Annotated in this window: 96 protein-coding genes; 29 read left to right on the top strand and 67 right to left on the bottom strand. The window is 62.0% G+C overall.

The window, feature by feature from the left end:
• Window positions 1-740 precede the first annotated feature (740 nt).
• The 16 genes from A477_RS0106880 to dacB all read right to left on the bottom strand — a co-directional run bounded on the left by A477_RS0106880 (window position 741) and on the right by dacB (window position 16,980).
• Window positions 741-2,258 carry a DHA2 family efflux MFS transporter permease subunit gene (locus tag A477_RS0106880; protein WP_017198283.1) on the bottom strand — a complete coding sequence of 506 codons (1,518 nt, stop codon included), beginning with the start codon at window positions 2,256-2,258 and terminating at the stop codon, window positions 741-743.
• 105 nt (window positions 2,259-2,363) lie between these two features.
• Window positions 2,364-3,266 (bottom strand): pantoate--beta-alanine ligase, encoded by a 903-nt coding sequence (gene panC, locus A477_RS0106875; protein ID WP_017198282.1) that lies wholly within the window; start codon window positions 3,264-3,266, stop codon window positions 2,364-2,366.
• A 5-nt stretch (window positions 3,267-3,271) separates the two neighbouring features.
• Complete coding sequence (locus A477_RS0106870) at window positions 3,272-4,180, bottom strand: Rossmann-like and DUF2520 domain-containing protein (protein ID WP_017198281.1); 909 nt, start codon at window positions 4,178-4,180, stop codon at window positions 3,272-3,274.
• The gene (locus tag A477_RS0106865; protein WP_017198280.1) at window positions 4,173-5,759 is read right to left on the bottom strand and encodes a PH domain-containing protein; all 1,587 of its coding nucleotides are present in this window, start codon (window positions 5,757-5,759) and stop codon (window positions 4,173-4,175) included. Before A477_RS0106865 ends, A477_RS0106870 begins: the two co-directional genes overlap by 8 nt.
• On the bottom strand, window positions 5,756-6,268 hold the full coding sequence (locus tag A477_RS0106860; protein ID WP_017198279.1) for a PH domain-containing protein: 513 nt from the start codon (window positions 6,266-6,268) through the stop codon (window positions 5,756-5,758). The genes A477_RS0106865 and A477_RS0106860 overlap by 4 nt, the downstream gene beginning before the upstream one ends.
• A complete protein-coding gene (locus tag A477_RS0106855; RefSeq protein ID WP_017198278.1) occupies window positions 6,249-6,770 on the bottom strand; it encodes a DUF3180 domain-containing protein in 522 nt (173 codons plus the stop codon). Before A477_RS0106855 ends, A477_RS0106860 begins: the two co-directional genes overlap by 20 nt.
• The gene (folK, locus tag A477_RS0106850) at window positions 6,767-7,312 is read right to left on the bottom strand and encodes a 2-amino-4-hydroxy-6-hydroxymethyldihydropteridine diphosphokinase (RefSeq protein WP_017198277.1); all 546 of its coding nucleotides are present in this window, start codon (window positions 7,310-7,312) and stop codon (window positions 6,767-6,769) included. Before folK ends, A477_RS0106855 begins: the two co-directional genes overlap by 4 nt.
• Window positions 7,309-7,668 carry a dihydroneopterin aldolase gene (gene folB, locus A477_RS0106845; protein ID WP_026005413.1) on the bottom strand — a complete coding sequence of 120 codons (360 nt, stop codon included), beginning with the start codon at window positions 7,666-7,668 and terminating at the stop codon, window positions 7,309-7,311. The genes folK and folB overlap by 4 nt, the downstream gene beginning before the upstream one ends.
• Window positions 7,669-7,680: 12 nt before the next feature.
• Window positions 7,681-8,586, bottom strand: coding sequence for a dihydropteroate synthase (folP, locus tag A477_RS0106840; protein ID WP_017198275.1), 906 nt, complete (start codon window positions 8,584-8,586; stop codon window positions 7,681-7,683).
• A 5-nt stretch (window positions 8,587-8,591) separates the two neighbouring features.
• On the bottom strand, window positions 8,592-9,227 hold the full coding sequence (gene folE, locus A477_RS0106835; protein WP_026005412.1) for a GTP cyclohydrolase I FolE: 636 nt from the start codon (window positions 9,225-9,227) through the stop codon (window positions 8,592-8,594).
• Between the two features lie 10 nt (window positions 9,228-9,237).
• On the bottom strand, window positions 9,238-11,307 hold the full coding sequence (gene ftsH, locus A477_RS0106830; protein WP_017198273.1) for an ATP-dependent zinc metalloprotease FtsH: 2,070 nt from the start codon (window positions 11,305-11,307) through the stop codon (window positions 9,238-9,240).
• 270 nt (window positions 11,308-11,577) lie between these two features.
• Complete coding sequence (locus tag A477_RS0106825) at window positions 11,578-12,423, bottom strand: hypothetical protein (RefSeq protein WP_026005411.1); 846 nt, start codon at window positions 12,421-12,423, stop codon at window positions 11,578-11,580.
• Between the two features lie 183 nt (window positions 12,424-12,606).
• Window positions 12,607-13,158: a hypoxanthine phosphoribosyltransferase gene (gene hpt, locus A477_RS0106820; protein ID WP_011772910.1), complete on the bottom strand. Its 552-nt coding sequence runs from the start codon at window positions 13,156-13,158 to the stop codon at window positions 12,607-12,609.
• A 31-nt stretch (window positions 13,159-13,189) separates the two neighbouring features.
• The gene (tilS, locus tag A477_RS0106815; RefSeq protein WP_017198271.1) at window positions 13,190-14,260 is read right to left on the bottom strand and encodes a tRNA lysidine(34) synthetase TilS; all 1,071 of its coding nucleotides are present in this window, start codon (window positions 14,258-14,260) and stop codon (window positions 13,190-13,192) included.
• Between the two features lie 92 nt (window positions 14,261-14,352).
• A complete protein-coding gene (locus A477_RS0106810) occupies window positions 14,353-15,474 on the bottom strand; it encodes an Rv3626c family coenzyme F420 biosynthesis-associated protein (protein WP_026005410.1) in 1,122 nt (373 codons plus the stop codon).
• Between the two features lie 60 nt (window positions 15,475-15,534).
• A complete protein-coding gene (gene dacB, locus A477_RS0106805) occupies window positions 15,535-16,980 on the bottom strand; it encodes a D-alanyl-D-alanine carboxypeptidase/D-alanyl-D-alanine endopeptidase (protein WP_026005409.1) in 1,446 nt (481 codons plus the stop codon).
• A gap of 147 nt (window positions 16,981-17,127) precedes the next feature.
• Between dacB and A477_RS0106800 the strand changes: the two genes are divergently transcribed.
• The 6 genes from A477_RS0106800 to A477_RS0106775 all read left to right on the top strand — a co-directional run bounded on the left by A477_RS0106800 (window position 17,128) and on the right by A477_RS0106775 (window position 21,559).
• Window positions 17,128-17,616 carry an inorganic diphosphatase gene (locus A477_RS0106800; RefSeq protein ID WP_014920365.1) on the top strand — a complete coding sequence of 163 codons (489 nt, stop codon included), beginning with the start codon at window positions 17,128-17,130 and terminating at the stop codon, window positions 17,614-17,616.
• Between the two features lie 197 nt (window positions 17,617-17,813).
• Entirely contained in the window at window positions 17,814-18,794 is a 981-nt protein-coding gene (locus A477_RS0106795) for a hypothetical protein (RefSeq protein WP_017198268.1), read from the top strand.
• Window positions 18,791-19,597, top strand: a complete 807-nt coding sequence (locus tag A477_RS0106790; RefSeq protein WP_017198267.1) for a hypothetical protein — start codon at window positions 18,791-18,793, stop codon at window positions 19,595-19,597. Before A477_RS0106795 ends, A477_RS0106790 begins: the two co-directional genes overlap by 4 nt.
• Before the next feature lie 46 nt (window positions 19,598-19,643).
• The gene (locus A477_RS0106785) at window positions 19,644-20,279 is read left to right on the top strand and encodes an RDD family protein (RefSeq protein WP_017198266.1); all 636 of its coding nucleotides are present in this window, start codon (window positions 19,644-19,646) and stop codon (window positions 20,277-20,279) included.
• Window positions 20,266-20,901, top strand: coding sequence for a hypothetical protein (locus A477_RS0106780; RefSeq protein WP_017198265.1), 636 nt, complete (start codon window positions 20,266-20,268; stop codon window positions 20,899-20,901). Before A477_RS0106785 ends, A477_RS0106780 begins: the two co-directional genes overlap by 14 nt.
• Window positions 20,902-20,959: 58 nt before the next feature.
• A complete protein-coding gene (locus A477_RS0106775; protein ID WP_017198264.1) occupies window positions 20,960-21,559 on the top strand; it encodes a hypothetical protein in 600 nt (199 codons plus the stop codon).
• Window positions 21,560-21,680: 121 nt separating this feature from the next.
• On the opposite strand, the gene A477_RS0106770 is transcribed toward A477_RS0106775, so the two are convergent.
• From A477_RS0106770 to A477_RS0106760, 3 genes are read right to left on the bottom strand one after another with little or no spacing between them, the layout of a single operon-like run.
• Window positions 21,681-22,277, bottom strand: coding sequence for a DUF3618 domain-containing protein (locus A477_RS0106770; RefSeq protein WP_017198263.1), 597 nt, complete (start codon window positions 22,275-22,277; stop codon window positions 21,681-21,683).
• Window positions 22,274-22,705, bottom strand: a complete 432-nt coding sequence (locus A477_RS0106765) for a phage holin family protein (protein ID WP_017198262.1) — start codon at window positions 22,703-22,705, stop codon at window positions 22,274-22,276. Before A477_RS0106765 ends, A477_RS0106770 begins: the two co-directional genes overlap by 4 nt.
• A complete protein-coding gene (locus A477_RS0106760) occupies window positions 22,702-23,649 on the bottom strand; it encodes a hypothetical protein (RefSeq protein WP_017198261.1) in 948 nt (315 codons plus the stop codon). The genes A477_RS0106765 and A477_RS0106760 overlap by 4 nt, the downstream gene beginning before the upstream one ends.
• 183 nt (window positions 23,650-23,832) lie before the next feature.
• On the opposite strand from A477_RS0106760, the gene A477_RS0106755 reads away from it, so the two are divergent.
• Complete coding sequence (locus A477_RS0106755; RefSeq protein WP_237715742.1) at window positions 23,833-24,915, top strand: FUSC family protein; 1,083 nt, start codon at window positions 23,833-23,835, stop codon at window positions 24,913-24,915.
• Between the two features lie 3 nt (window positions 24,916-24,918).
• Here A477_RS0106755 and A477_RS0106750 read toward each other — a convergent pair whose 3' ends face one another.
• Window positions 24,919-25,953 carry an NAD-dependent epimerase/dehydratase family protein gene (locus A477_RS0106750; protein ID WP_017198259.1) on the bottom strand — a complete coding sequence of 345 codons (1,035 nt, stop codon included), beginning with the start codon at window positions 25,951-25,953 and terminating at the stop codon, window positions 24,919-24,921.
• Between the two features lie 10 nt (window positions 25,954-25,963).
• Complete coding sequence (rfaE2, locus tag A477_RS0106745; RefSeq protein WP_017198258.1) at window positions 25,964-27,514, bottom strand: D-glycero-beta-D-manno-heptose 1-phosphate adenylyltransferase; 1,551 nt, start codon at window positions 27,512-27,514, stop codon at window positions 25,964-25,966.
• Window positions 27,515-27,649: 135 nt separating this feature from the next.
• Between rfaE2 and A477_RS0106740 the strand changes: the two genes are divergently transcribed.
• Window positions 27,650-28,825, top strand: a complete 1,176-nt coding sequence (locus A477_RS0106740; protein WP_026005407.1) for a glycosyltransferase family 9 protein — start codon at window positions 27,650-27,652, stop codon at window positions 28,823-28,825.
• Here the strand turns inward: A477_RS0106740 and A477_RS0106735 are convergent.
• From A477_RS0106735 to A477_RS0106705, 7 genes are read right to left on the bottom strand one after another with little or no spacing between them, the layout of a single operon-like run.
• Entirely contained in the window at window positions 28,791-29,486 is a 696-nt protein-coding gene (locus A477_RS0106735; protein ID WP_017198257.1) for an SDR family oxidoreductase, read from the bottom strand. The genes A477_RS0106740 and A477_RS0106735 overlap by 35 nt on opposite strands.
• Before the next feature lie 30 nt (window positions 29,487-29,516).
• The gene (locus A477_RS0106730; protein ID WP_017198256.1) at window positions 29,517-30,926 is read right to left on the bottom strand and encodes a PfkB family carbohydrate kinase; all 1,410 of its coding nucleotides are present in this window, start codon (window positions 30,924-30,926) and stop codon (window positions 29,517-29,519) included.
• Window positions 30,923-31,603, bottom strand: coding sequence for an SIS domain-containing protein (locus tag A477_RS0106725; protein ID WP_017198255.1), 681 nt, complete (start codon window positions 31,601-31,603; stop codon window positions 30,923-30,925). The genes A477_RS0106730 and A477_RS0106725 overlap by 4 nt, the downstream gene beginning before the upstream one ends.
• Entirely contained in the window at window positions 31,600-32,865 is a 1,266-nt protein-coding gene (locus A477_RS0106720) for a glycosyltransferase (RefSeq protein ID WP_017198254.1), read from the bottom strand. Before A477_RS0106720 ends, A477_RS0106725 begins: the two co-directional genes overlap by 4 nt.
• Window positions 32,862-33,929 carry a glycosyltransferase gene (locus tag A477_RS0106715; protein ID WP_017198253.1) on the bottom strand — a complete coding sequence of 356 codons (1,068 nt, stop codon included), beginning with the start codon at window positions 33,927-33,929 and terminating at the stop codon, window positions 32,862-32,864. The genes A477_RS0106720 and A477_RS0106715 overlap by 4 nt, the downstream gene beginning before the upstream one ends.
• Entirely contained in the window at window positions 33,926-35,014 is a 1,089-nt protein-coding gene (locus tag A477_RS0106710; protein ID WP_017198252.1) for a glycosyltransferase family 9 protein, read from the bottom strand. The genes A477_RS0106715 and A477_RS0106710 overlap by 4 nt, the downstream gene beginning before the upstream one ends.
• Entirely contained in the window at window positions 35,011-35,565 is a 555-nt protein-coding gene (locus tag A477_RS0106705) for a D-glycero-alpha-D-manno-heptose-1,7-bisphosphate 7-phosphatase (RefSeq protein WP_017198251.1), read from the bottom strand. Before A477_RS0106705 ends, A477_RS0106710 begins: the two co-directional genes overlap by 4 nt.
• 86 nt (window positions 35,566-35,651) lie before the next feature.
• Between A477_RS0106705 and A477_RS0106700 the strand changes: the two genes are divergently transcribed.
• Window positions 35,652-36,614 carry a glycosyltransferase family 9 protein gene (locus tag A477_RS0106700; RefSeq protein WP_017198250.1) on the top strand — a complete coding sequence of 321 codons (963 nt, stop codon included), beginning with the start codon at window positions 35,652-35,654 and terminating at the stop codon, window positions 36,612-36,614.
• Between the two features lie 7 nt (window positions 36,615-36,621).
• Here the strand turns inward: A477_RS0106700 and A477_RS0106695 are convergent, their stop codons facing one another.
• A complete protein-coding gene (locus tag A477_RS0106695; protein WP_017198249.1) occupies window positions 36,622-37,398 on the bottom strand; it encodes a sigma-70 family RNA polymerase sigma factor in 777 nt (258 codons plus the stop codon).
• Window positions 37,399-37,540: 142 nt separating this feature from the next.
• Here A477_RS0106695 and A477_RS0106690 point away from each other — a divergent pair, with 142 nt between their 5' ends.
• On the top strand, window positions 37,541-38,281 hold the full coding sequence (locus A477_RS0106690) for a GAF and ANTAR domain-containing protein (RefSeq protein ID WP_017198248.1): 741 nt from the start codon (window positions 37,541-37,543) through the stop codon (window positions 38,279-38,281).
• A gap of 36 nt (window positions 38,282-38,317) precedes the next feature.
• Here A477_RS0106690 and A477_RS0106685 read toward each other — a convergent pair whose 3' ends face one another.
• The 3 genes from A477_RS0106685 to A477_RS0106675 form a co-directional block, all read right to left on the bottom strand.
• A complete protein-coding gene (locus tag A477_RS0106685; protein ID WP_017198247.1) occupies window positions 38,318-38,713 on the bottom strand; it encodes a DUF1761 domain-containing protein in 396 nt (131 codons plus the stop codon).
• Window positions 38,714-38,793: 80 nt separating this feature from the next.
• The gene (locus A477_RS0106680; protein WP_017198246.1) at window positions 38,794-39,660 is read right to left on the bottom strand and encodes a helix-turn-helix domain-containing protein; all 867 of its coding nucleotides are present in this window, start codon (window positions 39,658-39,660) and stop codon (window positions 38,794-38,796) included.
• Window positions 39,661-39,698: 38 nt separating this feature from the next.
• Window positions 39,699-40,544, bottom strand: coding sequence for an HAD family hydrolase (locus tag A477_RS0106675; protein WP_017198245.1), 846 nt, complete (start codon window positions 40,542-40,544; stop codon window positions 39,699-39,701).
• Window positions 40,545-40,771: 227 nt separating this feature from the next.
• Here A477_RS0106675 and A477_RS0106670 point away from each other — a divergent pair, with 227 nt between their 5' ends.
• Window positions 40,772-41,800, top strand: a complete 1,029-nt coding sequence (locus A477_RS0106670; protein WP_017198244.1) for a hypothetical protein — start codon at window positions 40,772-40,774, stop codon at window positions 41,798-41,800.
• Between the two features lie 29 nt (window positions 41,801-41,829).
• Here the strand turns inward: A477_RS0106670 and serS are convergent, their stop codons facing one another.
• The gene (serS, locus tag A477_RS0106665; protein ID WP_017198243.1) at window positions 41,830-43,110 is read right to left on the bottom strand and encodes a serine--tRNA ligase; all 1,281 of its coding nucleotides are present in this window, start codon (window positions 43,108-43,110) and stop codon (window positions 41,830-41,832) included.
• 112 nt (window positions 43,111-43,222) lie between these two features.
• Here serS and A477_RS0106660 point away from each other — a divergent pair, with 112 nt between their 5' ends.
• Complete coding sequence (locus A477_RS0106660) at window positions 43,223-44,284, top strand: diacylglycerol/lipid kinase family protein (protein WP_017198242.1); 1,062 nt, start codon at window positions 43,223-43,225, stop codon at window positions 44,282-44,284.
• Here A477_RS0106660 and A477_RS0106655 read toward each other — a convergent pair.
• The 3 genes from A477_RS0106655 to A477_RS0106645 form a co-directional block, all read right to left on the bottom strand.
• Window positions 44,281-44,511 carry a hypothetical protein gene (locus A477_RS0106655; protein WP_017198241.1) on the bottom strand — a complete coding sequence of 77 codons (231 nt, stop codon included), beginning with the start codon at window positions 44,509-44,511 and terminating at the stop codon, window positions 44,281-44,283. The two genes, A477_RS0106660 and A477_RS0106655, sit on opposite strands and share 4 nt — an antisense overlap.
• A gap of 106 nt (window positions 44,512-44,617) precedes the next feature.
• Window positions 44,618-45,550, bottom strand: coding sequence for a prephenate dehydratase (pheA, locus tag A477_RS0106650; protein WP_017198240.1), 933 nt, complete (start codon window positions 45,548-45,550; stop codon window positions 44,618-44,620).
• 30 nt (window positions 45,551-45,580) lie between these two features.
• The gene (locus A477_RS0106645; protein ID WP_017198239.1) at window positions 45,581-45,907 is read right to left on the bottom strand and encodes a rhodanese-like domain-containing protein; all 327 of its coding nucleotides are present in this window, start codon (window positions 45,905-45,907) and stop codon (window positions 45,581-45,583) included.
• 155 nt (window positions 45,908-46,062) lie between these two features.
• Here A477_RS0106645 and A477_RS0106640 point away from each other — a divergent pair, with 155 nt between their 5' ends.
• From A477_RS0106640 to A477_RS0106630, 3 genes are all read left to right on the top strand, one after another.
• Complete coding sequence (locus A477_RS0106640) at window positions 46,063-46,806, top strand: Type 1 glutamine amidotransferase-like domain-containing protein (protein WP_017198238.1); 744 nt, start codon at window positions 46,063-46,065, stop codon at window positions 46,804-46,806.
• Between the two features lie 7 nt (window positions 46,807-46,813).
• Window positions 46,814-48,235: an amidase gene (locus tag A477_RS0106635; protein WP_044568436.1), complete on the top strand. Its 1,422-nt coding sequence runs from the start codon at window positions 46,814-46,816 to the stop codon at window positions 48,233-48,235.
• Window positions 48,236-48,323: 88 nt separating this feature from the next.
• On the top strand, window positions 48,324-49,823 hold the full coding sequence (locus A477_RS0106630; protein WP_017198236.1) for a peptide MFS transporter: 1,500 nt from the start codon (window positions 48,324-48,326) through the stop codon (window positions 49,821-49,823).
• 173 nt (window positions 49,824-49,996) lie between these two features.
• Here A477_RS0106630 and A477_RS0106625 read toward each other — a convergent pair whose 3' ends face one another.
• Window positions 49,997-50,689: a DUF4190 domain-containing protein gene (locus A477_RS0106625; RefSeq protein WP_017198235.1), complete on the bottom strand. Its 693-nt coding sequence runs from the start codon at window positions 50,687-50,689 to the stop codon at window positions 49,997-49,999.
• A 221-nt stretch (window positions 50,690-50,910) separates the two neighbouring features.
• On the opposite strand from A477_RS0106625, the gene A477_RS0106620 reads away from it, so the two are divergent.
• Window positions 50,911-51,666 (top strand): SDR family NAD(P)-dependent oxidoreductase, encoded by a 756-nt coding sequence (locus A477_RS0106620; protein ID WP_017198234.1) that lies wholly within the window; start codon window positions 50,911-50,913, stop codon window positions 51,664-51,666.
• 218 nt (window positions 51,667-51,884) lie between these two features.
• Window positions 51,885-53,546: a phosphoglucomutase (alpha-D-glucose-1,6-bisphosphate-dependent) gene (gene pgm / locus A477_RS0106615; RefSeq protein WP_026005406.1), complete on the top strand. Its 1,662-nt coding sequence runs from the start codon at window positions 51,885-51,887 to the stop codon at window positions 53,544-53,546.
• A gap of 94 nt (window positions 53,547-53,640) precedes the next feature.
• On the opposite strand, the gene A477_RS0106610 is transcribed toward pgm, so the two are convergent.
• Window positions 53,641-54,141, bottom strand: a complete 501-nt coding sequence (locus A477_RS0106610) for a 2'-5' RNA ligase family protein (RefSeq protein WP_017198232.1) — start codon at window positions 54,139-54,141, stop codon at window positions 53,641-53,643.
• Between the two features lie 480 nt (window positions 54,142-54,621).
• The gene (locus tag A477_RS0106605) at window positions 54,622-55,227 is read right to left on the bottom strand and encodes a malonic semialdehyde reductase (protein ID WP_017198231.1); all 606 of its coding nucleotides are present in this window, start codon (window positions 55,225-55,227) and stop codon (window positions 54,622-54,624) included.
• Between the two features lie 205 nt (window positions 55,228-55,432).
• Between A477_RS0106605 and opgC the strand changes: the two genes are divergently transcribed.
• On the top strand, window positions 55,433-57,925 hold the full coding sequence (gene opgC / locus A477_RS0106600) for an OpgC domain-containing protein (RefSeq protein WP_017198230.1): 2,493 nt from the start codon (window positions 55,433-55,435) through the stop codon (window positions 57,923-57,925).
• Between the two features lie 74 nt (window positions 57,926-57,999).
• Window positions 58,000-59,355, top strand: a complete 1,356-nt coding sequence (locus A477_RS0106595) for a uracil-xanthine permease family protein (protein WP_017198229.1) — start codon at window positions 58,000-58,002, stop codon at window positions 59,353-59,355.
• A gap of 41 nt (window positions 59,356-59,396) precedes the next feature.
• Here the strand turns inward: A477_RS0106595 and A477_RS0106590 are convergent, their stop codons facing one another.
• From A477_RS0106590 to A477_RS22120, 7 genes are all read right to left on the bottom strand, one after another.
• Window positions 59,397-60,863, bottom strand: a complete 1,467-nt coding sequence (locus A477_RS0106590; protein ID WP_017198228.1) for a GH25 family lysozyme — start codon at window positions 60,861-60,863, stop codon at window positions 59,397-59,399.
• Window positions 60,864-60,933: 70 nt separating this feature from the next.
• Window positions 60,934-61,755 carry an ABC transporter ATP-binding protein gene (locus A477_RS0106585; protein ID WP_026005405.1) on the bottom strand — a complete coding sequence of 274 codons (822 nt, stop codon included), beginning with the start codon at window positions 61,753-61,755 and terminating at the stop codon, window positions 60,934-60,936.
• Entirely contained in the window at window positions 61,752-62,561 is an 810-nt protein-coding gene (locus A477_RS22125) for an ABC transporter ATP-binding protein (protein WP_049941320.1), read from the bottom strand. The genes A477_RS0106585 and A477_RS22125 overlap by 4 nt, the downstream gene beginning before the upstream one ends.
• Window positions 62,562-62,565: 4 nt before the next feature.
• On the bottom strand, window positions 62,566-63,429 hold the full coding sequence (locus A477_RS0106575; protein ID WP_017198227.1) for an ABC transporter permease: 864 nt from the start codon (window positions 63,427-63,429) through the stop codon (window positions 62,566-62,568).
• Window positions 63,426-64,376, bottom strand: a complete 951-nt coding sequence (locus A477_RS0106570; protein WP_017198226.1) for an ABC transporter permease — start codon at window positions 64,374-64,376, stop codon at window positions 63,426-63,428. Before A477_RS0106570 ends, A477_RS0106575 begins: the two co-directional genes overlap by 4 nt.
• A gap of 4 nt (window positions 64,377-64,380) precedes the next feature.
• Window positions 64,381-66,033: an ABC transporter substrate-binding protein gene (locus tag A477_RS0106565; protein WP_017198225.1), complete on the bottom strand. Its 1,653-nt coding sequence runs from the start codon at window positions 66,031-66,033 to the stop codon at window positions 64,381-64,383.
• Complete coding sequence (locus A477_RS22120) at window positions 66,030-67,217, bottom strand: C45 family autoproteolytic acyltransferase/hydrolase (protein WP_017198224.1); 1,188 nt, start codon at window positions 67,215-67,217, stop codon at window positions 66,030-66,032. The genes A477_RS0106565 and A477_RS22120 overlap by 4 nt, the downstream gene beginning before the upstream one ends.
• Window positions 67,218-67,366: 149 nt before the next feature.
• Between A477_RS22120 and A477_RS0106555 the strand changes: the two genes are divergently transcribed.
• Entirely contained in the window at window positions 67,367-68,215 is an 849-nt protein-coding gene (locus tag A477_RS0106555; protein WP_017198223.1) for a MurR/RpiR family transcriptional regulator, read from the top strand.
• Window positions 68,216-68,489: 274 nt separating this feature from the next.
• Here the strand turns inward: A477_RS0106555 and A477_RS23985 are convergent, their stop codons facing one another.
• Entirely contained in the window at window positions 68,490-68,744 is a 255-nt protein-coding gene (locus tag A477_RS23985; protein ID WP_353579765.1) for a nucleotidyltransferase domain-containing protein, read from the bottom strand.
• A gap of 672 nt (window positions 68,745-69,416) precedes the next feature.
• Here A477_RS23985 and A477_RS0106545 point away from each other — a divergent pair.
• The 5 genes from A477_RS0106545 to A477_RS0106525 all read left to right on the top strand — a co-directional run bounded on the left by A477_RS0106545 (window position 69,417) and on the right by A477_RS0106525 (window position 75,321).
• Window positions 69,417-70,733, top strand: coding sequence for an ABC transporter substrate-binding protein (locus A477_RS0106545; protein ID WP_017198221.1), 1,317 nt, complete (start codon window positions 69,417-69,419; stop codon window positions 70,731-70,733).
• Window positions 70,734-70,800: 67 nt separating this feature from the next.
• Complete coding sequence (locus tag A477_RS0106540) at window positions 70,801-71,901, top strand: carbohydrate ABC transporter permease (RefSeq protein ID WP_017198220.1); 1,101 nt, start codon at window positions 70,801-70,803, stop codon at window positions 71,899-71,901.
• A complete protein-coding gene (locus A477_RS0106535) occupies window positions 71,898-72,800 on the top strand; it encodes a carbohydrate ABC transporter permease (protein ID WP_017198219.1) in 903 nt (300 codons plus the stop codon). The genes A477_RS0106540 and A477_RS0106535 overlap by 4 nt, the downstream gene beginning before the upstream one ends.
• The gene (locus A477_RS0106530) at window positions 72,800-74,257 is read left to right on the top strand and encodes a GH1 family beta-glucosidase (protein ID WP_017198218.1); all 1,458 of its coding nucleotides are present in this window, start codon (window positions 72,800-72,802) and stop codon (window positions 74,255-74,257) included. The genes A477_RS0106535 and A477_RS0106530 overlap by 1 nt, the downstream gene beginning before the upstream one ends.
• A gap of 44 nt (window positions 74,258-74,301) precedes the next feature.
• Window positions 74,302-75,321 carry a LacI family DNA-binding transcriptional regulator gene (locus tag A477_RS0106525; protein ID WP_017198217.1) on the top strand — a complete coding sequence of 340 codons (1,020 nt, stop codon included), beginning with the start codon at window positions 74,302-74,304 and terminating at the stop codon, window positions 75,319-75,321.
• 54 nt (window positions 75,322-75,375) lie between these two features.
• On the opposite strand, the gene A477_RS0106520 is transcribed toward A477_RS0106525, so the two are convergent.
• The 14 genes from A477_RS0106520 to A477_RS0106465 all read right to left on the bottom strand — a co-directional run bounded on the left by A477_RS0106520 (window position 75,376) and on the right by A477_RS0106465 (window position 88,927).
• On the bottom strand, window positions 75,376-76,578 hold the full coding sequence (locus A477_RS0106520; protein WP_083848026.1) for an ABC transporter permease: 1,203 nt from the start codon (window positions 76,576-76,578) through the stop codon (window positions 75,376-75,378).
• The gene (locus A477_RS0106515) at window positions 76,575-77,456 is read right to left on the bottom strand and encodes an ABC transporter ATP-binding protein (RefSeq protein ID WP_017198215.1); all 882 of its coding nucleotides are present in this window, start codon (window positions 77,454-77,456) and stop codon (window positions 76,575-76,577) included. Before A477_RS0106515 ends, A477_RS0106520 begins: the two co-directional genes overlap by 4 nt.
• Window positions 77,457-80,042 (bottom strand): M16 family metallopeptidase, encoded by a 2,586-nt coding sequence (locus A477_RS0106510; protein ID WP_017198214.1) that lies wholly within the window; start codon window positions 80,040-80,042, stop codon window positions 77,457-77,459.
• Window positions 80,043-80,960: a phosphotransferase family protein gene (locus tag A477_RS0106505; protein ID WP_017198213.1), complete on the bottom strand. Its 918-nt coding sequence runs from the start codon at window positions 80,958-80,960 to the stop codon at window positions 80,043-80,045. It lies immediately after the preceding gene.
• Window positions 80,954-81,565, bottom strand: a complete 612-nt coding sequence (locus A477_RS22115; RefSeq protein WP_044568429.1) for a flavoprotein — start codon at window positions 81,563-81,565, stop codon at window positions 80,954-80,956. The genes A477_RS0106505 and A477_RS22115 overlap by 7 nt, the downstream gene beginning before the upstream one ends.
• Window positions 81,562-82,521, bottom strand: a complete 960-nt coding sequence (locus tag A477_RS0106495; RefSeq protein WP_017198211.1) for an LLM class flavin-dependent oxidoreductase — start codon at window positions 82,519-82,521, stop codon at window positions 81,562-81,564. The genes A477_RS22115 and A477_RS0106495 overlap by 4 nt, the downstream gene beginning before the upstream one ends.
• Window positions 82,518-84,344, bottom strand: coding sequence for an ABC transporter ATP-binding protein (locus A477_RS22110; protein WP_017198210.1), 1,827 nt, complete (start codon window positions 84,342-84,344; stop codon window positions 82,518-82,520). The genes A477_RS0106495 and A477_RS22110 overlap by 4 nt, the downstream gene beginning before the upstream one ends.
• Complete coding sequence (locus tag A477_RS0106485) at window positions 84,341-85,396, bottom strand: methyltransferase (protein ID WP_157367051.1); 1,056 nt, start codon at window positions 85,394-85,396, stop codon at window positions 84,341-84,343. The genes A477_RS22110 and A477_RS0106485 overlap by 4 nt, the downstream gene beginning before the upstream one ends.
• A 117-nt stretch (window positions 85,397-85,513) precedes the next feature.
• A complete protein-coding gene (locus tag A477_RS0106480; protein ID WP_017198208.1) occupies window positions 85,514-85,729 on the bottom strand; it encodes an LxmA leader domain family RiPP in 216 nt (71 codons plus the stop codon).
• Between the two features lie 64 nt (window positions 85,730-85,793).
• Window positions 85,794-85,949, bottom strand: coding sequence for an LxmA leader domain family RiPP (locus A477_RS23980; RefSeq protein WP_353579764.1), 156 nt, complete (start codon window positions 85,947-85,949; stop codon window positions 85,794-85,796).
• 83 nt (window positions 85,950-86,032) lie between these two features.
• Window positions 86,033-86,182 carry an LxmA leader domain family RiPP gene (locus A477_RS23975; RefSeq protein ID WP_353579763.1) on the bottom strand — a complete coding sequence of 50 codons (150 nt, stop codon included), beginning with the start codon at window positions 86,180-86,182 and terminating at the stop codon, window positions 86,033-86,035.
• 77 nt (window positions 86,183-86,259) lie between these two features.
• Window positions 86,260-87,237 carry a T3SS effector HopA1 family protein gene (locus tag A477_RS22740; RefSeq protein WP_017198207.1) on the bottom strand — a complete coding sequence of 326 codons (978 nt, stop codon included), beginning with the start codon at window positions 87,235-87,237 and terminating at the stop codon, window positions 86,260-86,262.
• Window positions 87,234-88,328, bottom strand: a complete 1,095-nt coding sequence (gene lxmK, locus A477_RS0106470; RefSeq protein WP_017198206.1) for a class V lanthionine synthetase subunit LxmK — start codon at window positions 88,326-88,328, stop codon at window positions 87,234-87,236. Before lxmK ends, A477_RS22740 begins: the two co-directional genes overlap by 4 nt.
• 284 nt (window positions 88,329-88,612) lie before the next feature.
• Window positions 88,613-88,927: a transcriptional regulator gene (locus tag A477_RS0106465; RefSeq protein WP_044568449.1), complete on the bottom strand. Its 315-nt coding sequence runs from the start codon at window positions 88,925-88,927 to the stop codon at window positions 88,613-88,615.
• Window positions 88,928-89,577: 650 nt separating this feature from the next.
• Here A477_RS0106465 and A477_RS0106455 point away from each other — a divergent pair.
• Window positions 89,578-90,582 carry a TIGR03557 family F420-dependent LLM class oxidoreductase gene (locus A477_RS0106455; RefSeq protein ID WP_026005403.1) on the top strand — a complete coding sequence of 335 codons (1,005 nt, stop codon included), beginning with the start codon at window positions 89,578-89,580 and terminating at the stop codon, window positions 90,580-90,582.
• Entirely contained in the window at window positions 90,579-91,406 is an 828-nt protein-coding gene (gene cofE / locus A477_RS0106450) for a coenzyme F420-0:L-glutamate ligase (protein WP_044568427.1), read from the top strand. The genes A477_RS0106455 and cofE overlap by 4 nt, the downstream gene beginning before the upstream one ends.
• Here the strand turns inward: cofE and A477_RS0106445 are convergent.
• The 5 genes from A477_RS0106445 to A477_RS0106415 form a co-directional block, all read right to left on the bottom strand.
• Complete coding sequence (locus tag A477_RS0106445; RefSeq protein WP_017198201.1) at window positions 91,403-92,203, bottom strand: ABC transporter ATP-binding protein; 801 nt, start codon at window positions 92,201-92,203, stop codon at window positions 91,403-91,405. The genes cofE and A477_RS0106445 overlap by 4 nt on opposite strands.
• On the bottom strand, window positions 92,200-93,291 hold the full coding sequence (locus A477_RS0106440) for a putative F420-0 ABC transporter permease subunit (RefSeq protein WP_237715741.1): 1,092 nt from the start codon (window positions 93,289-93,291) through the stop codon (window positions 92,200-92,202). The genes A477_RS0106445 and A477_RS0106440 overlap by 4 nt, the downstream gene beginning before the upstream one ends.
• Entirely contained in the window at window positions 93,288-94,154 is an 867-nt protein-coding gene (locus tag A477_RS0106435; RefSeq protein WP_017198199.1) for a putative F420-0 ABC transporter substrate-binding protein, read from the bottom strand. Before A477_RS0106435 ends, A477_RS0106440 begins: the two co-directional genes overlap by 4 nt.
• 1,015 nt (window positions 94,155-95,169) lie before the next feature.
• A complete protein-coding gene (locus A477_RS0106420) occupies window positions 95,170-95,376 on the bottom strand; it encodes a helix-turn-helix domain-containing protein (protein ID WP_017198196.1) in 207 nt (68 codons plus the stop codon).
• Window positions 95,376-95,867 carry a DUF2975 domain-containing protein gene (locus A477_RS0106415; RefSeq protein WP_017198195.1) on the bottom strand — a complete coding sequence of 164 codons (492 nt, stop codon included), beginning with the start codon at window positions 95,865-95,867 and terminating at the stop codon, window positions 95,376-95,378. The genes A477_RS0106420 and A477_RS0106415 overlap by 1 nt, the downstream gene beginning before the upstream one ends.
• 194 nt (window positions 95,868-96,061) lie before the next feature.
• On the opposite strand from A477_RS0106415, the gene A477_RS0106410 reads away from it, so the two are divergent.
• Entirely contained in the window at window positions 96,062-96,628 is a 567-nt protein-coding gene (locus A477_RS0106410) for a type 1 glutamine amidotransferase domain-containing protein (protein ID WP_017198194.1), read from the top strand.
• A gap of 100 nt (window positions 96,629-96,728) precedes the next feature.
• On the opposite strand, the gene A477_RS0106405 is transcribed toward A477_RS0106410, so the two are convergent.
• Entirely contained in the window at window positions 96,729-97,466 is a 738-nt protein-coding gene (locus A477_RS0106405) for a hypothetical protein (RefSeq protein ID WP_017198193.1), read from the bottom strand.
• Here A477_RS0106405 and A477_RS22100 point away from each other — a divergent pair.
• Window positions 97,453-98,134 (top strand): hypothetical protein (locus tag A477_RS22100; RefSeq protein WP_502685500.1); only part of this gene is annotated, 682 nt, incomplete at its 3' end. The two genes, A477_RS0106405 and A477_RS22100, sit on opposite strands and share 14 nt — an antisense overlap.

The raw sequence follows: 98,134 nt of genomic DNA, 5'->3' as shown, positions 1-98,134 counted from the left end.
TTCTCAAACAACAGACACTACCGGCACCACCAAACCCCACACAAGGGACCAGGATCGCTCCGGAGCAACTTTTCAAACTTACCCGAACCGGCCGCACAAAGCAAACCAAACTTCAGGCCTCCCTCACCAACCAGAAGCACACAAAAGCACTACCGGAACCGGTGAATTGAAAGGGAGTCGGTCGCTATCTTTCCGCATCAGCGGCGGCGACTCGAATAACTTTACACGCGCCCAACCCCCACACCAAATCCACCCCAACACCACCCAAAACCCCCGCAAACACAAGGAAAACAACCCCGCAACACCCCAAAACAGCAACCACAGACTTCAGTGAAGCCCATCACACTACCCAACCCCAACAACACCCGCCCGCAACCCAACACCCAGCCACCGCCGTCGAAACTCAACAAACCCCGGACACACACAACCCATAAACAACGACGCTCCCCCACCAAAAGTGAGAGAGCGACGGGCGCAAACCCGAAGGAAGTGAGAGAGCGACGGGCGCAAACCCGAAGGAAGTGAGAGAGCGACGGGCGCAAACCCGAGGGAAGTGAGAGAGCGTCCGAAGGATACGGCGGTCATCCCGCAGCGCGCGCCCTAGCTGGCCCCACGGCGACAGGGATCCCTGCCCAAGCTCGAGAGGTTAGGGATCCCTGGGGACGAACGACCGAGGCCGAAGAGGATGAGCCCCGCCTCCGGCACCCAACCAGCCCGGCAACCCGCGGGTGGCTGGAGGGTCAGTGACCCCCGTGTCCGCCGGCACCTTCGGTCTTGCGCATCATGGCACCGAGCACCACAGCGGCTACTGCGATAACGGTCGCTGCCAGGAATGCCGTCTGCATGCCGGCTACCTCGCCCGAAGACGCAGAAACCACAGCATAGATGGACACGAGCAACGCCGTTCCTGCTGCACCGGCGACCTGCTGAGCGGTGCTGATGATCGCCGAGCCATGGGAGTAGAGGTGCGGGGGCAGCGGATTGAGGCCGGTGGTGAATGCCGGCGTGAACAGCAGGGCCAATCCAAGGCTCAGGGTGACGTGCAGGGCAATAACCCAACCGAGCGCGCTTCCCTCATCCAGACGCGAGAACTGCCACAGGGTCAGGACCATAAGTATTGAGCCCGTTACCGTCAGCGGCAGGGGACCCACTTTGTCGAAGATCCGCCCAATGACCGGCCCCAGCAAGCCCATGGCCAAACCACCTGGCAGCAGAGCCAGTCCGGTCTCCAAAGGCTGAAGGTGCAGGGTGTTCTGGAGGTACAACGGCAACAGGATCACGCCGCCGAACAGGGCCATCATGGCAACGACCATCAGCAGCGTGGAAACGGTGAACATGCGGAACTTGAAGGCGCGGAGATCCAACAGCGGTGAGTCGGACTTCTGGAGCTTGAGCTGCCGGAAGACAAACAGCGCCAGGCAGAGAACTCCGACCACCAATGCAATGACCGGTACGACGCCGGCGTCGGCGCCACCGATCTGGCTCAGGCCGTAAACCAGGCCACCAAAGGCGGGCACGGTAAGGATCACCGAAGGAACATCCAACGTGGTCTTCTCGCGCTCCCCCACGTTGGTGAGGTACTTGGCGCCGATGGCGAAGGCAGCCAGCGCAACCGGCAGCACGAACACGAACATGAAGCGCCAGGAGAAGTGGTCCAGGATGATACCTGAAACGGTGGGGCCCATGGCCGGTGCAACCGAAATGGCAATGCTGACGTTGCCCATGACGGCACCGCGCTTGGACATCGGCACCAACGTGAGAATGGTGGTCATCAGCAGGGGCAACATGATGGCAGTGCCACCGGCTTGGACGATGCGTGCCACCAGCAGCACCAGGAAACCTGGTGCCAATGCGGCCAGCAACGTTCCGCCACTGAAGAGTCCCATGGCCAGCATGAAGGCCCCGCGCGTGCTCATCCGTTGCAGAATGAAGCCGGTGGTGGGGATGACGACAGCCATGGTCAGCATGAAGCCGGTGGCCAACCACTGTACGGTGGACGCGCTCACCTGCAGGTCCGTCATGAGGCGCTGGAGGGCGACGTTCATGATGGTCTCATTGAGGATGACCACGAAGGTTGCCACCAGCAGCGTGACAATGACGGTCACGGATTCGCGTGACATCTTCCCGGACACCGGGGCCTGCGAGACTGGTGCCTTTGACACCCCAGCCTGCGGGGCTGCGGCCTCTGCAGAGATGACAGTGCCGGAAGTGCCCGATTCAGGCTTGCCGCTGGCGTCGGACGTGACGTCGGTAGACATGAGGATTCCCCAAGGTTTGGATTTGGTGTCCGGCGATCTGTGCCGGTGAAGACTAAAACAGTCTAAGCGCCCATCCAATTCCCGTCAGCAGAAAAATTCCAAACGTTAGGAGAACAACGGAGCGTTGTCGATAAGCCGCACCGGTCCCACCTTGGCGGCAATGATCGCCAAACCCTCACCGCGGAACGGAGTCTCCTTGCAGTTCTCTGCGAGCGGCTCCAGCGTGTCGGGATCGACGACGTCGAAATAGTCCAGTTCCACAAGCGGCTGGGACTCGACAAGCTCGACGGCGGAATCGAGGTGGAGCGGTTCGTGTGCGTTTGCGCGGGACTCTATAAGGCGCAAAGCCCGCGATAACACCAAGGCTGCTTCGCGTTCTTCCCCGGAAAGGAATCGATTGCGACTGGACAACGCCAAGCCGTCCTCACTGCGAACGATGGGCACTGGCACAATCTCCACAGGAAAATTCAAGTCCGAGACCATTCGCTTCACCAACGCCAACTGCTGCGCGTCCTTCTGCCCGAAGTAGGCCCGGTAGGCCGCCGTCGTCCCGTCCGCGGCCGCACCTCCGGGTAGTCCGTAGTGCAGCAGTTTGGCAACGACGGTGAGTGCGCCGTCGAAGTGCCCGGGACGTGAGGCGCCTTCCCACTTTTCGCCGAGCGGGCCGGACGTAACCCGCACCAGCGGCTGGCCGCCGGGGTATACCTCGTCCACGTTCGGCGCGAAAACCAGGTCCACACCCTCAGCGTCAAGCAGGGCCATATCGGCGTCGAGCGTGCGAGGGTAGCGATCAAGGTCCACGGCGTCGCCGAACTGCAGTGGGTTCACGAAAATACTGGCCACCACCACGTCATTCTCCGCCACAGCGGCCCGGGCAAGTGCCGCGTGACCGGAGTGAAGTGCACCCATGGTGGGCACCAACCCCTGCGAACTTCCACCTTTGGCGGCCAGGAGATTGGCGCTCTCCGTCCGCAGTTCCGCCGCGGTGGTCACGAGTTTGATGGCCATGTTGTTCAGTTTCCTTCCGGCGCCTTGGGTTCCGCGCCCAAAGCCTCGTCAATTTCGTTCAGTTGCTCGGGGCGCAGCAGTCCGCGGTTTCCCGCCCTGCGCGCCGTGGCCCGCGCCATGGCCTGGTACGCCGCAAGAACATCGCCGCCTGCACCGCCGTCGTACTCTTTCAGAGCCTGGGCGTGCGCGGAAACGGTGCCCACGTCCCCGCGCGCTACCGGACCGGTCAGCGCAGATTCGCCGGACGCGAGAGCATTCTCCAGCGTCGCGCGCAACAGCGGACCCAGCATGGACTCCGGCGTTTCGACGCCGATCTCCCGCAGCATCTGGGACGCCTGCGCCACCAGCGTGACCATGTGGTTCGAGCTGTGCGCCAGTGATGCGTGATAGAGGGTGCGGTCGGCCTCGGCAATCACCACCGGCTCTGCACCCATCTCCACCACCAGTGCCTGAGCAATTGGCAGCATCGCAGCATCGGCGGTGACCCCGAAAGTGCAGTCCATGAGCCGGGTCAGATCCAGGCTCATGCCCGTGAAGGTCATGGCGGGATGAAGTGCCAGCGGTATCGCGCCCACCGCACGGACCGGGTTGAGGATCCCGACGCCGAACCGGCCTGACGTGTGCGCCACAAGTTGACCAGGCTGCCAGGCTCTCAGCTTGGCCAACCCCGCGACCAACTCGCCGAGGGCGTCGTCAGGGACGGCGAGCAAAACGAGCTCGGAGCGCTCCACGATGTCCTGAATCTCCATGATCGGGACGCCGGGAAGAAGGTTCTCAGCCCGTTCGCGGCTTGCCTCGGACACAGCAGAAACCCCGACGACGGCGTGCTCGGCTGCGCGCAAAGCGGCACCCAACACGGCCCCCACTTTCCCGGCACCAATGATCCCGACGCCGAGTCGTCCTGGCCTAGCCATCGTGGCGGTCCTCCTGTTGTGAAGTCTGGTTTTGCGTGGGCTGAGCCGGTGGTTCCGGCTGGGTTGGTGGTTCCGGCATGGCGGCTGCGACTTCCGGGGCCTGCGGAGCCACCTGCGCGAGCCACTGTTCACTGGTTTGCCTCTTCCGTGCTTCCCGGGCACGGGCGGCCTGCTGATCGAAGAGCTCCACTGCCTGCTCTACTCCGGCTTGGAACACCCGGGGTGAAACAGGACCCGCCGTGGTGTGGAGGACAAGATCGGCCACTCCGAAGCGCCTCGCCCAAGGACCCTGGTGGAGTGCCATGGATTGCGTCCGCTGGTGCGGAACCATGACCAACGTGTGCCACCAGCGGCCGGATCGGATCAGCAGGGCAGTTTCGGTGGCAAAGAATCCATTGCGACGCCAGCCCAACGGGGCCAACAAACGGGCGCGGCGGGGAGTGGTGATAAAGCCGTCCCCATGGGCCGGGTCAGCTCCTACCGGCCCAAGTCCCTCGAGCCCCGCAGTGAATACCCGTTCCGGATCCTCAACTCCAGGATCAGGCAGCACCAACGACATCATGCGCAGGACATCAGACTTCATCCCAACAGGTAGCAACATGGTGCGGGCAGAACCTTCGGTACTGCCCGATACCCCGTAACCCGCGACATTGACGTGCATCCGATACCAGCCGAAGATCCTCCACAGGGGTGGCTGCGTCACCATGAGCGCTTGGATGCGTCCCGGAGGCAAGGTCTGCGCTTGGGTATCCAGGAGGCCGTATCGAAGGCGGATACCGTCCGGCGAGATTGCAGCCGTGAAGTTGTAGCCCTTGTTGAAGGAGTTCCAGTACGCGGCGCCGATTCCCAGGATGCCGGGGATGAGCGCCAGGAATAACGTCTGGTTCTGCGTGAAAACGGAGACAACAACAACCACGGCGGCGCCGGCCAGGATTCCGATGGTCTGCTCGCTCAGCAGCAAGGAACCGATGAGCCGGGACGGCGGCACGGACAACACAACATGCTCGGGAGCTTCCGGAATTTCCTCTGCCGTCTCGGGCCCACTGACCACACCTGCCGCCCGGGCAAGGATGGTGGCACGCAGCTGCTTGGCTTGGTCAAGAGGGAGGTAAGCGAGCCGCACTGCCGACTCACCGGCGTCGGCCACTTCGAACTTGAGCTCAGCGAGCCCGAAAATCCGGGCCAAAAGCGGCTGCACAATGTCGATTGCCTGGACACGATCCAAACGGGCCTGCCGTTGCTGCTTGAACAGGAAGCCGGTGTTGACCCGGACGTACCCCTCGGCCACCTGGTAGCGGGTGAAGTACCAGCTGAGAATAAAACCGCCTACCGTCAACAGCAGCACTACAGCGCCGCCGGCCAGGAGCCACGGCACCCGGCCGCTGAGGTTCGGGTCCAGGACATCCCGGCCCTGCAGCATCCGCTCGAAAGCGTCCCTGCCAAAGAAGAACCCGACGGCGGCCAGCGCCACCCAGCCGCGAACAAAAGGTGACGCGGGGTGGACCCGGTTCCAGCCGCCGTCGACCGATGGTTCCGGCTTGCCGGGGAGGCTCTCGGTTGCGCTATTCTCCAGGCTCACAGCCCGGCCAGCCTGGCTTCTCCGCGAGCCGAAAGCTGCTCGCGCAAGCGTGCCCCCTCTGCTGAGGGAAGGCCAGGCAGCTGCGCATTGGTTCCCGCTGACGCGGTGTGAAGTTTGAGCGTGCACAGTCCCAAGCTGCGTTCAACGGGACCAACAGCAACGTCCACGTATTGCATCCGGCCGTAAGGGACCACCATGGTCCGCTGGAAAAAAATGCCGCGGCGGATGAGGAGGTCGTCGTCGCGCTCGGCGTAGCCGATCGCACGAACCTGGCGTGGAATGAGCACGAGCCGCCACAGCGCCAGTACCAGCATCACCGCGGGAACCGTGATGGCCAGCCACAACGGCGGCCACCGCCACCAGCCGAGCAGCACGAAAATCAGAGGCAAACTGAGGACCGCGAGCATCAAGACGTTGCCGATAGCCCACTCCACCAAGCGAACCGTGACGTACTTCGGGGATACCCTCAGCCACTGGACGCCGGGAGGATCAATCGCCTCGGTATGCATACTCGCCTTCACCCTTTGTTTCGCCTCGACGGGTTTCCGGTCCGGCGGTACCACCTTCCAGATCCTCCGGCGGGATCCGGCAGAACCGCTCCACCACGAGTCCAACCACCACCATCACCACACCGCCTCCGCCCATCAGCAGGGCATTCCACAGAATGCCCTCGCCGCCGCGCAAGCCACCTATACGGAGAAGATCCATCGCGATTCCTGCATGCCAGCCAAGGAGCAAAGTCCCGGCGTAGGCGCAGGCTTGGGCAAGAATCAGCGTCCTTGCCGCGAGGATCGGGTTGAGCAGATTCTTCTTCTTACCGTTGCGCCAACGCAGCACACGGATGCCCATGATGAGCGTGAGGACGGCGATGACAGCCATGGTGATAAGTGCGGAGACCGGCAGTACCGGTGTTTGCATGCTGAAACGGTTGGTAGTGACCGTAGCCAACCATCCGATGACGGCAGCGATGACGGCGATGAGCACCAGAACTACGGGGCGCATTGCTTTCATGGCTGCTCCACTGCTCCCGTCGCCGGCACGCCGGCCACGTCACCGAAGCCGTCGAAGCGCCGGATGTCCGGCATGTCAGCGGCGACGGCGGCCAGTTCAGCCACGCTTTCGCCATTCAGCGTGGCGTGCGGCTCAAGTAAGGACCACGGGTAAAGCACGAAAGCACGCTCAGCTGCCCGCGGATGCGGAATGGTCAGAACGGGATCGTCGCTGAGCACGTCACCGAACACGATGATGTCCACGTCAAGCGTTCTTGGGCCCCAGCGCACCTCGCGGGTGCGGTGATGCTTCTGTTCCACCGCGTGGCAGTGCTTCAGGAGCTCCAAAGGGGTCAACGTGGTCTCCACGGCCATGACCATGTTGAGGAAATCCGGTTGGCCCTCGGGACCGCCCACGGCCTTGGTCTGCACCACCGGCGATACTCCCAGGAGGCGCACTTCCGGCGGGTCCACCAGGTCCGCGACGGCGGTGGAGAGGGTGTCGTTCCGCTCCCCCAGATTGCTGCCAAGAGCCAGAATGGCCTTGGTATAGCCGGACGTCATGATCGCTCCCGGTGGACGCTGACAGTGACGTCGCCAAACGGTACCTCGATGGGTGCCTTGGGCTTGTGGACGGTCACATCGACGGCGGCCACGTTGTAGTTCCCGAGGATGCCCTCGGCAATCCTGACGGCGAGGCCCTCGATGAGGTTCAAGGGCTCGCCTTCGATGTGCTTGGTGATCAGTTCGGCGACTTCACCGTAGTGGGCCGTGTACTGGAGATCGTCCGTCTCAGCCGCTTTGGTGAAGTCTGCGTACAGCACGGCGTCCACAACGAAAGGCTGGCCGTCACGGCGCTCGAAATCGAACACTCCGTGATAGCCGACGGCGGTGACGCCGGTCAGCGTGATCCTGTCCACAGCGGTATCCAATCAGCGGGAAATGCGGGCGGCGACCTTGACGGCGTCAAGGCTGGGGCCGACGTCGTGAACGCGGACAGCCCAAGCGCCCTTAGTGGCGCTCAAGGCGGTGATGGCAGCGGTGGCTGCGTCGCGTTCCAACGGCGCAGCGGACTTACCGGCCACTGTAAGAAGCGAACCGAGGAACCGTTTGCGGGAAGCGGCAACCATCACCTTGTGGCCCAGCGTGAAGAGCTGGTCCAGGTTCTTGAGGATCTCCCAGTTCTGGTCCTCGTTCTTGGAGAAACCGATACCGGGATCGACGATGATCTGCTCCGACGCAACACCAGCAGCGTAGAGCTTGTCGCGGACGCCGCTGAGCTCGGCCACGACGTCCTCCGTGACGTTGTTGTAGTCCGTGAGGCTGTCCATGGTCAGGGCGTCGCCGCGGCGATGGGTCAGGATGTACGGAACCTTGGTCCGGGCAACGAGCTCGGGCATGTCCGGTTCAATCGTCAGGCCGGAGACGTCGTTGATGATGGCCGCACCCGCCTCAATGGCAGCGGCGGCGGTGGACGTGTGCATCGTGTCGATGCTGACCAGCGCGCCGGCTTTCACCAATGCTTGAATCACCGGGATGACGCGGCGTTGTTCTTCTTCGGGGGAAACCGGTTCAGCGCCCGAACGGGTGGATTCACCACCGACGTCGATGATGTCTGCGCCCGCGTAAAACATGCGCAGGCCGAGCGCGATGGCGGTGTCCGGTGTCCGGTGAGCGCCGCCGTCGCTGAAGGAATCCGGGGTGACATTGAGGATTCCCATGACGAGCGTGCGGTCTGTTGGCAGGTCCTCAAACCTGGCAGCGGGTCGCGGTTTGCGGAGAATCGGCAGCGGGCTTGTGGCCGGGCCGGTTCCAGGTGCTGCAGCGAGGGAGTCCATAGTGCTTACCTTCCGAGTATGAGGCTCATGGCCTCGGCGCGGGTGGCCGGGTCATGGAGTTGACCGCGCACCGCACTGGTGACGGTCTTTGCGCCTGGCTTGCGAATGCCGCGCATGGACATGCACATGTGTTCGCATTCGACGACGACAATCGCACCGCGGGGGTTGAGGTGCTTCACAAGTGCCTCGACGATCTGTGTGGTGAGGCGTTCTTGCACCTGCGGCCTACGCGCGTAGATATCGACCAACCGCGCCAACTTGCTCAAGCCGGTCACTTTTCCGTCATGTGACGGAATGTAACCCACATGCGCGACGCCGTGGAACGGCACCAAGTGATGCTCGCATGTCGAGTAGAAGGGGATGTCCTTCACGAGGACAAGCTCTTCATGGTCGAGGTCGAACGTGGTGGAGAGGACATCCGCAGGGTGCTGATGCAGCCCGGCGAAGACCTCGGCGTAAGCCTTGGCCACGCGCTTTGGCGTGTCCAGGAGGCCCCCACGATCAGGGTCTTCACCTATCGCCAGGAGAATCTCACGGACAGCCGCTTCAATGCGCGGACGGTCCACTTTGTGGCCGTGCTTGGAGCCCGCGGCGGAACCGTGGGCGGCGGCGAGGTCGTCGTCGTCGTCGAAATGAGTCACAGCAGAAAGCTTAGCCGTGATGCGGGTGGTCGTTGCCGCCGTCGGGTTGCGGGGCTTGGAATGACTCCTGGCTGCTGACTCCTTGGGCATGGGGCGCCACGACATCCAAAGGCTCGTCAAGACGGGCCTTCTTGGCCTCTTCCTGGGCTTCGCGTTCCGCTTTTTCGGCCCGGGATTCCACGGGCGGGATGGACTGGACCGGACGGGATTCCTTGGACAGCCAGATCTCGCGGAAGTCGCGCTTTCGGATGTCGTGGAAGATCTCTGCGATTTCCGTCTGGTTCAGTGTCTCCCGCTCCAGCAGTTCCAGCGCCAAACGGTCCAGAACGTCCCGGTTTTCCGTGAGAATGGCGTAGGCCTCATCGTGCGCCTGGTCGATCAGACGGCGTACTTCCTCGTCCACAACGTAGGCGATCTGATCGGAGAAGTTACGCTCCTGAGCGGCGTCGCGGCCGAGGAACGGCTCGCCACCGCCCTGGCCCAGCTTCACGGCACCAACACGTTCGCTCATGCCGTATTGGGTGACCATCTTCCGGGCCGTGGACGTGGCCTTTTCGATGTCGTTGGAAGCACCCGTGGAGGGATCGTGGAACACGATTTCCTCAGCAACACGCCCGCCCATGGCGTAGGCCATCTGGTCGAGCAGTTCGTTGCGGGTCACAGAGTACTTGTCGTCTTCCGGGATCACCATGGTGTAGCCGAGCGCACGGCCGCGGGGAAGGATGGTGATCTTGGTGACCGGGGCGGAGTTACGAAGGGCAGCAGCAACCAATGCGTGGCCACCCTCGTGGTAAGCGGTGATCTTGCGCTCGAGTTCCTTCATGACGCGGCTGCGCTTCTGCGGGCCTGCCATGACGCGGTCGATAGCCTCGTCCAATGCGCGGTCATCAATGAGATTGGCATTTGAACGCGCCGTCAGCAGGGCAGCTTCGTTCAGCACGTTGGCCAAGTCCGCACCCGTGTAGCCGGGAGTCTTCTTGGCAACACCCCTGAGATCGATGCCGGGGGCCATCGGCTTACCCTTGGCGTGGACATTAAGGATTTGTTCGCGGCCGATCATGTCCGGGGCTTCCACGGTGATCTGGCGGTCGAAACGGCCCGGGCGCAGCAGCGCGGGGTCCAGGACATCAGGACGGTTGGTGGCCGCGATGAGGATGACGTTGGTCTTGACGTCGAAGCCGTCCATCTCGACGAGGAGCTGGTTCAGGGTCTGCTCGCGCTCGTCGTTACCGCCGCCGATACCGGCGCCGCGGTGACGTCCAACGGCGTCGATTTCGTCAACGAAGATGATGGCCGGGGAGCTTGCTTTTGCCTGTTCGAAAAGGTCGCGAACACGGGAAGCACCAACGCCGACAAACATTTCAACGAAGTCCGAGCCGGAAATGGAGAAGAAGGGGACGCCGGCCTCGCCGGCAACAGCGCGGGCCAGCAGCGTCTTACCGGTGCCTGGAGGGCCGTAGAGCAGCACGCCCTTGGGAATCTTGGCACCAACGGCCTGGAACTTGGCCGGTTCCTGGAGGAACTCCTTGATTTCCTGCAGCTCTTCCACGGCTTCGTCAGCACCGGCGACGTCGGAGAAGGTCACCTGCGGCATGTCCTTGTTGACCAGCTTGGCCTTGGACTTGCCGAACTGCATCACCTTGGAGCCGCCGCCCTGCATTCGGGAAAGCAGGAACCAGAACAGCACACCGAGCAGCAGCACAGGGATGAGCAGGGAGAACAGGCCGGAGAACCAGTTGTTCTCTACGGGCTGGTCCGTGAAGCCCTTGTCCGGGTTGGCGTTGGTGACAGCCTTCACTACATCCGGACCACGATCCGTGACGTAGAAGAACTGGACGTTCTTGCCCTTGTCCTGGCCGTCCAGGTTCAGGTTGTCCTTAAGCACCAGGTCAACACGGTTCTCGGCGTCGAAAATCTTGGCTTGCTCAACCTTCCCGCTTTGGGAAAGGAGTTCGAGGCCGTCCTTGGTGTCAATGCGCGTGGAACCGCCCGGAGCCAGTGTTGCGAATGCCACCAGGAGCAAGCCAACGACGACAACAATCCAGATGCCCGGGCCTTTGAAGAAACTCTTAGCTTTCATCTGATCGGGGTTTTGCCCCGTCCCTCCTGGTAGTGCTGCAAGGCGCAACTTCTGCGCGCGAGTGGTGCTGCTTCAGTTTCAAGCTATACACCGTTCCCAGTAATTCACGCATCGGAAAGTCCAAAAGTTCCCTCTGGGCGTACACAGGATACTCGCGTTATGCGTGCTGGAACAGGGTTTTTGTGCCGCGTTGCAGGCCAAGGTGGGGCGACGCTCTTGAGGTTGACGACTGGAACAAGGACAGGAGGCAGGTTGACTGGATAGGTTGCGTCAGGCTGCGGCGACCGGGAGTACCAACAGGTAGCCGGTGGGCAGGTCCGCGCTCCATCGTCGTGGCTCACGGACCACGAACTGTGTGGCCAGCTGCGCCGGGGTGAGCAGGCTGTTGGGCTCCGGTGACGGGCCCCATTGTCCACTTCCGTGCGGATAGAGAGGATCCAGGACGCGGACTCCCGTTACGTGGAACTCCGGGAACTGTGAGGGGTCGCCCATCGATTCGAATCCGCTCATCACCCATGCGTGACGGCCGCTCCACATGACCAGCCCCACCGGTCGGCCGGTTTCGGCTATGGCACGCGCCGCCGTCTGCAGCGTGTCCTCGTAGTTGGCGATGCTGACTACTGTGTATGGCCCCATTCCCACTTCGGTCAGCACCTGCGCCCAACCTCGCGGGTTGGCTCCGTTGAACGAATTGGATGACCGGGCACGGGCCATCTCCCACAGTTCACTTTGCTGTGCGGATGATGCCCACGAACCGCCCCTGGTGCCATCGACGAGGTTGTGGGCCATCTGGATGCTCGCAGCAACACACCAGTCAAAGGTGTACTGCGGTACGAAGTCCCCCTCTTGGTAGAGGTTGACGGCGAATGCCTGGGGCACCGCAGGCGGCGCGGGTGGCGGTGGCGGCATAGGTGCAGGTGGCGGTGCGGGCGAAGGAGCCTGAGTGGCGCTCGTTGACGGGACCCCGGCGGCGTCACCCGTGGGCGGCACGGCGGACGAGGTCGCGATTGCTTGCCCTGCATCGAGCACAGTGGAATCGACGGCAGGAGTGCAAGCCGTGAGCAGAGTCGCCATGACGGCGAGCCACGCCAGAAGACGGGCAGGGGCACCGGTCATGGTCAAGTCTAGCGCGGAGGGTTGGCGCAACGGCAGGCTCCTCCGGCACCCATCGATTGCCCCTGCAACCGCCCGGCGCATCCCTTAAGCACCAACGCCGCACCCACTCCCGCCAAATGCACCAGAGGTTACGGGTGCAAACGGCGGAAAAGGGCGCGGCGAGGTAAGCCTAAAGAGCGGGGGTTACTCGTAAACGTGCGGGGCCAGTGTGCCCACGAAGTCCAGGTTGCGGTACTTCTCGGCGTAGTCGAGACCGTAACCGACCACGAATTCGTTGGGGATGTCGTAGCCGACGTACTTGACGTCGATTTCCACCTTGGCAGCGGTCGGCTTGCGGAAAGCCGTGCAGATTTCGACGCTGGCCGTGCCGCGGGATTCAAGGTTGGACTTGAGCCAGGACAAGGTGAGGCCGGAGTCGATGATGTCCTCGACGATCAGGACGTCCTTGCCCATGAGGTCGGTATCGAGGTCCTTGAGGATCCGGACAACACCGGAGGACTGGGTGCCCGAGCCGTAGGACGAGACAGCCATCCAGTCCATGCTGACGTGGCTGTGCAGTGCGCGGGCGAGGTCGGCCATGACCATGACCGCGCCCTTGAGGACACCGACGATGAGGATGTCGCGGCCTTCGTAATCCTTGTCGATCTGCGCCGCGAGTTCCGCGATACGCGTTTGGATCTGCTCTTTGGTGTAAAGAACGTGCTTGAGATCTGCCTGGACGTCGTTTGAATCCACCAATGGCTCCTGTTTTGATGCTCGGGTGCGGCTACTGTTGGGACGGTTTCTGATGCCGGAATACTAGCTTCCCACAGCGCGCGGCTTCGCGGGGACCGCCCTTGGCCGGATCACGAGTCGCATCTGCAGTTGAAACAGCTGATGAAACAGACTGTTCCTGCTCCAAATCGCTGAGGGACAAACGGTACACACTCACGTGGCCGGGCAGCTCGACGGGCCCTGCTGAACCTTGCCGGCGAAGCAGCGCTTCCGCAGCTTGGAGGCGCCCGTAGCCGGGTTGTTGACCCCCGACGTCGGCCGCTGCCTTTGCGATGACACGGAACCTGAGCGCTGCGGGCAGTTCACGAACGGCGTCCTCGGGAAGCCAGGCGTCCCCGCCCTCGCGCTGGACGAGTGAGAGATAGGTCTCGTTGGCAAGATCTTCAAGGAAATCGGCATCTTGCTGCAGGATAGCGGCGGTCCGGGCCAGGGACTCTGCCACGCCCGGGCCCAGCTTCTCTTCCAACACGGGCATCACTTCAACACGCGTCCGGGATCTGGCGAACGCAGGATCGGAGTTGCTCGGATCATGCCAGGGAGACAACTCTTCCACCCGGCAGATTTCCAAGGTCTCCTCCCGGCGAAGGCCAAGGAACGGTCGGAGCAGGCGTCCGCGAGCGGGCCTCATGCCAGCGAGGGAGCGCGTTCCGGACCCACGAGCCAAGCCCAGGAGTACTTGTTCGGCTTGGTCGTCCAGGGTGTGGCCGAGCAGGATCGCGTCACAACCCAGGTGGTCGGCGGCAGATTCCAAGGCAGCATGACGGGCATCCCTGGCGGCGGCCTCGGGCCCGAAACCGGTGGCAGCAACTTCTACGGTGCGCACTTCCACCGGTGATAGTCCCAGTTCACGCAACACGGCAGCAGTCCGGGAAGCGACTTCCCCGGAACCAGGCTGCAGTTGATGATCCACCACCACGCCTGCGACAGACACTGCATGTCCGTCCACATGGCCCCGTCTGGCGAAGTAGGCCGCGATGGCTGCCAAAGCCAAGGAATCCGGGCCTCCGCTGCAGGCTACGAGGATGTGTGACGGGTATCCCGCAGAAGCCAGGGCGTTCTGCAACTGCTTCCGGGCCTTGCCGACGACCGGCGCGAGACGCCCGGGCCGACGTCGACCCTTACCCGAAGAACCGACGGCGGAACCGGCAGGTACGCTCAAAGCCCCATCCGCTCAAGCCAAAGCTTGGAGTTGTGAATCTCTTCTTCGGTGGGCAGGTAGTCGGCGGATCCCCACACCCGGTTGAAGCCCTCCATTCCAGCCACGGCAACGACTTCGCGGACGAACTTGGCGCCATCGGTGTACTGGCGCATCTTGGCGTCCAGGCCGAGGAGGTTTCGGATGAACTTCTCCACCACGCCGCGATCCTTGCCGCGCTCGTTGAAGCGCTGGCGAATGGTCTTCACGGAGGGAACAATGCTCGAGTCCACGGCATCCATCACCACGTTGGCGTGCCCCTCAAGGAGGCTCATGACGGCTGTTATGTGGGAAAGGGAAGCCTTTTCCTCCGGATTCTGCAGGAGGTCCAGGATGGCGCCACGGCCGGGCGTTTTCCCGGAGGGGTTACGGTCGCGCAGGGACTTGGCTACAGCGCTGGCGCGTTCAACCAACGTATCCATGTTGCCCAGGAGATTGCCGCTGAGCTTCTCGATTTCATCCAGCATGTGGTGACGGAGCCACGGTGCGGCGGCGAACTGGACCCGGTGGGTTTGTTCGTGCAGGCACACCCAGAGACGGAAGTCGTCCGGGTGAACGTTGAGTTCGCGCTCCACGGAGATGATGTTCGGCGCCACCAGCAGGAGTCGGCCGCCCGGCGGAACGTTGGCGTCAGGTGCCAATGCGGCAAAGGGATCGTACTGGCCCAGGACCTTGCTGGAAAGGAACGCGAGCACGGCACCGAGCTGCGTGCCGGTGATGGCTCCGCTGGCAGCAGCCGCGGCCGGGGTCATGGCCACTCCGCTGCGGCTTTCCAGCATCTTCTGCAAGGCCGGCTGGAGCATCACCGAGAAGCTCTGCGTATTGGCTTTGGACCACGAGGCCCGATCAACCACCAGGACGTGCGAATCGCGCAGGTCCCGTGCGGCATCCAAGCCGGTGATGTCGTGCACGTGCGGGACGGAGATATCCGCGTTGAAGCGCAGATTGTCCACCGCCTTGCCGATCTCCCCGGCGCTAAGCTCCGGACCGGGAGGGGCAAGCCGGGCAGCCGTAGAGGCGGCCAGGTCCCAATTGATCAGGGACGGGGCCCCTGCTGACGAATCTCGGGCAGATGACACCATACGGTCCATCACACCACAGGTGACTGACAGTAGGCCTTAAGTTCGCTCCGCGCGGAGCATTCAGCCCCTGCACCCGCATGTTGCCAAGACAGACGCCGAGCGGTCCATGGCCACCTTGTTACCCGCGGCACCCGGATCCAGGCCGTTGCCGACGAACGAGAAGACCAGCAGACGGCCGTCGGCGTCCACCACGTAACCGCTCAGTGCGATCACTGTATTCAAGGTCCCGGTCTTGGCGCGGACCAGGCCGGCACCCTCGGACGTACCGGCGTCCCCGTACCTGTCATTCAGGGTGCCGGTAAGCCCGGCCACGGGGAAACCGTCGAGCGCGGTCCGCAAGGCAAGCTCCGGCCCACTGGTGATGGCCCGGACAACCTCGGCAAATTGCCGGGCCGTGACCTGGTTCTCCAAGGCAAGGCCCGAGACGTCGGCGAGCTGCATCGAATCCGTGGCGATCCCCAGCTCCCCCAGCCTTTGCCGCACGGCCGCAGTAGCGCCGTCGTACGTCCCCTCGAGACCAGACGCCAAGGCGGTCATCCGGCCCAGCGCTTCCGCGAGGAAGTTGTCCGAGGATTCGAGCATGAGGTCCACTTGCTCGCTCACGGTTGCGGACTCAGCAGCAGCCAACTCTTTAGCGGGGAGACCCTTACCCCGTTCGACGCCGGGGCTCACCGAAACGCCGGCCGCCGCCAATTGCTCGGCGAACGCCTGGGCGGTAGTGAGGGCGGAATCCTGGGGTCGGGCGCCGCTCAGAACGTCCGGGGCGTAGCGGCCGGAGTTCAATGCCAAGGAGAACAACGGCGCGGTTTCCCCGGCGGCGACATCGTCCAAACTCCACGCGGGGTTAAGGGGCGCTCCCTTGAAGAGGGAATCGTCCACCTGCACGGTAATGGGCCCCTTGATCCCCGCCGAAGCCAAGGCCGCGGCGGTGTCCCCGGCCAGGGAAGCCAGCCCCGCCCGCCCAAGAACAGCGGTGGGCTCGGAAACTGAAGCGCCCAGCAGAACGTCCCCTCCCCCGGTCAGCACCACTGTGGAAGGGCTGTCAGATGCGAGCACGCGGGTGGTGAATCTCGAGTCGGGACCGAGCGCCTTCAAGGCTGCAACAGCGGTCAACAGCTTCATGTTCGAGGCCGGGATGCGGTTGGCGTTGGCCTCGCGGTCAAAAAGAACCTGGCCAGTGGCTGCGTCCAACACCACGCCGCTGATGTTGCCCCCGCCGTCGGGCTTCAGGGTGGCGTCCAGGAGCTTCACGACCTCGCTCGCAACCGGGATAGGCGCGGAGGGGTCCAACGGAAGCACACTACTGGCGCCCGAAAGGCGGTCCGGCACCTGCTGCCAGGAAGGAATGGAGGGTGGGGGCTTAGGGAAACTGAGCAGGTTCGGAAACATCCCCACAACCACCACGGCGCCGAGGCACAGCAAAACTGTGGTCAGTAGCACCGGCCATGTAAAGCGCCCCCACGCCGCAGGCACCCGCTTGCGGGCACCCCCGTTTTTAACGCCCATCATGGAAGTTGCTTGGTCCTGTCAGTCCTGAAATGTCCCCGCCGGTTCAAGAAACCCGGGCCTCTCGCTATATCCTCAATAGTAGTCGGCGGCGCCGGCTGCGCTTTTGCCTGCCGCGCCCCACCCACACCCGTCAAGGAGCATTCCATGAAGCACGACGTGACCATCGAGATCCCCAAGGGATCGCGCGTCAAGTACGAAGTTGACCACGAAACCGGCCGTGTCCGCCTGGACCGCGTCCTGTTCACCTCCATGCAGTACCCCACACACTACGGTTTCTTCGAGAACACCCTGGGCGAAGACGGCGACCCGCTGGACGCACTGGTGCTCCTGCAGGACTTCGATCTGCACCCGGGCGTCATCGTTGAATCCCGCCCCATCGGCGTCTTCAACATGACCGACGACGGCGGCGGAGACGCCAAGGTCCTCTGCGTCCCCGTTGACGCACGTTTCGATCACATCCAGGAAGTCAGCGACGTCAGCGAATTCCTGGTCAAGGAAATCGAGCACTTCTTCACGCGCTACAAGGACCTCGAGCCCGGCAAGTGGGTCAAGGCTGAAGGCTGGGGCGACCGCGCCGCTGCCGAAGCCGAGCTGGAAGCTTCCATCAAGCGCTTCTCTGCCGAAGGCCACTGATTTCAAGGCTCTAAACGCTTGATGCTCGACGGCGGCTGGTGCGGTTCCCCCGGGACCCACCGGCCGCCGTCGTTCTTTAACGGTTTACGCACATGGGCATGTCTCCCCATCGCGGCAGCTTGCGGGTCCGCCTAGGCTGGGACCAGACTTTTCGATGCATGTTCACAGGTTCGATGCATATTCACAGGGGGTTCCATATGGCTGGGTTCTACGGCGCGGACATAGCGCAGCTTCGCAGTCTGGCGGGTGTGATGGGCAAAGCGGCCGACGCCATCAGCCTGCAAAGCACGCAGTTGTCCAACGCGATCAACTCCACCACGGCGTGGCAGGGCCGGGACGCCACGGTTTTCAAGGGCGACTGGAACAGCCAGCATCGGCAGAGCCTCATGAAGGCCGCCAACATGCTGCGCGAAAATGCGAGCCAGTTGAAGAAGCACGCCAATCAGCAGGAGTTCGCCAGCCACAATGATGGTTCAGGCACCTCGGTTGGTGTCCTCAAGGACGTCTACGACACCGCCATGGGCGTCAAGGGTTTGGGCGCTCCGCTGTGGACGGCCTACAAATACCTCAAGCTCGGCAACGCAGAATGGGTCAAGACCCGCGAGGTCCTGACCAACTGGCGCGCCGGTGGCACTGTGGTGCGCGACGCCATGACCGCGCTGCGTAACGGTGAGAAAGTCACGGATGTCCTCACGGACCTCAAAGCCAACATCCCCTACAGCCAGGCGTTCCAGGAGGCCAGCAAGTTCTCCAAGGGCCTCCGCATTGCCGGCGCCTTGGCGGCGCCGCTCAACATCGTGGGCGGCATCAGCGACATGATCAACCCCGAGCACGACGGCTGGCGCGGCACTGGCGATCGCGTTGCCGGCGGCCTGTCCGTGGTTGGCGGCGTTGGCAGCATCATGCTCATGACAGCCGGCGGCGCAGCCCTGCTGGGGCCGATCGGTGCTCCCATCGTGATCGGCGCCGGCATCGTTGCGGGCGCGTGGGCGTTGGGTAACCTCGTCGCCGACAATTGGGACTCCATCAGCAACTTCGCACGCAACCCTGGCAGCTACATCGCTGACGGGGCCAAGGAGGTGGCAGGCTTCGCCAAGGACGTAGGCAGTAAGGTGGCAGACGGGGTCAGTGACGCCGCCAAGTCAGTCGGAAACTTTGTCGGAGGGATATTCGGATGACCACCAGCACCATGAAATGGACCCAGCGGGACATTGAGGCCGCAGCCAAGGTCCTGGCCTCGGCCAGCGCAATCGGCGCGCCTTTGCCCACGCTGACCGATGAAGAAGTTGTGGCCCTGGACGGTGTTCAGCACGAACAGCTGGTTGCCCTGCCGTGGCTTTCTGCCCAGGACGCAAGCAAGGAACTGATGTGCGCTATCGCGCTGCGCGGCCTGCTCGCCAAGGAACTCGTTTACCCGGTGGTGTTCGAGGGTGAAACCGAGCCGTCGCGCTTGCACGCCACCGAAGAAATCACCGGTGCCCTCACCCTGCGCCGGAGCGGCAGCAGCGTGGTTTCCGTGGAACGCACGGTGTCCACCGGCAAGCGCTGGCTCTACGGCTACCTTCACGATGAAGGCGTCCTGCTGGAAGAAGTGGACGAAAGTGGGCTGCACGGCTTCACCGTAGTCACCCGCGATCAGCTGGTTCCGCGCTTGGTCGAGTTCGTAGACCCCCAGCAGGCTGCAGCCCGCGACACCGAACCTACCCTCTACACGGAAGCCCAGTTCGAGGCGCACGCCGCCACGGCTTTGGCCGACACCCAGGCCGCCAGCAACGTGGTGGCCTTCAATTCCAATACCAACGAGTTCCCCACGGTTACCGTGTACACCGGCCCCTCCAGCGTTCACGTGCTGACCCCACGTGTGGAGGGTTCTCAGGCGTCCGGCCTCTCTGAGCAGACCGAATCGGTGTCGTTCGAGCTGCAGGAAACCTCAGCACCATCGTTGGCCCGCGTCCTCGGTGGACTTGCGGGACTGGCCTGACGCTAACCACTCAAGCCATACACCGCCGTCGAGCTGAAAGCCCCTTATGAGCACTTCGAAGTCCTCCACCCTCACCGGGCTGCTTGACGCTGTCAACGGCCGCCCCGTTCGCCGCCACCCTGAAACAGGCGCGTACTTCGTCAAAGCCTCGGCAGGTGCCCACTTCTGGGGCCGCGTCTTGGATGCGGTGGTGTTCCTGGTTGGCTACATGGTTCTGGCCGTGATCCTTGCGGTGGTCCGTGAATCCATGATGAACAGCGGCTCTGCCCTCGGGTATAACGACGGTTTGTGGCTGACGCTCTACGTTGTCCTGTGGTTCGTGGGACTGTTCGCCTACGGCATGATCTGGGGATCCGTGGGCAGCGTGGGCGACGCAGCCGCCGGCATGCGCTCCGTGCGGATCAAGAACGGCACGACGGCGGGAGCATGGTTGGGCGGTTGGCGCGCCATCTGCTGGTCTTTCTTCCCGTTCTTCGTCGTGATGCTCATTGCCTCCGCCGTAAGCGGCGGCGGAGACGACACTTGGGATCCGAAGTTTGCAGCTATTGACCGGCGCTCGGGAATCGCCCAAGGCCAGCAGCCTGTCCCGGATCCCAAAGTGGTGGCCGCAGAACAGGCCTCCGAAGCGGAGCGCCGGAACATGCCCAACCTCTACGGCCAGCGTCCGGATGCGCGGCCGTAACTGGCTGGTTCGCCGGGTGGAGCGCAGGCTCGGGCCTGAACTCGGCCAGCTTCGTTATATCGCATCCTCACGCAGGATCTTCTGGAAAGCGCTGATCCCCTGCCTGGTAGTGGGCTTCGTCTTCGGGACCATTGCCGAATTCGTCAGCCCCATCCGCTCCACGAGGGAGGCAGGACACTTCAGCGACCCGGCACTATTCGTCACCGCCAGTGCCCTGACCGGATTGGTGCTCTGGTCCCTGACTCTCTTGGGAAGCTTCAGGAAACTGCTGGTCTTCGACCACGGCATGGTGGCCAAGTACTCCCAAAAGCACAACCGGGTAGTGATTCCTTGGAGGGACATTGCACCTGGGAGCCTCAAAGCGGTGACCACGGCTGACGGCAGTGATCCCGACCGTCGATTGGTGGCGCGCCAAAAGGTTTCGTTGGGTGCCGGTGGGCGAAATGCACTGGTTTTCCAAGCCCGGGAAATCTTCTGGGTCTTCGCCTCCGCGGAGGATCCGCGGCCCTTGGTCTTGGCAGTCCAGGAAAGTCTGCGTGACGCAGGAATGGCCGATGCCGTGCGCGCCACATCAGGTGCGTTGCCCGCCGTCGTACTCACCGGACGGACGGCGCTTGACTGAACAGCAGCCAAATTTTGCCCTTGCAGAGCTGCTACCAGCCGGTAGCATGTGATCAACCATGTTCACTCTCACCATCAACCAACGAGACAGCCGCCGTGACGGCGACCTTGTGCCGCAGCTACTCAAAGACCTACGGCACATTCCCGCGCGGCTCGACTTTGACCGTTCGGTTGAGGATGAGGTGCAGGGGATCGTCGAATGCAGCCACCAAGCTGTGGAGACAGCGTTGATCGCGCTCCGCTCCGGGCAGTGGTATGTGGGAATCGGCGTGGGTCCCATCAACGAGCCCCTGCCCAACCTGGTCAAGGACGCCTCGGGGCATGGACTCGTTTACGCCCGCCGGGCAGTCGATCGGCTGCGCAATGGCAAGGAGAGGGTCCCCATCGCCGTTGACGGTCCCCTGACAGCTTTGGCTTCAGAGGCGGAAGCCGTACTGCGCCTCCTTGGGCACATCGTGCAACATCGGAGCACGGCTGAGTGGCGGGTGCTGGATCTGCTCACTCCGGGTGTCCGGGGCCAGCAAAAGGCCGTGGCCCAGGAGCTCGGCATCACTACCCAGGCCGTGAGCAAGGCCTTGGCACGCGCGCAGTGGGCAGAGGAGCACGCCGCCCGTCCAGCCGCGGCCCGCTTGCTGCAGCTGATCCTCGAAGTGCGCTGACCTCCGGTTCGCGCACAGCAAACCCAACTAAGTAGCAGTTGAGGCCCTTGGGGAGCCCCAACGACCTCTGCTGCTACTTAGTTGGGTTTGCTCGTACTTGTTTTTCGGTCAGCGCGGAAGCTTACTGGTTGCTGACGTTGTCCTTGGCGGCCTGCGCGCGGTCTTGGACGTCGGCTGCGGCAGCCTGGCCCTCGTCCTTGACGTTGGCTGCGGCTTCCGTGGCGCTATCCTTGACGTTCTGCATGGCGTCCTGAGCGGGCTCGCGCAGGTGCTCGGCGACTTCCTGGGCAGCGTGGCTGAGTTCATCGGTCAGGGGCTGTGCTGCTTCCTTGACGGCTTGGGCAGCTTCGCGCTCCTTCTCCGATGCCGGGAAGAGCGAGGACACCAGCAAGCCTGCGCCGAAGGCGATAAGGCCAGCGGCGATCGGGCTGCCTTGGGCCTTCCGCGTGATCACCTGCGGGGCATCGCCGAGGTCTGAGACGGCACCGGAAACGTTGCTGGCCACGCCGGAAACAGCGTCCCCGGCCCGGTGTGCAGCGTTGCCAGCAGCATCATTAACGTCATCGCGGGCGCCGAACACAGCGGTCTTGATCTTGTCCACCCTGCGATTGACTATGTGCGAGGGCGTGACCTTGTCAGCCACGGCATCAACATTGGTACTGAGCCGCCGGCGAGTTTCTTCGATATCGGCGCGCAGGGCGTCGGGGTTCTGCGTCATCGTGTCTCCTCAGTGTTCGGTTTCAAAGCGGGGGGTATTTCTTTGACCGTCTCAGCGGTCCGGGGCATGCCCTTAATGGCGTTGAGTTCCTTGCGGCCCTTTGCAGCCAAGACTGCTGCGACGATGCCCCAAATGACCGCGACGATAACAGCGGACCATCCCAGGCCAACAAGTTGACCCAAGGCCCACCAAAGGGCGATGGACAGGAACAGCACGGTGATGTGGCCGGCGTATGCAGCCCCGCCCAGCATTCCCGCGCCCTTGCCGGCCTTGGTGGCGGACTCCTTCAGTTCCGCTTTGGCCAGCTCCACTTCCTGGCGCATCAACGTGGAAACGTCGCGCGTCAGGTCGCTCAGCAGCTCACCGAGGGGGAGGGTCTCCGCCTTGACGTGGGCTTCTGTGGGAGGCAGATCGGCGGGACTGCTCATCGGTGACCTCCATACTGGGGGTCATCGGGATCGAGCGGTCCTGCGAGCGGGTCGCCCTGGGCCTTGACGCCGCCGGCCTCGGTCTCCGGGTACGGGAGCGTGGATCCGTCATAGCCGCCCGTGGTACCCGCGTCGTAGCCGGTGGTTGCCGCGCCGGTGGTGGTGGCCGAACCGTATCCGGCGGTGGTTGCCGTCGGTCCGGGGAGGTCCACTGCCGGCGGTGCTACGGCGCCTCCCTGAGTCGGGTAGTAAACGGCCCTGGGAGTCTCCGTGGTGGCTGGGGTGCCGCTGGCGGAGGTCGAGTCAGAAGCATTTCCTGCCATGCCCCGGCCGAGACGGCCGGCGAGGATACCGGCTCCAGCTGCCAGGAGCAGGAAGGTTCCAGGCTTACGACGTGCAAAGCCCTTGACTTCATCCAGCAGCGAACCGGGATCCCGGCCTTCCAACCACTGGGCAACGGAGGAGGAGCGCTGGGCTGCCTGCTGGACCAAGTCCGTGGCAACGCCACCGTTTTCAGTCGAGTTGGCCATGGTGGAGAGTTCGTCGGAAATGGACCGCAAACCTTCGGCAACTCGCTGCTGCTGTGCCTGGGCCTGATCGGACAGCTCACCCTTGGTCTGCGTCAGCAGTTGGCGGGCATTGACCTTTACTTCGTGGGCCACGTGCCCGGCCTCGGTCTTGGCGGTGTCCACGACTCCACCGGCGGCATCGCCCACTGCACCTGCAACCCCCGCAGCTTCTTCCTTGGCAGTATCCACCTTGCCGGAGCTGGCGGAACCTGTTCCCGAGCCAGCGGGGGTTCCGCTGATTCCGGTGGTGCCAGCGGTTTGGGTCTCAACATCGGCCGAGTCCAAGTAGTTTCCCGTGAACGGTTCGGTGCCTGCATGGGCACCGGTGGTTGGCGCCGCGAAGCTTCCGTCCTGCGGCGATTTGCTCTCAGTCATTATCGCTCTCTTTCCACAGTTGGCAGGCTGCGGACAGCAGCCGGGATAGTAAGTATCGTTACTATCAATGGGTGTGTACCCGGTTGTCAGGGTTCTAATCGCCCCACATTCCAAAAGATGCCGTGGCCCACTTTGAGCCCTCTTCGCTCGACAGGCGGAGACATACCTGCCAACGTTGGACTGATGAGCCACATGCCCCTCAGGCGACGGCTGATTCCCGCGCTTCGAAAAACCGTCACACGCCACCGCCTCCTCTTCGCTGCGAAAACAGCACTTGCAGCCGGACTGGCTTGGTACCTGGCGCCGTTCATGCCCGGGTCTGCCGCCGCCTACCCCTACTACGCTCCGCTGGGCGCCCTGGTCAGCATGCACCCCACTGTGGCGGATTCTGCCAAGCATGGGCTGCAAAGCCTGGCAGGACTGGTCTTGGGCATAGGCATGGCCTTTGCCATCACCACCGTGGCCGCCCCGACTGCCCTGGCCGTTGCCCTGGTGGTGGGACTCGGCGTGCTGATCGGCGGCCTTCCCCGGCTGGGTACTGCCTCTGAGTGGATTCCCATGGCTGCACTGTTCGTGCTGGTGCTGGGCGACTCCAACGCCGAAGGGTTCTCTTTTGCCTACGTCCTTCAAATGGCCTTGGGCGTCACTGTTGGATTTGCGGTGAACTGGCTGGTCTTCCCGCCCCTGCACCTGGATGACATCGACCCGGCCATCGCGGGGCACCAAGGTGCATTGTCCCGCCAGCTCAAAGACATGGCTCGAGCCATGGAAGAGTCGTGGCCCCCCAACCACGAAGCATGGGCCACCCGCAGCGACGACCTTTCGCTCACAGCGGCCGGCGTCCGGACTGCGGTCCATCAAGCTGAACTGAGTGCCAAAGCGAACCCCAGGTCCCGCCGTCGTGCGACCCGCCTGCCCAGCGACCTCGCTGGCCTGCGAACCCTTGAGCGGCTCACTTTCCATGTCCAGGACATCACCGATGTGCTGGCCAGCGCCATCTGGGAGGAGGGCGCCGGGACGGTCATTCCGGATGCCGTGGTCGGTCCGCTTTCCGATGCCTTGGAATCTGTGGCAGGGGTGGTCGATCACTGGCGGGACGCTGAGTCCGGCGAGCTTGCCAACCGTCTGGCAAGGGCGAAGGACAGCATCAACGCCCTCAGCGATGCCGTGGCCGAAGCCGCGGCTGACCAAGCACCGGTCAACGCTCCGGCATCGGTGGCCATGAGCCTTCGCCGGATCCTGACTGTTGTTTTGTCCTCCGAGTAGAGGCTAGCGCGGTCTCAGCGGCGGGGACCCCTTCCGGCCCCTGCCTGCACCGATCCCGTCCAGCATTTCGGCCAGTGACTCCAGCGAGGAATGCTTGGGTGACCAGCCCAACAGTGCATGCGCCCGGGCGGTGTCCATGATGGGCGCGTTGGCGGCCATGTCCACCCAGCCGCCGTCCGTCACCTGCAGACGGAGTCGCCAACTAACCTCGACGACGGCGCGCAGCACCGGCAGCGGGAACGGCATCACCCGCCGGGCGTTGAAAATCCACGCCAAGGCGTTGGGGTCTATGACCGGCTCTGCGGCGATGTTGAAAGCACCTTCCGCCTTGCGTTCCAGCACACGCCAGTAGGCGTCAGCGACGTCGGCCGTGTGGGCGGCTTGGAACACCAACTCCTGAGGGACGGCAAGCAACGGCAGCCAGGGCTTACGCGGAACCAATCGCGGCAGGACCCGTCCCAGGAAGTAGCGGCCAACCTCGCTCCCGCCACCTGCACTGAACATCAGCGCGGGGCGGAGCCGGGCCACCACTATGTCCGGATTCTCCTTGGCGAAACCGTCCAAGAGCCTTTCCTGTGCCGCCTTGTCCACACTGTAGTGCGAGCTGCGGATGCCATCCGTCGGCCAATCTTCCTTGGTCCGCTGGTCCTTGGGAGCCGGGGAGTACGCCCCCACAGATGACGCGCACACGACGTGCCCCACTCCGGCTTTGCGCGCGGCGGCCAACACATGGGCTGTTCCCGCCACGTTGGTCCTACGCAGCATCTCCCGGTCATGATTCTCTTGGATCAGCCACGCCAGATGAACCACGGCATCGGCTCCCGCCAGAGCTGCTTCCAGCGCGGGTTGATCCTCGGTGGCGCTGATATCCAGGGTGTGCCACTCCACGCCGTGATACGGAGCGGCGTCCTGGTCCGGCTGCCGTCGGACGACGCCCACCAGTTCCAGATCCGCGCCTTCTTCGGAGCGTGCCCTCTGGAGCCGTTTCAGCAGTTCCGTGCCGCCGTGTCCTGTTGCCCCGATGATCACAATACGCATGGCTGCTTCCTCAGGCCTGCGGGGCTTCGCCCGTGGAACGGATGCGTTCCAGAACCGCTGTGGTGGAGTGCTCGGGCACGTAATCCAGGATGGTCACAGTGCCGCCGCAACGTTCCACGGCTTCGGTTTCCTGGAGCATCTCCGGCGTGTAATCGCCGCCTTTGGCATAGACGTCGGGCCGCAGGAGCTCGATGAGCGGAATGGGGGTCGGGGTATCAAACACGGTTACATGGTCCACGCAGCTCAATGCGGCGATGACTGCCGCACGATCGGCCTCGTGGTTGACCGGTCGGTCCGGGCCCTTGAGCTTGCGCACCGAAGAATCGCTGTTCAGGGCAACCACCAACACATCACCCAGTTGCTTGGCCTGATTGAGGTATCGGGTGTGGCCGCGATGGAGGACGTCGAAGCATCCGTTGGTGAGCACAATACGCTTGCCCTCCCTGCGGTGCTCCTCCACTTGCCGGGCCAACTCGGCGTCCGTCAGTGCTGTATCCGCAAAGCCCCCGAGGTGCTTCGCCAGCTCGTCAGTGGTGCAGACGGAGGTACCTGACCGATGCACTACTACGTCCGCGGCCGCCTGAGCCAGGTCCACGCTGGTGGTCAGCGGCAATCCCGCAGCACGGGCAATGGTCAACGCAGCCACGAAAGTATCCCCGGCACCTGAGGCCTGCTTTTCCGCTTGGGGCCGCGCCCACGTCCGGTGGGTTGCCGGTTTGGGGGAGTCGCCGTCGGGCCGGATCGTCAGGGTTCCTTCCCGGTCCAAAGTCACGACGACGGCGGCCGCACCTGAGGCGCGAAGGAGCTGGTCCGCGTGGGCTTCCACGAACGGGCACCTGGCGGCGCCACCGGGCAACTCGGTCCCAAGCAACCTGGCCGCTTCCTGCGCATTCGGGGTAGCGAGGTTCGGCTTGAGTTGGGCCCAGCGTCCTGGATAGTGGGCATCCACGACCACCAAGGTGTCCTGTGGTGCATTGGCGGAGCCGGCTTCCAAGCCCTCACCTCGCGGTCCCAGATTTTCGAATATTGCCTCCCGGACGGCACCTTCCAAGGCGCCGGCCCCGTAGTCACAAAGGACCACGGCTGACGAGCCGGTGAGTGCTTGAGGGATGGCGGCGGCCATCTGCCGTAGGCCATCCTCGGGTACCTCTTCGGCGGCATCGTCCAGGCGAAGCATCACCTGCCCGCCGCTGCTTACGCGGAATTTGGTGGTGGTGGTCATGTGGGTATGGGAGACGACGTGTGACACGTCCACTCCTGCCGACCTGAGCTGGCCAAGGAGCGTCTGGCCGCCGGGGTCCTCTCCCACCAGTGAAACGAAACGAACTTCCGCCCCCATCGCGGCGAGGTTCATCGCCGTGTTGGCGGCACCCCCCGGGGCAAAGTCCCGGCGCTGGACTTGGACCACTGGGGCTGGGGCTTCGCGGCAGAACCGCTCAATGGTTCCATCCCACCAGCCGTCAAGGATGGAGTCGCCGATGACCGTCACAACAGGGCGTTCCTCGGCCAAGCGGCCCGGCAACCAGTCAGCCAGACCTTCTTGATTGGATAGGCGTGCCATGGGGTACCTTCCGGTTGGGCAACAGTTTCCTGTTCCCCTCAGGTACCCCGCGGCACGCGCTTCACACGCCCGGCCAGGGAGTTTCACGGCAAAGGGCAGGCCCGGGACAGCGCAGGCAGCGAAAGGAAGCATCCCATGGAGAATCCGCTGAAAAACGTGAACCCCGGAGTTGGGCCAGTACTGGAGAAGTTCAGCGACGTGAAGCGGATAGCGGTCCTCCGGGGTGGCGGATTGGGTGATCTGATCTACACCTATCCCGCCCTCAGCGCGTTGAAAAATGCTTACCCAGGTGCCACAGTCACGTTGTTGGGCACGCCGATCCACGCCGCCGTGGTGGCTGCTACGGAAGGTCCCGTGGACGACGTCGCCCTGCTCCCAGTGGCGCGCGGCGTTCACGACGGTCCCCGTAACGGCGAGCGCTTCGAGGATGACGCTGAGGACGTGGCGGCGCAGGAGGCCTTCTTCGGGAACATGCGGGCCAGGGAGTTCGATATTGCCTGCCAGATGCACGGTGGCGGTCGGTTTTCCAACCCTTTCCTGCTCCGTCTGGGTGCGCGGCACACTGTCGGTACCCGGACCAAGGATGCGGAGCCGCTGGAACGCAACCTGGACTACGTGTACTACCAGAACGAGCCGGACCGGTGGCTGGAGGTGGCGGGCCTTGCAGGAGCTCCCGCCATCATTCCCCCTCCCCTGCTCTCCAAGCCTGAGCATCAGCAGAACATCGTGGGAATAAGGGATCCACAGCGGGCATCGCTGGTGGTGGTCCACCCGGGCGCCACCGATCCGAGGAGGCGATGGCCGGCGTCGAACTTTGCTCAAGCCGCCGCGGGCGTAGCCGCGGAAGGCGCCCAGGTATTGATCGTGGGTGACCGTTCGGAGAAGGCACTGGCCCAGGAAGTAGCGGAACTCGCAGCTCGGCACCTCCCGGAGACGGATCGCCACGCTGTAAGTTCCGTAGCGGGTGAGCTGGAGATTGGAGACCTTGCCGCGCTCCTGGCGGATGCAACAGTGATGTTGGCCAGCGACAGCGGCCCCCGGCATCTGGCCCAAGCATTGGGGACACCCACGGTGGGTATTTTCTGGGTGGGGAACGTCTTCAATGCGGGACCGCGGGGCCGGAGTATGCACCGCGTCCACATGTCGTGGGTGACGCTGTGCCCGCGGTGCGGCGTGGATATCACGCAGGTGGGATGGACGGCCCCGCACTGCGGCCACGACGACACCGTGGTGAGCGGCATCGCCGTGGCCGACGTTGTTCAGGACGTGCTGGACCTTACGGCCACGAGCCTTCTTCTGCGGGGCAGATGAGGAGTTCGCGGACCTCGCTGCCGAACGGCTGGGACAGGGCGAACACCACAGCCTGTGCCACGTTGGCGGGATCGTTGAGCTTGGAATCGTCTTGAGGCTTGTATTGCTCGTCCCGGTCGTCAAAGAAGTGGGTCTTCATGCCGCCCGGGATGATGGTGGTGACACCGATGACGCCCCCGGTTTCCGCCGCCAGTGCACGGCTGAAGCCGATCACACCGAACTTCGATGCGCAGTACGCCGTGGCGTCCGGCAATGCCCGGAGGCCCAGCGTGGACGCGATGGTGATAGCGCGGCCGCGGGATTCCTTGAGGAAAGGCAGCGCCGCGCGGACCACCGAAACGGTGCCGAAAAGGTTCACTCCGATGACCTTTTCCCATTCCTCCGCTGGCACGTCGCCCAACTTGCCGCAACGGTCGATACCTGCTGCTGTCACCACTCCGTCAAGGCCGCCGAGGCTTTCAGCTGCTTCCTTCACGGCCGCTTCCACGGCTTCGCGGTTGGAAACGTCCACTTCCAGCGCCTTGGCACCGGCGACGTTGCTGACGTCGCGGTCGAAGACGAACGGGGTGCCGCCTGCATCGCGGATGGCTTCCACGATCGCAGCGCCTAAGCCGGAGCCGCCTCCAGTAACGATGACGCGGCCAGGTGTTTGCGTGTTCATGCGGTTCCTTTCGGTTGATCGGTCTTGTTGTCAGCTGACCTTGGCAAGCGCTGCAGCCAGGCCGCTGGTGGAGCGTGCCGGGTGGAAGGGCACGGTGACGCATTGCCCTCCCCAGGCCGAGATGATGCGGGCCTCCGGTAGTTCTTCTGGTGAGTAGTCGCCGCCTTTGACCCAAACATCGGGGCGGATTTGCGCGAGGCAGGCTTCGGGCGTGTCCTCGCCGAAGACAACCACGGCGTCAACGCATTCGAGTGCCAACAGCAACTCCGCGCGGTCTTCCACGCTGACGATTGGTCGATGCGGACCCTTGAGGCGCCGCACGGATTCGTCAGAGTTCAGGCAGACGATGAGGCAGTCGCCCATGCTGCGCGCGGCGGCCAGGGTCCGGGCGTGGCCGGCGTGGAGGAGGTCGAAGCACCCTCCGGTGGCCACCACGGTGCCGCCCGCTTCGCGGATGGACTTGGCGAGTTGGGCGCCGTCGGGATGAAGATCGCCGGTTTCAAGCAGCTCCAGGCCCTTGAGTTCGACGGCGGGACTCGCCGCTGGCGCCTCACCCACCTCCGCCAGGGCCGCCGCTCCCCCTGCGGCGAGGAACGCTGACGCATCCTCCACAGCCCGGGCGGCGGCCTGCGCTGGTTCCACCCCGAGCCCCAAGTGCACGGCAAGGCTTCCGGCCAGGCGGTCGCCGGCACCGCAAGGATCGCTGACGTTGGTCTTGGGTGCGGGGATGCTTTCTGCCGCACCACCCGCCGACAGTAAGAGCGCCCCGTCCTCGCCCATGGTCACCAGAACTGCAGCACTTCCCCATTTTTCGAGCAGGTATCGCCCGGCTTCTTCGGCGCCTGTGCGGGATCGCTCCAGCCCTCCCGCCTTTGCGGATGCCGTCGCTTCGGAGAGGTTTGGAGTCACGAAGGCGACCCCCGCCGCTGGTTCGGAGCCGGCAGGATGCGGATCCCACACCACAGGGACCCTGCGGGCGGCCTCGGCGAGCGCGGTACGGATGTCCGGGTTGGCGGTGATCCCCCGGCCATAATCGGCCACAACAACAGCCTCGGCGGAAGCGATGGCAGCGAGCATTTCCCCCGTGCTTGGTGGGACCGGGGCAGGGGCGCATCCTTCGTCGAAGCGGACCATCGGATGTGTACCGATCCGCACACGGGTCTTGGTGGGCGTCGGGGCGAGCGGGGCCCCGGCGAGTACGGCCACACCGGACAGTGCGCGCCTGACGTGGCTGGCGCCGTCGTCGTTCCCCAACGCGGTAACCAGCGCCACGTTGTGGCCGTCCTGCGCAAGAAGGGTAGCCACAAGTCCCGCGCCGCCTGCCCGACGCCGGATGTCGGCGACGTCCACTACCGGCACCGGCGCGTCGGGGCTGAGACGCGTGGCGGCCCCGTTGATGTCGACGTCGAGGAGCACGTCACCTACCACCGTGATCCTCATGGTTGACCTCCTCCATGAGTGTTGGTTCGCCGGGCCACCTCGGCATCGAAGGCCCGGCACACGGCGTGGACCGCAATGAGATGTCCTTCCTGGGCGTTGGCGGCGATGGCGTCCACAGTGATGGCTTGGTCGCAGGCCTCGGCGAGCGGGTTGGGGCCGGCGCCCGTGAGTGCCCAAGTGATGATGCCGCGTTCGCGTGCTGCGCGGACGGCTTTGAGCAGGTTGGGGCTGCGGCCACTGGTGGACAGGAGAATCAGGACGTCACCCGCACGGCCATGGGCCCTAACCTGCCGGGCGAAGACTTCCTCGTAGCCGTAGTCATTGGAGAGGGCCGTGACGGCAGAGGACTCGGCGTGGAGGGAGATCGCGGAGAACGGCGCGCGCTCTTCGTCGAACCTGCCCACCAACTCGGCGGTGAGGTGCTGCGCCTCCGCTGCTGACCCGCCATTGCCTGCAGCCAGCAGGCGTTGGCCGGACAGCAGGCGATTGGCCAGCTCGGTTCCCCACTCGGATAAGCGCACTGACTGCGAGCGCAGCGACTCCAGCGCGGGCAGGACGTTATCCAGGTGGGTTGTGACCTCGGCCTGATGGGTGGAATGACTGGTGTCCGGGGACCAACGGGCCTGCACCGTGTCCGGAACGGTGGATCCGCTGGTCACAAGGCCTTTAATAGTCACAGCGCCGTTCCTTCCAATGGTTCCAGGCGTTCTTGCTGCCGGGACATGTCGGCCGCCAGAACTGACCGGTAGGCTTTCTCGGTGTCCGCCGCGATGCGTTCCCACGAGTAGCGGGAGCGTGCCCGACGCGCTCCGGCACGGCCCATGTCGGCCCTGAGCTCCGGGTCTCCCAACAACTTTCCAAGCGCCGAAGCGAGGGCCTCAGGATCACGGGGAGGCACGTGCAGCCCTGTCTTCTGGTCCACCACCGTCTCGCGAAGCCCGCCCACAGCCGCAGCCACCACGGGCACTCCGCAAGCCATGGCCTCAAGGGGCACGATGCCAAAGGGCTCATACCAAGGCGTGCAGACCACGGCGTCGGCGCTCCGGAAGATACCCGGCATGGCATCCCGCGGAACTTGCCCGCGCATGGTCACTTTGTCCTCAACACCAAGCTCCTTCGCCATGGCCCTGAGCCGCTGCGCTTCAGGATCCACTTCGAGGTTGAGGGCATCGCCGGAACCGCCAACAATCAGGAGTTCGACGTCGTTGAAGCCCGCCTCCGCCAGGAGGGGCAGAGCCTGGATGATCAGGTCCACGCCCTTGCGTTGGACGAGCCGCCCCACGCTCAGGATCCGATGGGTGCGGGACTTGGGTTCGGCGTCGGACGTTCCAGGGAACAAGGTGAGGTCCACGCCGCAGGGGGCAATGGAAATCTTGGAACGGCTCATGCCCAGGGCTTTGAGTTCAAAGACCTCATCCGGGCAGGTGGCGATCACCCAGTCTGCGGTGCGACCCACCCATGGTTCCAGCCATTCCCTGGCGGGCGGGCTGGTGTCAGCAGCGCCCTGGTGCCTGCGTTTTACGGAGCCCAGGGCGTGGAAGGTCTGCACCACAGGAACAGGATCGGCAGCTCCTGCCCGCCGGGACGCTTGGATGGCAGCGAGGCCGGACATCCAGAAATGCGCGTGCACAACGTCCGGGAGCTCGCCCGCCCAGTCCGCGCAGATGCCGTCGGCCAGCTCTCCCATGAACGGGAGGAGATCGTCCTTGGGGATCCGTCGGGCCGGGCCGGCGTCCACGTGAACCACGGTGAGTCCCGGCCCAACCTGAACCTTTGCGGGTAGCTCGGGGTCATCACGTCTTGTGTACACGGTGACTTGGTGTCCGCGCTCAGCGAGGCTTGAGGAAAGGGCCGCCACGTGGACGTTCTGTCCTCCGGCGTCAACGCCTCCCAAAGCAGCCAGCGGACTGGCGTGCTCGGAGACCATGGAGATTTTCATGGGTGCGTCCTCTCTGTGTCATGGCTGGCGTCTGTGTCGTGGCCGCCGGAAGCCAGACCGGGTTGCGGTCGGCTTGCCCCGCGGGCGCCCTTGGGGAGGTCTGCCAGGAGTTCGTCCCAGGCCCGAAGAAAGGTGTTGAGTCCGTAGCGTTGAAGTGCTGCCTCGCGGGCTATGGCACCCATGGCATACGCATCGTCGGGATCGTCCAGCAGCCGCCGGGCGAACCGTTGGAGATCGTCGACGTCGTTGGAGACCAAGCCGGCACCGTGCGGAATGGCGCGGCTCGCCTCGGTGGTGGCCAGTGCCAGGACGGGCATGCCGAGGTGCATGGCTTCCAGCAGGGCCAACCCCAACGAAGTCCAGCGGAGCGGGTGAAGGTAGAGGCGGCAACGGGCCAGTTCCTGGTGGAGCTTGGCTGCGGGGACATCGCCGGCGATGCGCAGCCGTTCCTCGCTGAGGCCAAGGCCTTTCAGGTTGAGTGCCTCCGGCAGGGCCGCGGTACCCATGCCAAACACCCGCAATGGCCCCACACCCGCGAACCCGGGCAGCAGGTCCGTCCCTGTGACCCGTCCGCGCCGGACAGGCTCGTTGACCACCACGCCCATCTCTTCCCGCTCACCGGTGTACAGGCGCCCCGGGTCCGGAATACCGTGCTCGATCACGGTGGTGGTCGCCGTGCCCGTGTCCCAGAAGAGCCGATTGAAGTGGGTCACGTGCACCACCGGAATGGTTCTCTGGTCCGCCAATGGGTGCAACGTGAACGGGACGTCGCCCTTGGGCGTGTTGTGTTCCAAGTACACAGCGGGGAGATCCACTCCGGGTCGCCGGCCGAGCGTTCGGGCCACTGCTGCGATTTCCTCGGGCCGTTGGAGGACCACGGCGTCCACGCTGCCCGGGTCGAGGGTGTCCAGGTCAACCTCTTGGGCGGCGGTAGGCCACTCACGGCCACCCCTCCCCAAACCCCATGCGCCGCCGTCGGGCGATGTGGGGAGCAGGTACTCATGCTGGCCGCGGACGAATGCCTCCATCCATCCGCCGTGGACGTGCCACACCAGGATCCTCATGGTTTCCAGACCTTTCGTCGAGTGGACAGGGAGGACACGCCTCCCAGGAGCCGTTCAACAGCTTCGACAACCTGCTCCGGGGTCACTGAACTCAGACACGGGTGCCCCGGCACCGGGCAGACCCGGGCACGGGTGTTCTTGCAGGCCGCTTCCTGGTCGCCCAGCAGCTCCAGCGGGACGCCGTAGGGCGCCCAGCGGATGGCCGGAACCACGGGAGCAAACAGGCACACCACCGGGGTCCCCACCGCTGCCGCAAGATGGGCGGGTCCGGTATTGCCGGTAACCACGACGGCGGCGCCCGCCAGTACCGCTGCGAGCGTCCGGAGGTTGGTCCCACCTCCAAGGTTCCTCGCTGACGGGCCGGCGACAGTTGCCGTAAGTGACGTCTCGCCGGGACCTCCCGTGACCACCACCCGGTGCCCGTACGCTTCGAGCAGTTCCACCGTGGCGGCGTTGTGCAATGCCGGCCACGCCCTGGCTGGCGCTGCGGCTCCCGGGTGCACAACGATGTACGGGCCTTCATCCGCCAGCTCCTCCGCCACCCCTTCCGGATCCGATCCGGAGGTAATGCGCAGTTTTCCGTCGTCACCGTTCGGCAGGACGTAGCCACCGGCCTCGGCGATGGTGAGTGCCCGCACCACCTCGGGCTGGTCCTCCGGAAAGTCTTCGCCAGGTTTGAGGCGGACATCCAGCAACGAGCCCGCGTAGTCCGTTGATGCCCCAGTGATCTTTTTTACGCCCGCCAGCCTAAGAAGCAGGGCGAGAGGGAGCGGGGATTGGTGGAAGGACGTCAGGATGACGGCTTCTTCGATTCGGGAGCTGCGGACGAAGTCGATCAGCCCGTTCGTCATCTCTTCCGTCGGAAGCGGTGCCGGGTTCACGATCCACGGGCAGGACCACGTGTGCACTTGGGTGACGCCGGGCAGCATTTCCGCAGCGCTCGATCCTTCAGGACCGCAGAGCAACACGACGTCGTTGGGCAGGCTGCCATCGGGCCGGCTTCCGTTCGCCACGGCACGCAGGGCAGGTCCTGAAAGGAGCACATCGCCCATGCTGTCCAACCGGGCTACCAGGACGCGGCTCATACACGGGCGTCCTGTTCTTCCGAGGCCCCGGAGAGCAGGAGCTCGACTGCGTGACCCAGATCGTCGGCGACTCTGCCGGCGGACTCAATCTCTGCGCGCCGGGTGATGCTGGTGGGCACCAGCACGGCCCTCGCACCCGCCGCGGCGGCCGCCTCCATGTCAGCTCCGATGTCACCAACGAAAGCAACCTCTTCAGGCGTGATGCCCAAGGTCCGGCAGGCCGCGAGGATCATTCCCGGCTCAGGCTTGCGGCACGCGCAGCCGTCCTCCGGTCCGTGCGGACAGTATTCCCACACGTCGAACGGACCCAGCATCTGCTCCACCCGCTGGTTGACGGAGTGCATTTGCTCCAGCGTCAACAGCCCACGCGCCACGCCCGACTGATTGGTCACCACTCCCGTGGCCAGTCCGGCCCGGCGTACTTTTTGCAGCGCTTCAAGGGCACCATCCATGGGCCGCACCAGCTGCGGATCGCCGTTGTATGGCACGTCAACAACGAGTGTTCCATCGCGGTCAAACAGGACCGCCTTCAACGTTCCGGTTCCTCCCATACTCGCAACGTTCCCCAGTTCTCCGGACGCTAAACAGTGCGGCCGTGAGAAGTTTGCTGCAGCTAGACTCCTAGCGGGAGGCGACTATGGACACAGCTTTGGACAGCCACGAGAGCAACGATCAACCCCTGCTGCTTGCCCTGCGCGCTTTAAAACTCGGCGACCTTCTGGTCGCGGTTCCTGCGCTCCGTGGGTTGCGGCGGGCGTTCCCCGAGCACCGTATTTTGTATGCTGCGCCCGCGTGGATCAGCGAGGCTTTGGAACTTGTGGGCGGCATTCACCATCTGCCGACACCTGGGCTCGATGCCCCCCTGTCAGTCCCCCGGGGCGCAGTGGATATCGCCGTGAACCTCCATGGGAACGGCGCTGAGAGCCGTTTGAGGATTGAAGAATTGCAAGCCAACCGGGTAGTGGCGCACGCCTCTGTGGGCTCTGATGGACCTGAGTGGACCACGGGCATCCCGGAGCGCGAGCGCTGGACCCGGCTGCTCAACTGGCACGGTATTGAAGCCGATCCCCTGGACTATCGGCTGAACCGTCCCCCCGTTCCTTCCCCGCGTCCGGGAGCCACCGTAATACATGTGGGCGCGGCGTATGGCAGCAGGCTATGGCCGGTGGAACGGTTCGCGGATGTCGCCGTGGAGCTCGCTGCAGCAGGGCACCAGGTAGTTCTCACCGGCGGCTCGTCCGAGCGCGCCCGCGCAGAGGAGACGGCTGCCCTGGCGAAGCTCAAGGGAGCAAACCTCGACGACGGGCTGCTGGCCGGGCGCCAAGGTCTCGCCGAGTTTGCGGCCACCATCGCTGAGTCACGGCTGGTGATCTCAGCCGACACCGGCGCGGCACATCTGGCATCAGCCTACGAACGTCCGTCCGTCGTGTTGTTCGGCCCTGCGCCCGCGGAAGAGTGGGGGCCGCCGCCCGGACCGCACGTGGTGCTCACCGCCGTCGAACTCCGCCGCGGTGATGTGTTCTCCGCGGACCCTGATCCGGCACTTCTGGCCGTTAGCGTCCGTCACGTTTTGGCGGCAGTGGAGCAGCTGGGCGTCTGACGCACTGTTACGGGGCTGTCCCCTCCTGGAGTTGAGCTTCTTCGTCCAGCAATTGCGTTTGGAGTGAAACGAGGATTTTCGAGAGCTTGCGCGACACTTGCATCTGCGACATCCCCAGGGCTTCGGCAATGGTGGACTGTGTTTCCTCGCGGTAGTAGCGGCGGTAGAGCAGGTGGCGGTCCTCGGCGCTCAGGCCGCGGATGGCGTTGCGCAGAGCCAGCACGTCCTCGAGCCGGTCCGTGGGGCAACCGAAAGCAGAAAGTGCACCTTGGAGGCCGTCACGTCCCTCGGACGCGGGAGCATCCAGGGAATCCGGGCGCTTGCTGGTACCGGCCATGAGTGCTTCACGCACTTGGCAGGGTTCCAAGCTTAGATCTTCCGCCACCTCCTCGGGAGAGGGTGTGCGTTGCAGCGCTTGGGTCATCTCCTCAGTCCGGGCCAGCACCTGGCGGCGGACGTCCTGGATGGTGCGGGGTGGGCGCACAACCCAGCAATGGTCGCGGAGGTAGCGCTTGACCTCCCCGGCGATGGTGGGGGCGGCGTAGGCGGGGAAACTGACACCCTTGGACTCGTCGTAGCCGCGCGAGGCCTTGATGAGGCCCATGTACGCAACCTGCCTGACGTCGTCGAGATCGTGGGTGTGGGCGGAGTATCTGGCGGCAATGGACTTGGCCAGGTTGAGGTGATCAAGGACCAGGCTGTCCTGGAAGCTTTGCCGGATGCTGCCTTCCGGTTTGCAGGCAGGAGGCCTGGTCTGGAGGGTGAGGGGTCGGGTTTGACGCATGGGGCTTCAATCCTTAACCAGCTAAGTGGGGGTGAGCCCACGGCAAGACTCCTTAAAAAGAGAAGCACACTTACTATTAGCTTTCAACGGGTCCACGGGGTTAGTCTCGAAAGGTAGCCACAATCAGGGATCGGAGTTCCTCATGGAAGACCCCCAGCTCGCCGAGCCGACTACGGTGGTGGCCGATATCCAAGACCTGCTGCTCGATACCCCGGACGTTGAAGCGTTCCTTGAAGAGTTGGCCCGGCACTCGGCAGGCATGTTCAGCACGCCCGGAAACGAGGTTTACTGCGGCATTACATTGATGCGTCACCGCTCGGCCGGGACCGTGGCCAGCAGTGGCGAGCGCGCCCGACTGCTCGACGAACTGCAGTACAACTTCGCCGACGGACCCTGCCTCCGCGCCTGCCGTGAAGTCACGCAAGTGCACATTCCCGATTTCTCCAAAGACAACACCTGGCCCGAGTACAACAAGCTGGTCACCGAACACGGCATCCGCTCCGTGCTGGCTGTCCCGTTCCCCCTAAGCGATGACGCTGCCCGGGCGGGACTCAATCTCTACTCCGAACACGCCAACGCCTTTGATCAAGCAGCTGTGCAACGCGCCAACGACTACGTCCAGCAGGCATCCAAAGGCCTGCGCCTGGCGGTTCTGATCGCAGAGCACAGCCAGACCGCCAACAATCTCCGGGCAGCCATGGAATCCCGCACAGTGATAGACGTGGCAACGGGAATCATCATCGCCCAGAACCGTTGCACCCAGCAGGAGGCAATGGACCTCATCAAGAGGGCCTCCAGCAACCGGAACGTGAAGCTCCGGGTGGTGGCGCAGGCCATCGTTGAATCCGCAGGTGGCGGGCCCGTTCAGACGTATTTCAAGTAGCCTTCCTGACCTTTGTGGCGGGTGGCTTACCGCGTGTCAGTCCTGCATCGCGCCGATAATTGCGCCCATGGCCGTGAAGGTGACCACGTTGTAGCTGCCGTTGATCGCGAACAGCGTCAGGCTACGGCGTTCGAAAAGGTAGTTCACGCCCAGCGCTGTTGCGACCCATCCAAGTCCCGCGGCCAACCCGGCAAGGGTTCCGAATGCGAAACCACCGCGACCAATGAATGCTGCCAGGAAGACGGCCATTATCAACGCAAGGACGAACGAGCCCAGAAAGACCCGGGACGTTCCAGACTTCAGTTGCTCATCGCTGACACCTGCGGCCTTCTGCCACGGCTTGGCGAACAGCAACGAATACCACAGGCCACCCACCACGAACGTGGCAAGTGCGGCCAGAAGCACGGCGAGCCAATTGATCTGAATGTCCATCGGCGTCCTCTCAAAGGCGGGCAGTTCCTGAATGGACAGTACGTCTGTGGGCCTCCGCGGTCTTGTAAAAATCCCGCAGGCTACCCGGTTACTTCCTCAAGCGGGACAAAAGTGGCGTACTCCGCCCCATAGTTCCGCACCACCTGCAGGTACTCCGACGGCGTGAAACCGCTGAACCGCCGGAAGGCCCGGATGAGGTGTGGCTGATCGTAGTAATCGGCCAGTTGGAGGAGCTCACGGCCTGGGACTGACCCTTTCGGGAGGGCGGCCGCCTGCTTCACGATCCTGTTGAAGCGGCACACGTCCGAGTACGCCTTAGCCGTGGTTCCACAATCCCGCATCATGATGCGTTCCAACGTGGATGTGCTGATCCCCAGGTCCGCGGCCAGCACACTGATTTCCACATCCTGTTGCGCCAGGATCTGTGTGGCTTTTTCTGTCCGGGGATCTGCTTGGTATCCCGGCCTGAGACGTTGCTGGAGGAATGCGGTCAGGGCCGCGAATGCCTGCTCCGGTTCCGCGTTGGCGAGGCTCTCACGCAAGTAAGAAAAGCCTGGCAAGACACTCTCGGCGTCCACCACACGGTTCTGAAAACCCGACGGCGGCAAGCTGGTGAAAGCTGCCAAACCGTATGGAGTGAGGCGGGCACCGACGTTGAAAAGCTGGTCCGGGTTTTCGCTGATCAGGTAGCTGCGCTGCAGGCCGGCGTAGAAGCCGGTGGAAACTTTCCTGCCCTTGGCGGTTCCTTGCTCGCCCGAACCGTCCACGTCGCCGGAACCGTCAGGCGGGCTAATGAGCCGGTACGGGTCGGACAGGTTCAGAATCAGGTGGGCTTCGGGCCCGGGAAGAATTTTCTCGTACCTCGCCTGCGGCTCGGCACGGACCAGCCAGAATTGGCTGACGAACGGCTGCAGCCCTGGCGGTGGTGGGCACTCTTGATAGAACACAGGCTCAGTCTAGGCAGCCCCGCTCTGCCAAGTGGCAGTTACAGCAGGCTACGCAAGACCTGCGCAGCGCCGTCGTCGAGCACTGAAGCGGTGACTTCGTCCGCAACGGCGATCACCTCGTCGGGAGCCTGACCCATGGCAACGCCGCGGCCAGCCCACGTGAGCATCTCGATATCGTTGCGTCCGTCCCCAACGGCAACTGTGTTGGCCAGGTCTGTGCCGAGCTTATGACGCAAGGCTTCCAATGCACTGGCCTTGGTGACGCCCTCTGCTGCGATGTCCAGCCAAGCAGTCCATCCCACCGAGTACGTCACACCGGAAAGTCCGATGTGCTTGATGGCCTCGTTGAACTCGTCCGAAGTGTTCTCGCTGCTGAAGACCACTACGCGGACCGCCGTGGAATCCAACATGGTCTGGAAGTCGACGCCGATGGACTCCACGCCGAAGCTGGCGTCCTGGAAGCGCTCCGTGGAGAGGAAGTTCCCGTCCTCATCCTCCAGCGCGTACTTGGCGTTGGGCAGCCGTTCCCGCAGCGCCTTCAGGGCTGGAGCAGGATCGAAAGTTGCCTTGTGGATGATCTCGTATCCCTTTTCCAAGGACGGATTCAAGCGAAGGGTCACGCCGCCATTGCAGCAAACGGCGTAGCCTCGCTCAAGGCCTATTTGTTGGATGATGGGAAGCGTCGCATTGAGCGACCGGCCTGTGGCGATCATGACGTTGTGGCCGCTTGCCACCACTGCCTGCGCAGCGGATCGAACAGCCGGCGACATGTGGCCGTCGTGGTCCACGAGTGTGCCGTCGACGTCCAATGCGATCATGAGCTTGTTGTTGTTATTTGGCTGGTCATCGATGCCAGCAACTGGAGTATCAGTCAAAATAGTCATGCTTACAGTAGAGCAGACACCTCCGACACTGAACTAGGACGGGCGCCACAGCTGTGGATTAACGGACGGTGAATAGTAACCCCTCCCTTGGACTTTTCACCCTGCCTTGGACTCTTCACCCCTGCATGCGCTGGTGATTTGTCCACATATAGGTGCATGCCCCGGGCGCTATGCACATAGCCCGGTTGGCTCGACGCCACGCCGTCCCCATCTGGCAACAGTGGTTCATGGAATATCGAGACGAATTCATCGTGGCTGCCCGGTATGGGCTGGAATCAGGAAGTGCACGGCAGCTTAGTCGCCGGTACAACAAGGGCGAACTCATCAGAGTACGCAGGGGGATTTACATCAACAAGGAGAAGTGGCTCGCACTCAAGCCTTGGCAACGATACGCGGCAACCGCCTGGGCCGTTGCCGCAGAGAACCCGAACGCGGAATTCTGCTTTGAAACAGCGGCATTGTTCTGGGGCCTCCAAGTCGTGGGAGTCCCATCGCACATCCACCTTGCCACCACTTCGCGCGGCCATGCCGGATCCCGAGGCCCCACCACCAGTGCAGCCGTTGTCGGACCCGCCGGCACCACCGGACTTGAGCGGGTTCGGGGCTATGGCATTTACCGGCATTCCTATTCCACTGCTACCGTCTCCCACCTGGGACTGCACCTTACGGATCTACTGCCAACGGCCGTGGATGTCTTGGCCAGGGGGTCCTTCACCAAGGGAATCGTGTTGGCCGATCACGCAATCAGTCAATCCAGGTTTCCGAAGCTTTTCACCAGCAAAGCGGCGCTCGGAGAAGCGGCGCAGGAACTGTCTTCGGAGGCCAAGAGACAGCGGGTGAATTACCTTCTTCGGTTCGCTGACGAGAATTCCGGATCCGCGGGTGAGTCCCTAAGTCGGGCGCAGATACACCTGTTGGGCTTCCCCGATCCGGAGTTGCAGATCGAGTTTTACGATACCGAGGGCTTCATAGGCCGCACGGACTTCTTCTGGCGGGAACAGGGAATCATCGGGGAGTTCGACGGCGATGCAAAGTACCTGCGGGACGAATATCTGGGCGGTCAAAGCGCCCGGGAAGTGGTGCTGGCCGAGAAGAAGCGTGAGGACCGGCTGCGTGCTCTTGGGTTCAAAGTAGTGCGCTGGGACTGGGCCACCGCCAACGATCCCTCAAAGCTCGCTGCAAAACTCCTCGCGTCCGGACTATCGCCCCGAAAGAACCCCGCCCAGCGGACATTTCACCAGCGCGTGCACGGGTGAATTGTCCGGTGGACGGTGATCGGTGGAAACTAGAGAACCGGCAGGACTTCAAGTCCGCCAAGGTACTTCTGCAGTGCCTTGGGGACGTTGACGGAACCGTCCGGGTTCTGGTGGTGCTCAAGGATGGCCACGATCCAGCGTGTAGTGGCCAGCGTACCGTTCAGCGTGGCGACGGCACGGGTTCCCTTGGCAACACCTTCGTCATTGACCACGCGCTCACGGATATTGAGGCGGCGCGCCTGGAACGTGGTGCAGTTGGACGTCGATGTGAGCTCGCGGTAAGCGTTCTGGGTGGGAACCCACGCTTCACAGTCGAACTTGCGGGCCGCGGACATGCCGAGGTCGCCGGCGGCAGTGTCGATGACGCGATAGGGAAGCTCGCACTTTGCCAGCATTTCCTCTTCCCAGGCGAGCAGGCGCTCGTGCTCGGCAGCCGCTTCCTCAACCGTGGTGTAGATGAACATCTCCACCTTGTTGAACTGGTGCACGCGGATGATGCCGCGGGTGTCCTTGCCGTGGGAACCGGCCTCACGGCGGTAGCAGGAGCTCTGGCCCGCGTAGCGGATGGGGCCTGCGGAGAGGTCCAGGATCTCGTCTGCGTGGTAGCCGGCGAGGGCCACCTCCGAGGTTCCCACCAAGTAAAGGTCGTCTTCAGCGAGACGGTAGATCTCGGCGTCGTGCTTTACGTCGAAACCGGTGCCCTGCATGGTCTCGGGACGCACCAAAGTGGGGGTGATCATGGGAACGAAGCCGGCGTCGATGGCCTGTTCCATGGCCATCTGCAGGAGTGCCATTTCCAGCCGGGCACCAACGCCACGGAGGAAGTAGAAGCGTGAGCCGGAAACCTTGGCGCCACGTTCCATGTCGATCGCGCCGATCAGTTCACCGATTTCCAAGTGGTCCTTCGGCTCGAAGTCCGTAAATTCTCGCGGAGTACCAACGGTTTTGACCACAACGTAGTCATCCTCGCCGCCCTCGGGGACACCGTCCACAATGAGGTTGGGGATGACACGGAGCAACTCTTCCTGCTTGGCCTGGGCGGCAGAAGCCTCTGCGGATGCGGCCTTCACGGAGTTGGCCAGTTCCTTGACCTCGGCCAGCAATGCCTGCTTTTCCTCACCCTTGGCCTGCGCCACCTTCTTGCCGAAGGCGTTCTGCTCGGCGCGGAGTGTTTCATGGCGGATCAGGGCAGCTCGGCGATCGGAGTCAGCGGAGATGATCGCGTCCACAACGGACTCGTCGGCACCACGGGCGCGCTGGCTGGCACGGAACTTGTCCGGATTTTCGCTGAGGTCTTTTACGTCGATCACCAGACAAGAGTATCGAATCCACCGCGGATTTCCGGCCCGCAGCGGGCAAAGGTCGCCCGTCCCGGGCGAGAGGCAAAGAGGCCACTGCCCAGGAGGATAGTGTTGGAGCACCATGAGCGACTGGATCCTGTACCTGATTCTCGCTGGGGGCGTGGCGTTTGCCGTCTCCAGCTGGTGGGGTGTGCGCCGATTGAAAGCCCGGCACATCAGGAGCGCGGTTCGGGAGGACTCCCACAAGCCCGGCCCCGGGGACCAGCGCGTCGCGGTCATCCTCAATCCCGTGAAAAACAACGCGGAAGAGGCCCGGCAAGCCATCATTGACGCCTGCGACCTAGCCGGATGGGACGCCCCCAAGTTCTTTGAAACCACCGTGGACGACCCCGGGTACGGTCAGTCGCGGCAGGCGCTGGCTTACGGAGCCGACGTCGTTCTTGCGTGCGGCGGCGACGGTACCGTGCGCGTGGTGGCCGAGTCGCTGGCGCACAAGAACGTGGCCATGGGCCTTATTCCGCTAGGCACCGGAAATCTGTTGGCGCGAAACGTGGACCTGGACGTCACGGACATCGCCGACTGCATACAGGTCGCGTTGTTCGGCCATCAGCGCTTCATCGATACGGCCACCATGGGCATCGACAATGACATCACCGGCGAGTCCGCCCAGCACACCTTCCTGGTCATCGCCGGAATGGGCTTGGATGCCGAAGTAGTTGGCGACACGAAGGAAGATCTCAAGAAGAGCGTTGGCTGGCTGGCCTACACGGAGGCCGGTGTCCGGCATCTTCCCGGCCGCCGTAAACGCGTCACCATCACTATGGATGATCAGCCCGAACAGGCACGGAAGATCCGCAGCGTGCTGTTCGCCAACTGCGGCCTGATACCCGGCGGGATCGATTTCATTCCCCAGGCCATGATCGATGACGGAATGCTGGACATCGTGGTGATGAGCCCGCGGAGCGCCTTCGGCTGGATCGCCATGTACACAAAAGTTCTTTTCAAGCACAAGGCCAACCTGCCGATGATGAGCTTCTACCGCTCCGGCAAAGTCATCATCCGCAGCCAGGAACCCATGGCTACCCAGCTCGACGGCGACCCCTCAGGTGAGGCGACAACGGTCACCGTGCAAGTGGAGCCAGGGTCCCTGTTGGTCCGCGTACCGAAGGCGAAGACGGACTAGATTGCTCCGACGTCCGGTTGGGCTGCGTTCCTGTCGGCTTCCTCGGTAGCAGCCTTGGCAGCGGCACGGGCCTCGGCTTGCTCCTTGATCATGGCCTGTTCTTCTTCAAAGCGGAGCCGGTCTGCACGATCGGCTTCATCGCCATTCCAGTCGTCCTGGTTCTCGCCTGTGGGCTTCGGATTGACGATCATGCCCTGGCCCTCTTTGTCATCCCGGTGGATAGACATGACCGCTCCTTTCGTTAGTACATTCATCCATCGTTTATGGATCAGGCAAGCATACGCACAGAAGCATCCTTGCGAAAGGGGCCGCCGTCCCGCCTGTGGACAACAGCTAGGAACCCTTAAGGATCGATTCAACCCAAGCGTGCGCCGAGGCAAAGGCGGCGTCGGAAGTGTGCGGGGCAACCACGGCCGGCTGCTTGTCAGCACGTGCGTAGGAGCCCAGGAACCGGGTTGCGGGACTGATGCGGTGGAGGCCCGCGAGAGCGTCGGACACCCGCGAATCGGTGGCGTGGCCGTCTGCGTCGATACTGAAGAAGTAGTGACCCAGGTATTGTCCCGTGGGTCGCGATTCGATGCGGCTCAAGTTCACTCCGCGGGAGGCGAACTGGTCCAGGATCTCCATGAGCGCGCCCGGGTGATCCTCAGGCAACGGCACCACCACAGTGGTTTTGTCCGCGCCCGTGCGGTCCGGAAGCAGACCAGGCTTGCTCACCAGGATGAACCGCGTTACCGCCTCGGGGTTGTCGCCGATATCCTCGGCCAGAACATTCAGCCCGGGTTGTTCGGCAGCAACCAACGGGCCGCAAATGGCGGCTTCGTAGGGAGCGTCGTCCTCCAGCAGCCCCATGGCGGCGGCCGCCGTCGACGACCCCGGAACGTAATCTGCGTTCGGAAGGTGGTCATCCACCCACAAGCGGCACTGCGCCCAGGCGTGACCGTGCGTTGAGATCCGCTTGATGTCGGAAAGCTCGACGCCGGGCCTGGCCACGAGTACGAAGGTGATAGGAACAAGGGCTTCACGGATGATCCGGAGCTCCTCGCCGGTGGCTATCGCATCCAATGTGGCCGTGACTCCGCCCTCCACCGAGTTCTCGATGGGGACCATTGCCGCGTCGGCCTCCCCCGCACGAACGCGATCCAGTGCCGTGTTGACGTTGGTGCAGGGGATTCGTAGGGCATCAGCAGCACCCGGCACCTGCAGAAGGGCAGCCTCGGTGAAGGTACCCTCAGGACCGAGGAATGTATAGGTGACTGCCGACATTGAATATTCCTTGCTGGTTATATAACTGGTTTAGAGAACAACCGGCTTCAGCCCGTTATCCGAAACCATCGGCTTTCCGGCCTCAAACCACATGTCCATGCCACCGGCCACGTTCACCGCGGAGTAGCCCTGCCCCACGAGCCACTGCACGGCGCGGAAGGAGCGGCCCCCGGTGCGGCAGATGACGAACAGGTCGTCGTCCGGATCCAGTTCGTCCAAGCGTGCCGGGAGCTGGTCCATGGGGATGTGGCGCGCACCTTCAGCGTGCCCGGCCACCCACTCATAGTCTTCGCGGACGTCCAGAATGCTGGCGTCTGCCGGAATGTCGCCTACAGGCACGGTATCGAAGTCGCTCATGGCGTTCCCTTCCCATTCGATTAAGTCCAGCATCCAGCCTAGTCCCCGAGGCGATACACCGTAACTTGAAGAGCGGACCGCCCTTGCTTCCCGACGGCCGGACGTTAAGACTGGGACGGAAGCGCTCCCGATCCTCGGCCCGTTAGGAGTACCCCATGGCTACTGGGCAACCGACCATTCTGGCGACATCCGGCGGTTACAAGCCGGGCGATCGGACCAGGCTCGAGTTCAACCATCTGATGCACTACGCCGTGGAGTTGTCAGGCGTGGCCGGCCGCGCCCCACGCGTGACACATGTCGGCACGGCGTCCGGTGATCAGCGTTGGTGGGCTGCCGAAATGGATCAGGCAGCACGCATTGCAGGGTTCGACTTCAGCCACCTCAACCTCTTCACCATGCCCAACATCGAAGACCCGGAAGCGCACCTCTTGGAGCAGGATGTGGTGTGGGTGAACGGCGGTTCGGTGGTGAACCTGCTGGCCGTATGGCGCGCCCACGGACTGGACGGAATCCTGCGTAAGGCCTGGGAAAGCGGAGTGGTGCTGGCCGGTGTCTCCGCTGGCTCCATCTGTTGGTATCGGGGCGGCGTAACCGACTCCTTTGGCCCTGAGCTGCAGCCTGTCACCAACGCGCTGGGCTTCCTCCCCTACGGCAACGGCGTCCACTACGACTCTGAAGCGCGGCGTGCACCGGCCATCCACAAGTTGGTGGCTAACGGCACGCTCGGAGAGACGCACTGCACGGACGACGGCGTGGGGCTGGTTTACCGGGGCACGGAACTCGTGGAGGTGGTTTCCGAGGTGAAGAACAAGGCGGCATTCCGCGTGACCGCCGGGGCTGGCGAGAGTGTTGATGCTGTTGCCGTGGAGGAACGGTTGGAGTCGCGCTTCCTTGGTTGATCCTGGCATGCATGACCTTTCCCAAACGTCGGCTGTTGAGCTCCGCGATGCGTTGGCTTCCGGCGAAGTCTCTGCCCGTGAGGCCGCAGGCTTTTTCCTGTCTGGGATTGAGTCACGGAACAAGCACTTGGGGGCGTTCGTCACGGTCACAGCAGAACAGGCACTTCGGGACGCCGAGGACGCGGACCGCTTCCATGCGCGGCTATCCCGAGAGCACCGACAAGACGAGCTCAGCCTCCTTCACGGCATGCCCACCGCATTCAAGGACCTCACCGATGTGGCCGGCGTTCCCACAACGCACGGCAGCGCGGCCCTCGACCACAAGCCGGCACCCGAAGACGGAGCTCTCGCGGCAACGTTGAAGGCGCAGGGTGTCATCTCGCTGGGTAAGACGCAGGTCCCGGAATTCGGACTCACGGCCTACAGCGAAAACCGCGTCGCACCGCCGTCGCGCAATCCGCACGCCTTGGGGCGCAGCTCAGGCGGGTCATCAGGCGGTAGCGCCGCCGCTGTAGCTGCGGGACTTGTTCCGTTCGCTCCAGGGACTGACGGCGGCGGCTCCATCCGGATCCCGGCCGGTGCCTGCGGACTGGTGGGACTGAAGCCGGGACGCGGCCTGGTGCCATCCGGTGCCAGCGCAGGCGACGCCGCCAAATTGGTGGTTGCCGGACCACTCGCCCGGACCGCAGCGGACGCCGCGCTGCTAATGGACGCGCTCGTCCCCCGGGATCAAGCGCCCGACGGCGGCTACCTCGGCAATGTGGGGCTGGCGCCGGAACCCCTGAGAATCGGCGTGACCTTGGAAAGTCCATGGGCCGGCGTGTATTCGTTCGAGGCAGAACCGGAAGCGATGGACGCCCTGGAGCTCGGGACCAGGCTACTGGAGAAGGCCGGGCACAACCTCACCGAAGCCGAAATCCGCTACGACAACCGCTACCCCGAGGCGTTCACGACGGCCTGGACTGCCGGCGTCGGGAGTGCACGGATAGCACCCCAGCGCGAGGCCTTGCTAACCCCCCTCACCCGGACGTTCCGCCGTCGAGCACAGCAGCGGAGTGCGTCGAAAGTCAACGAGGCATTGAGTTTCCTGCGGCAATTCGAGCACGATACCGTCACGCAATACTCCAGGTGGGACGTGATGCTCATGCCGACCCTGGCGCAGACACCGCGGCCGGTCGGCTGGTTCACTGGCGGCGGACACAGCGGTGAGCAGTGGCCGAGCGAGTGGGCCGGCGATGCTGATGAGGACTACAAGAGGCAGTGCCAGTACGCGCCATGGTCCTCCATGGTGAATGTGTGCGGACTCCCGGCAATCAGCATTCCGGTGCACACTACGCCGAGTGGCCTGCCGATGGGGATTCAGCTGATTGGCCGGTACGGGTCTGAACTGTTGCTCCTCCAGCTCGCAGCCGCCCTCGAGGCCCGCTGAGGCTCACCGAGACGCTCACCGAGACGCTCACCGAGACCCGTGTCTAGCATATGGAAAGTGGTTGCCCCGAGCATTCATCGATGTGACAATGCCCGCAGTCAGTGCCAGCATTGAGAAAATGAGCACACCTCAAACCACGGCTGAGTCCGCAAAGCCAGCGGGCGATACGTCATTCTTCGGCCACCCAAAGATGTTGGCCAGCCTCTTCTCCGTGGAAATGTGGGAGCGATTCTCCTTCTACGGCATGCAGGGAATCCTGCTCTACTACATGTACTTCACCGCCGAGCAGGGCGGTCTGTCCATTGACCAGGGGCTCGCCGCTGGCCTGGTGGGCGCGTACGGTGGTGGCGTTTACCTGTCGACGATCCTCGGTGCATGGCTCGCCGACCGTCTCTTCGGCTCCGAAAAGGTCCTTTTCGGCTCGGCAATCATGATCATGGCCGGCCACATCGCCCTGGCGCTCTTGCCTGGCATTCCGGGCCTGATCGCAGGTTTGGTGCTGGTCGGCATCGGCTCGGGCGGCTTGAAAGCCAACGCGACGGCCTTGGTCGGCAGCCTGTACGGCGAGAAGGACGAGCGCCGCGATGCCGGCTTCTCCATCTTCTACATGGGCATCAACATCGGCGGCCTCATTGGCCCGCTGGTCACCGGCTGGCTGCAGACAAGCTACGGCTTCCACGTCGGCTTTGGGGCCGCAGCCGTGGGCATGGCGATCGGCCTGGTGATCTACTCCCTGGGCCGCAAACGCCTGCCGGAGGAAGCACACCACGTTCCCAACCCCCTCCCGGCCAAGGACCGCACCAAGTACGGCCTGATCTTCCTGGCCATCCTGATCGTCATCGGAGTCCTGCTAGGCACAGGGATTGTCAACGCCAACAACCTGGCCCGGAGCATGGCATACGCCGCAATCGGTGCCGCTGTGATCTACCTTTTCCTGATCTTCCGCAGCCCGTTGGTCACCGGCGTGGAGCGCAAGCGTGTGGTCGCGTTCATCCCCCTGTTCATCGCATCTGCCGGGTTCTGGGCCTTGTTCCAGCAGCAGTTCACGTTCATTGCCGTCTACTCGCAGGAAAAGCTGGACCGCAACCTCTTCGGCTGGGAAATGCCTGCCGCCTGGGTCCAGTCCATCAACCCGGTGTTCATCATCATCTTCGCCGGCGTCATGGCTGCCCTGTGGACCAAACTGGGCTCCAAGCAGCCGAGTTCACCGCTGAAGTTCTCGGCGGGCCTGTTCATCATGGGCCTGGCATTCCTTGCGTTCATCCCGTTGGCCGGCGAGGGCAAGACTCCCCTGCTGGCACTTGTGGGCATCCTGTTCATGTTCACTTTGGCGGAACTGTTCCTCTCCCCCATCGGCCTGTCGGTGAGCACCAAGCTCGCCCCGCAGGCGTTCCACACCCAGATGGTGGCCCTGTTCTTCCTGTCCGTCTCGCTCGGCACCACACTCGCCGGCATCCTCGCAGGCCTCTACAACCCCGAGGACGAGCTCCCGTACTTCCTGGGCATCGGCGGCGTTGCAGTCGTACTGGCTGTGGGGCTGGCGGCAGCAACGCCCGCGATCAAGAAGCTGATGGGCGGCGTACGGTAACCGCGCACATCGGCTGACGACACGCAAACGGATCAGTGCCGCCTATATCCAGGTGGCACTGGTCCGTTTCTGTATCGCCGACGAATTTGCGTGGCACGAATAGCCCATGACGACGGCGACCCTTGCGTTTGGTGGTATTCCCACCTGACGCAAGGGTCGCCGTCGTACGCGGTTTAGAAGTTGTTGTTATAGCTGCTGCTTGAGGCGCCGATGGCGATGAAGAAGATGATGCCGAAGATCAGCGTCAACGCCACGCCGATGTAGCCCATCACGAGGCCGGCGATTGCCATGCCCTTGCCCGCGGGCTCGCGCTTCAGGGCGAGGTGACCCAAGATCACGGCTGCAATCTGCGGCAGGATGAAGAACCCGAAGCCAATGTAAATGGCGATGCCGCAGCACATGCTGGCGATGCTCAGGCCCTTGGGCTCAGCCTGCATGGCGTAATAAGCGGGCTGGCCGTATGGTGACTGCGGCTGACCGTAGGGCTGCTGGCCATACGGCTGCTGATTGAACGCCTGCTGCTGGTACGGGCTCGGTGGCTGACCGTAGGGCGACGGGGGCTGCTGGCTGTAATCACCCGGCGTGTATGCGCTTGCTGGCGGCTGCGGCTGCGCGTGGAAGTCGTTCCGGCCCTGGGCGTCCTGCGTGTACGGGTTCTGCCCGTGTGCGCTCTGCTCGTAGGGCGGGAGCGGCTGGGTGGCGTTGGCGCCGTGATCAGGTGCACTCTCGGCGGACGCGCCAGAACCCGGCGCGCTTTCTGCTTGCGTGCTCGACTCGGGCGCGCTGAACTGTGCGGGCGGAACGTACTGCGGCGGTTCGTAGCCCGCGGGCTTGTCCTCATTGCCCTTGGATGGCTGGTCTGACATAGGAATCCCCCTGGATGTGGTCTTTGATCCCAACACTACCGCCGCCGGGGGCGCCACATAAGGCAACCCGGGTTCCGTGTATGTGGCCATGACAAATGCGAGGAATGTCATATTGATGCATACGCATGGAATATTTTCTAGTTGGACTTGGTTTTCATGGGTAGCGCCCCAAGCGGCGCTCGCTATCGAATCTGCGGGAGCTGTCCCGCGAAGGAGGAATCATGGGTAACTTCGAAGGCAAAACCGCGCTGGTCACCGGCGGAGGCTCCGGCCTTGGGGAAGCGATCAGCAAGGACCTCGCGAAGAACGGCGTCAACGTTGTAGTTGTGGACGTCAACCTCGCTGCCGCCACTCGCGTGGCCGAACAAATTACGGCCGACGGCGGCAAGGCAGTCCCGTTCCAAGGCAACACTGCTGTGGCCGAGGACAACAAGAAAGCAGTCGACTTCGCCGTGGATACCTACGGTGCCCTTAATTACGCCGTCAACAACGCCGGTATCGGCGGGGCCAGCGCTCCTGTCGGAGAAGTCGACATCGAGGACTGGGACCGGGTCATCGCCATCAACTTGAGCGGAGTCCTCTACGGAATGCGCTACCAAATCCCGGCCATCCTTGCCGCAGGCGCGTCCGAGGGCGCCATCGTGAACATGGCGTCGATTCACGGCGCTGTCGCAGCTCCCGGCAATGCGGCATACACCGCGGCCAAGCACGGCGTGGTGGGCATGACCAAGAACGCTGCGGCGGAATACGGCGCCCAGGGACTTCGCGTCAATGCAATCGGCCCCGGCTACATCGATACTCCCTTGCTGGCTGCCGCACCGAAGGAAGTGGTCAGCGGACTCGAGGCGAAACACCCGCTGGGCCGGTTGGGGCAGGCTGAGGAGATCGCGAACGTCACAACGTTCCTCCTTTCCGACAAAGCCAGCTTCATGACCGGCTCGTATGTACTCGTCGATGGCGGCTACACCGCCGTCTAGCGTTACCCGTTGTCGCTTCGCCCGGTTCCGTGGGTCCTCTTCGGGCCTCTGGGCCGGGGCGGAGCGCTATTTTGGCTAGCAGCCGCTCGTGAACGTGAAGTGAATCTTTGCCGCTTAGCCCATGGCGCGGGCGCATTAGCGGCGCCATTCGGCGTCACAGGGGCCGGATCCCGGACATTTCGTGTCAGCGGGCCCCATGGTCTGGCATGCTGGACCCCATGGCTAGCCGAGCGGGCACAGTTGCCCTTCCCCAGGACCTTGTTGACATCACAGCCCTGCTGGACGCGTATTTCGACGTAACTCCGGATTTGGGCGACCCTGCGCAGCGCGTGGCGTTTGGAACGTCCGGGCACCGCGGATCCAGTTTGAAGGCGTCTTTTAACGAGCCGCACATCCTCGCGATCACGCAGGCAATCGTTGAATACCGCGGCCGTCAGGGCATCACCGGGCCGCTGTTCATCGGTCGCGATACCCACGCCCTCAGCGAGCCTGCACAGAACTCCGCGCTGGAGGTATTGGCCGCCAACGGCGTGACCGTTCTGGTGGACGCCCGCCACGGTTACACCCCGACGCCTGCCCTGAGCCACGCGATCCTCAAATACAACCGCGAAGCCGCGCCGGGCACACCCCAGGCTGACGGCATCGTGGTGACCCCCAGCCACAACCCGCCCGGCGACGGCGGCTTCAAATACAACCCTCCCCACGGCGGCCCCGCCGACACCGACGCCACGGGATGGATCGCCGACCGCGCCAACCAGCTCCTGGAGAACGGCCTCCGCGGAGTCAAGCGCATGCCGTTGAACGACGCCCTGGCCGCTGACACCACCGGCAAGTTCGACTTCCTCTCCAGCTACGTGGACGACCTCCCGTCCGTGCTGAACCTGGACGCGATCCGCAACGCCGGGGTACGCATCGGCGCTGATCCCATGGGCGGCGCCTCCGTTGACTACTGGGGCGAGATCGGCGAACGCCACCAACTCAACCTCACGGTTGTGAACCCCACCGTAGATCCGCAGTGGGCTTTCATGACCCTCGACTGGGACGAGAAGATCCGCATGGACTGCTCGTCGCCGTCGGCCATGGCGTCCCTCATTAAGCGGATGGCCTTGGGTGCCGATGGCACCGCGGCCTATGACGTCGCCACGGGTAACGACGCCGACGCCGACCGCCACGGCATCGTCACGCCGGACGGTGGGCTGATGAACCCGAACCACTACCTGGCCGTCGCCATCGACTACCTGTACCGGAACCGCAGTGGCTGGAACCCGGAGTCCGTGGTGGGCAAGACCCTGGTGTCGTCGTCGATTATTGACCGTGTTGCTGCCGGGCTCGGCCGCAAGCTGGTTGAGGTACCCGTTGGCTTCAAGTGGTTTGTTCCGGGCCTTCTGTCCGGGGAGGGTGCATTTGGTGGCGAAGAGTCAGCCGGCGCGTCCTTCAACAAGCTCGACGGCAGCGTGTGGACCACGGACAAGGACGGCATCCTGCTGGCACTGCTGGCGTCCGAGATCACGGCCGTCACGGGGTCCTCTCCTTCTCAGCTTTACAAGGGCCTGACTGACCAGTTCGGTGCTCCCGTTTACGCCCGCATTGATGCCGCGGCCTCGCGCGAGCAGAAATCCAAGCTGGGCAAGCTCTCCGCCGCCGATGTCACCGCTACTTCCCTTGCCGGCGAAGAGATCACGGCCAAGCTCACCGAGGCTCCCGGCAACGGCGCCTCGATCGGCGGCCTCAAGGTGGTCACCGAGAACGCCTGGTTCGCGGCCCGCCCGTCGGGCACCGAGGACGTGTACAAGATCTACGCTGAGTCCTTCAAGGGCGCCGACCACCTCGCGCAGGTTCAGCAAGAGGCCAAGGCGCTGGTGGACGGGGTTATTGCGTAGGTTCTTCTGAGCTGGCTACGCGCATAATCGCCAGCGACACCCAAACGGGCTGAGGACGCTGAAATATAGGCGTCGTCAGCCCGTTTCTGTGTCCTCATGAGCCTTCAGCGTCATGCGTCCAGAGCCTGAGGATGCGCCTGATGGTGTGGTCGCCCTCCGGGGCCATGTCCACCAGCGCTATCTGGTCAAGCACGACGACGTCTCCGGGCCTGGGACGCTTGCCGTCGTGGTGTGAGATGTGGGGCCGGTAGCTTTCCATGACGTAGTTGGGAGTAGCAATGCGCCCGCCTACGGTGTTCGCTGCCTCGACGATCTCCTCATGAAGGCCCTGAAGCAGCGGGTTGTGCTCAATCAGGCTCACCGGTATGGACCCCATGTGCCCGAAACCCGCCTCTTCACCCACCATGAGTTGGGTACCAAGCGCGCCTTTGACGGGCGCTTCGGCCAGGTCCGCAAGGACATCGACGACGTCGGCACTCACGTCGAGGCCGACGTCGAACCTTAACAATGTGACGTGAAGCGGCCAGTCGCTGCGCGGAAAAACCAGCCCCGGCGAGACGGGCTCCGTGAACGCCACCCAGATGAGGTTCCGCATAGGCATAGTTTGCCACCCCGCCGGACAAACCATCTCTCACATCCCGACCCTAAATCCCGAACCATCTCTCACCTACCGCGGGCTTGAGCGGGTCGCTCTCTCGGGGCCCTCTGATTGTCTTTCACCTATCTCTACTCTGCTCTCATTGGGAGTCAAGGCGCTAGCCCCGCGCATGAGGCATCATGTCGAACGCTAAAAGAGGAGACATCTTTAGTCAAATCATTGGATAAAGTCGCCGCCTCCATCACGGCCCATCCCCATTGACCCCAAGCCCGAGAGAGGAGAAAGAGCGTCGGCCGTAACCCGGGGGACCCGCGAGAGCGATCGGCTCAAGCCCGAGGGAGGTGCGAGAGGGGCGCCCGTAAGCCCGAGGGGGGTGAGAGAGGGATGGCCATTCAGTGGGCCAAAAACGCAAAACGCCCGCTCACAGGAAGGTGAGCGGGCGCCCTGACATTCTGAGGCAGTTGCGCGGCGGGAAACTTAGACGGTGCGAACCACTTCGTCGTAAGCGAACTTCGGCTTGGCTTCGCCCCAGGCGTCCGGGCCGGGCTGGCCGATGTTGACCACAAGGAAGCTCTTCTGGTCGCCCGCCGGGAAGAACTCGGCGTCGATTGCGGCGAAGTCGGCACCGGTCATCGGGCCGGCAGCGAAACCGAGCGAGCGCACGGCGAGGATGAAGTAGCCGGCCTGCAGATGTGCGTTGTTGTTGCCAGTAGCAGCGGCGAAAGCGGGGTCGGCGTCGTACATGGCTTTGGGCGCGCCGTAAGCGGGGAGGAACTTGTCCCACTGACCCTGCCAGTCGGTGTCGTACGAGAGGATGGCGACCAGTGGAGCGGAGGCGGTCTTGGCCTTGTTGCCATTGGAGAGGGTGTCGACGAGCTTGGCGCGTGCCTCGTCCGAGCGGACGTAGGTCACGCGGAGCGGCTGGGAGTTGAAGGCAGTGGGGCCGAATTTGGTGAGCTCGTAGATGGCGCGGGCCTGTTCGTCGGTGACCTCACCGGCGAAGCTGTTGGCGGTACGGGCTTCGGCAAAAATGGCGTCGACTGCTGCGGCGTCAATGACTGCTTCTTCGTGGGCGATCGTCATTTTGGTGAACCTTTCGCTGGACCCTGGCCCTGAGCAGGCCGGGCACTTCTGCTTTCCATGGTTGCAACTTCAACTTCAGTTGTCCTCTTCCCATGACGGCCCGTGACGTTGGGCACAGCACTGAAACCGGTAGCATCATGCATACGAGCTGCCACCCGCTTTGGGGACGTTCAGCCGTGGGAATGACGACACCAGAAGGGGCCTGATGCCTACCTTTCCCCAAGCGGCCCGTAAGCGTGGGCTGGCTGTTCTTGCCACGCTTCTGGTGATGTTCCTGATGCCCACCGCGCAGGCCTGGGCCTCCGTTCAGCAGCAGCCCAGCGTCGAGGATCCTGGAACACGGCTCTTCGGTACATTGCTTGACTGGGACAAGGACTCGGCAGCAGATTACGCCCAGCGGCTCGGGGCACCCGCGGCACTCTACGGCCAAAACGTGTCCATGCCCGTGGACGAAGGCGGCCGCGAATACCTGAGGGGCTACTTCTCCCACATTGCCGACCAGGGCTCGCACGCGTTGCTCACGGTCCGCCCCGGGATCGACCTGAAGGACATCACCGACGACGTTGCGTCCACTTTTGCCAGTCAAATCACGACGGCGGCCGCCGGCTTCCGGGGGAAGGTCTTCGTCCGCTTCGCACCGGAAATGAACGCGCCGTGGGTTAGCTGGGGACAAGAGCCGGAAGCTTACCGGACCGCTTTCGACAATGTCGCTGCAGCGCTCCGGGCCACCCTGCCGGACCCCGTGATGGTGTGGTCTCCGACAGCAGAAAAGGACTATCCCTTCCAAGCCGCCACTTCCACCCCTCCCAAGGGGGTGCCCTTGGCGTCGCTGGACACCAGCGGGAATGGTATTTGGGACCAGGACGATTCCGCATTTGAACCGTACTATCCGGGTGATGACGTGGTGGACTGGGTTGGCTTGTCCGTCTATCACGACACAACGGGTGCCGGCGCGGCAAGCAATACCCTTCCCGTGGCGGGCGAGTTCAATGATGCCCTCCATGCCTCCAGCGGCGGAACCACCAGCGGCGAGGGTGGAACCGACAATTTCTACAGCACCTACGTACAAGCCCGCAGCAAGCCCCTTCTGGTGGAAACCGGAGCTTTCTACTCGCCCGGTGCTGGTGGCGCCGGTGAGCTCGATGTTAAGGAAACGTGGTGGCACCAGGTTTTCGCCTCTGTTGCGGAGCCCGGGAATGGGGCTGTCCGGGCAGTGGTCTGGAACGAAACCACGGATGTGCGCGAACCAGGCCAGGTGCCCATCGATTGGAGGACCACGGCCGAGCCCTCACTTGCCGACCCCTTCCGAACGTCGTTGGACACCTCAGGCCTCACCATTGGACCTGTCACTGAGCGGGGCTTGGAGAACGTGCCTGGTGTCGAGGCACCGCAGCCGAAGACTGGGACGGTCATACAAGGCTGGGCGGCGTGGGCTTCGGCCGGATCAGTGCTGGTAGCTGTCGCGGCGTTATGGCTGTTGTCCTCCCGGGCTTTCGCCAGCAAGTGGTCCTACACCGGGACTGGTAAGCGTGATGCACGGATCGACATGCTCCGCGGCCTCGCGATCGTGTTTGTGGTGGTAAACCATGTGGGCATCAACTCCGTCTTTCAGCTGCTGAGCCAAGAGACCCTCGGAGTGGTTTCCGGAGCGGAGCTGTTCGTCATGCTCTCCGGAGTGGTTCTAGGCATGGTCTACGGGCCCCGGATTGCTACAGAACTCGGCGATGTGGTGGATGGAACCACCAAGCGCGCCTGGAAGCTGTATTTCACAGCCCTTGCCGTGGTCCTGATCGTGTACGGGTTGAGCCTGCTCCCCTTCATCAACGCCGCAGCCGTGACCACCTTCACCGACCAAGGAACCGGCGGGGCAGGACGCGCGGCTGCGGGCACTACGTACGACCTCTACGCCGGAATGGAGGGGTTGCTGCAGTTCCCCGTCCCGCAGGGGCTCATCCCGGCCCTCCTGTTGCTCCAGGTCGGGCCGTGGCAGTTCAACATCATGGGACTCTACGTCGTCCTCTTGCTCATCAGCCCGCTAATCCTCGTTGCGCTTTCCCGCGGGTTTACCTGGCTGGTCCTCACGCTCAGCGTCGGCCTTTACATCGCGGGGTCGATCTTCCGTTTCCGCCTGCTGCCTTCGCAGTTCGAGGATTCCTTCCCGCTTCTCGTGTGGCAGCTCCTGTTCGTTGTGGGAATGACCGCCGGGTTCTATCGGCATCAAATCATCCAGTGGTTTGCCGATCAGCGTCGGCGTTGGCTGCTTGGGGTGTGCATTTTCCTGGCGGCTGCCTGTGCCGTCTTCTCCTGGAGTGGCCCTTACCTGACCAACCAGCTGGACTTCCGGCTCGCGCTTATCCCCGAAACGACGTTCAGGTACGTCTACGACACCTTCTTCAGCCGGACTTATCTCGGGCCGGGGCGGGTGCTCAACGTCTTCCTCATCACCATCGCCTTGTACGCATTGCTAAGTGCCTTTTGGAAGCCGTTGTCACGCGCCGTTGGCTGGTTCTTCATACCCCTGGGCCAAGCCACGTTGTACGTGTTCATCATGCACGTGTTCTTCATTGTGGCCATCGCCAACATCCCTGTGCTGCGGGATGGGAACCTCTGGCTGAACACCGGCGTGTATGTCGCCTTGCTCGCCATACTTTGGGTGATGGTGAAAACCAAGTTCCTGTTCAGGCTGGTTCCCCGCTAAAGCGCCGCATGTGGGTGGGCATTTGGCGGTAATGTTGCACCGAATCCCAATACTCTTCTGAGGAAGGCCCCGCCATGAGCATGCTCGGCATCAAATGGAAGCTCCACGGCAACGGCAAGTCCATTCGCCCAGGCCACGTGGTGGCTCCCGACGAGCGGCTCGCCTGGCCCTTGACCATCGGTATCGGCATGCAGCACGTAGTGGCCATGTTCGGCGCCACCTTCCTGGTCCCCATCATCACGGGCATGCCGCCGGCCACCACCCTGCTCTTCTCGGGCATCGGCACCCTGCTCTTCCTGGTGATCACCAAGGGCCGAGTGCCCAGCTACCTGGGTTCGAGCTTCGCGTTCATCGCCCCGATCATGGCGTCGCAGCAGCAGTACGGCGTCAGCGGCGCCTTGGGCGGCGTGGTGCTTGCCGGCGTCGTACTGGCGCTTATTGGTGCGATCGTCCAGAAGTTTGGAGCCGAATGGATCAACCGGCTCATGCCTCCGATCGTCACTGGCGCGATCGTGGCGCTGATCGGCCTTAACCTCGCGCCCGCCGCGAAGAACAACTTCGACGCCGCTCCGGTCACGGCGCTGGTCACGCTGGTGACAATCATCCTGGTCAGTGTGCTCTTCCGCGGGATCCTGGGGCGCCTGAGCATTCTGGTGGGTGTTGTAGTGGGTTACCTCGTGGCGATGATGCGCGGCGAGGTGTCCTACGAAAAGATGGATGCCGCCGCGTGGGTTGGCCTGCCGCTGTTCCAGACGCCCGAATTCCACCTTGGCGTGGTGGGGCTCTTCGTGCCCGTCGTGCTGGTGCTCGTGGCTGAAAACGTGGGCCACGTGAAGTCGGTGGCCGCGATGACCGGCCAAAACCTCGACGGCGTCTCCGGACGCGCGCTGATGGCCGACGGCGCCGCGACGGTGCTCGCCGGGTTCGGCGGCGGTTCCGGTACCACGACGTACGCGGAGAACATCGGCGTCATGGCCGCCACCAAGGTCTATTCGACGGCGGCATACTGGGTGGCCGGTATCTTCGCCATTCTGCTGAGCTTCTCCCCGAAATTCGGCGAACTGATCGCGACCGTGCCGGCCGGTGTGCTGGGCGGCGCCGCGACCATGCTGTACGGCATGATCGGCGTGCTCGGCGTGAAGATCTGGGTGCAGAACAAGGTCAACTTCTCCAACCCCATCAACCTGACTACCGCCGCTGTAGCGCTGATTATTGGCATCGCGGATTACACGTGGACCATCGGCGAGCTGAAGTTCACGGGCATTGCCTTGGGATCAGCCGCTGCACTGGTGATTTACCACGGAATGAAGGGGCTGGCCCGCTGGCGCGGGACCGTCGCTGAGCCCGAGACCGAGACGGCGGGGCTGCCGCCTGCGGTGAAGTCGGCGATGAACGCCGCGGCTAAGAGGGGCGGGAAGAAGGGGAAGTAGGGTCCCCTGCCGGGAAATAGCCGCCAATACCGGAGCAGCCCTTACTGGTCCCCGAATTTGTTGTCGAAACGGCTCATAAACGCGGCCATGGCATCGCGGGCCACCGGCTCAAAGGGCCTGTAGGTCTTGGTCCCATCGGCTTCGCTCCAGCCGGAACTGATGCCGCTGCTTGCGAGCCAAGTGATCTGCTTGTAGAACGGGTTGTTAGTGGCAACGTCCGTAAACGGCGACTCCGCGGGGGCAGTGAACTCCGGCGAACCGGCCAGCCTGTACATGAATGCGGCCATGGCGTCGCGGGCTACCGGCTCAAAGGGCCTGTAGGTCTTGGTCCCATTGGCCTCGATCCATCCGGTACTGATGCCCTTGCTGGCAAGCCAGGTGATCTGCTTGTAGAACGGGTTGGTCGTGGCTACGTCGGTAAAGGGCGACTTGGCGGGGGCGGTGAAGGCAGGTGAGCCTGCCAGCCGGTACATGAAGGCGGCCATGGCATCACGGGCTACGGGGGCCAAGGGTCGGTAAGTCCTGGCTCCGTTGGCCTCGGTCCATCCTGTTGAAATGCCGCGGGACCCGAGCCAATTGACTTCGGCGGTGAACTGCCCGCCGGATATGTCGGAGAAAATGGGGCCTGGGTTGCTGGCGAAGGCCGTCAACTGCCCGACGGTACCGTTGAAGACATTCTGATCACCCGGGAACACGCCGGAATCGGCGTACTGCCACAAGGTGTAGGCATTCCAACCAGCTGGCAGCGCCCCGGGTGTCGACTCCCACCTGGCGATGTGCAGAGGGTGGTTCCCGAAGCCATTGGCCCTTCCCGTGCAGGTATTCCACCAGTCGGTGGTGGTGTAGATGGCAGGAAGGCGGCCGGTTCGCGACAGGATGGTGGTGGCGAAATCGGAGACCCACGACACCATCTCACCAGGTGTCATTCCGTAGCAAGCGCTGCCGTAGGGGTTGTATTCGAGGTCCAGCAGGGCAGGCAGTGTTTCTCCATCCGGAGTCCAGGCTGCGCCGCTCTGGAGGAAGTAGCTGGCTTGAGCGGCACCGGACGACGCGTTGGGGAGGGCGAAATGGTAGGCGCCGCGCAGCATCCCGGCTGAAGCAGCTCCGGCGTATTCGTTGGCGAAGTACGGATTGCTGTATTCGGTCCCCTCGCTGGCTTTGACGTACGCGAACTTGGCCCCGTTTGCTGCAGCCTTGGTCCAGTCCACCACCCCTTGGTGGCTACTGACATCCATGCCCGGCACACCCGGTAATGAAGAAGCGGAATCTGTGGCCTGAATGGAGAACAATTGGCCTGCGCTTTCATGACCACGAATGGTCGATCCCATCGCGTGGTCGTTTTGGACTGTGGGCGATTCTTCGGAGGCGGTGGCCGCCGTTGCACCAGACGCGGCGAGAAGCATGGTGGCGAGCAGGACAGCGGCCGTTTTAGCGCCGGCGAACCCCCGTGTCGGCGGTTTGGCTGAAGTTTTCGGGAGGCTTGAGCGACTGGACATGGAGAATTTCATTCGACGATTCCTTCGGCGTGCGGGAGGAACCGGCGCCCCCACGTGGTTCAGCCCAGCCTACTATCCAAAGTCACACTCCCACTTCCGCCAAGAACGCAGCGCGGCGCTCCAGCACGTTCTTCGGGTCCCACCCCGGCCCTGGCATCGACGAAATGAGCAGCTTCGTGTAACTGTGCTCCGGCGCATTCAGCACCCGGCCCGTTGGACCCTGCTCCAGGATCGATCCCCGGTACATAACCAGTACGTCGTCGGTGACCTCGGAAACCACGGCGAGGTCGTGGCTCACGAACAACAGTGCGATCCCGGAGGATGCACGGATCTCGTTCAACAGAGCCAGAATCTGCGCCTGAACAGACACATCCAAAGCCGAGACAGCCTCGTCCAGCACCATCACCGATGGCTCGATTGCCAAGCACCGGGCAATCGCTGCGCGCTGCCGCTGCCCACCACTGAGCTGGTGGGGCTTGGAGTCGCCATGCTTCGCCAGCAGGCCAACCTGATCAAGCAGCCCAGCGATACGCGAAGAACCAGAAACCCCATGCAACCGCATCGCCTGATCCAAGCACTGCGCCACGGTCAGCCGGCGATCCAAAGAACCGTACGGATCCTGGAACACCATCTGGATCTCCTTGGCACGCCGCAGGCGGGCCGCCCGCCCCCGTTCCCGCGTCCCAAGCTGCCGTCCCCGCACGTGGATAGTGCCGGCGTCGGGCGTTTCAAGACCCACCAACATGCGGGCAATGGTGCTCTTACCGGACCCCGACTCCCCCACCAGCCCCATGGATCCGCCCGGCGGAATGGCGAAGCTGACGTTATTGCACGCCACGACGTTGCCTGCACCCACGCGGAACGCCTTCTGCAGCCCGTCGACCTCAAGTACGTGCTCGCTCATGATGCCCTGCTTTCTGTCTTGGGGAGGTGGCCGATTGCGGGAACGGCCGACAACAGCCGGCGGGTGTATTCGTGTTGCGCACCGTGGAAGAGATCGTTGCCCCGCAGTTCCTCCACAATCTGCCCGCGGTACATCACGTAGACGCGATCGCAGTAGGCGGCGGCCAGGTGGAGGTCGTGGGTAATGAGGAGGACTCCCAGGCCGCGTTGCTCCTGAAGGTCGCGCAGAATGGCAAGAACTTCGGCCTGGGTGGTCACGTCCAGAGCGCTCGTGGCCTCGTCTGCCAGCAGCAGCTTGGGCTGTCCGGTGAGAGCGGCGGCGATCACCACGCGCTGCAGCATGCCGCCGGAAAGCTCGTGCGGGTATTGGCGCATCCGCTCTTCAGGCTGCCGGATCCCCACAGCGGCAAGGAGTTCAAGCCCGGCCGCAGCAGCGTCCGCACGGCTGACACCCAGCACGTGGACCAGCCGTTCGGTCAGCGAGTCGCCGATCCGCCGCACGGGGTTGAGCGCAGCCCTCGGGTCCTGGTGGATCAGCGCCGCTTCGGAGGAGCGCACACGGTGCAGCTCATCTTTGGAGGCCGACAGGACTTCCGTCCCGCCCACCGTAATGGAACCGCCGACGGCGGCCGTTTCGGGATACAGCTTCAGCACGGCTCGCGCTGTGGTGGACTTACCCGAGCCGGACTCCCCCACCAGGCCCACCACTTCTCCGGCGTCAACGGAGAGACTCACCTTGTCCAGGATTTGATGACTGATGCCATTCGTGGTGATGGTGAGGCTCAGATTGTCTATGTCGAGCAGCATTTTCCTACCTCTCAAACCGTGAGTTCAGGCGGTCGGACAAACGCACGCCCACCACGTTGACGGCCACCACAACGGCGGCGATGGCGGCGCCGGGAACCAGTGTCGGCCAGATGTGGCCTTGGATGATGCCGGACTGGCCTTCCTGGACCATGAGCCCCCATTCGGAGCTGGGCGGTTGCGCACCAAAGCCCAGGAAGCTGAGTGTCGCGAGGCTCATGAGGCCTTCGCCGAACAGCACCACAAGGTACCCGAGGAGCGGTGGGGTCAGGTTGGGAATGATGTAGCGGACGCACAGGAAGAATCCGCCCACGCCTTGCACGCGATACGCATCCACATACGGGCGGGCCATCTCGGCCAGCGCCAGCGACCTCGTGAACTTGGCGATCACCGGTGCGTAGGCGAGCGCCAAGGCGACAATCGCCGTCGCGGGTCCTTTGCCAAAGACGGCAATCACCAGAACCACGAACAGCAGACCCGGAAAGGCGAACATGACGTCGGTGATGCGTGCCAGGAGGCCATCGATCCAGCCGCCGTTCCAGGCAGCAACGGTTCCGATGGTCACTCCGAACACTGTGGCCAGCGCCAACAGCGCAAGGGGGCCGAGCAACGATTCGCGGGCTCCGTGGATGAGTCGCGAGAACAAGTCCTGGCCTACCTGGTCCGTGCCGAGAAGGTGCGCTGCACCCGGCGCCTGCCAGATCGCGGTGAAGTCCACGGCGTTGGCGGCGTAGGGGGCCACCCACGGTGCGAGCAAAGCGGCGGCAACCACAACCATGAGGAAGCCCAAGCTCAGAAGGTACGCAACGTCGCGCTTCTTCTTGCCAATTACCGGGGTGGACGCCAGCGTGGACGTCGAAAGGGAACTCATGATTTCTTGTCCTTTGCCTTGATACGCGGATCAAGCAGCGGGTGGACCAGGTCCACCAGGGTGGTCACCACCATGTACGTGATGACCATGTAGAGGAGTACCGCCTGCACCACGGGGAAGTCGTGCGTGTTGATGGCATCCACCAGCAGCTTGCCCACACCGCTGATACCAAACACGCTTTCGACGACCACCGTTCCGGCCAGCATGCTGGCCACTACAAGCGCCACCATGGTCAGGATGGGTCCCCATGCGTTGCGCAGCACGTGCCGGCGGATCAACTTCGCTGGTGCCAACCCGAAGCTGCGGGCCGCTTCCACGTGGTCCATGGACAGCTGCTCCACCATGGATTGCCGGGTCACCCTGCTGACTATGGCGACGGCGCCAACGGCGAGTGCCACTGCGGGCAGCGCAAGGTGGTGCAGCCGATCCAGAAACCCTTCGCCAGCACCCGAGACGGGAAACCATCCCAGTTGGACCGAGAAGATGGAGACCAGCAGCAGCCCAATAACGAAGGACGGAACCGATGCTGCGAGTGTGGTGGCGGCGGTGATGGTGGAGTCTGTGCGCTTGCCTTGGCGCAGCGCGGACAGGATGCCCAGGCCAACACCGGCCACGATGAACAGCACTGACGCCATGGCCACCAACGCGAGTGTTGCCGGGAGCCGGGTGGCCATGAGCTCAGCCACCGGCTGGTGATATTGGAACGACGTACCGAAGTTGCCCATGAAAGCCTGCGACGCCCAGAGCCCGTATTGCACAATGAGCGGTTGATCCAGGTTGTACTGCGCCTTCACTTCGGCAACGCGCTCAGGGGTCATGTTCTCCGGGTTGCCGATCAGGAATGTGACCGGATCCCCTGGCGCCGCATACATCGCGGCGAAGATGACGAACGAGCTCACCACCAGGGTCAGGATCATTCCCGCGATGCGGGTTGCTGCACGGATCATGGCGTCACTTCTTGCTGCTGCCGACGTCCGCGGCCCACGGGTAGTAGAGGAACGACGCCGACGACGGTGCTCCGGTGATGTCTTTCGCCATGGCGATGGTTGCGGGTGTGTGTGCCACAGGAATCCAGACCACGGCCTCGGTCCACTGCTTCTCCAGATCGATGGCGAGCTTGGCGCGGGCAGCGTTGTCGGTGGTGGCCTGGGCTTCCTTGACCTTGTCGTCGTAACCCTCGCCGGTGAATTTCACAAAGTTGACCCGGGCCGTGGAGGCCCCGTTTTTGTAGAATCCCACGGGGTCGTTCTTGGAGATGTAGTACTCGTCCGAGAAGAGGTCGGCTTGTGCACGCAGGGATGCGTCCGAGTAGAAGTCGCCGTATTGCTGGCGTGGGATAGTAACGATTTCGGCTTTCAAGCCAATCTTCTGCGCAGCTTCAACCAGTGCACTGGAGATGACGTTCCTGATGGAGTCGCCGCTGTTGGCAACCACGATCGGCTCTGCGGGCACGCCAGCTTCCTGCACCAGCTTCTTCGCCTTGTCCAGGTCTTCCTCGGACGGCTGCGCGGGTGCGCCTGTCAGTGCTTCATAGGCGCTGTTGAAGGTGGGCTCTTCGTAGCCCCAAGCGCCCGGACCCACGGGCGTCTTCCAGGGTTTGGCCAGTCCGCCAAATGCTGCCTGGGCTACACCCTCCCGGTTGAGTGCCAGCGACAATGCCTGCCTGATCCGCTCGTCCTTGAGGGCTCCGCGCTCGGTGGCGATGAGCGACCAGACGTTGGTGGACGGTCCTTGGGCGATCTGGACCTTGTCGCTCTTCTGCAATGGTCCGGCCGTGGCAGGGCTGTCCAGGTAGGCGCCTTGGGCTTCGCCGCTGGTCAAAGCGTTGACGATCGCATTGTCATCAGCCCAGCGGAAGGTCACGGTGCTGGCCAGGGAAGCGTTGTCAGCGTCCCAGTAGTCAGCAGCTTTGGTGAGAGTGATGTTGGAGCCTGCCGACCACTTCTCAAGTTTCATGGGACCTGAGCAGGCGTCAGGAGCCGACGGCGATCCGAAGTTAGCGCCTTGGACTTCAACAACCTTGCGGTTCAGGACGATACCGCCGTTACCGGCCATCGCCTGGAGGAAGATGGCGTCGCGTTGTTTCAGCGTGACGGTGATGTGGTTGTCGCTTGTCTTTGCCATGTTGGTGACGTTGGCGTACTCATCGGACTCGTCGGCGCCCTTGGCGGCGTGCCGCTGCATGCTCCAGAGCACGTCGTCAGCCGTCATCGGTGTCCCGTCGTGGAACGTGACGTCCTTCCGGAGCGTAAACACCACCGTGGTGTCCGAGGTCCATTCGGCTTTCTCTGCCAGGTGAGGCGTGGTGGTCAGGTCAGGCTGGAGTTTCATTAGGCGTTCGCAGACGTTGGACATGATGGTGTTCTCGGCCGTGCCGCTGTCCTTGTCCAGATCGAAGGTTGCCGGCTCCTGGGTGATCATCCACGTGAAGGAATCGATCGCGCCTGCAGCTTCGGAGGTGGTGGGGCCGAAGGAAACATCGGTGGGAGTGCTCTGTGCCTGAGGTCCTGCCGCGTTGCAGGCACTCAGCGCCAGAGTGAAGGCGGCTGCACCGGCGATGACGCCGGTTCGGGCAACTGGCTTGAATCTATTGTTGCGTTTCACAGTGATACCTCTGCAATGGTGGGGTTGAAGGAGTCGTGGGCGGAACCAGGCCCGTCGTAGAGGTTCCAGGGCATTTGTTCGTAGTTGTGGTCGCACGGTGTTCCGTTGGTAACCAAGTAGTCGCCCGTGGTGAGGTCTACGCAGCTGGAGAGCAACGTGGACCATTGGCGGACGCGGGGGCGGCGTTCGTCCGGATGGGTGCAAACGGATTCGGGGTAACCCAGGTGATCCGACATTGCTGACTTGATGGCTTCCCGGGATTGCACGGTGCTTGTAGCTGTGCGGACCCGTTCCAGCCCCCGCCTCGCTTGCGGGACCCTGAAGAGGGAATCCACGGAGACCGGTCGGTAGGTGGCTGCCAGTTGTACCGGCATGAAAGCTTCGTAGTGGTTTCCGTGGACCAGCACCCCGGATTTGTCCGGGTACATCCAACCGTTGCTTCCCGGAGTCGTTTCCACGTCGATGGAGAATCCGGAACGGTGGGACAGGACTGCGTTACTTGCGATGTGCGGCTTCTGGCGGAAGAGCGTATTCAGCGCATCCGGCAGTTCGGCCTGGTCCAAGACCATTCGCCGGATGAAGGTCTGCGGCATTCCGAGTTCATCGTTGAATCGGCCGCCCAATCCGTTGGCGTTAAGGGCAATACCGGCGGAGTTTGCTCCGTGACGGCCAATCTGGCCTGCCTCCACCTGCATTATCAGCGTGGGCTTGGGGTCTTGGACAACCCTCAGGATCATCACAGTGTCCTGTGTGCCGTGGCGCCAATCCCAGTTTTGACCGACGTACATGTGGCCATCCCCGGAAGCACCATCGGTCAGGACAAAAGAGGTACATCCGTCCACGTTGTCGCGCTCTTCGTGCTCAGGTGCCTTGGCGAAGCCAGCGTCGTAGATGATTTCGCCGCGGAGGTTCAGCACCATAATGTCCAGGACGTCCCGGCCACTGCCTTCGGCGATGCCGCGCATTTCCGTGACCAGATCCGGCGCCGCCTGGGTGCACAGCCCCATCCAGCGTTCGGCCTTTCCGCGCAGCTGATCCCACGTAAGTCCTGTCTGCTGCTGGAAGGCCTCGGTGTAGAAACCGATAGCTTTCGTGATCAGGTCTGCTGCAGCACTGCCATACTGACGCCCCCGTTCCAGCGGAGGTCCGGAGATCTCCACGATCCTCAAGGATGTGTTGCTCATATCCGTAGGGCCTTTCGTTCGATTGGGTCTCACTGTCATTCGCTGTTGTTAGGGGTATCTTTGGAACAACCGTTACAAGTGAGGGCTTCTTTAGAATGAATAGTACATCCAATGTGACTTCTGTAACAGACGTTACGAAAAATCGGGGCATGATTAATCTGCGTGGTCGTGTCCGCGAGCATTGGGACAAGCTCTCCAAAGCCGAGCGGACGGTCAGCACCTTCCTCACCAACAGCTCCCCCGAGCGGCTTCTCTACGCGAGCGCGCAGGAACTCGGGGCGGAAAGCGGGACCAGCAGCGCCACCGTGGTCCGCACGGTCCAGTCATTGGAATACTCAGGACTCCAGGAGCTCAAGAGGGACATCGCCACCCCCTTCACCTCAACGGTGGCGCCGGAAATTCGCATGCAGCAGCGCATCGACCATATGGGCGCCAGCATTGAGGACATCTGGGAAAATGTGTGGTCCGAGGCCAAGGACCGCCTGGAACTCGCCGCCAGCGCCGATCCCGCAAAGGCAATCGCTCCCGCCGTCGAACTCCTCATGAGAGGTTCCACGATTGTCAGTTACGGTGTGGGCGCGTCCGGAATTGCCGCCCTCAACCTGGCCCTGCGCTGTAACCGGATCGGCCGGCGGGCCAGGTGCATCTCCAGCGACGGCTTCCGGCTCGCGGATGATTTGCTCCAACTTGGGAGCCAGGATGTGGTGGTCGTCTTCGCGCCGGGACGAGTAACGGTCGACGTCGAGGTGCTGCTTAAGCGCGCACGTTCAGTTGGTGCGTCCATAGTCTTACTGACGGATGAACCCGAGTCTGATCTGCATGATCTGGCCGATGCCGTGATCCTCGCCCCGCACACACCCACCGGCATGACCACTGAGGCGTTGCCGTCGATCGTGCTCAGTGATGTCCTGGTCCAGGCGCTGGTTTCCGTGGATCACGAGCAGGCTGTGGAGTCGTCGCACCAGCTCACGGCATTGCGTGAGCAGCTGGGGTACTGAGCTCTGTCACTCCGAGGAAAATTTCGATTCGGCGGCAATAACCAATTTGGAAGCCCACTCAATACACTTGCTGGACTTAGCGTGCGTGAGGCTCAAACCGTTATACCCAGCTTTTGTAAACAAAAAGCATCCGCTGCTGCTATGCCTGCATGGACCGCCAAGGTAGCAATGACATCTGCATAGGCTTCTTCGGAATTCAGAAGGTTGATCGTATCCGCCGCTTCGAGGAAAGCCCGCGAATCCTCAAGCCGCGCGCTGGCATCTGACCTTGCCGTCACGAGGCAGCCGCCAAGGCACGGAGGTGGCGCGACAACCAATGGCGATCACCATGAAGATGAACGCCTTCTCTCCTAATCGAGTCGAATATGGGCGCCTCCCGGACTTCGGACGTTTCGTAAATTATCGGGCGAACGTCATTGCCGGTAAGACGGTAGAGGTCTACGGCCAGATCTCCGATCCGCTCATAGAGCTCATCGCCAGAGCCGTCTTGAACGATGAACAGCAAGTCGATATCAGAGTCGTTGCGCATGTCCCCTCGTGCCGCAGAACCAAAAAGAACTACCTGCAGGGGGCGTTCAGGCCATCTCAATATTGCACGGGAAACAAAACGCGTGAAGCGATCCCTGCCTTGGGACGCTTCAGCGATGACGCCGGCAAGCATGTGAGACGAATTCAGGGCGTACTCGGTTCGGTTGCCGACCTGGATTCCCATAACGATGCCGCTCTCTTGAAGTCGCTCCAAGCATCGTCGAGTGCCAGACACAGAGGCATGGATACCGCGGTCCCGAACCAGATGCCCTGGTGTACTTGGACGACCGTCCGCCAGCGCCATGAGGACATCAGCTTCTAGCGTGGGACAAATTGCCCTCAACGGGTTCTGCAGTTGCATCAGGCCTCCAATCGCTTCTTATTGCACGCGATTTACTCCAGTCCTCCAGGCGCCCGGACATTCAACTTGGTTCGCGGGGAGCCGCACCCAGAGGCGGGCTTCCGGCAGTAAGAACCCTCCATAACCCCGGGAGCCAATCCCTCGACAACTTGGGAGCTAACCCCTCACGAGCGGACTTACGATGACACAAAACCAGCGCGAGAGAGCGCTCTCTTGACGCACGTGACTTGCAGCACATACATTGGACCCACATCTCAGAGAGCGCTCTCTCGCCCTTGGCGTACGGTCGCTCGAACACACAAAGGAGTGATCGTGGAGTTTTCGCGACTAAGGAAATTCACTGCCCTGGCCGGCGTAGCCTCTCTTGCCCTCGTGGCGGCAGGCTGCAGCGGCGGAGGCGACAAAGCGGCGAGCGCCGACAACCCCGTCACACTGACTGTGACCACCTTCGGCACTTTCGGATACGACGACCTGTATGCCGAATATGAGAAGCAGAACCCCGGCGTCACGATTGAGGCCACCAACATCGACCGCGGTTCCAACGCCAGGACCGACGCGTTCACCAAGCTCGCCGCCGGCTCTGGCCTGAGCGACGTCACCGCCATCGAGGAAGGCTGGCTCGGCTCCATCATGGAGGTTTCGGACCAGTTCGTTGACCTCAAGGAACACGGCGCCGAGGACATCAAAGGCAACTGGGTGGACTGGAAGTACAAGCAGGGCACTGACCCCAACGGGCGCGTGATCGGCTATGGCACGGACATCGGACCGCAGGCATTGTGCTTCAACGGCAAGCTGTTCGAAGCGGCCGGCCTACCGAGCGACCGCGAAAAGGTGGCCGAGCTCTTCGGCGGCAAGGACGCCAGCTGGGATACGTACTTCAAGCTGGGCCGCCAGTACAAAGAGGCCACCGGCAAGGCCTGGTATGACCAGTCCGGCTTCGTCTGGAACTCCATGGTCAACCAGATGGACGAAGGCTACTACACGAAAGACGGCAAGCTGAACGTCGAGGGCAACAAGGAGATGCGGGCAAAGTTCGACATGCTCGCCGCAGGCACCGCCGATGGCCTGTCCTCCAACCAAACCCAGTTCGACTGGGGTAACGGCAAGGCCTTCGTGGACGGTTCCTTTGCAACACACGTATGCCCGGCGTGGATGCTCGGCACCATCAAGGGCCAGCTCGAGTCCGCCGGCGGCGGGGCAGCAAGCGGCTGGGATGTAGCTGACGTGTTCCCGGGCGGCGCCTCCAACTGGGGCGGTGCCTTCCTCTCGGTTCCCAAGAGCTCCAAGCACCCTGCTGAAGCAGCGAAGCTGGCAGCATGGCTGACCGCACCGGAGCAGCAGATCAAGCAGTCCGCGGCAGCGAACAACTTCCCCAGCACCCTCGAAGCCCAGGCAAAGATCGTGGAAGCAGCGAAGCCGAACGAACTGTTCAACAACGCTCCCTACGGCGCAATCTTCGAATCCCGCGCCGAGGGTGTCATCGCCCAGTTCAAGGGTCCGGATGACTCTGTGATCCAGGAGAACGTCTTCGGTCCCGCCCTCAAGATGCTCGATTCGGGCAAGGGCACCGCGGATGAAGCCTGGAATGAAGCCGTCAAGCTCCTCAACGACCTCGTGGTCAACAACTAGCAGAACCCGGCCGTGGGGCCTCCGGGATAAAAGCCGGAGGCCCCCTCACAGAGTCTGAGACCCGTCCATGACCACCACATTGAACCGCCCGGCAGCGAGCAGATCGGCTGCCAGTAAACCGAAACCGACGTTCCGCCAACGCCTGAACGTCTTCGATATGAAGGCGTCCCCTTACTTCTACATTGCCCCGTTCTTCATTCTTTTTGCCTTGGTGGGCCTCTTTCCCCTGGGCTACACGTTCTTCGTCTCCCTCTTCGACTGGCACCTGCTCAAAGGCCAGGGGGAGTTTGTGGGATTCCAGAACTTCGCTGAGGTGCTGCAGGATCGGTTCTTCTGGAACTCCCTCTTTAACACCGTCAGCATCTTCCTGATTTCCACCATTCCCCAGCTGATCATGGCCACGATCATTGCTGCGGTGCTGGACCAGAACCTGCGCGCCAAGACGTTCTGGCGCATGAGCATCCTGCTTCCCTACGTAGTCACTCCCGTGGCTGTCGCCATGATTTTCACCAACATGTTCGGGGAGCAATACGGGCTCATCAACAACATCCTGTCCAGCTTCGGCATCGATCCCGTCATGTGGAAGAACGACACCCTTCCCAGCCACATCGCCATCGCCACCATGGTGAACTGGCGTTGGACGGGCTACAACGCGCTCATCCTCCTGGCGGCCATGCAATCAGTGCCCCGCGATATCTACGAGTCCGCAGCAATCGACGGCGCCGGGTCAGTCCGCCGCTTCTTCAGCATCACCCTGCCGAGCATCCGGCCCACCATGGTTTTCGTCATTGTTACTGCCACCATTGGAGGGCTGCAGATCTTCACCGAACCCCGGCTCTTCGATCCCGTGGCCGCTGGCGGAACGGCACGGCAGTTCCAGACCACCGTCCTGTACCTGTGGGAGATGGCCTTCCAGCGTCAGAACTTCGGCAAGGCCTCCACCATCGCCTGGCTCCTTTTCCTGATCATCCTGATCTTCGGCATCGTGAACTGGCTTATTTCACGCCGTATCGCCACCAATGGCGACGATCGCGGCATCGCCAGCCGCCGCCGTCGGAAGCGTTCTTCAGTCCCGAACGCAAAAGCGGACGACGCCGGCCTCACCGCCCAGGCGGCAGCGGCGGAACCGGCAACGGCACCGGAATCAACCCCGAGGAGCGGGCAATGACCCTCACGCAAAACCGGCCGCAAGCACCGGCCCCTCAGCGAACCTCCCGATCCCTGGCCACACGGAAGGCACTTTTTGGCAACGGCCGGCGCCCCGGGTTCCTCACTTATGGGCTTCTGCTCGCCTTCTTCCTGGCTTCGGCCTACCCGCTCTGGTGGTCCGTGATCATCGGCAGCCGCTCCAACGAAGCCCTCGGGGAAACCTGGCCGCCGCTGTTCCCGGGCGGCAACTTCTGGACCAACGTTGGCGAAGTCTTCGACACCATCCCGTTCTGGCTGGCACTCGGCAACAGCGTCCTGATCTCGGGCATCATCACCGTCTCGGTGGTGGGATTCTCCACGCTGGCCGGGTACGCGTTCGCCAAGCTGCGCTTCCGCGGCCGCAACTGGCTGATGGTGGCAGTGATCGCCACCATGGCCATCCCGACGCAGCTCGGCATCATCCCGTTGTTCATGCTGATGCGCACGCTGGGCTGGACGGGTGAGATCGGCGCCGTCGTCATCCCTACCCTTGTCACGGCGTTCGGCGTCTTCTTCATGCGGCAGTACCTGGTGGACGTGATCCCGGACGAACTCATCGAGTCGGCCCGCATGGACGGAGCGTCCATGATCTCCACCTTCTGGCATGTGGCACTGCCCGCCGCACGCCCGGCCATGGCAATCCTCGGCCTGTTCACGTTCATGACGGCGTGGACTGATTTCCTATGGCCCCTGCTGGTGCTCGACGCCGGCAACCCCACCTTGCAGACGGCGCTCAGCCAACTGCAGTCGGCCCGATACGTGGACTATTCGATCGTCCTGGCCGGCGCCGTCATGGCAACACTTCCGCTGCTGGCCCTCTTCGTGCTGGCGGGACGTCAACTCATATCCGGAATCATGCAAGGAGCAGTGAAGGGCTAATGCCATTCGAAGCAACAACCCACCCAGCGACCACTCCCTTTAACAGGGTGTGGCCCAAGGGCTTCCTCTGGGGCTCGGCTACCGCCGCAGCCCAAGTGGAAGGCGCCAGCCACGAGGGCGGCAAGGAAGATTCCGTGTGGGATGCTTTCGCCCGTATCCCGGGTGCCATTGCCAACGGCGAGACGCTGAAGGACGCGGTGCAGCACTACCACCGCATGCCTGAGGACGTCAGGATCATGAAGGAGCTGGGCCTGGATTCCTACCGGTTCTCCACGAGCTGGTCCCGCGTCCGGCCGGGCGGCCGTACCGCGAACGCCGAAGGCTTGGACTTCTACTCCCGCCTTGTGGATGAACTGCTCGACGCCGGTATCCTCCCCTGGTTGACGCTGTACCACTGGGACCTGCCGCAGGCACTGGAAGAGAAGGGCGGCTGGGCCAACCGCGATACTGCCTACCGCTTCGTCGACTACGCAAACGATGTTTATTCGACGTTGGGGGATCGGGTCCAGCACTGGACCACGTTCAACGAGCCCTTCTGCTCGTCACTCCTTGGCTATGCGGCGGGCGTGCACGCTCCGGGTCGTCAGGATCCGGAAGCAGCCGTCGCGGCGATCCATCACCAGCACCTGGCCCACGGCCTGGTGGTCAACGAACTGCGGAGTCGCGGTGCGCAGCAATTGGGGATCACCCTTAATCTCAGCAACTCCATTCCGCGGGATCCTTCAGATCCCGTGGACCTCGATGCGGCGCGCAGGTTCGACTCGCTGCAGAACCGCATCTTCCTCGATCCGATCCTCCGCGGCGCCTACCCGGAGGACACCCTCAACGACCTTGAGCAGTTCGGTATCCGGGACGTCATCAAACCCGGCGACCTGGAAATCATTGGTGCACCCATCGATTTCCTGGGTGTCAACCATTACCACGATGACCTCATCAGCGGGCACCCCACTGCTGAGCACGGTGACGGCCACTCGGGCGGTGCAACCCGTCCGACGTCGTCGTGCTGGATCGGTTCCGAGGACATCGCGTTCCCGAGCCGCGGCCTGCCGCGCACGGCCATGAACTGGGAGGTCAACCCTGATGGACTGCGGAAGCTCCTGGTGCGCCTTGGGGAGGAATACCCGGCGCTGCCGCCGCTGTACATCACGGAAAACGGTTCGGCATACGACGACGTCGTCAGTCCAGACGGCGCAGTCCACGACGCCGAGCGGACCCAGTTTGTCCTCGACCACATTACAGCCGTTGGTGAGGCACTTGACCAAGGTGCCGATGTGCGCGGCTACTTTGTTTGGTCGCTCCTGGACAACTTCGAGTGGTCCTGGGGTTACGGCAAGCGCTTCGGGGTTGTTCGCGTGGACTATGACACCTTTGAACGGACGGTGAAGGACAGCGGACTCGCTTACTCCCGGGTTATCGAGGCGGCCAAGGCATCTGCGACCGCTACCGTGAACGCCTAAAGTAGCCTTCAGAGGCTTACTTTTCTTACGTTCCGGAGATGACCATGACGCAGGACACCAGCGGCCCCCGGCCGGTACCCACCCTTGAGATGGTGGCTGCCTTGGCCGGGGTGTCGCGGGCCACCGTGTCCCGCGTCGTCAACGACAGCCCCAGTGTTGACCCGGAACTGGCACAGTCCGTGAGAAAAGCGATCCTTGCACTCGACTACACGCCAAACCGTGCGGCACGTTCGCTGGCCAAACGCCGGGCGAATGCGGTCACACTGATCGTCCCGGAGTCGACGTCGAAGGTCTTTGCGGACCCCTTCTTCGCCTCGGTGGTCCAAGGCATCGCCCTGTATCTCACCGATACTGAGTACACGTTGAACATGGTGATCTCCTCGGAGTCGAAGCCGGAGAAAACCCGCAGCTTCCTCCTCGGAGGCAATGTGGACGGCGTCCTGGTGGTCTCGCACCACAGTGGCGACAACTCCTGGACGCACCTTTCGGGATCACTTCCCATGGTGTTCGCCGGGCGCCCCTTAGTGGGCGGTAAGGAGAGCTACTACGTGGATGTGGCCAACGAGCAAGCGGCGTACGAGGTCACCCGGCTTCTGACCGAGAGCGGCCGAAAGAACGTTGCCACGATTGCTGGTCCCCAAGACATGCCACCGGGACTCGACCGCCTTGCCGGGTGGAGGACAGCCGTGCGGGGGGCGGGTCTTGGAGAGGGCTTGATGGAGGAGGGCGACTTCACTTTGGCATCCGGCGCCAAAGCAATGCATCGTTTGCTGGATCGCGGCGTGCCCATTGACGCCGTTTTCGCCGCGAACGATCAAATGGCTGCCGGCGCCTACACCGCGATCCAGGGGCGGGGTCTGCGCATCCCGGAGGACATCGCCGTCGTCGGCTTTGACGACGATTCCTTCGCCACATCCGTGACCCCCGGCCTCACCACTGTGCATCATCCGATTGTTGAACTCGGCAAGAAGATGGCCGAGACCCTCGTGAACCTGATCGAGGGCAAACCGGCGGAGCGCGTCACCAGAATGCCAACCTCGATCGTCATCCGCGATTCCGTTTAGCGTTTCACTTCAGGCTTTGAAGGCTGTTCCGAGGGCTTCTTTATATCCGCTGCGTTACGAGGGGCCATTTCGGAGCGCTTCCTTTAGGGACGTCCGCCTGTTGGTCCGCATCAGCGTGCGCAAATATATGTTTGTGCTCAACCTGATGGCCAGGATGCCCACCACCACCACCCCGCTCGCAGCGGCCCAAGGCTCCCACCATTCAACACCCCCGTCCAAGATGCGCGTCGGCATGGCGATGGAGGAAAAAACCGGCACAAAGGAAGCCACTCTGAGAATTTCCTCAGGAGCGGTGAAGCTGAGGAAATAAGCCCCGAAGAGAAGGATCTGCATGGGTATTGCTGATGACGCAAGATCCTCGGACCGGGTTGCCATGGATCCGAGGGCGGACCAGATACAGGAGACAGCGAAAAACCCAAGCACAAAGAAGAAGATGAACCATCCGCTGGCCGCCGCGACCCGGCCCAGGTCCGGAATGACATTGACGAAAGCGAGCCCGGTCAGCGCTATGGTGGTCAACGCGGTGACTTGCAAGAATCCGAGGATGAAGTTTGCGCCGATTTTGCCCACCAACAGGTATTTCACGGATGTCGCCGCTGCGAGGATCTCAACAACCCGGCTCTCTTTTTCCTCTACCACGCTCTGGGCTATCGCCAGCCCGTACGTCATGAGTGCGGAGACGAACATGAAGCTGAAAACAAACTTCAAAACGAACAACGAACCGTCGTTGCCTTGCTTTTCGCTGAGAAGCTGCCGCTGAAGCTCCGCCCCCCGGCCGAGTTCTTCCAGATTGACACCGAGTCTTGCCGCATTCGCTGAGGTGGCCGTCTGCTGCACCACCGCCGCGACTGCTTGCTCCAAATCGGGGTTGATGGATCCGTTACCGACTAATTTCCAGAGGGCCGCACCAGTGTTGTCCATCACTGGAATCAGTGCTGCGTCAGTGGTTCCGTCCGATACCTTGTCCAAGGCCACAGCCGCTGCGTCGACGCGGACCACCGAGACCTCGTCAGGAGAGTCGGGCTTCAGCGTCCGCAAGAGATCACCGCTCTGATGTACCACTGATGTGCCGGCGTCATCTATGACTGCAATCGAATGGTTCTCCGTCTTATTGGAGAAAAATGAGAGCGCCGCTATACCCAGGACCACCAGTATCAAGGTGGAAGCAATGCCAATCCTGAATGTCTTCTCGCGAACCTTCATTCCCATTTCACGGAGAAGTACCACTACCCATGCCGGACGCTGTGTTGTGGTCATTTGTTCGTAGCCAGGAAGCGTTCGGTCAGGGAAGTGTGTACCCGCGAGAAAGACGTCACGGCACCAAGGCTGACTGCCCGCAACAAAACCTCCTGTTCCACGCCGGGTTCCGCGGGACTGAACTCCACCCAGCCTGGCCCCTGTCCCAGGATTGTGATTCCTCGAACTGCTTTAAGCGACGACATGTCCTCACCCATTTCCAATCGATAAGTCGGCATATCAGCGTCTGAGTCCGCGTTGGTGACGCCGTTGACCCGGATACTTCCGTCCACCAGCATCACCAGCTCGTCACACAACCTTTCAACAAGTTCCAACTGATGGCTTGAGAAGAGCACCGGGACACCCTCCTGAGCCTTTTCCCGCAGCACTGTGCTCATGAAATCGACAGCCAACGGATCAAGTCCTGAGAACGGCTCGTCCAGGATGAGGCATGTTGGTCCGTGGATCAGGGCCGCAATGATCTGCACCCGCTGCTGATTTCCAAGGGAAAGGGACTCGAGGAGTTCGTCTTTCCGACCTATCAGGCCGAAAGCGTCCAAAAAGCGATCCGCCCTGAGAACCGCCTCCTTGCCGGAAAGGCCATGGATCTCGCCGAAGAATCGAAGCTGCGTAGCGATAGTCTGCTTGGGGTAAAGACCTCGTTCTTCCGGCATGTAACCGAACGTCCGCTGATGCGCACGGGTGATGGGGGCGCCATCCCAGCTGACGTAGCCGTCGTCCGCAGAAAGCAGACCCATTCCGATCCGCATGGTTGTTGTCTTTCCTGCGCCGTTTGCCCCTACGAAACCGGTCAGGCAGCCCGGCCGAACGGAGAAGGAAACATTCTCAAGAACCCGTCGCTCTCCATAGAATCTAGTGACCTCGTGGTATTCCAGCACTTAGGCGCCTTCCAGATTGGCCAGGTCCCCGACGCTCACGGCGATACGTTCACCGGAAAAGAGTGAATCGAATGTTGCGGCGACGAGCTCAGGTGTCACTTCACGCAGTTCCGCTCCTATGTTGTGATAACGGTCCAAAGGAATCCCCCTGCTCATGAGATTGGCGAAATAGTCGGCCTTGGTTTGAGTGCTGTCCGAGACGTTCCTAAGTTCGTTTTCGCAATACTTGATGGCCTGCGCGATCTCTGCCTTGGCTGGCGGGTAAGCCCTGAAAGACTTCTCCTCGCGTTTCATTTCCCTGGCAGCTGCGGCGAAAGCGGAGGAACCGGCAACGATTCGCGTGGTGGCAACGGGACGGCCGGCTATGGTTCGTCTACCGACGATGCCCCCTGTGCGGGCAATAACGGTTTCCAGTAAGGGGTTCCTGTGGAGTCGGGAAAGAGGAGACCCTCCGTAGAGTGCGGCGGTGATATACCGTGCCGCCTCCGGTATGCCGGCAGTATCAGGTTCAAGAAAGTAGCTTGAGTGCACCGTGGTGGAGCCGTCCACGTGAACGTCTTGTCGCAGGTTTGGCCGCTCTGGCAAAGCCAGCGCCTTGTGCGTTCCTTCGCGGTCTTCCGGAAGTCCCAGCGTTGCCAGGGACTCTTCCAGTTCATCGGCGTCAATATTGCCGATTACCACCAAGGTGGCTGCGGTCTTGGTGAAGATGCGCCTGTTTGGAAGTTCGGTTTTGCCATGCGTATGCATTCCTGTCCAGCCGGCAGCATCGATGAGCAACTTCCGCGCAATGACATCGGAGAGCATCCCGAGTGATTGCGCTGGGCTTTGCGGAGAAGGCGTAAGCGGAGGCCAGTCGCGGGATATGCAGTCCTCAACGGCACCGAACCAATCAGGCAGACTTGCCTGTTCAGCCCGCCCGGAGAACTCGATCATCTCGCCGTCAGCTCTCACATCCATATCCAGGGATCCGGCAAGTGCCGGCCTAAGAAACTCCATGCGTCGACGAATGCCGTCCACTATCCTCCGGACACCCCAGGGATCTTCCCAGCCGATGCCATCGGTAGCGAACCTCAGCCTGAGTTCTACGAGCGAACTACGGTTCTCCCTGCAGAGTGCGGTGGAAATCCCGCTACGGGTGGAGGTGGTGAAGGACAAGGACTCGGCGAGGCCGGTTGACTCGGGTTCCCGCACTTCGGCGTACGAGGCCAAACCAACGGTGGGACCCCATCCCAGGGCTTGGGCCTTAGCATCCCGACCATCAGGGATGGTGATGGTCCCGAGTGTCTTTTGGAGGTCTCCGGACGCGGTCACCATTCCGGTTCCTTTGGTCGGCAAGATATTGACTACCGCCCTTTTCTTAGCCACCAAAGACTGCGCTGCTCTGGCCAGGTCTGTGGCCGTAAGCGCTGCAACGCTTTGCGGCAAGGATGAGATGAGGTCCGGGTCGCCGAACAGGAGCTGGGATTTGCCAATGAATCTGCAACGGTCGAGCAAGTCGGTTCCCGTGAGCAAGTAGTGACGCCGCAAGGTTCCCAATGCTGGTTGCAGATGCCTGGCCACCGCGGCCGGATCCCGGAAGGCAGCCAACGCGTTATCGAACGCATCCACCGCGGAATCGCAGTCAGCCCCGTTTCCCACGGTCAGCACAACATTGAAAACCTCGGGAGTCACGGCGTCAAAGGCACCGAAGTAGCCTGTTTGTGCATCGATGTCAGCAAGCGAGCTTGATTGACCCGACTGCAAGCTAAGAAGTCTGGCCAATGCATTAAGCGCCAGATACGAATCTGGTTCGACATCGGGACCTGGAATTCGATAGCTGATGGACACTCCGGGCAGGGTCACGTTCGGGTCATGGAAGGAGGCCGCCCTGCTGGCCAGGAGTTCCGCATCGTCCAGCCGTGTGCGGCCTTTGGTTGCCCGCGGCGGGACTGATCCAAAGTACCGATCAGCAAGCTGCTCGACCTGTTCCATGGAGTGCCGTCCGCTGACGGTAAGGACCGCATTTTCCGGGGTGTACCAGTCGTGGAAGAACTCTGCACAGTCATCAAGGGAGATGGAACGAAGTCTGTTCATATCACCGTAGCCATCATGGGCGTTGGCATAGTCGTCAAAAAGCAGGTTCGATGACTTGGGCCAAGGAAATCCAGCATAGGGATCCACCGCTGTGTTGTAGTAGATCTCTTGCTGAACCAGTTCCAACTGCTCCTGAAGACTCCGACGCGTGAACTGGGGGGCTCTCATACGGTCTGCTTCGAAGTACATGGTCCGTTCAAGGTCCCACGGCGCAATCAGGTGTTGATAATCCGTGTAGTCCTGGTGCGTGGTGCCATTGACGTAACCGCCCGTAGCCTTCACCCGGGCGTAGAACAGTCCTTTGGGTACGCGTTGGCTCCCTTGGAACATCAAGTGTTCGAAAAGGTGCGCAAAGCCCTCCTTGGACTCCGGCTCGGAGCGGAATCCAACACCGTAATGTACGGTAACTGCGGTTCTGGCCACCTCGTCCGTGTAGTCGGCAATGACGCGCAGCCCGTTGCCAAGTTTGATAGTCCGCAGTTCTCTTGCAGAGGTGGTGGTTTGTGTTGGCACTTAGCGTGATCCCATTCCTGACTCGACGAGATACCGGACAAATCTGAGGTTTTCGACAATTTCGGGGGTGACTTCATGGGCGGCATATGCCACAAAGTCATGCTGATGCATCAGGATGCGCAGTATTGCAGCACGAAAGTCGTCAGGAACGAGTCCGCGGCCGTAGCCGTCCTCGAAGGCTTGAATGGACAGTTGCAACTCTTCCGGGTTTATCCTCTCGGCGCGGCTCATCTCCAAGAGTTCTCCGAGGAAGTAGCCGATGTCCAGACTCGGGTGTCCCACGCAGAGAGCTGGCCCGGTCAGGACTTCCAGCACCGATTCGTACCCAACGTGGATGCTGCCCATACCGAACTGTCCGTGGCAGAGAGTGGTGCTGGATGCCGCCAGTAAGGATTCGCACCATGCTGCCAAGGTGTTCCAGACTGAATCCCCCAGCACCTCCCGGACCACCGGTGTGAAGTGGGCTCCATGAAAGTCCGGGGAGAGTCCCCTGAACCAGGCGTCGAGCCTCAAGTAGGGTTCTGGACCCCCGGTATCGCTGACATCGTGGTCCTTATCTCGGGAATGCAAGGTCTTGAGGAAATTGCCGGCAGCGTGCGAGACCGCTGGCCACTCTATGCCCCCATCCCCTGCAAGAACACCGTCGACTAACGTGGATTCACTGCGCACTGAGAAGATCCACTCGAAACCCGTGAATCTTCCGGCTACCACTACCGCAGGCCCGTCACCTTCGCCGTGGCCAACGTTCCGCAGTTCATGGGTCACCTGGCCGCGCTTGTAGGAGTGGCTGGCGCTGACCCGACTGAACTGCTGCCGGATTTCGTAACCGTCCGCGGCTGTGATGATGAAGGATGACGCAATATCGTTGACCGCTGTTTCGCGGCCCAGGCCCGGCAGCTGAACGGTTTGGTTCACCATGATTGCGCCTCTCCAACCCGGGCCTGTTCGTGTCGAAGTGCTTCTGTCAGCTTCACGACATCGGAGATTTCCCCGGGCGCTCCTTGATAAATATCGCCGGAAGTGACACTGACTGCGGTACGTGGCGGAACAATGGCCATGTTCCCCGCCGCCGAGATTTCTTGCCAATGGCTTTTGTACGCCCGGCTCTGAATCCCGCCCGGCGGCAGCGCCGGAACAAAGACAACAGGTTTGGCGGTGCACTGAATGGCGAGGACCGAAGGACTGTCCCCCCTGCCTCCCGCCACCCGTGAAAGAAAGTCAAGGGTTGCGGGAAACACGGCGAACGAATCCGTCCAATTTTCAAGCTCCACATGCAGGGCCTCGTCGGCATCACTCCATTCATCCAGTTTCACTGGGTGGCCTGTGCGATGCGCCAAAGCCGAGGGGGTGACAAACCTCAACGCTGATCTCGTCACGACCACCCTGACACTCAGATCGGGATAAAGCTGCCTTAGAACATACAGGTGCGTGGGGGCGTCCGCCGCGGAAGGCGATCCTGTCACTACGATCAAAAGACGAGCCGGCCCGCCGCCGTCGGTATCTCGCTTGTCTCCCGGATTCATCCTGGACTGACCTCCGTCAGTATGGTGGCCAACTCCTCCAGCGCCGCATCGGCACTGACTGATGCCACACCTGTGGTGTTGAGGACCAGTTCATCGACGCCTGCAGCCTTGTACGACTGCAGTCCCTCGCCAATCCGGTCCAACGACCCTCCCAGAAAGACTTCCCCCGCCAACAAACGACCGGTGGATTCCGAGGGCGTGCCCGTTGTAACATCGATGCCCGCGCGGGCCAACATGTCCTGGTAGTGCGGGGCGCCCAGGTGCACTTGGCTTCCCTCCCAGAGCAACTTCGCGTGTTCCCTTCCAGGAACTTCCCGGGCAACCGGAACTACCGAGACAATGCGAGGCGACGGCCTGCCCGCCGACTCGGCGGCGGCCTGTAATGCTGGCTGCAGGATCGTCGATATATAGGAAGGCGGGCACATCCATGTGATTGCCACGTCTGCGACTTCTCCGGCCAAAGCGGCCATTCTTGGGCGGAGGACCCCTAGACCCAGTTCCGCGATATTTGTGTGCAGCGGGGGCAGCTGGGCGTGCAGCGAAAAATATTGGCCATCCCTGCTTACCGGCCGCCCGGTCAGCAGTTCACGAACAATACCCAAATATTCGCGCATAGCCGTTAAGGGGCTGGAGTACGGTCGCTGCATGACGCTTGCTTGGAAGCTCTTGGCACCCGGACCGAAACCGGCAACCATGGGTTGCTTGCTGAGTGCCATGACACTGTTGATTTGAACTGCCGCCTCAAGCGGACTGCGTAAAGGTATCAGCGCCACCCCGGAACCCATCGGCACCCCGACTCCTGCAGCACTTAGTGCGGTGAAGAGCTGATAAGAGTCAAGCAGAAGCCCTTGGCCCTGCCACAGGCTGTGACCCGGGCTGTGTTTTACCATTGCCGCGAAGGGCATCGCGGCCCGGACATCCAGAGGCATGACCGGCAGCAGGACGGACAGCTTCACTGCGGCACCAGCTGCCCTTCATCTGTCTCCGTCCTCTTGTTCAACGTCTGTTCGCTGGCCAGCAAAGTGTAGGCCTGGCTGTTAAGTAAGAGCTCCTCATGTGTGCCTTCGGAAGCTATTTGGCCACCGTCAAGAACCACGATCTTGGATGCATTTTGCACCGTGGAAAGACGGTGAGCGACCATAAGAACAGCCCGGTCGCGGGACATTTCACGGACGCAAAGCCGAAGCTTCTCTTCATTGACGCCGTCGAGTTGGGAGCTGGGTTCATCCAGGAGGACAAGAGGCGCGTCCGAGAGGACTGCCCGGGCGAGGGCGAGCCGCTGCTTTTGCCCTCCCGAAAGATCGGTGCTGCCGCCGATTTCGGTGTCCAGGCCCTCCGGAAGGGCCTCGATGCACTCTTCCAATCCCAGCATCCGGAGTACTTCGCCGAGTCGGTGTTCCTGGACCTCAGTGGTGCGCCCCAAATTAAGGTTCTCGCGGACAGTCCCCTGAACCAGGGTGAACGATTGGTCCACATAGGCTATGTTTCGCCGGACCTCACTCAGAGACAAATGCTCAATCGGGTTCCCAAAGAACGTGATTGCTCCTGACTGGTCCACGGCGAAGCGTTCGATGAGATCAAGAATGGTGGTCTTGCCGGATCCTGATAGCCCCACCAAAGCAGTCAAACCCCGGCGAGGCACATCGAAAGTCACGTCCTGCAGAACCGAAGGGCCCCCGTAACCGAACGACACGCCGTCGAAAGTAACCGCCGAAGGCGCGTCTACTTGCAGGGTCCCCTCGTCGGTTGCGTTGACGCTGGCTGCATCCGGGTCTGGTTCAAAGGCCTTCTCCGTAGGCATTGCAAAAACACTCTCAAAGCGTGCACGGGCAACCATTCCTCCTTGGATGGTTGTCAGGCCGGACACAGCCATCACAACAGGTCCTACGAGCTGCAAGAGATACAACAGGAAAGCAATGTATGTGGGCAGGTCGAGGTCCCCGCCAATGACCCGTGTGCCACCGCCGACCAGAACGCCCACCAAAGCTATTTGCTGGCCCAGTGTTACCGCCGGCACGAGCATGGATTCGATGCGGGATGCCGAGACTCCAAGGTCGGCCAGTTCATCCGCCCTCGTGGTCAGGCGGCGAAGGATCAAGCCCTCAGCCCTGTAAGCCTTTATCGCGGCTATAGCCTGCATCTGATTGACGAAATTGTCGGAGAGACTCCCGATCCGATCCTGCAGTTCCTTGTACTTCTTGCGGAGCGAAATCATGAGGAATCCGATGACCACAAAAGCCGCAGCGAAACACGCGAGAGTGATCAGCAAGAGTACCCAGTCAAGCAAACCCATGATTGCCAACGTGCCGAGCAGTATCAAGGCACTGGTTGGCAGCTGCAACGGACCAATGTCGATTGCGGCCTTTACCTGGAATGCATCGGCGTTGAGGCGGGCCGAAAGGTTCCCGACCCCTTCTTCTTTGATGTCCCGAAGCCTCATTCCTAGGGAATGGGCCATGACGCGGCCACGCAACCGGCCGATGATGCGTTCGCCGGTCCTGCCCACAAGAAAAGTGGCGATGGCCCCTGCCACGGCTCCCCCGAGCCCTGCCACCACCATCCAAAGTGATGGCAAGAGCAACGGAGATCCGGCCTGAATCGCTTCGATGAGCTTGCCTACCAAGTAGGGGAAGGCCAACGTCCCGGCGACAGAGGCAAGGCCCAGCACTCCGATGAGTACCATGTTGAATCGTCCGTGAGCCATGAATTCACGGGTGATGCTGACCTTCGACGGATCACTTCCGTCAGGTGACGTCGACGAGGCTTCTGGAGAGGTCATGAAGCAGACCCGGCAGTTACCGGCACAAGTTCAATCAGGGTACGGAAAGGGTGGTCGTCCCTGACGAGTTCTGCTTTCAATTTTGCTGGCGCCGCAATGCGACTAATGTCTTCCAAGGTCCTCACCGGGGCTGGCACCAGGGTACTCATGTAGAGATCCAACTCAGCGACGTTCGGGGTCATCATCTCGTAACGGAGGTTTATCTCCCCCAGAAGTATTTTCGCCCCGGGCCCGGCAGCCGCAGCCACGTTCGTGAGAATCTCGACGGCTTCCGAGTCAGTCCAGTCATTAAGGATTCCGGAAAGGAGGTAGACGTCGTATCCCTGCGGCAACGGTTCGAAGAAGCTACCGGCGATGGACTCGGCCCGTTCGGAAAGCCCGGCGGCGGCAATCTCGTCTCCTGCTATGGATGCCAGGTTGGGCAGATCCAAGGTGGCCCCCGTCAGGTGTGCATGGGCTTGCAGGAGGTTGATAAGTACCATCCCGTTGTTGCCTCCGATGTCTATGACTTTGCCGACTCCAGACCAGTCATATCCGTGGATGATCTCCTCTGCTCCGTACACCGGCCCCCGGTTACCGTCGCTCCGCAGAGACTCCAAGTACTTCGGATCATTGTTGAGGTCGTCCCAGTATCTGGATCCAAAGACTGATGCATGGCACGTTTCGCCGGTAGTGATGGTGTGCAGGAGACCCACCAGCCCCAATTGGGATCTGCCAACGCCGCCGTTAACGTCCAGGATCCTGCGGATGGACAACGGTGAGGTGGAGAGAAGCGGCTCGGACAGACTTGTGTTTTCAAACTGGCCCGACTCGTTCTCTACGAAAATTTCCATCTCGGCCAAGTACGACAACAATTTGCGCAGATGCAGCTCGCTGGTGCTTGTTGCCTCCGCCAGCTCCGTGACGGTCTTGGGCCCTTCTGCCAGGAGATCGGCAATGTTCAATGTCGCCGCGACCCTTAGCGCCATCGGCTTAAGGACACTGGCGAGATCGAGCAGTCGGAGCATTGCAGTCGGGTCGGATGTGGTGTTGTCTTCAAGAGTGTTAGTCACGGGCGTTGCTTTCTGGCTCTACGGCGGCAAAAGGGAATGGAGATCAAACGGGGCGGATCAACTTCCTGATCCGCCCCGTCTGACCTTTGATCTTTCAGAGCTGACTAAGGCTTGCTGCTAGCAGCCGAGCCTCCAACTAACGCCTGCCCCGGCACCACTGACGGCACCGGATACAAACAGCTTGCTCGTGGCAATCGACCACAGAGCCAGCGTCGGGGTTGCTGCAGGCGCATCTGAATCCGCCGTGAATTCGAGTTCATCTGCTGCCGCGTACTGCTTGTACCCGGAGACGAGTTCCATGAGGTTTCCTGTTGCTTGGGACTGTGCGTTCATGTGTTCGCTCTTTCTCGATATTTGATCAAAAAAATGACGTACTACTGCTGTTCTTGATGTTGAACTAACGCTTGGGCGGCCCGCCCGTGCTTGTAAAGTACGAAAAAGCAAAGCTCGCAAGGAACCCGCAAAGCGGAGAACTGGCAGGCGTGTCTCCTTCGGCCGTGAAGGATATTTCATCGGCTGCTGCATAGGTTGAGTAGCCCGAGACAAGGCTCATAAGCTCTTTTGTTTCCATTTATTCACCCCCATTCATAAATAGATGCCGACGTTCCGTTGGGCAGCCGGCTGCACTTGTTGCAGTTATCTGCCCGGTCCGCCGCTCGTAATGTACGAGAATGCGAAACTTGCCAGAAAACCGCAGATCGGCGTGCTGGCCGGTTCACTGGACTCTGCCGTGAAAGACAACTCATCAGCAGCGGCGTAGGTCGAGTACCCCGAGACAAGGCTCATCAGCTCTTGTGTTTCCATCGATTCACCCCCCTTCGTGAAATGGAAATTTGAAGTTTGCCGGTTTTCCGGCAAAACCTTTATCCGGCGGCGTTCATAGCCGGCCGGGCCGGGTCTACCCCGGCTGCGGTGAGCTGGTACATAAGCTCCTCATCCAGATTGCGGCCCTTTTGTGCACTGGTGATGAGTGTCCTGGCATAGAGAAGCGAGCGGTGCTGTCCAAAACTAAGAGCCCGCATGGTTGGCCGGAGGTCATTTGGCTCTTCGGCTATGGCTATGCCTGGGGCAATGCGCTCTGCGAAGACCGACGTCTGCGTCCCGACTCCGGAAACGTCGGAAAGGGCGTACGAAAGCGTCTTTATTTGATCCAGCCGCGGATCACCAATGTAGGCCACGATTGCGTCGTTGCGCGGGTAGGCCGCCGGGTCGGATAGAACTTTTGCGGAGTAGCGGTTGCCCAGCGATTCCAACGCGGCAAGGACAGATCCCCACGCCTTAGGTGCATGCTCAGCATGGGTAACGTTCACATACAGACGCACTGTTCTGGCTGGTTTTGGCGCCAGTGACGCTGCCGCGCCGAGTGTGTAGAAGAAGCCTGGAGAGGCTGCTGGCCTGGCTGCGGGCAAGGTCACCAGAATGTTGCTGTTGGCCACCGGATTGCTCCGCCTCGAGATCACCAACCGGTTCTCAATGCAGACTTTCACTCCTTCGATGGATATCAGCGAATGAGTTTCCTGCATCCCATCGGTCGTAGAAGCTCCGAGATAGACAGCGGGTTGTTCAAATTCCGGAACCGGAATCTGTTCCGACAGCTGTTGCTCGAAGGCGGCAATACGCTGAGGCCTTAAAGCTCCGGAGCCATCGTCCTGGCAGGCATGGAATTTTCTGTAGATTGCATTAGCCAGGGTGACTTCCAGATAGCGCTCATCCGGAAGATCCAAGCGTTCGCCCAGGATCCACGCGCCTTCACCGGCGGGTTCGATACTTATTGCTTCGGAGAGTACGGCCAGGGTGGAAGTACTAACCACGGCTTCGGGCACCAACAACGATTCGCTCATGCGGTCTCACCCCCCAGCCCCAGTACTGCAGCAAATTTTTCAGGCTGCAGGACCATGGAGCGACCGATGCCGGCAGCGGCCCGTTCGATGGGTGGAAGAGTAGAACGGAACTGACTGCTGGCCAGCAAGCGATCATGAAGGTGCCAGCCGGCAAAGCCAGTTGCACGGACCGCTGTTTCATCATCAGCAAAAGCGGACTTTGCACTGTAGCCGGACCAGAACTCAGCGATGTGCGGACGGAGTTCAAGGAGTTTCGCAACACCGCGCTCAATGATGAGGTCGTGATCCAGATGAAGCTCTATATTCGGAGCGCTTTGGTCTGCACGCACAATGTCCATGATGGCCCGGTACACCCATTCGCCTGCATAGCTGCCGATATCCCGGGCAGGATCGGCGAGCCTGAACTCCTCCCAGTCCAAGATGTGGATCTGGTTATCTGAAATCATCACCTGGTCCAGGCGAAGGTCGCAGTGCGAGGGAACGCGAGGCGACTTTTCTTCTTCGATAAGCAGATGCTTCACCGCGGCTGCGAATGCAGTGTCGTCCTGGTGGAGCTTCACAACCTGCAACTCACCCCAGGTGCTGTTGAGGTAGCGGTCCAGCGGGAATTCATTGAAGTGGACGGTTTGGGGAAGATCCGGCTTGGAGGTGTCGTAGTGGACTGCGCCCCACGCTTCCGAGGCGTGGAGTTCCCCGATGGCCGAGCCGACTTCGCGGGAGCGTTGTGGATCTCCGGTACCCTGGATGACCTGCGCTGCCAGGGACTCCCCATCGCCGAGGGCCTCAAAGACAACCTGTCCTCGGTCGGAATCGGCGCCCAGCAGGTGGGGACTCCGAAGATGAATATACGTGCTTGCTGCCTGATGGCGCTCGAAGGACGCGATACGGCTGAACCGCTGGTCAACGCTTTCTTTCGGCCCGAGAAGTTGCTTGGCGAACACCCTGCGACCAGTGGACGTCTCACCAACCCAGCTGTCATTTCGACCCACCGGAGAGACCAGCGTGCCGGGCCGAAACTCCCCCAGCCCAAGGTCGCGGATCAGGTCCACAAGCCCTTCAGCCTGTTCAAGAGGTTTAGCCTGAGTGGCCATTTCCAAGTTTTTAGCGTCAACAGCTCGCGCCCGTTGATCAGCCAGCACATGTGTCATTAATCCCGCATCCCCCAATACGTTCGTCAAGGGGTCAGCGCATTTTTCGGCTGACTCCCCTTGACCTGACAAGAGCCTACAGGTGAATGCAATCCTGTCAATTCGATCTTTTGAGGGAGGAATGGCACTGCATTGGCGAAATGTCCTCTGCCGCACCAGTTCAGGTGCAACCTGAACTCATACTGACGAACCAACCAGAGGCATATACCAGAGGACGGAGTGCTTGTCTAGTGCCGCTTTCTCGAGCTGTCAATAATTTCCTGAAGAAAACTTACATGGCCATCAAAAGCTGCTTCCCCCTCGAAGGTAAGCGCAGCCCAGGTCTTTGATCTGGTCTCAACAGTCTTCTTTGTCAAAGCCACATATCCGGCTTCGTTGAGACTCTTCAAGTGCTTGCTTAGCGTTGAATCGGAAATTCCCAAAGACTGCCGAAGGAATCCAAATTCGCTAAGTCCAAACTGGCGCAGGAGACTGCATATTCGAAGGCGCACCTGCCCGTGAATAACCTCATCAAAAACGTACCGTGAGTCCTCCACGCTCATCACCGAGTGCCATTGTACGAGGTAATAAAAGCCTTCTCCATACGCTGGCTCATAACAAGCGTGAGCACTAAAGCAAGAGTCGCAGAAGCAATGAGAATCCACAGTTGACCTGAAATGGTGTACAGCCACACTCCCGCGACCCCGAGACAAATCAAGGTAGCCAGAAGTTGCAACCCGATCCTCCGCGAAGCGCTGCGCTCCCAAGGGCTGGCTTGCACATGCGTCAGCCGTGGCCGCAGGAACCCAAGAACCGTATAGAGGACGGCAGCGGCGCAGATCACCGTAATGAACCAACTGGTTGGCAGTGAGAAGGCGAGGAGAAACCCGGCGACACAGGCGCTTTGGAGAATGTGGTACCAAAGCGGGGCCGCAGCGGAGGCCGCGGCCCTCGCTCCGTCTGTGCGGAGGAACGCGAGGTCTTCGGCGGCAGAGTCGGACGTGGGCGGTTGGTGGTTTCTGCTATTTTCCATACCGGAAAGCTATTACTTTCCGACTCGGAAAGTCAAGGCTTTCCGTAGCGGAAAGTATCAAGAATGCGCTCTGGGATCCAACGTTTGCCCAGTTCGGACTCGCTTGCGGACAAACGCACGGGCTCCACACCGCCCGATGTAAAGTCGCCGGCCGTGGAGTTTGCATGAAAGCATGTGGCCATGAATGACGCACCGACTATCGGTTACGCAGCAATGCTTGAGCAGTTTCATCCCACGGAGGCTCTGGACCTCGCGGAGTACGCTGAGCTCCGGGGATTCTCCGGAGTCATGGCAGCTGACCACTTTCAGCCCTGGGTTCCAGCCCAGGGTCAATCAGCCTTTGTGTGGAACGTCTTGGCCGCAATCGGAGAACGCACCAAAGGGGACTTTGGACCGGGAGTCACGACGCCTACCTTTCGCTGGCACCCGGCCATGGTTGCCCAAGCTTCGGCAACAATGGCGGCAATGTATCCAAACAGGCATTGGCTTGGCCTCGGCTCAGGAGAGGCCCTGAATGAGCACATCATCGGAACATATTGGCCCGAAGCGCCGGAACGCATAAATCGCATGTTCGAGGCCGTTGACATCATACGAAAGCTTTTCACAGCGTCTATCGCCGGGAGGGATGTCAGGCACGACGGACAGTTTTACAAAATGGAAAGCACTCGGCTGTGGACCATGCCCGACGTAGCACCGGACATCCTCATTGCTACTGCCGGGCCTGTCACCGCCAAGCGTGCAGGACGTGCCGCAGATGGATTGATCACAGTGGGCGCGCCGCTCGAGAAGGTGGCGGGATTGATAGACAAATTCAATTCCGGCGCGCGCGAATCAGACCGGGACCCGGACTCTCTGCTCAAGGTCCTTCAGTTGCACATCAGCTGGGCGCCGAGTCATGAGGAAGCCTTGGCGAACGCAATGGTCGAGTGGCCCAACGGGGGGATGAAATTCCCGAAAGCAGATATTAGATCGCCCTTTGAGATTGCACAGATTGCCAAGATGGTGCGTCCAGAAGATTTCGACGGCCGGGTACTTATATCTGCTGATCTGGATGAGCATAGGAAGCACATCCAAAGCTATTTGGATCTCGGTTTTAATCGCATCTACCTGCACAATGTTGGGCGCAACCAACGCGAATGGATTGATGCCTTTTCAACAAAGGTTCTACCGGAGTTGATACGATGAGACTGGCGTTGGAAATATATGACTTACCAGGGCTGCCGGAAATTGGCATGGGCGACGACCTTACAGCAATCATTGTCGCGAAGTTTGGCGATGAATTACACGACGGTGACATTGTTGCCATTTCCTCGAAGATTGTCTCGAAGGCTGAAGGAAGAGCAGTTCCCGCCAGCGAACGGGAACGTGCCGTAGCGGCTGAAACCGTCCGGGTGGTGGCAGAAAAGACGCACGCGTTGGGTGTGACGCGCATAGTCGAGAACCGGTTGGGAATTGTTGGTGCCGCCGCGGGTGTGGACAGCTCCAACTGCCAACCAGGAACTGTGCTGCTCTTGCCGTCCGACCCTGACGCCACAGCCCAGGCAATCTGCACCGCGCTCCGGGATAAGACGGGTCTGAATCTGGGAGTCCTGATCACGGACACCCTTGGCCGGCCGTGGCGGGCCGGACATACCGATATTGCGATCGGCGCGGCTGGCTTCACTGTCCTTGATGACATGCGCGGCCGGCCCGATGCGTATGGCAGGCCCATGGAGGCCAGCATAACGGCAGTCGCTGATGAGGTAGCTGCAGCTGCTGATTTGGTGAAAGGAAAAGTAAGCCAATGTCCAGTGGTCGTCCTGAGAGGCTTAAAGAAGTTCGTCCTCAGTGCGCAAGAGGATGCACGCAGCCCGCATCAAAATGCTGCGCGCCTGATCCGGCCTGCGTCTGAGGACATGTTCCGTTTGGGCAGCGCCGAAGCGTACGCGGCCGGGTTCGCCGAAGGCCAAAGCGCCTCGTCCGCAAGTTTAAGGACTTCCGATGGCGACGTCGGTGGTGCATTGATCTAACCGAAAACAACCAGCGGACGTCCAGACCTTGGATGAACCAGAATCGCGGCCTCGACGCCGAAGACCTTGAGAATGGTTGCCGGTGTCAGTACTTCCTCCATCGGACCCGCCGCAACAATCGAACCGCCGTCGAGAAGAATCGCGTGCTCACAGAATTGCGCGGCAAGGTTGAGGTCATGGATGGCAGCCACAACTGTCATGCCTTTCAGGGCAAGTCCCTGTAGGAGGCGCATTGTTACCAGTTGCGCCCCTATATCAAGATGGTTTGTGGGCTCGTCCAAGAGAAGCACGCGAGGCTGTTGTGCCAAGGCCCTTGCGACGTGGATTCGCTGCTTTTCCCCTCCGGATAGGGTGTGAAAGTGCCGTTCCCCGAACGCAGCCATTCCCACCGTTTGCAGGGCGGCAGATGCAGCAGCGTAGTCATCCGTGGAAGGGCCGGCAAACATGCGTTGGAAGGGTGTCCTACCCAGCAGGACCACATCCAGAACCTTGAGCGGCTGCTCGCTCACCACGGCCTGCTCAACCAAAGCTATGCGTTGCGCCCGCATTCGCGGGGATACGGACGCGAGGTCTTCTCCGTCCAACTCGACCCTTCCTGAGGCCGGTCGCAGAATGCCTGCCAAGAGATGGAGGAGGGTCGACTTGCCTGCTCCATTTGCCCCCAGCAAAGCGGTCGTACCTCCGCCGTTGATAACGCAATCGAGTTCCTTAATGAGGTACTTCCCCTGAACTGAGTAATTCAGATCCAACCCCGACAATGTCCCCTCAAGCACTGGCTGCTGCGCCAAGGTCATCATGTGCCCCTCTTTTGCCGCCAAATGAGGAAGGCGAAGGCCGGGGCGCCAACCAGCGCCGTGATAACGCCCACGGGAATCTCCCGTGGGGACAGTACGGAGCGGGCAACAGTGTCAGCCCAGATCAGGAAGATTGCGCCGGTGAACGCGCTCAAAGGAAGCACGGTGCGATGCCCGGCACCTGCCAGCAGGCGCACAACATGAGGGATCACCAATCCCACGAAGCCAAGAGCGCCGCTGACGGCCACCATGCACCCTGTCAAGAGGGCCACGGCGCCCATCATCGCCCAGCGTATTCGGGTGGGATTAAGGCCCAGTGACGACGCAGCCGAATCCCCGAAAGCAAATGCATCGAGCATCCTGCCGGTAAGCAGAATGGGCACGCCGGCCAGCAGGAATCCGACGATGGCGATGCCGACTGAAGACCACGTCGAGCCAGACAGAGAGCCCATCAACCAGCTCAGAACTTCCCTGTACGAGTCCCCTTGGGCAGTCCAGAAGATGACAAATGAGGTCAGAGAGGAGGCTAGGGAAGATACTGCAAGTCCTGCCAAGACGGTCCGGGTGGTTGAGAGACGGCCAAAAGAGGACGCCAAACCCAAAGCGATGGCCATTGCCGCCAGAGCTCCCGCGAAGGCCGCCAGCGGCAGCAGGAGGGCTACGCCCAGCAGCAGGACTGATACTGCTGCGAGCGAAGCTCCTGAGCTGACACCAAGAAGGTACGGATCGGCCAACGGATTCCTGGTCAATCCTTGCATTACCACACCGCCCACAGCCAACCCGGCTCCCACGACCGCAGCAGTGACCACCCTGGGTAGTCGCAGCTCCCAGATGATGGCATTCTGAACCTGTTTGGACGGGTCCGGACCAGTGGCTCCGAACTTCTCAGCAACACCAGCAAGGACTTCCGCTGGAGAGATGTAGGTGGGGCCGACTGCGGCAGCAGCCGCTAGGGACAACAACAAGATGGCCAGCAAGAGCAGGAGAACCAGAGTCAGCTTACGCTTCCTTATCCTGTACGTTGACTCCGGATCCGGTGGAATCAGAACAGGATGCGGCAGCACCCCTACTTGGGAGTGCAACGCCCTCACGACGCTTTGCCGTACAAGGCGTTTGTTTGGTCCACCAAGGACTGGACTGTGTCTACATTCCTGACACCGGCTTCGGACGCTGCAAACGGGACAACTAAGTAGCGTTTGTTTTTCACGGCCTCCAACTGGGACATCACCGGATGGGATTCCAGGACTAATTTCTTCTTCTCCGTGCTACCCCAGCTTGAGTCAACCAAGACGATAGTGTCCGGGTTGCGTTCTGCGATGACCTCCCAGGATGCGGATGCCCAGGATTCCTGGACGTCTGCCATGACATTCACCAAGCCTGCGGCTTCCATCAGCATCTGAGGCGCACCCGTTCCCGCCCCTACGTAAGGGGTCTCGGACCCGGAACTGAACCATAGAGTTGAATGCTTGTCCGCGCTGGGCACTATGGCAGCCAGTTTCTCGCGCTCTTGGGTAACCAACTGCTCCGCCGCAGCTTCGGCGTCGAATATGTGTCCTACCTCGGAAATCCCGGCAAAGACTTTATCAAATGTCAGAGGAGCAGGTTTGTAACCAGACTTGAGACAAGCTGCCGGAGCAACGTAGGTAGAAATGTTCAATTTGGCAAGGGATGAACGGTCCCCCACACCCTCCGGAGTGAAGTTTGACTCCCAACCCCCGAAAATAAAGTCGGGCGAATAGGAAAGCACCGACTCTTGAGCCGGAAGGGACTTGGAGATGACGGGAATCTGTTGTTGCCATTTCTCAGGCACTGGACCGTCCGCAAAGGCACTACCGACAATCCTGTCTCCCAGACCCAATGCAAGCAACATCTCAGTAGCGGTGGATTTTATGGTCACCACCCGCTGCGGAGGTGAGGCAATCTCGAGCCGGGTACCGCAGTTGTCGATCGACATCGGGTATCCGCCGGAGACTGGAGCTTGGGCGGTGGAGTCCCCCGAACAAGCTGACAGCGAGAGCGCTAATACACTAAAAATGGCAAAAAAACGACAGGTGGAATTGGCCCGGTTCATTCGTCCCCAATACGAAGCATCAAGCAGAAAATGATGTCAGAATCCGGCTCCGCCGGTGGCAATCGCCTAAATCAAGGCGCACTCTCCCCGCAAGTATGCCAGGAGGCCAATGGCACCAAGTCTAACCATGAAAAATTCCGGGACATAGCCTGTCCGAACGGAACTAAGCTCCGGGCGTGCCCTTGGGGCCTTATACCGTAGCCTATTTGGGAAGCAGACCATCGTCCGCTTTGCAGTCGGGAAACAGCCATAGGGGGATTGGAACTATTCATGGCTATAAAACTTGGCGAAAAGCGCTGCTCCGTTTGCATCAACGTGGCTTCATCACCGCAGAACCTGCTCTTGGATGGAACTGAAGCATGAAAACCGCTGCCGCCCACGACGTTCGCGGATCGGGAGCCACGCTGACCTCCTCCCTGACGCCAGTGATGCCCCCGGCTCCAGCCTTTCCCAAGTCCAGGACTCACTCAAAACCGTGGACGCATTGACGCCATCATTGAGGCTCTTGGTAGGGGAACTGTGGACAGGTCAAATGTTTTGATGAGCCACTATGTCCGCAAGTTCCATGGTGACCAGCTCAAGTTGTATCGGGTATCCGGCATCCACCAGAGCGCCGGAACGCCAGGCCTTCACCCCCCGCTGTCGCGTTGGACGGACGCCAGGGGAATAGCGGAGGACTGGCTTGCGGGTTCGGAAGGGACGGTTGTCACCGTTTTGGTGCCTGCGGAATGCGTGTGGATAGCGTGCGATCACCATGCTGGTGAGTTGGTGATCAGCCCGCACTCGGCGTGGGGCCATTCCATTGAAGTCATTGAGACGGTCGGCTGGGATTCTCGGTAAAGCTGACTACTGGGTACTCCTCAAGGCGGGGTGGATCGAGGCCGGGTTCATGGACCCGTCACGCTTCTTCCCACCGCAGCAGATCTCCCGGTTGACACTCAAGCACTTCGCACAGTGCTTCGAGCGTAGTAAACCTCACGGCTTTCGCACGCCCATTCTTGAGTACTGCCAGGTTTGCCGGGGTGATCCCCACCCGATCAGCGAGCACTCCCACAGGCATTTTGCGCTTGGCCAGCATGACGTCAATATCCACGATGATCGGCATCAGATCACCTCGTCGAGCTCGGAGCGGAGCTGTGCGGCTTCGACGTCCCGCGCTACGGCTTGGATCAGCAGGGTTCGCATCACCAACACAACCAGGGCCACGCCCCCGGTCATCAACGCCGCTCCACAGATCAGCATGACGATCCCCGGTGCGGTCTCGCCGGGCGCCAGAATCACCGCGATGCCGAACACCAGCACCGCCGCGAAAGCGATGGCTCCAAAGATGATGTCCACGTACCGGAAAGCCCCGTGGGAGAACACCGTCCCTCGGCGCACCATGGTCAGCAAACGCCAAACGCAGACTGCAACCACCTGGACACACAGAATTCCCAGGACCACGATGGCCAGCAGCGCGATGCGAGGACCATCCGGGGCCCCGGCCTCAACCAGATCCGCTGAGAGCAGGGGAACCATCCACACCTGCACAAACAACGAACCCGCCAGCACCATCGCAATGACTATCCGTAGCGCGAGGATGGTCAGTTTTCCCATGGAGACTCCTTTATCGAACAACAGTCTGATTCTATCGATATTCGATACTTAAGCAAGCGGGGCTGCGGACATCAGTTATTAGTCAGCTTGCTTACTAAAGAGTCTTTCCCTAGGCTTGAACAGGTCAGACAAGCAACTCTCACAACGGCGGCTCACGCTCACAAAGCAATCCGCCGCGCAATGGAGGAGGAACAATGTCAGAACACAACATCACAGGCAAGAAGGTCGCATTCCTGTTGACGGACGGCGTGGAGCAGGTGGAGCTCACCAGCCCATGGCAGGCTGTCAAGGATGCTGGCGGCGAGCCTACTCTCGTGGCTCCCTCCAAGGGAAAGCTCCAGGGTTTCAACGGCGTGGAGAAGGGTGACACTTTCGACGTCGACCTTGCGGTAGCCGACGCCAACGCCTCCGATTTCGACGCGCTGGTTCTTCCCGGAGGCGTTGTCAACGCCGATCATCTCCGCGTAGACAAGGACGCGCAGAACTTCACGCGCGCCTTCTTTGAGCAGCACAAGCCGGTTGCCTCGATCTGCCACGGACCGTGGATCCTCATCGAAGCCGGCGTGATCAAGGGCCGCAACGTCACCTCGTATCACACGCTTCAGACCGACCTGAAGAACGCCGGCGCCAACTGGACCGACGAGGAAGTGGTGGTGGATCAGGGCTTGGTCACTAGCCGCACCCCGGACGACCTCCCCGCCTTCAACAGCAAGGTGGTTGAGGAGATCTCCGAAGGCCAGCACGCCGGCCAGACCGCTTAGCGGTCACCCACCCACATACGGCGAGTGCCGCCGTCGTACTTTCACAAGAAGTACGACGGCGGCACTTGGCGTTTCGCTGGATTCTCGCCCGTTGGCTGGGTTAGTAGAGCTTGCTGTAGAAGCCCTTATTGGTTTTGCCGTCGCCGTTGGTGACGTACAGCATGTAGTACTTTCCGCTTCCGAGTGAGTAGGCACCGAAGTTCACGGTGGCGCTCTCGAGGCGGAAGTCCCCGTTGGCGGCTGTTTGTCCGTAGTTCGGGTTGTGCGAGGTCACTGTTGCGGTGCGTTCCTGGACCTGGCCGAGCGGGGTGGTGTATTTGATCTTGATGCTTGATCCGGTCAGGTTGTACCCGTAGACGGTCAGTGCCCCGGTGGCGGGGTTGGCGGCGGAATCGTTGATGATCGGGTCCCCGCCGTTGGCGACGAGGTTTTCAAGCAGGGTCGGGCCTGTGCCGTTGACCTTGCAGGTGAAGTACGGATCCCACATGAAGGAGATGTTCTTCTTCACGGACAGGCCGGTTTGCTGGATCTGACGGTCCAGGCGGGTCTTGGTGGTCTGGCCCCGCAAAGAATCGCTGCCACAGATGTTCGTGGCAACCTCAGGTGCCATGCCTTCGATGTTCGCCCACAGGGTTGCCCCGGTTCCCGTTATTCCCGCGGCGGCTGCTTTGTAGTACTCGCTGGTGGGTGCCTGGTATTTCTCGCCCCAGGTTCCTGTCCCGACGATGGAGGCCGCGAACGGGTCGACGTTGAGGGTGGATTCGTTGCCCATGTAGGCGCCGCCCTTGCCGGTGCCCATACCGTCCTGAGGGGCGATGTAGAGCTTGGTGCCGCTCAATGCCGCGAACTCAGCCGGCAGCGCGAAACTCAATGCGCAGGAAGCAGCAAGCCTCGCAGATGCTGCCGCCGGTGAAGCAGGTGTTTCCGCCGAGGAAGCAGCCCGCGCACGTGCCGCCGCTGACCGTGCAGAGAACGCAGCGAACCGTGCCGACCAGGCAGTCCGGAAAGTCGCGACCCTGGCCGCCCAAGCAACCGCAGCAGCCAACGATGCAAGCAATGCCGCCGCCGCAGCAATCACCAACGCCAACAACGCCGCAGCCGCGGCTGACGAGGCGGCCGCCCAAGCCGGTGTCGCCGCCGACGCAGCACAACGAGCCACCACGGCGGCCAACAACGCCATCACCGCAGCGAACGCCGCAACAACCGCCGCGACCCTGGCCCGCACCACGGCAACCCAAGCCAGAGACGCCGACGTCGCCCGGCTGGCCGCCGAACGCGAATACGGGATCGCCCAGGCCGGCGCCGCCAAAGAGATTGAAGAACTACGACTAACCGCCGAAAAGGCAGCGAAAGACCGCGCGAAAACCGATGCGGCCACTACCCAGCAACTCCTGACCCAACTCACCGCACCTGGTGCCGACGTGGCAGCACTCATGCCAGCCGCCCGGAAAGCCCTTCTCGGCCTCGCCAAAATCGGTGGGCCATGGGTAAAAGCCGGTGCCGAAG

Source organism: Arthrobacter sp. M2012083 (assembly GCF_000281065.1).
GTDB lineage: Bacteria > Actinomycetota > Actinomycetes > Actinomycetales > Micrococcaceae > Arthrobacter.
The sequence above is the reverse complement of the archived record's forward strand: the minus strand, read 5'-3'. Positions and strand labels throughout refer to the sequence as shown.

What these genes read in the sequence shown, in the direction of transcription:
- A477_RS0106670 (WP_017198244.1), top strand. Translation starts at nt 40,772, where the DNA reads ATGGAATATCGAGACGAATTCATCGTGGCTGCCCGGTATGGGCTGGAA.
- rfaE2 (WP_017198258.1), bottom strand. Translation starts at nt 27,514, where the DNA reads ATGGCACGCCTATCCAATCAAGAAGGTCTGGCTGACTGGTTGCCGGGC.
- A477_RS0106810 (WP_026005410.1), bottom strand. Translation starts at nt 15,474, where the DNA reads ATGGTGTCATCTGCCCGAGATTCGTCAGCAGGGGCCCCGTCCCTGATC.
- A477_RS0106455 (WP_026005403.1), top strand. Translation starts at nt 89,578, where the DNA reads ATGAATGACGCACCGACTATCGGTTACGCAGCAATGCTTGAGCAGTTT.
- A477_RS0106655 (WP_017198241.1), bottom strand. Translation starts at nt 44,511, where the DNA reads ATGTCTATCCACCGGGATGACAAAGAGGGCCAGGGCATGATCGTCAAT.
- A477_RS0106880 (WP_017198283.1), bottom strand. Translation starts at nt 2,258, where the DNA reads ATGTCTACCGACGTCACGTCCGACGCCAGCGGCAAGCCTGAATCGGGC.
- ftsH (WP_017198273.1), bottom strand. Translation starts at nt 11,307, where the DNA reads ATGAAAGCTAAGAGTTTCTTCAAAGGCCCGGGCATCTGGATTGTTGTC.
- A477_RS0106570 (WP_017198226.1), bottom strand. Translation starts at nt 64,376, where the DNA reads ATGATCCGTGCAGCAACCCGCATCGCGGGAATGATCCTGACCCTGGTG.
- A477_RS23980 (WP_353579764.1), bottom strand. Translation starts at nt 85,949, where the DNA reads ATGAGCCTTGTCTCGGGCTACTCAACCTATGCAGCAGCCGATGAAATA.
- A477_RS0106525 (WP_017198217.1), top strand. Translation starts at nt 74,302, where the DNA reads ATGACGCAGGACACCAGCGGCCCCCGGCCGGTACCCACCCTTGAGATG.
- cofE (WP_044568427.1), top strand. Translation starts at nt 90,579, where the DNA reads ATGAGACTGGCGTTGGAAATATATGACTTACCAGGGCTGCCGGAAATT.
- A477_RS0106730 (WP_017198256.1), bottom strand. Translation starts at nt 30,926, where the DNA reads ATGAGGATCACGGTGGTAGGTGACGTGCTCCTCGACGTCGACATCAAC.
- A477_RS0106690 (WP_017198248.1), top strand. Translation starts at nt 37,541, where the DNA reads ATGGAAGACCCCCAGCTCGCCGAGCCGACTACGGTGGTGGCCGATATC.
- A477_RS23975 (WP_353579763.1), bottom strand. Translation starts at nt 86,182, where the DNA reads ATGAGCCTTGTCTCGGGGTACTCGACCTACGCCGCTGCTGATGAGTTG.
- A477_RS22120 (WP_017198224.1), bottom strand. Translation starts at nt 67,217, where the DNA reads ATGAGCAACACATCCTTGAGGATCGTGGAGATCTCCGGACCTCCGCTG.
- A477_RS0106825 (WP_026005411.1), bottom strand. Translation starts at nt 12,423, where the DNA reads ATGACCGGTGCCCCTGCCCGTCTTCTGGCGTGGCTCGCCGTCATGGCG.
- A477_RS0106660 (WP_017198242.1), top strand. Translation starts at nt 43,223, where the DNA reads ATGAGCGACTGGATCCTGTACCTGATTCTCGCTGGGGGCGTGGCGTTT.
- A477_RS0106710 (WP_017198252.1), bottom strand. Translation starts at nt 35,014, where the DNA reads ATGAGCCGCGTCCTGGTAGCCCGGTTGGACAGCATGGGCGATGTGCTC.
- A477_RS0106445 (WP_017198201.1), bottom strand. Translation starts at nt 92,203, where the DNA reads ATGATGACCTTGGCGCAGCAGCCAGTGCTTGAGGGGACATTGTCGGGG.
- panC (WP_017198282.1), bottom strand. Translation starts at nt 3,266, where the DNA reads ATGGCCATCAAACTCGTGACCACCGCGGCGGAACTGCGGACGGAGAGC.
- A477_RS22740 (WP_017198207.1), bottom strand. Translation starts at nt 87,237, where the DNA reads ATGAGCGAATCGTTGTTGGTGCCCGAAGCCGTGGTTAGTACTTCCACC.
- folK (WP_017198277.1), bottom strand. Translation starts at nt 7,312, where the DNA reads ATGACGTCCGGCTATACCAAGGCCATTCTGGCTCTTGGCAGCAATCTG.
- A477_RS22115 (WP_044568429.1), bottom strand. Translation starts at nt 81,565, where the DNA reads ATGAATCCGGGAGACAAGCGAGATACCGACGGCGGCGGGCCGGCTCGT.
- A477_RS0106575 (WP_017198227.1), bottom strand. Translation starts at nt 63,429, where the DNA reads ATGAGTTCCCTTTCGACGTCCACGCTGGCGTCCACCCCGGTAATTGGC.
- A477_RS23985 (WP_353579765.1), bottom strand. Translation starts at nt 68,744, where the DNA reads ATGCGCAACGACTCTGATATCGACTTGCTGTTCATCGTTCAAGACGGC.
- folP (WP_017198275.1), bottom strand. Translation starts at nt 8,586, where the DNA reads ATGGACTCCCTCGCTGCAGCACCTGGAACCGGCCCGGCCACAAGCCCG.
- A477_RS0106620 (WP_017198234.1), top strand. Translation starts at nt 50,911, where the DNA reads ATGGGTAACTTCGAAGGCAAAACCGCGCTGGTCACCGGCGGAGGCTCC.
- A477_RS0106605 (WP_017198231.1), bottom strand. Translation starts at nt 55,227, where the DNA reads ATGACGATCGCCCACGAAGAAGCAGTCATTGACGCCGCAGCAGTCGAC.
- A477_RS0106790 (WP_017198267.1), top strand. Translation starts at nt 18,791, where the DNA reads ATGACCACCAGCACCATGAAATGGACCCAGCGGGACATTGAGGCCGCA.
- A477_RS0106750 (WP_017198259.1), bottom strand. Translation starts at nt 25,953, where the DNA reads ATGCGTATTGTGATCATCGGGGCAACAGGACACGGCGGCACGGAACTG.
- A477_RS0106435 (WP_017198199.1), bottom strand. Translation starts at nt 94,154, where the DNA reads ATGTCGATCGACAACTGCGGTACCCGGCTCGAGATTGCCTCACCTCCG.
- lxmK (WP_017198206.1), bottom strand. Translation starts at nt 88,328, where the DNA reads ATGGCCACTCAGGCTAAACCTCTTGAACAGGCTGAAGGGCTTGTGGAC.
- A477_RS0106530 (WP_017198218.1), top strand. Translation starts at nt 72,800, where the DNA reads ATGCCATTCGAAGCAACAACCCACCCAGCGACCACTCCCTTTAACAGG.
- A477_RS22125 (WP_049941320.1), bottom strand. Translation starts at nt 62,561, where the DNA reads ATGCTGCTCGACATAGACAATCTGAGCCTCACCATCACCACGAATGGC.
- A477_RS22110 (WP_017198210.1), bottom strand. Translation starts at nt 84,344, where the DNA reads ATGACCTCTCCAGAAGCCTCGTCGACGTCACCTGACGGAAGTGATCCG.
- A477_RS0106800 (WP_014920365.1), top strand. Translation starts at nt 17,128, where the DNA reads ATGAAGCACGACGTGACCATCGAGATCCCCAAGGGATCGCGCGTCAAG.
- A477_RS0106700 (WP_017198250.1), top strand. Translation starts at nt 35,652, where the DNA reads ATGGACACAGCTTTGGACAGCCACGAGAGCAACGATCAACCCCTGCTG.
- A477_RS0106695 (WP_017198249.1), bottom strand. Translation starts at nt 37,398, where the DNA reads ATGCGTCAAACCCGACCCCTCACCCTCCAGACCAGGCCTCCTGCCTGC.
- A477_RS0106630 (WP_017198236.1), top strand. Translation starts at nt 48,324, where the DNA reads ATGCCCGCAGTCAGTGCCAGCATTGAGAAAATGAGCACACCTCAAACC.
- A477_RS0106645 (WP_017198239.1), bottom strand. Translation starts at nt 45,907, where the DNA reads ATGAGCGACTTCGATACCGTGCCTGTAGGCGACATTCCGGCAGACGCC.
- A477_RS0106640 (WP_017198238.1), top strand. Translation starts at nt 46,063, where the DNA reads ATGGCTACTGGGCAACCGACCATTCTGGCGACATCCGGCGGTTACAAG.
- A477_RS0106465 (WP_044568449.1), bottom strand. Translation starts at nt 88,927, where the DNA reads ATGAGCGTGGAGGACTCACGGTACGTTTTTGATGAGGTTATTCACGGG.
- A477_RS0106505 (WP_017198213.1), bottom strand. Translation starts at nt 80,960, where the DNA reads ATGGTGAACCAAACCGTTCAGCTGCCGGGCCTGGGCCGCGAAACAGCG.
- A477_RS0106735 (WP_017198257.1), bottom strand. Translation starts at nt 29,486, where the DNA reads ATGAACACGCAAACACCTGGCCGCGTCATCGTTACTGGAGGCGGCTCC.
- dacB (WP_026005409.1), bottom strand. Translation starts at nt 16,980, where the DNA reads ATGGGCGTTAAAAACGGGGGTGCCCGCAAGCGGGTGCCTGCGGCGTGG.
- A477_RS0106585 (WP_026005405.1), bottom strand. Translation starts at nt 61,755, where the DNA reads ATGAGCGAGCACGTACTTGAGGTCGACGGGCTGCAGAAGGCGTTCCGC.
- A477_RS0106635 (WP_044568436.1), top strand. Translation starts at nt 46,814, where the DNA reads ATGCATGACCTTTCCCAAACGTCGGCTGTTGAGCTCCGCGATGCGTTG.
- A477_RS0106770 (WP_017198263.1), bottom strand. Translation starts at nt 22,277, where the DNA reads ATGACGCAGAACCCCGACGCCCTGCGCGCCGATATCGAAGAAACTCGC.
- A477_RS0106720 (WP_017198254.1), bottom strand. Translation starts at nt 32,865, where the DNA reads ATGAAAATCTCCATGGTCTCCGAGCACGCCAGTCCGCTGGCTGCTTTG.
- A477_RS0106610 (WP_017198232.1), bottom strand. Translation starts at nt 54,141, where the DNA reads ATGCGGAACCTCATCTGGGTGGCGTTCACGGAGCCCGTCTCGCCGGGG.
- pgm (WP_026005406.1), top strand. Translation starts at nt 51,885, where the DNA reads ATGGCTAGCCGAGCGGGCACAGTTGCCCTTCCCCAGGACCTTGTTGAC.
- A477_RS0106740 (WP_026005407.1), top strand. Translation starts at nt 27,650, where the DNA reads ATGGAGAATCCGCTGAAAAACGTGAACCCCGGAGTTGGGCCAGTACTG.
- A477_RS0106780 (WP_017198265.1), top strand. Translation starts at nt 20,266, where the DNA reads ATGCGCGGCCGTAACTGGCTGGTTCGCCGGGTGGAGCGCAGGCTCGGG.
- A477_RS0106590 (WP_017198228.1), bottom strand. Translation starts at nt 60,863, where the DNA reads ATGAAATTCTCCATGTCCAGTCGCTCAAGCCTCCCGAAAACTTCAGCC.
- A477_RS0106625 (WP_017198235.1), bottom strand. Translation starts at nt 50,689, where the DNA reads ATGTCAGACCAGCCATCCAAGGGCAATGAGGACAAGCCCGCGGGCTAC.
- A477_RS0106535 (WP_017198219.1), top strand. Translation starts at nt 71,898, where the DNA reads ATGACCCTCACGCAAAACCGGCCGCAAGCACCGGCCCCTCAGCGAACC.
- A477_RS0106685 (WP_017198247.1), bottom strand. Translation starts at nt 38,713, where the DNA reads ATGGACATTCAGATCAATTGGCTCGCCGTGCTTCTGGCCGCACTTGCC.
- A477_RS0106705 (WP_017198251.1), bottom strand. Translation starts at nt 35,565, where the DNA reads ATGGGAGGAACCGGAACGTTGAAGGCGGTCCTGTTTGACCGCGATGGA.
- pheA (WP_017198240.1), bottom strand. Translation starts at nt 45,550, where the DNA reads ATGTCGGCAGTCACCTATACATTCCTCGGTCCTGAGGGTACCTTCACC.
- A477_RS0106860 (WP_017198279.1), bottom strand. Translation starts at nt 6,268, where the DNA reads ATGCATACCGAGGCGATTGATCCTCCCGGCGTCCAGTGGCTGAGGGTA.
- A477_RS0106755 (WP_237715742.1), top strand. Translation starts at nt 23,833, where the DNA reads ATGAGCCACATGCCCCTCAGGCGACGGCTGATTCCCGCGCTTCGAAAA.
- A477_RS0106715 (WP_017198253.1), bottom strand. Translation starts at nt 33,929, where the DNA reads ATGAGGATCCTGGTGTGGCACGTCCACGGCGGATGGATGGAGGCATTC.
- A477_RS0106415 (WP_017198195.1), bottom strand. Translation starts at nt 95,867, where the DNA reads ATGGGAAAACTGACCATCCTCGCGCTACGGATAGTCATTGCGATGGTG.
- opgC (WP_017198230.1), top strand. Translation starts at nt 55,433, where the DNA reads ATGCCTACCTTTCCCCAAGCGGCCCGTAAGCGTGGGCTGGCTGTTCTT.
- A477_RS0106420 (WP_017198196.1), bottom strand. Translation starts at nt 95,376, where the DNA reads ATGCCGATCATCGTGGATATTGACGTCATGCTGGCCAAGCGCAAAATG.
- A477_RS0106480 (WP_017198208.1), bottom strand. Translation starts at nt 85,729, where the DNA reads ATGAACGCACAGTCCCAAGCAACAGGAAACCTCATGGAACTCGTCTCC.
- A477_RS0106765 (WP_017198262.1), bottom strand. Translation starts at nt 22,705, where the DNA reads ATGAGCAGTCCCGCCGATCTGCCTCCCACAGAAGCCCACGTCAAGGCG.
- A477_RS0106760 (WP_017198261.1), bottom strand. Translation starts at nt 23,649, where the DNA reads ATGACTGAGAGCAAATCGCCGCAGGACGGAAGCTTCGCGGCGCCAACC.
- A477_RS0106855 (WP_017198278.1), bottom strand. Translation starts at nt 6,770, where the DNA reads ATGAAAGCAATGCGCCCCGTAGTTCTGGTGCTCATCGCCGTCATCGCT.
- A477_RS0106785 (WP_017198266.1), top strand. Translation starts at nt 19,644, where the DNA reads ATGAGCACTTCGAAGTCCTCCACCCTCACCGGGCTGCTTGACGCTGTC.
- A477_RS0106555 (WP_017198223.1), top strand. Translation starts at nt 67,367, where the DNA reads ATGATTAATCTGCGTGGTCGTGTCCGCGAGCATTGGGACAAGCTCTCC.
- A477_RS0106410 (WP_017198194.1), top strand. Translation starts at nt 96,062, where the DNA reads ATGTCAGAACACAACATCACAGGCAAGAAGGTCGCATTCCTGTTGACG.
- A477_RS0106520 (WP_083848026.1), bottom strand. Translation starts at nt 76,578, where the DNA reads ATGACCACAACACAGCGTCCGGCATGGGTAGTGGTACTTCTCCGTGAA.
- A477_RS0106870 (WP_017198281.1), bottom strand. Translation starts at nt 4,180, where the DNA reads ATGGCTAGGCCAGGACGACTCGGCGTCGGGATCATTGGTGCCGGGAAA.
- A477_RS0106775 (WP_017198264.1), top strand. Translation starts at nt 20,960, where the DNA reads ATGTTCACTCTCACCATCAACCAACGAGACAGCCGCCGTGACGGCGAC.
- A477_RS0106795 (WP_017198268.1), top strand. Translation starts at nt 17,814, where the DNA reads ATGGCTGGGTTCTACGGCGCGGACATAGCGCAGCTTCGCAGTCTGGCG.
- A477_RS0106540 (WP_017198220.1), top strand. Translation starts at nt 70,801, where the DNA reads ATGACCACCACATTGAACCGCCCGGCAGCGAGCAGATCGGCTGCCAGT.
- A477_RS0106595 (WP_017198229.1), top strand. Translation starts at nt 58,000, where the DNA reads ATGAGCATGCTCGGCATCAAATGGAAGCTCCACGGCAACGGCAAGTCC.
- A477_RS0106675 (WP_017198245.1), bottom strand. Translation starts at nt 40,544, where the DNA reads ATGACTATTTTGACTGATACTCCAGTTGCTGGCATCGATGACCAGCCA.